This is a genomic window from Chryseobacterium sp. WG14, from assembly GCF_024586945.1.
In the GTDB taxonomy this organism is placed as follows: domain Bacteria; phylum Bacteroidota; class Bacteroidia; order Flavobacteriales; family Weeksellaceae; genus Chryseobacterium.
Genome location: NZ_JALCZD010000001.1, coordinates 346029 through 461371, shown reverse-complemented (window position 1 = coordinate 461371; position 115343 = coordinate 346029). Strand labels below are relative to the sequence as shown.

Below are 115343 nucleotides of genomic sequence, written 5' to 3'. Positions count from 1 at the left end.
TTATGTAGGATTAGTCTGGGCATTGGTCAACTGCTGGCTGACACTCCCTGAATTTGATATTCCGATTTTCCTGATCAGTTTTTTCTTTATCACGGCATTGGTTCTTCCTTTCGACATCCGGGATATGAACAGTGACACGGTAAAAACATTTCCGATGCTGATAGGTGTTCAGAATACCAAATATATTGCTTACGCGCTGGTGTTCATCAGTACTCTTCTTGGAATTTTTTACCTTCAGCCCCTGTATGCCGCAGCATTTTTCTTATCCGGCATCTTCACTTATATTCTCATCTATTTCGCTGATAATAAAAGAGATGACGCTTACTTTTCATTTGGAGTGGAAACCTGCTCTGCACTTCCTTTTTTATTTTTACTAATAATGGAGTATTTTTGACGAATGATTATCAAGAAACTCTCTCTTTACAATTTCAAAAACCATTCAGAAAAGAAGTTTGAATTTTCGCCGCAAATTAACTGTTTCGTTGGAAATAACGGTGCGGGAAAGACCAATATTCTGGATGCCCTGCACTATTTATCGGTAGGGAAAAGTTTTTTGGGAAACACCGACCTCAATAATATTAAAAGAGAAGAAGATTTTTTCACCATCGACGCTGAAGTGCAGCATGAAGACAGTGAAGATATCATTAGAATCACCCAGCCTAAGGAAGCTAAGAAGGTGATCAAAAAAAATGATAAAAGCTACGACAGGATGGCCGACCATATTGGGTATCTTCCGAGTGTGATGATCTCTCCTTATGATTCCAATCTTATTTCAGATTCGGGGGAAAGCAGACGGAAGTTTCTGGATTCTATGATCTCTCAAACAGATTCTGAATATCTTTTTGACCTGATCCAATATCAGAAAACCATCCAGCAAAGAAATGCTTTGCTAAAATATTTTGCTAAAAACAGAATATGGGACAAGGATTCATTGGAAATTTATGACAGTCCGATTACCCAATTCGGAACCAAAATTTTTAAGAAAAGAAAAGAGTTTGTAGAACAGTTAAATCCTATTGTCCAGAATTTTTATCAGATTATTTCTGGAGGAAAAGAAACCGTATCGGTGATCTATGAGTCTCATTTATTAGAGAAGTCTTTTGAAGAACTTTTAAAAGAAAATATTGATAGAGACCGGATGCTTACCTACACTTCAAAAGGGATTCATAAAGATGATCTTCTTTTCGAAATGGACCATGTTTTAATCAAAAAAATTGGTTCTCAGGGGCAGCAGAAATCTTTTCTGATCTCCTTAAAACTGGCGCAGATGAGTCTTGTAAAAGAGCTCACCAATAAAACACCTATCCTTCTTTTGGATGATATTTTTGATAAGCTTGATGACACCAGGGTTTCCCAGTTGATTGAACTCGTGAATAAGGAAAGTTTCGGACAGATCTTTATTACCGATACCCATAGGGAACGTACCGAAAGTGTAGTAAAGAAAATTAACGAGGAAAGTATAATTTTTGAGATATGATTCAAAGAATTTACATCATTATATTTTCGCTGCTTTTTTTCTTTTCTTTTAGTCAGAAGAAAAGAAAAAAAACAGTAGATCTGCTGGATGACTACCATTCTCATCAACATGGTGAGGTTAATAAAGATTTCAAGCCTATCCCACTACAGAAGAGAATCAATAGGTTTCCTTTTAATAAAGCTGCTAAAATTAAAATTATTTCTTATAATCTGGATTTTAGTGGAAAAAACAACTATGTACCTCCTCCACCCACTCCAAAAACAAAATCAGACAGTTCTGATCTCAAGGAATATTATGAAAGTTTTAAAAAAAGTCCTGAGCCTGTTGAACTAAGAGAGTTGATTGAAAAAGAATATCATGAAGGAATAAAGGAATCAAAAACCTTAACAATCACAGAAATATCAGAACTTACTGCGATCCTATATGATACCTGCAACAAGTATTATATCGATTTCACCTCTAAAAGCGGATGTTTTTTCCCAAGAAATGCCATACTTTTTTATGATGAGAATGATAAGGTTTTTGCTTACTTTGAGATTTGCTTCGAATGTTCCGAAATAGAATCTTCTCCAAAAGGTATGTTGGAACCCATTGAGACCTGTGAATTTCTTTATCCTTATTTAGAAAAGTTTTTCAAAAACAAAGGATTAACAACTGACTATCTACAGAAAAAACAGCATGAAAAATAAGAAAAAACGTGAATATCAATCGTCTGAACTTGTAAAATCTTTTGCCAGAATCTATGGTTTTGAGGACAAACTGGTGGCCTTTGAAATCAAAGATTTTCTGGAAGATTATCTTGATGCCAGCCTCTTCAATGAAATCAGGAGTGTGAATATTGAAAAAGGATGCATCATTATTAAAATTGACTCTCCTTTATTGAAAAACGATTTTAAAATGCGTAAAAGCTTTTATCTGAAAAAGTTTCAGGACAAATTCGGAACAGATAAACTGAATGACCTTCAAATATTGTAGCTTAACTCTATTCGATTTTCACCCTGTTTTTTTCACTAAAATAAGGAAGTTATCTCAAAATTAATTGATATATTTAGCATTATAAAATAAATCAAATTACCATGAAAAAAGTACTTTCTTTAAAAAAGTTAACAAACAAAGAACTTAAACAAATTAACGGAGCTGGGCGCATGATATGCTGTCAAACGTATTGTGATACAGGAGAATGCGCACTTTGGGGACAACTTCCGGCTATGTGCCCGATTGTAATACCTTGTATCTAAAGACTAAAACAATGTGTTTTTTGAAAAGAAAAACAGAATATCTCTCCGTAAAATACTGTAATTTCTTTTTACAAATGAACTCATAAAAAAAATGCTACCTGGAGTAGCATTTTTTATGTATTGTATCTATATCTTGAAACAGTTTAATGTTCTTCAGATTTATTAGAGATTGTATTGCTCATGAGGTCATCTGCTTTTTTATCTAACCCTGAGCTCAATGGCAGGAAGAACTTCAGCGGATGTTTCACAAAATACCTGAATATTTCCTTATAGATTTCGCTCACCTGACCGAAATTCATTTTTCTTGATCTAAAGGCTAAGAACATCGATAAACTAAAACTCACCAGGAAGTTGAAGAATCCTATCAGGAATACGGTAAAGAAAGATATCCAAAAAGTATAGGAATCTACTGAGAAATCTTTTCCGTAAAGCCCTAACGCAAAATTTCCGGCTGCAAAGGTAATGTGTCTGATATCAAGATCCAGTCCGAAGAACATTCCTACCGGAGCAGTGGCCCCAAGGAATACACCAAACCAGAAATTGGAAACAATTCCGGGCCAGTTTTTAGCGTAATATTTCGATAGTCCTTTCGCAAACTTCTTTCCGAGAAAATTTCTGATAGACAAATTTTTGGCAATTCTTTCCGGGATCTGATAAAATACAGAGTTGTTTCCAATATTCCCTGAGATGATTCCTGAAATAAAAAGATAGAATCCGGCAATACTCGCATGCAGAATTGCTTTGGATTTGAAAGGATCGAGGTCTTTTAACAGCTTATCAGATCTTTCTACTGCAAGATTTTGAGAGAAAAAGACATCCAAACCATAAATAATGGCAAGGGCAATAGGGAAAGCCAGCAGTACATTTCCTACAAATGCTATAAACTGGCTTCTGAATAGTTTTGATACCAGATGGGCAAATTCCGTATTGTGTCTTTTGCTGTTTCCTTCTTCAGACAGTACTTTTGTCATCGTAGCGGCAGTCATTGCAGGCTGTTTTGTGGCCAGAGTAAATCCCATCAGATAAATCATCACAAATCCCATGGCATAGTTCATAGAGTATAGGAATGCGTGCGAAAAATCACTTCCGGGGATATATCCGTATAGCATTTTTAATACGCAAAGCGCTCCTACAATAATTCCACCACCACTCGCTTTATAGAACATGGTCATATATTCTTTACGGGTAGAGGTGATATAATGGGTTCCTGCTTCTGCCGTATGGTTGGTAATAAGATGGGAAATCAACCTTGTACTGTCGTTGATGAGGTCTGCTATATTATTTTTATGAGATTTATAGTTCAGGATATTAAAGATCAATTGCTTTGATTTGATCATCACATCTTCCTCCGTATCAATAACAAGCAACTGCACAATTTCATAGATCCTTTCCGTCTGCTGGCGGATCTTCAGCAATGATTGATTAATCTTTCCTGAAATACCATATTTAGCTGAATTTTTAAAAGCTATGTTTACAAATTCCTGACAATGTTCTGTATAGATTTTGATCTGCTTATACCGGCTATCTTTAGAGTGCAGCTGTAAATCGGGATCTGTAGTAAGGTCTTCGGCTAATGCCTCCAACTCATTCTGAAGGGCAAGAAACGGATTATCAAGATTTCTGTACTGCGGGGCCATTCTCACCACTTCCACTTCCATAGCCATCCCTGTAACCCTCCAGGAAAGGATATTCATAGAGAAAATAAGCTCCTTTTTAATGTTGGGCTTGATTATAAAATCAGAAGCTCCTAACATTACCAAAAACTCATCCATCTCATTTTCAGGAAGATTATGCATGTATTTCAGATCCGTTTTAGGCCTCATACTTACATTATCAATCATATACCACACCGTCTTTTCATTTTCTACGGGAGGTAAAACCTTATTCAGGATCCTTTTTTTAAGTTCCGGAAAGAAAGCATTTTCAGAAAGGATATTGGCTTCTGTCAGGGACAGGTTGAAAGGCCTGCCTCTAAAAATATTGTGTATATAGTATTTAAAATTCTCAGCAAAATTGGGATTGCTTCTGAGAAAATTAAGCACATAAGTAAAGTCTGCCCTTTTAATGCTCTCTAAAAACTCTGCAAATGGTTCTAAAGAAAGGGTTTCGTTCTTAAAAGAAAAATATTTTTTAAGAACTGACTCAAAATTTGTGCTGGAATTAAACAATTTCATTAGTACAAAGATACTATTTCAAACTCACATTCCTCATCTGCCTCATGATCCAATTATGTTTCTTCCTTAAATAAGGGGATGGATTTTTCGGATCATATTTTTTCGGATTGGGCAATACTGCGGCAATCCACGCTGCATCTGAAGCACTTAAATCCCTGGATGATTTACCAAAATAATATTGAGCTGCAGCTTCTACTCCAAATACACCCTGCCCCATTTCAATAGAGTTCAGGTACCTTTCAAGGATAATATCTTTGCTCCATACTTTTTCAATAATAAAGGTATATACGGCTTCCAATCCTTTTCTTATCCAGCTTCTGCCCTGCCAAAGAAAAACATTTTTTGCCGTCTGTTGGGAAATCGTACTTCCTCCTCTTATTTTTTTGCCCTGTTCATTATGCTTCATTGCTTTTTCAATCGCAGTATAATCGAATCCGTTATGATCAAAGAATTTCTGATCTTCGGAAGCAATGACTGCCTTTTTCACATTATTTCCCATTTCATCATAGGAAATATAATCTCTGTGTAATTTTCCGTACTCAAAAAGCCCTCCTATCTGGGTAATGGTAACAGGCGGATTGAAAAATCTACCCCAAATGATAAAAACGACATTCAGAACAAGAACAATGAAAATCAGCTGTTTAATTTTTTTCCACATAAGTTATCGTAAAAGGAAGTGCAAAAATAAGCAAATAGTACGAGTTACTGCAACTCTTTCATATAGGTTAGCTGATAATCCGGCAGAAGTTCGGGATGGAAGATTTTAATATAATCTTTAAGGATAAGATCTGCTCTTACCACTCCACTTTCAAAGAAATCATTGGCTTTTTGCTTTTCTTTTCCGGCAATCGTATATATTTTCCCTTTATTGAATACATTCAGTTTTCCATAGAAAGCATTCATTTTCAGCATTTCTTTTTTTGAAGCGTGGCTTCCTGCATTCACCCAATACTGTACATTGCCTGTTTTCGCGTAGACTTCTTCAAAGCTCATCGTTAAAGCCTTTTCATCTTTATTGTCCTTTAAGATATAGGAAGCATTGGCATCAGCAATATAATGGGCAACAGAGGTATTACCCCCCGGAAGGTACCAAACATTACCATACATTTCATTAGCTAAAACAACAGGTTTTTCTTTTGCTTTTAATGCCAGCTTTTTCAGATCACCATAATTCTTTTCCACTTCCTGGTATTTTGCCTCCGCTTCTTTTTCTTTTCCTAAAAATTCTCCAAAAAGTTTTATATAGGCTGTTTTTTCCAGGGGTTGCTGCTCCATGTACTCATCGAGAAATATCACCTGAATTCCATTATTTTTTAACAGTTCATATGTATTATCAAAACTTGCAATATGATTGGTAAAAATAGCATCCGGTTTCATAGAAATAATCTTCTCTACATCGTATTTCTGCTCACTTCCCACATTTTGGATCTTTCCTTCTTTAAGCAGGTTCAGAATTTTTTCCGAATAAATATATTCCGGACTTGAAACTCCAATGATTAGGTTTTCTGCTCCAAGGGCTGAAATATAGCCTGCCATACTCGCATTTAACAGGATGATTTTCTCAAAAGGAGTTTGGTTTTTATTAAAATTATAGGTAAAATTTCCCGATTTCAGTTCCAGAGCCCCGTCATGCTCCTTAAATTGGGTACGATTGGAGATATGAGTCCAATCTAAGGACGAAATTTTTGATTCTCTTTTACAGGCAATTAGCGAAAAAACCGTGAATAGAAGTAAAATTCTTTGTTTCATCTTTCAAAGAAAAGAAAAAAGTGCTATATTTGCAAACCCTTAAACAACAAGGTAACAACGGCCTCGTGGCGCAACTGAATAGCGCATCTGATTACGGCTCAGAAGGTTACAGGTTTGAATCCTGTCGAGGTCACTGAAGGAGACAACTATCAAATAGTTGTCTCTCTTTTTTTACACATAAAAACTCTATATCAAACTTTTACGGCCTGGTATTTTATAGTTTGAATTTTTTGATGTGAAATCTCTAGTCCATTTGAAACAGACAGCCTAAAAGTGTTCTATCAGAGATTTCATCGGTATTGAAGCGTAGTTTGAAGTCTCATTAACGTTCCAGCATTTTTTCTCTTTTGGCTTATTGTAATTTTTGATACTAAATATAGTAATTCCAATATAATTTTAGCTTCTTTCTCATTTACCTGAATGCCAGTTTTAGCCAGAATAATAATTGCTTGTTCAACTGAAACATTCTTATCAATGAAATTCATTTTTCCTATTTGTTTTTCGGTTACTTTTTTTTTAATAATATTTTTGAAAATGCTTGATTCAAGTCCAAAGAAGATCTCCTGTTTGATAATCAATATCAACTGGTGGAATAAGATTCACAGGGCTTTAACCGGACCTCATTACTATCTCTATGATAACAGTGCTTCCATCCGACAAGAGAAAAACAGCGGATTTTACGAAGTATCAATAGTATTAATTGAAAACAAGCGCTGCCGTATAGCAACGCTTATGTCATTTTTGTGTTATTAGAATATACGCCTGTTGTGTTAATAGATATGATTAATACTAGTAATTTTAATCAACTTTCTTAACTTTATTTAGGTTGAGGGGTTTACATTAAATCTTATTTTCCAGTTTTTTTATCTGTGCCTCCAGCTGCTCATACTCTGCCTGTAGCTCCTGCGCAGATTTTATAAGCACTGGAATTAGCCTGCTGTAATCAACCTGCCACGGATTAACTTTTTCATCATCTCCGCCTGGAGTAACAGCCTGTGGATATATTTTATAAAGTTCCTGCGCTAAAACGCCGGTTGATAATGCCTTTTTTTCATCTGCTTTGTAATTGTAGTCGTATATCCCTATTTTCTTTAATGTTGATAAACCAAATTGAGAAGGACGAATATTTTCCTTGAGACGCATATCTGAAGTGGTACTATAAAGTATCCCCGTAGCAGAATGCATAATAGAACCAATTCCCAATCCGTTAATACCAAAAATAATCATTGACCCGTCTGTTGAACCCACAGACTTGCTTATGTGCAGAGGTGCACCTGTACCGGAACGCTGTATTCCAACCCAGGCATCTCCACTGGCAGTAGTAAAAGCCTCAAAACCAGTAAAATTAGAAGTACCGTTCCATACTGCTCCTGTTTGGGTTCCGGTTCCGGCCAAAGCCTTGATATTTCCTCTTACATCCAAACGTGCCTGCGGATTGGCTGTATTAAGACCCACAAAACCTGTATTGCCTGATGCCGCTGAGATTACGAAAGTATCACTCAACAAATTGGCATTTGCATCTGAAACCTGCAAACGGATATCAGTAGCTTGATTTCCCCTGAGAAAAGCATATTTATTTCCAGCTACGGAATATCCTAGAATTGTCCGGCCTCCGTTGACAATAATACTTGCCTCTTTATTATAATCTGCTCCGCCCACTGGATCAAATCTGGCAACAATATTAGAAGCTAATGGCTGAGAAATATCTGCATCGGCCTGTACATGAAGCATATTGAGAGGATTGCTGGTCCCTATACCTGTTTTTCCTTCAATGATCAATCCATCCGCAGGCGCCGGAATATTTGAATAACTGCTGCCAACAGAAGCATTTCCATTCACAGTTAAAGTGTTAGCAGGTGTCGTTGTATTAATTCCTACATTACCTGCCTGAGCGAAGGTTATCTTTAGTCCCGCTAATAAAGCGATTAGGAAAAAGTTCTTTTTCATTATTATTAAGTTTAAAATAAAAAGTGATCACGTTTACTACTTTTATGGTAGCTAATTATTTGGTTTTATTTCGCAATTCTGCAATTCTTGTTTTGAGCAGTTTATTTCTTATTTCCAGGTCTTGAATTGATTTTATAAGAATCGGAACAAGCTTACTGTAATCTACCTGCCAGGGTTGTGATTTTTCGTTTTCTCCACCGGGAGTTACTGCCATAGGATAAACCTTATAGAGTTCTTGCGCCAGGACGCCGGTTGATAATTCTTTCTTTTTGTCTGCCTTATAGTTGTAATCGTATATTCCTATGTTCTTCAATGCTGCCAATCCGGATTTGGAAGAACGAATGTTTTCCTTGAGGCGCATATCCGATATAGTATTGTAAAACACAGAAGTATTGTCATGTCTGATAGAGCCGATTCCGACACCATTTATGCTGAAATTAATAAACTCGCCGTCAGTGGTACCTGCAGATTTTGTAAGATGCAATGGAGCTCCTGGACCGGACCGCTGTATACCAACCCAGGCATCGCCACTCACTGCAGTATATGCTTCGAAGCCACTATAATTGGAAGTTCCGCTCCAGACCAGCCCCGTTTGGACACCGTTGTTGGCGAGGGCTTTTATATTATTGAGCCTTACATCGAGGCTTGCCTGGGGAAGGGGCGTATTAATACCTACAAAACCCGTGTTATTATTCGCTCCGGAAATTACAAATGAATCATTAAATAAAACACCTCCGGCATCTACAACCTGCAAGCGTAGATCTGTGCTTTGGTTCCCTCTCAAAAAAGAGTAAGGCTTCCCATTATTTGAATATCCCAGGATTGAACGGCCTCCGTTAATGATAATACTCGCGTCTTTATTAAAATCTGATCCGCCCAAAGGATCGAATCTGGCAATTATGTTAGGAGCGAGTGTTTGGGAAATATCTTCATTTGCCTGTACAGTAAGCATATTATAAGGAGTGCCAGCACCTATTTTGGTACTCCCTGCAATAATACTTCCGTCGGCCGGAGCCGCAGTATTTACATAAGCATTTCCAATAGATAAGTTTCCATTGACAGCGAGTTTGCTTGCCGGAGCGGATGTATTAATCCCTACATTCCCGCTTTGAGCAATTATCAAATAACAACCAGAAAAAACAGCAATAACAGATAATAATTTTTTTCTCATAAATAAAGTGTAAACGATTAATAAATACATCAGAATTGTTTTTGTACAATAAATCATCTAATTTTAGATCATTGCAATGGCTAAAAGCTTTCACAAATATATATCCTCCTCATCATCATTGGAAATAAAAACCATGCGATAATCTTTGCTACCACGTAGAAGTTATTCTACCTTTTTTTAGAATATATTTGCAAAAAGATTAGAAAAAACAGATTTAAAAATTTTGCATGAATAGGTGGGTGTTTATCTTTTTTTTTATTATTGTTCAGGTTCCGTCCCAAAATAGGTCCTCATGGTTTACAATGGATAATGGCCTTCCGCAGAACAGCGTTAAAGACATCGTCAAAGATAAATACGGGTTCATCTGGCTTTCTACAGACAATGGAATTGTTCGGTATGACGGCGCCGGTTTTCTTACTTACCGAAATCTACCTGTTAATAATTTTCATTTTGGAGGATTTTACGGGGATATCCAGCAGGACAATATTATGGTGTACAACGGTTATGAAGAAAATAAAATCCTGATCCACAAAAGGAATCCAAAAGCTATTAAAAAAAAAGATCCGGATACTACCGGCAGGCTTTTCTACCAAGTTGGTTCGCAATGGCTGAGGACCACAGATAACGAACTATTTTCAGATTTTAATTATTTAATAAAAACAGTTTCAGGAGATTATATTATATCCCATCGTACGGTCACTTACACAGATGATAAAACGCAGAAGAAACTTTTACTTTCGTTGGGTAAATCTGACACTTATACTATTTTCCTGTATAAGGATACACTCTATATCACAGATCCTAAAAACAGGAAAATACACCGGATTTTCAAAGGGAATATCATATCAGGAAAAAATCCTGCCCTCTTTAATGATCCGAACACAAAAATATATTGGCAGCAACTTACAGATCAAACTTTTATCGTCCATAATGACTACATTTATTTGGTGAACCATCATAAGAATGAAGCTACACTTCAACTTTTAACCCACTACGAAAATTTTGGGAATTACCGGTTCAGATGTATTTTTTATGATGATAAATACAACAGGCTTTATATCGGAAGCTCCGTTAAAGGCTTAAATATCATTCAATTAACACAATTCCATACATCCCAGAAAAAAATTCCATTTGTTGATGACGTGAGTTATTCTTCTCTACCCTTCAGTAAATATACAATTATTGATGCACTCGGTTACGAATATGATAAGCATGGAATAGTTAAAGAACATAAATTCGGTTCCAATGAAAAATACTATATGCTGTATGATGACGACGAAAATATAATGTATAAGCGCCAAAATACGATTGTAAGGAGACATAAGTCTTCGGGCTATACAACAGCTGATACTATTTTATTTAAAGGAAAAAGTTCCAACGGCTTTTTCAAAAGCTCAGGTCTGTATGGTATTTCTGAAACTGATTATATAAATTCTTCTTTGCATCTCTTTTCAGACAGTAATCTTAAAAAAGCGAAATTCAGTTTTCAATATCAGGGGATCATCAATGATTTTATTAAATTTAATAATCATGACTTTTTAATAGGTTCTACTTATGGGCTTTATCTGACGTCTTTAGATACGGGAAAAACGGTGCTAATCAAAAAAATCAGCGTAAAAAATATCGTAAAAACCAGAGACGGAAATATGTGGATTATGACAAATAAAGACGGTTTTTTTTTGCTGAAAGAAAAGAAACTATTCAAAATGCCGTTGGATGAGCAGCATTATCTGGGGTCCGCACATGATATTCTTGATGATTCTTTCGGGTATTACTGGATATCTTCCAATAACGGCCTTTTCAAAATACCAAGACGACAGCTTCTAAACTCTGTTGAGAACAATTCCCGTGCTTTATATTATCGCTTCACTAAAAGTGACGGCTTATTAACCAATGAATTCAACGGCGGTTCTGTACCCAATGCGCATCTACTTCCCAACAAAGAAATGGTTTTTCCTTCCATGGAAGGGTTTGTTTTTTTTGATCCCGTACAGGTCCGCACCTACTATCCTGAAAAAAACACCACCTTTATAGAGCGTATAAGAATTGGCGGGGAAAAAATTATTCCTTTTCATCAAAATATCGTCCTTGAAAATAATTATAAATCAGCGGAGATTTTTATTGACCTTCCTTATTATGCAGATCCTGCAAACCTTAGAATTGAAGCCCGAATTGATAACCACGATCAGAAATGGGAAAAGATAGAAGCCGGAAATCAAAGGAAATATACCTTAAGAAGTCTGGGCCCCGGAAAATACACCTTAAGCATCAGAGTTTTACTATCTCCCAACGGCGAATATGAGTATCAAACGATAACGTTTGAAATTAAGCCGCTTTTCTACCAGACGAAATTTTTTAAGATCGTTCTGTTTTTAGTTTTATCTTTAATAGTGGTACTTATCATCCTAAAGACTACAAAATTTATAAGGAAAAAAAATAAAGTTCTTAAAAGAACAGTATCCTACATGAGCATGGAGCTGAAGGAGACCTCTCAGGATCTGGAAAATGCAAAAAAACGGATACAGAAGGAATCTGAATATCAAAAAAAGTTTTTAGAGGCAGTTAATCACGATATTACCACACCTGTCAAATTTATTGCAATGCTCGCTGAAAAATTAAGTAAAGAAGAAGATGCACAGGTTCAAAAAGAATATTTTGAAGGAATTCACCAAACCTCTGAAGAATTGTATAAATTTACATTAAACTTGAAAGAATACAATAATTTATATACAACCAGTCAAACATTTGAAGAAAACGGGCTTTTACTGAATGAAGTACTTGAATCCAAGCAAAGACTATTTGATATTATAGCAAAGAAAAAAAATAACCACATCGAAATTCTTAATAAAAATGATATCCGGTACTTTGTCAATAAAGGTATAATCGCTTGTATTATTCACAACATCATTGATAATGCTGTCAAATATTCCAGCAATAGTACTATTACAATTTCTTCTGAACAGACTGAGGAAAATATTGTATTAAAAATAGCAGATACCGGAAATGGAATGACCGAGAAACAGCTCCAGTATTATAACGCCATCTACTGGGATACCGATGATAAAAAAATGCAAGCCAAAGATTCTGGTCTTGGTCTTCATATGGTTATACACCTCATCAAAAAAATTAATGCTGAAATACATTTCACAAAAAACACTCCTAAGGGAACCGTCGTTGAAATAAACTTGAAGAATAAAAACTAATAATTTATGAAAGGAAAAATTCTCATTGCTGATGACCACGCTGTTGTGCGTTTGGGAACAAAAGCAGTATTAAATTCAGAATATCCTGACATTGAAGTTGATCTGGCTGCTGATTATGATGCTGTAAAAGAAATACTGCAAGGTAATAATTACCGTCTTATTCTCCTGGATATCAATATGCCAGGAGCTCCGTTAACAGAAATGATACCGGAAATTAAGCGTTTACAACCCAACATACGGATACTTATCTTTTCAGGATATGATCAGGATATTGCCCTTCAGTATATAAGGAAAGGAGCTGAAGGATATCTGAACAAACAATGCAGTGAAAATGATCTTAAACACGCAGTTCATACCATTTTGAATACGGGTTATTACTATCCTGTCGAACTTATTCCTGTAATTATAAACAGTAAGGAAGAAAAAAAAGGTGTACAAGCTCTTACAGCTCGCGAATTTCAGATTTTTGAGTTTCTTGCCAACGGATATGGTAATCTGGAAATATCGAATATATTGGATATTCAGATCACTACAATCAGTACGTTTAAAAAGAAAATTTTCCGGAAACTTGGTGCCAGCAATGTTGTTGAATTAAGCAAGATTTACGCTAAAATACATTAACAACCTGTTAACAGCTGCCCTACGGATTTGCTTGTTGCCGTTTATTATTGAATGCACAAACATAGAACTTTATCTGAAGTAAAGTATTTTCATAGGTATTAAATGCTATACCTAAAATTCGAAGGGCCGATTCAGATTTTCGGGAAACTGTATTAAATTCTGTCTTAACAAAATCATTGAAAAATGAGAAGGATGCTCTACAAGCATCCTTCTTTATTATGGCCAAACCTGTCTGAGGTTGGTATATCACCTCTGTTATCATTAAAATGTTCTATCTTTCACAAAACACTATCAAAAGTTACTGATTTGCACGACCGCGGCAGTATAATCTACCCAAATGGTGCAGGAACTGTGATCATACAGAAAGTATAGACAATAGCGACAGGTCCATAAATCAGCTTCTTTTACCCACACCATCCTTAATTATCTTTCATCCTCTTACAACAGCTAACTTGCCTGAAATATTATTATATTTGTCAGAACATCATTTTAAACAAATTACCATTGAATTCTAATCGAATAAGAGCTTATCAAGCTATTTTATTTCTCATCATCCTACACCTGTTCACTTTAGGAAAAAGCCAGAAAATATCCGAAGAACAATTAAAGAGCGAATTACACCAGATACAAGACAAGATTGGCAGCACAAGTATCGTAAACAGCACTATAAAACAGCTGGAAAAAAGCTACAGAACAGCAAAGGAAAATAAATACAATGTTGCCTTTTCCATTGGTACTGAACTGATGAGAACATATTCAACATTGAATAATGCGGAGAAAGTCATAGAAGTATCAACGGACCTGGAAAGTCTTATCAATGAAGATTCATCTCCACAGGAAGTATCTAATATGTATAAGATGAAGGCGGGTTCATTGGGAGATTTGGGGTTTCTGGAAGATTCCCACAAAGCATACCAGGCTTCAAAAAAATATTTGGGAAAAATCAAGGACAATGATGTTCGTCATTATTACAGCAGCTTATTTTATTCCAACTATTCCGGTTATTTTGATCAGAGCAAAAAACAACCGGACTCCGTACGCCTATACCTCATAAAAGGGTTAAACGAGGCAGAAAAAATATCCGAAAAAAAGTCCAGTATATCACTAGGAAAGAAATATGATTTGATTGTTTCCATACAGGCAAACCTAACATTGTATTATTTATGGATCATTCAGCCCGCCGAGCCAAGGACGGCAGAGACCTATCTTTTAAAATCATTGAAGATTGCAGAAAACAGGAAAATAAGCTCACTCAATGAAATGAACCTATACAGAACCGCAGGTAATTTCTATTTTGACCAAAAAAATAACGACAAGGCCATACACTACGCCCAGAAAGGCTTAGAACTGGAGCGGAAAATTTCATCTCCTTCCGGCCGGGAAATTTTCTACGAAATCTTAACGGAGGCCTATTTGGCTAAAAATAATACTATTGAGGGAAAAAAATACAATGAACTTCTTACAAACCTCAGGGACAGTATTAGAATTGCAGAAAAACATTCGGTGAATAAAGTTACCACAGCAATAAAAAAAGAAAAGGATAAAGAAAAAAATAACATCCTCAGAAACTACTTCTATGTATTCTTCATTTTAATAATGCTGGGATGTGGCGGTATTTGGTACTATTGGAAAAACAGGAATAAAGTTCTACAACAGAGATTTCAGGAACTCATTACAAAAATAAAGCATGAGTCAGAAAACCGAAAGGATGAAATGGATAAGGATGGAGAAAAAGCAATAAAAGCTCCAAATATAATTGCTGAGGAAACAGTCAATCAACTATTGAGTAAGATATCCAAATTTGAAAAAAGAGAGAAATACCTAAAAAGCGATATTACAATAGCCAGCATGGCAAGTAATTTTGGCACCAATACAAAATATCTTTCAGAAGTCATAAAATCCTATAAGAACAAGAATTTCAATCATTACATCAACAGCCTTAGAATTGAATACATTACCAGGAAACTGTATGAGGATGCAGTATACAGAAAGTATAAGATCACTTCTTTGGCAGAGTTATGTGGTTATGCCAATCATAGGGTCTTTCAGAATGCATTTAAAAAAGAAACAGGTTTAACCCCCTCGGATTTCATTAACAACCTGAAAAAAGAGACTGAACCGGAAATGCTGTAATACGAAACAATTTGAAGAAGTAGCAGCACCAATACACTGGAAATTTAAAATAGTAATCTTTGAAACAATATCAAACAAAAAAAAATCCCGCATTAACGGGATTTTAATTTCTTATATTTAAACTTATTTGATCTCTACAGGAACTGAGATTTTATCCCAATCCATGGTGAATCCATTACTGTTTACTTTATACACTAAAGTTTCCTGTGTTGTTGGTAAAGCTTTTGTTTTTACGTCCACACGTAAAGCATCTTTAGATTCTTCGTATTTATAAGCACCCCACTGTTTTGGCTCTTTGTTAAAAATGGCAGTCCAGGTTCCGCTTTCTTTAGGGATCAGGAAGAAGCTATATTTACCTGCAGGCAGCGGTTTACCCTGAACGGTAATATTTTTATCCGTTTCGAAAGTAGTTGCTTCATTGGCACCTGCACGCCAAACTTTATCATAAGCTACTAAATCACCCCATATGGTACGCCCTTTGACAGAAGGACTGCTATAGGCTATGGTAATGGCTGCATCTTTAATTTTCCCCGTTGCAGTAGCCGCAGGGCTGGCAGGTTTTTTAGTGTCCTGGGCAAAGGCATTTACTGACATCGTCATTACAGCAAAAAGTACGGTAACAGATTTGATCATTGTTTTCATAATATTTTTTTGTTTGTTGTTCGTTTACGAATTTACTGCTTTCGGCTTATAAAACAATAAACCAATTGCCGAAAATATAATTACCGCTGCTGCCCCAATGACGTTAAGCCAAAGGAAAGAAACGATATCAAAGTTATAAACGGCAATAACTGCAATTTCTGCTAAAATGGCAGCAATAAATACATTGGAGCCAGTGATTTTTTTATAGTAAAAGGCGACCAGAAAAATCCCCAATATCGGTCCGTAGAAAAGAGAACCCAATACATTCACCGCTTCAATAAGGGAACCCATTTGAGTGGCAAACATGGCTACACCGATTGAGAAAATCCCCCAGGCTAAAGTGTGCAGGCGACTGTACTTCAATTCGGTGGCATCATCAGGAATTTCTTTTCTGAATATCAAATGAACATCTTTTAATGAGCAGGCGGCAAGGGAATTCAGCGCTGCAGAAATTGAACCCCAGCTGGCCAGAAAAATAACGGCAAACAGTAAACCGATCATCCCTACAGGCAGGGTATTTTTTACGAAATACAGAAAAATATAATTGGTATCCGTTTTCTCCGCATTATAGTTTGAATGATTGATCGCTTCCTCTACCCTGCCGTGCAATGCTTTTACCTGGGTTTGTGTGTTTTTAAAATCCTGAATTGTTTTTTTGAGTTGGGGAGAATGAGTTTCTTTTAACTTTAAAATTTCTTTCGATTCTGCATTAAATTTTGTTTGCAAATCCTGATGCTCTTTTTCAAAAACCGCAGCCTGTTCAGGTTGTGTTTCCTTTAAATGCTGATAAGAGCGCTCGTTAAAATAAATCGGAGCCGGTTTCAGAGAAAAGAAAGCGAAAAGTAAGGCACCAATCAGGAGAATAGAAAACTGCATCGGAATTTTAACCAATCCGTTCAGCAGCAAGCCCATTTTTGCGTTGGTATTGTCTTTCGCAGTAATATACCTCCCAACCTGGCTCTGGTCAGTCCCGAAGTAAGAAAGTGCCAGAAAAAACCCGCCAATTAGCCCGCTCCAGATATTGTATTTATCTTTCCAATCGAATTCTGTGGTGATTACATTAAGCTTTCCGGATTTCCCTGCCAGATACAGTGCATCCTTAAAACCAATTCCATTCGGCATATTCTGAATAAGCAGATATCCTGCAAAAGCCATGGTTCCCAGAATAATAAGAAACTGTAATTTTTGGGTGTGAGCGATCGCTTTTGCTCCGCCAATATAGGTATAGATCAACAGAATACCACCTGTTAAGACATTGGTTAAATAAATATCCCAGTTTAAAACGCTTGATAAGATGATACTCGGAGCGTAAATGCTGATTCCTGTCGATAAGCCTCTGGAAAAAAGAAAAAGAAGTGAAGTGAGTACCCTTGTTTTTTTATCAAAACGGTTTTCCAGATATTCATAGGCAGTATAAACATTTAAGCGCTGAAAAATCGGGATGAAAGTGATACAGATCACAATCATCGCCAAAGGCAGACCAAAGTAATACTGCACGAAACGCATCCCGTCTGTATACGCCTGGCCCGGTGCCGAAAGAAATGTAATGGCACTTGCCTGTGTAGCCATAATACCTATAAGCACAATGTACCAGGGCATTTTATTATCTGCTTTCAGGTAGGATTCGTTGCTTTTTTGGCCACGGCCGATCAATACGCCGTACACAACCACTGCAACCAGTGTAAAAATAAGAACGGTCCAATCTATAGTACTCATGCCCAGGATTTAGTAAACCAATAATAAAATGCGATCTGGAATACTAATGCAACGGCTAATAGTATGTACCAGGTATTCCAATTTTTAAGTTGCTTATTCATCAGTTTTTCTGTGCAGATAAAAAGTTAAAAAATAAACGTGCTGCCCCCACATTTCCTGCAGGCAGCTGTCTGAAAAATGCCAACGGGGTATAAATAAAATTACCCTTCCCGTATTGGGCATATAAAGTTGATCCCTGCAAAGGCTCTTCACCTGTATCGTGCATTTCAAAAAGCGGTTCATACGCTGCATCCCATTGAACAGGGAAATAGGCGCCGCGCTCCTGTACCCAGCCTTTAAAATCATCAGCAGTAATTTTGTTCGGAAAGTTCAGTAATTTATGATTTGGATTTAAGAACGTAACCGCAGCATTTTCTTCGGTAACCCTCTTATTGGCGATGCTGAAATTATACATCCCCAATTGGTCTACGGTTGTATCCTGGTTGGTGTTATACTGCATCACCAAATTACCTCCAGCTTTTGCATAAGACCATAAAAAAGGCATCCAGCGGCCGAGCTTTTTCTCTGTATTATTGGCACGAACACCCAGTACGATGGCATCATATTGCGACAGTTTGTTTTGACTGCCGTTTCCGCCGGTTTCATCTAATTTGCCATAAAAATCTTCGTCTTTCAAGACATCCACCTGAATCCCTGCCATGCGTAGGAACTCAGGAATGAAATCGCCAGCACCTTCTATGTACCCCACTTTTTTAACCTTCGCCTGAATATCGCCTTTCATTACGGTTACCGTGGCAGGCGCAAAATATTGTAAGGAGGGTAAATGCGGATACTGAATTAATATTTGTTTTTTATTATACGTTACTCCATCTGCAACAAAATTGGCATCCAATTGTAAGCGAGATGAATGTATTGCGGCAAGCTTAGCTTTTGGAATAACGTAATCGATGGTAACATCTTTCCCATTAAGCGAACTTACATCAGCACTGCCTAACCGTTCTCCGTTATACATCAGGTTTACTTTACCGTTACTGAATTTTTTGCTGGAATTAACCTTAAGATTTAAACCCAAATGTAAATCTTCATTTTCTTTGACTAAATAAAGCGGTTGTGTAAATTTCATTTCCAATGCAGGAACAATACGCAAGGCTTCTACCATATCACCGCGCACCGGGTCTAATTTCTTGAAAGATAAAGGAAGTTGAACCTGAAAATTTTCTGAACCGATTCTTAAATCAACCCAAACATTCAGTGGTGATTTTGCCTCAGGCAAACCGACTAAGGTATCATTCGGAACAGAGAAAGTTGCTGCATTCGTGGGAGGTTTTGCCAGCCAGTAAGGTTCTGTGAGTGCGGCATCTGCAGGAATCTGAATGTCATGCTGAATGGTAATTAAAGAATCTTTTGACAGTTTTCTGTTGAAGCTTTCTGATTGGCTTAACCATTGTACATTGTCTAAAACGACAGGATTTGCAGCTCTTGAAATTAAATTTAACCTGAAATTGTAATGATCCCCGGCCACCGCTTCAGCCTGATTGGTAACGACCTCACCCATAAACCCGGCACAGCTTAAAATAATATTGTCGAGAGATTTAATTTTATCCTTTTTAAGGTCTCCATCAGGTAGCGCCATGACCTTTTTTCGCAAAGCAAGCAAAGCAGGTAAGCTAAGGTCTGGATTATTGAAATTGAAAGCGGAAATAATTTCATCTAACGAATGGTCAATATCAGTGTTTCCTTTTGCTGTCCAGGTTTTAGCTATTCCGTCAAAAAGTGTTGCTTTGGCAGGCTCGCCAGTAACGTGGGCAAAATATTCTGTTCTGATCCCGGCTACAGATTGTGTTCCCGCACCCTGGCTTTTATGTAAACTTCTGCTTAATCCTGCCAGTTCACCATAGCCCATTCCCAGTTGCGCATCATATTGCCCAACGGTAACTTTCAGTTGATTTTCAGCTGTCGTATTGACCCCGCCAAAGCGGAAAGTATTCCACAATACGCGTCTTGGCTGCCATACATTAACATATTTCAGCTGATCCGGGAAAGCCGTTTTATCGCCTGCCAGCTTAAAAGCTTTTTCCGCCACCACAGCAGAAGCCGCATGTTGTCCATGACCTGCCGCAGCAGTAGGAGGAAAACGACAAATGATCACATCAGGACGGAATTGACGGATTACCCAAACTACATCAGCAATAATGCTATTTTCATCCCATTGTTTAAAGGTGTCGGTCGTATTTTTAGAGAACCCGAAATCAATCGCCCGGGTAAAAAACTGTTGGGCGCCGTCTAACTTTCTTGCCTCTAAAAGCTCATGTGTTCTGATCAAACCCAATGCAGCACCCTGCTCTGTACCTAATAAATTCTGACCGCCATCACCCCTGGTTAAAGACAGATAGCCCGTTTCTACATTTTGGTCGTTGATTAACCAGGAGAGCAATCCTGTATTTTCATCATCGGGATGAGCCGCAAGGTATAAAACTTTAGGCAGCTGTTTAAGGGTTTTGAGTTCACGGTAAATTTCAGATGATTTTGAGGGCCGAACCTGCTGGGCCGAACAAAAAACCGTATAAAAGCCAAGAATAAATACAGTGCTTACTTTTTTGAACATTTGAATTTGCTTTGCGGGGTAAATATAAGTAAATCGTTTTTCTTTCAACCTTAAAAGAAAAGCAACACTCTTTTTGCTATGTCAACTTCGATTGTTTTTAATGCTTAAAGTTAAATGGCAAGAAGTTTTATCAACAAGAAAATTTTTTATTGACTAGTTTTTAATTCAATTTACTTGTTAAATTTGTTTAACTAATGATTAATTTGCATTAATGGACATACAACAGCTCAAATATTTTCTGGCATTGGCAAAAGAGCTTCATTTCTGGAATACGTCTGCGAAAATGAATATCACACAATCTGCTCTGAGCCGTCACATTCAGTCTTTAGAGCGAGAACTGGGTGTTCAGTTGTTTTACCGCGATAAGCGAAATGTGAAGCTTACCCCTGCAGGAAAGTTTTTGCAGGAAAAATGGGGTGAAGAGCTTAGCCAGATGGAGTCTTTTCATCAGTTGGCCAGACAAATTCATTTAGGCGAATCCGGAACGATAAGAATTGCTCATCCCGATTCTATCTCTTCTTCAGTTTTACCTGATTTTATAAAAAAAGTTTCCGTAGCTTTTCCAAATCTTAATCTGGAATTGTTTCAGCTGACAAATGACATCCAGGAAGATTATCTTAAAAATTACAAGATAGATCTGGCATTTTCACGGGATATCAATATATATTCAGCCATTAATGAAAAGAAATTGTGCCATGAAAATCTATCTTTTGTTGTTCCCGAAAATCATCATTTTAAAACCCTCGCTGATATTTCTGAAGAAACACTGAAAGAGCAAAAATTTCTTCTGACAACAGGCGATGACGGCAGCAGCTACAATGTACTGGTTCAGGAAGTTATTGATTTTTATAAAATCAATCTTGGCTCTTACATTCGCTGTGAGTTTGGATCGACCGTTATTTCATTGATTAAAAACGGATTAGGTATTTCGATTCTCCCGCATTCTTATCATCTTCACCAAAATACCGGAATCCGTTTTATACCGCTTCCTTTTGTTACTGATTTGTACATCCAATGGCGAAAAGACGACCCTAATCCGATTCTAAAAAATATTCTGGAATTAGTTTAAAACCATTTCTATGTGCGGAATTCCGTCTTCATCGTAAGGCTCCCCTACTTCTTTGAAGCCTAGAGAATTGTAAAATTTCAACAGATACAATTGTGCACTGATTCGAATTGTGGATTCCTTAAGAATCTCTTTACAGTCTTTGACAGAATTTTCCATCAGCTGTTTTCCCAGTCCCAATCCTCTATAATCCGAACCGATAACAACACGGCCAATTGAAGCGTCTCCGTAGGTTAAACCAGGAGGAACAATTCTGGTATATCCCGCCAAATTTCCATCAACTAAACACATCAAGTGGTGGCATTTTAAATCTTTATCATCTATATCCTGATATACACAATTTTGTTCTATAATAAATATTTCGCTTCTTAATTTTAATATTTTGTAAAGTTCAGTAGTGGATAATTCTTCGAATGATTTTACAAAAAATTCAATTTTCAACGTGTCGGTTTTCAAATCCAGTTTCATCATAATATCGGTCTGCTCTTCATTTCCAAGCCTGAAAATATGCTTATCAAATTCTTTAAATCCATTTTTCTTATAAAATCCGATAGCCCGTACATTATTTTCCCAAACGCCCAACCAAACGTAATCTACTTTTTTTTCTGTAGCAATGGCCATCGCTTTGTCATAAAGAGCCTGCCCCACTTTCTTTCCGTGAAAATCTTTAGAAACATATATCCTTTCAATTTCAAGCGCATTATGACCTTTAATTTCAGTTTGTGAAGAGCCGGTGTTGAGCTTTACATATCCGATAACGTTATGATCTACCCTTGCCAGGTAGAATTCGGAGTTTTTATCGTTCACTTCAGCACTAAGCTTTTCTGTTGCAAAACTTGTTTCAAGATATTGCGCCATACTTTCTTCCTTATTATTCTCAGCGAATGTTTCAGAGAACGTTTTTTTGCCAATCTCCTGTAATGCTGCTATTTCGTTTTCTTTAATTTTTGTTATGCTAATTTCCATTTTCTATACATTCCATTCGTAATTCAACCAATCCTTATTTTCTTTTGCACCAAGACGATGATAGAATCTTTGTCCGGCATTGTTCCAAGGCGCAACGGTCCATTTTATTTGCGAGCAATTGTTTCTTTTCGCTTCGGCTTTCAAAGCATCCATAAGCTGTTCGCCAATTTTCTGACCCCGGTAATTTTTATCTACATAAAGCTCTTTCATATAGATCGCAGGCTTATTTTGTGCCGTGTAAGGAAGAAAATAATACACCAATATTCCTGCAATTTTACCTTCATCTTCTGCAACCCAACAATAAAAATCCGGTGGACTTTTTCTAAATCCGGATTCTTTTACAATTTCAGGGGTAATTTCAAAACTGTCCATGTAATTTTCGAAAATGGCCAGTTGCTCCATCAAAAACCAGATTTTCTCACTGTCGGATTCTATTGCTTTTCTGATAATAATATTTATACTCAACTTAATCAATTTATTGCAGCAAAATTAATGGACTGAATAATGCGAAAAAATGCTATTTTTTGATTATTTGATTTGATTTTTGCATTAAAGAACTTTCTATTGATTAAGCTTATATGGCAATAAAGATTTAAATTATTCTCAGCTTTTTTGATTGATTACAAAGATTAAACGCAAAGTTTCATTACTAATTCCGCTTTATTGTAAGTGGGCAAGGAAATGATCTTATTTACTAGCTCAAAGTCGGGAAGCCTTTGCGTGGCAGAGAGGAAATCTTCATTCACATGTAAAAAGCTCCCGAAAGAGGCTGAATACATTAGATAGTCGATTATTCGAGTAATCGACTATCTAATGTATGAAAAAAATCCCCAGATCTCTCCGGGGACATATACTCTAACAATATATTTTTTTAATATGAATGAAAGGTAATTCCTTCATAAGTCCACCCATTTCCACCAGTACCAAGCTCAGCAAGATTTTTTGTGTAGAAATGACCATTTTTTGAAGATCTGTAATACCTGTAAACAGGAAAGGTTCCGGGTGCTCCCGGTTGTGCAGGCCAGCCTAATTCTTCTCTTAATACATAACCTGATGCCTCTAAGTAAGTTCTATCGTGAATGCTTACAGCTATTACCATATCTAGATTATTTGGATTCACATATAATGCTAAACCATACAAAGTAGTAGGAGCCTTTGAGGTTTTAAATGCCAACCCCTCATTGGACCAATTATGCTGACCAATCGGGCCGGTTTGGGAGCCATAATAATGTTTCATTAGTGAATTGCTATAGTATCTATAAATATAGTTCTGGTCAAATATATCCTTTAAAGAACTATTCTCTTTTTTTGATTGTAAAGATGCAATTGTTTTTTGATTTTCGGCTTGGATCTCAGATTCCTCTCTTCCGCATGATAATAATGTTAATGCACAGACTGATGCAAAAAATAGTTTTTTCATAGTTATATATATATATAGTTTTTAATACGCTGCAATAATACGAAAAACAAATACTTTATATCATACATTAGGGAATAATAAAAAAGATAAATTCCTATGCGTCTGGAATCACGCTCTCCTAAATCTCCTGACTTTGGAACAAGTTTAAGGGAAATGATCTTAATCACTAGCTCAAAGACGGGAAACTTTACGCAGCAGAGGAAAAAACAACACGATTTTTGCTGCTAATAAATTAGAATTCCAAGGAAAATATAAAAACCACTTATGTTTTTCTAATTTCATTCCGCGTAAGATAGATATAATTAAGCATGCAAAATGTTGCTATTGCCCCGAAAGTATGCCATAAAAAGTGGGTTCCGAAACTCAGCCATTCCCATTTGTCGGCTATACGGAAGGTCAATGCAAGAACAAACGACAATAAAGCAAAGCCTACCCATTTACCAGCTTTCCATTGGGTATACATCAAATACCTCAATACCGAGAAAAGTACAAATGAGGCCATTATTGCATAATTGACGTTGATAAAAAGAGAAGTATTATTAATTAAAATCCAGTTTCTCAAACCCAACATAAGTACCAGATATCCCAGAACCATTACAACAGCATAGTACCATCTGGTGCTCTGAGCTACAAAATAAAATCCGGCAGACAAACAGAGTAACATAATGGGCATCCAATCCATCATGATAAATACCGGCCATTGTCTGAATGAATGGTAAACAGTTCCGCCTATGGCACCAATATATAATAAAACCAGGCAGTAGGTTAAAAAAGGATATTCTTTAAAATTACCCTTCATTTTAAGGGTCCAAAAAATAGCTATGGCTAAAAATAATACAGCAGTTATTGCATTGAATGGCTCAGGGAAAAACTGAGCCATATCTGTTTCTTTATATAACAGGCCTCCATCCGGAGGTAATGGGTTTATTGGCATTGTCTTTTTTATATTATATTTATATACTTGTTCTAAATATAGAAAAATTATGGTATTAAATAGAAGGCAAAATTCTATACAATGGACGCTCAAAAAACAGGCACGAAAATCTCGTACCAGACTTATGGATTACAATATAAACTGAAATATGAGAATTGCAATAATCGGCGCTCACAAAGTCGGTAAAACCACATTGGCAGAAGAACTTCTGGAGAGCCTTCCCGGATACACCCTTGAAGTAGAGCCCTATTACCAGATGGAGTCTTCAGGGTATGAATTTTCGGAAGAACCTCATCCTGACGATTTTCTTGAACAATTTAATTATTCAACCAAACTGGTCTTCAAAAGCGGAGATGATGTCATATTTGACAGATGTGTCATTGATATCTTAGCTTATCTTCATGTTCTTGATTCTGGTCGAAATATCCAGTTTCTCTTTGAAAAAGTTCAAACCATCATCGATGAAATTGATGTTTTTGTTTTTGTCCCTGTTGAAGAACCCGATCTGATATCCAACCATCAGATAGAGCTGCCAAAACTCAGGCATAAGGTTAATGAGTTGCTTTATGACTGGATTGAAGATCTTGGAATAAAGGTCATTAAAGTAAGCGGAACTTCATCGAACCGAAAAGATCAGGTGCTGACCGGAATTTTATCCTAAGATCTGAGGTGGGTAACTTCTGTAAGGCTTTAAAAAGGTTATAGGTTTGAATTCTGGCATTATGCTCAACTTTCTTATCCTGAATTGGTCTCAGCCATGTTCTTTTCTCTCCTTCTTTGAAGAATAAGGTGTGCGGCATCCAGCATCTTAACCGTATGAATGTAGGGCATAATGATATTCCTTTCCGGTAGATTTTCATAGACTCCCATTGAAAAATAGACGATTCCGGACATAAAATAATCATATTCTTTGATGCTGTATTCTCTGAATGCTTCTTTGAAAACCAGCAGAGGATTCCGGTATTCCTTCTCCGAAAGCAGGCCAAGAACCCACGGGGAAACCTTCTCCGGCTGGCTGTCAACTGTCCATTTTCTGTCCTTTAGCATAATGAGATACCCTGCCCGGATCAGCGACCTCATCGACTGGTGAAACTGGAAAATAACCGCTGGATCTTCATGAATCCAGCTATTCCTCTTTACTGCATAATTCATAATGTTGCTGAGCCTTTCTTTGGAAACATCCAGCTCATTGAACTGAAAGAATGTTTCTATCAGCTGCAACCCGGAGCGCTTCCCGCCTGCCTGAAACCGGGTGTCAAAATCTGTTTTTATCTTTTTCATGAGTTTGTATTTTTTATTGTTGAAATTTTTCTTAACCATTAAGATTTTTTAGGAATTAAGAATAGTTAAGAGCATAGCTGAAGCTATTTATTTAGCGAGCTGCTTCATCCATCGTTGATGGATCTTAACTTTCCTTAAAACCTTCATTTTTCTTAATGGGTTATTTTCTTCATGAGTTTGTATTTTTAGAATGCATGAAACCACCAGCCTACCGATGTACGCTGAGTTGTATGGTAAATGGTGAATAGAAATAAAATCTGTGTTCCCGTGAAAGCCCTGAAGCCGCAATGGATTGTACACTCCATTGTATCGTACATGATACTTTATGTAGTGAAGCAGCTTAGAAAAAGATGATTGTAGAAAAGCAGAACAGCATGAAATAAAAACGGCATGGGACTCTACAATATCCTAACTGAGGTACTGGTATACCTTACATACAGATAAGAGAGCCCACGCCTAGGTCGTGAGCTTCCTGCTTATCATCTCGTATGTTTAAAAAGTACCAGTTTTCAGTTAGAGATTCTAAGCAATAGCTTCTATTATTCTTTGAAGTATCGCAAAGCTACTTTATTGTAGCTTATTGTACAAATGTAAGAAAATACAATTTGTAAACCAAATGGATTACAAATATTTTTATCAAATAATTTAAAATTGTTAAATGAGCAAACTTAACAATGAAGATATTGAACTTAGAAATAAAATAACTCAAAGATTAATTGATTTAAGAGAGTCTACCGGATTGAGCCAAAGTGATTTTGCCAAGCTTCATGACATTGACAGACAACAAGTAAACAGGTGGGAAAGTTTTGAAAGTGAACGAGGTGTTACCATTTATACCATAAATAGATTCTGTACACTTTTAAAAATTACATTACAAGATTTTTTTAAAGACCCTTTATTTAAATAAATCATGAGAGTTTTGAAAAGCATATTAGATTTTTTTGAGAAAAATTATTTGAGAATAATAACTTTCGAAATATGTTTTATTATTACTTTTTTAATTCTTTTTAGCTATTCTAAAGCTGAAAATTTTAATAAAAAAGAGATTCTTTCTTTATTAATATCTGCAGGTTGCATTATTATAGCAATTATGGTTACTTATTTATTTTCAAAATTATTTACTGAAAAAACAATTCGTATTGAAAGAAAAAAAGAAATTGATGAATATGCTATCAAAATTACTAGGTTAAGAAGTATCGCATACCATATTTTAGGAATGCACGAATTTTGGAAGTTTAGAGATGCTAATATAAAATCAGCTGTTGACTATCATTATCCTGACTTGACTTATGAAGAATATCGCAGTTACGATTTACCTGGAATTAGGAAATTTTCTTATGATGAACACGAAGAAATGAGTAGTAAAATTTACGGAACCAATGGACAGTCATATTTAGCTTTAAAAGGTCTAACAGATCGAGAAGATAATTTTTCATTTTATGCAGAAGTAAATCCCCAAAACTATAGTTTGGAAACTATAATAAGGTATACAGAATATTGTAATTCATTTTGGTATTTGCTTGAGAATTCAGATGATAATATTGTCAATTTTAATAAAGTTCATGAATACTGGTTGGAGCCTGTTATTGAATCAACTTCTAGAATTTTGGGAAAGAAAATTAAAAAAGAAAAATTGAAAGAAGAACTAAAAAATCTGATGGTTTTATTTACAACATCTATTTTTGAAAAACATTATTATCTGACAAAACTAAACTCAGATTTCTTTCCAACGATTTTCAAGCAAAGCTTACTAAATATTCTAATTTTTGTAATTATTGTAATCCTCTCTCTCTTTGTCTTTATAATAGAATTCTCATCTCATTTCAATCATTTTCTAACACTAATCATTGTTGCATTATTTATTGCAAACACAATAGACCTGATATTACTAACAATAAAATCAATTCGACGAGAATTAGAAGTTACAGAGATCTTTAGAATCTAAAATAAATATTAAGTGAATGACAGAAAAAATATTTCTTAATCAAATACATAAAAGATTATCTATCATTTCTGTTGGGCCGTCCGCTTTAAGGAATCAAGGTTCTTCTGGAATAATCAAAATAGCGAGAGAGTATTTTTATAGAATTAATATTGATGAATTCATACACTCACTCGATGATGAAGATGTCTACAACAATTTTTTGGATAAGAATACCACAAATCTCGTTTCAAAATTTCCAGAAAATGGGAAATCTTGGGGAGGAGCAAGAAAAGGAATAAATCTATTTCTAAGAGAAATTGTCTACAATAAGTTTTTTTCAGATTTTTATCAACTTCCAACTCAATATAATGAATTTAATCAAAAAATAAAGTTTTTAGAAGTCCCTTTAGATAAAGATGTTGCCACTGGAATTTATGAAGAAACTGAATTAGTTTTACCAAGATGGACTTCAATAAAAAATTTAACTCCGAATGTAAGCAAGCAATATCAAATTGCAGCACAGAAAATTGCAAAAAAAGGAAACTTTGCAAAAGTAAATTTAGATTTAAAATATTGGAGAAGAGAATAAAAAACCCTGCTCTTCGAAGTCTCCTGACTTTGGAGCTATTTTAGACGAAATGATCTTATTTTATTAATTCAAAATCGGAAGGCTTTGTGCAACAGAAATATTCTTCCAAGCCAAATTATTTCCTGAATCATTTTATTTATAAATTTGTGGTAGCCAACTATCAAATGTTCAATGTATGGAGCTTTTCAATGTTATAAATTCTCAACAAAATTACGGGAAAATTAAAATTCAAAGGGGTATTTTAAAAACAAACCCAAATTGGAAAAAACATTTCGAAGAAATTGAGTTAATAGATTATCAAGGTGTCAAAATCAATATTTACTCTCATACTTATATAGATTTTTTTAAAATTTTCAAAAACTTGGAGTTTAATTATTACTTATTAGAAAAAGAAAAAAACCAATTTTTAACAACAGAGAAATATATTGAAAAACGTTATTTCGCTGACATTAAAATTTTAGAGAACATTCTTTTTTCAAAGAACAGTCAAGAAGAGCATAATGGGCAACTTAGCCGGGATGTAGAAATATCTCATTTTCCAAAACATTTTGAAGCTATAGCAGATGATTTAATTTACACTTATGAGAAAATACAAGAAAAAGTTATTAATTATGTTTTCATAATAGGTGAAATAAATTTCTATCAGTACAATACAAAGGATTATTTTAATCGTTTGTACAAATTTTTAAAAGAAGAAATTTATCTATTGTTTAATGAATTAGAGAAAAATCATAAGGCAATCAAAGAACAACAATCAACTGAAGACAACCTTTTATATCGTAATAAGTTTTCAGATTTTATAAATGAAGTAGAAGTTTTTAAAGCCGATACATTGTCAGATTTTGCAATAAACATTGGAAAAAATGGAAATCACGATTACAATTATTTTTTGGATTATATAAACTCTACTGAAAATAAATTTGACAACGCTAATTTAATCAAATACGTAATAGTCTCTTATTTTACTGAAGATGAAATCATTACATATCTTCAAAATAGTTTTAAAAGTTTCAAAGAAAAATATATTTATGCAACCATATATGATTATTTTAAAAAAAATGATGATTTCAAATTTTTATCCAGTAGAATAAAAGAAATTGATTACTATATACTTGGAAATAATCTATATCAAGATTCTTATTCTTTTAGGCCTAAAGATAAATTTGATAATTATGGTACATATAAAAATCATTTAGTATATTATTACAACAAAACCTTCTATTTTTTTGATTTAAAATATTTTGATTCAGATAATATTGATATGCATTTTAAACACATGAACAAAATATTTGATAGAGACAGGGAAAAACTTTTACGCCGCCATACTACTGGTTACAAAGGAGATGGTTTAGAAAAGAAAATTACTTCAGAAATAGAGTCTCAATTATCAAAATCCACTAATGTTGAGAAAATTACAGTTCCTCAAAAAATAAAAATTAAAGGCAGCCTTCAATCTGTTGGTTATTTATTTTCCGAATTAATAGAAAAAGGTTTCATTGAAGCCCCAAAAAGAAACGGAAAAGATAATACCAGCGCAATATCTCGTATGATTTTAGACCATTTTGAATTTATAGACAAAGAAGAGCAGCCAAAGCCTGAAGATATACGCAAAACTCTTTTTACAGAAAATAAACTTTCAATCGAAAAACAAAATCAATTTAAAATTCCTAATAGTAAAATCATCAATACAGATTAAAGAAGTAATAATCTAGTTTACAAACGATTATTATATTTTCTGGATAAACTGGATAATGGTTTGGATAACACTCATACTCGATAATAATTAATCTTTGCAATATCAATTAACAAATATTGCAAATGAGTACAATTAAAACTATTGAAAAAAGCCAGCCAAAATTTAATGAAGAAATCTTAACAAATTCTCATCAAGAATACCGAAGCAACACTATTTTCAAAGATACTTCTGAAATACAAATCATTGCAGCTTTTTACTTAATTTTCAAAATGTTTCGAAGAATCAAAATGAATTTTGACATCAATTTGAGAATTTCTGGGAGAAACAAAAAGTAAGCAAATTTACTTCTTTACCAGCTCAAAGTCAGGAAACTTCCCACAGCAAAGCCCAATATTTTAAAAATGATGACTAACAATCATTTCTCTTTATGACTTATATCCTATTTTTGTAAAAAAACTAATGGACAAATTAAGTTTTCTGGAAGTTATTGCTGCGATGGCTGTTTTTGTATCGCTGCTGCTTGCCGTATTTTTATTAACGGTAAAAACAGAAAGAAAACTGGAAAACAGATTATTTGCTGCATTCCTTATCATTAATGCCATTGATATCAGCGGACTTTTCATGCACCTTTTTGTGAATAGTTATAATCTGAAAGCTTTCAAAATATCTGCTTACTTATTGGTAATGCCGCTTTTCTATCTGTACGTAAATGCCGTTTGTTATGCTGATTTCACCTTAAAAAGAAAGCACTTACTGCATCTTATTCCTTTCATTGCCGCCAATTTAATTTTAGTTCCACGGCTTTATCTGGCAGAAGGTGCTGCTAAAGAAGATTTCTTTAAAGTGATGTGGCACTCCCCTGAAATGTTTGTGTATCAGCTCATCGGGGAACTGCAGTTTTTCTTTTATATCGTCGGTGTATTCCTTGTCCTTAAAAAATACAGGAAGATTTACCTCGAAAATTATACCAACCCCAACACTTTGTTATACCAATGGCTGTCTCAGCTTACCGTGATTTTCTTAGTTATCCATGTATGTATTATTTTTAAAAACGTCGTAAGATATACACAACATAGAGATCTATTTATCTGGTTGAATATTGTTGCGGGAACCGTGTTTTTATTAGCTGCCTGCTGGTTTATATTAAAGGCATTAAATTATCCTGAGCTTTTTCGCAGAATTGATTCTACCTTACAACCGACAAAAGATTTTGCTGAAACTTTTGAAACTGAAAATAAAACTGACGAAACAAAAAATATTCAGATCGAACAGCTTAAAAATTTCATGGTTGAAAAAGAACCTTTTTTAGAGCCTTCATTAACGATTCAGGAACTGGCAGATCAGGTGAATATTCCTGTTCGCGAGTTGTCTGTATTAATTAACCATCACCTCAATCAGCATTTTTTTGATTTTGTGAATGAATACCGCGTTAAAAAAGCAATGACCCTTCTGAAAGACCCCACGAAAAAAGAATATACGGTGCTAGAAATTTTATATGAAGTGGGTTTCAATTCAAAATCTTCTTTTCATACCTCTTTTAAAAAGTATACGAACCAAACGCCAACAGCATACAGAAACAATTGATAACTAATCGATTGTAAATAATCGAACTTTAAATTGCTGATAATCGGACTTATTTTATGGATTAAAATGAGTCCGACTTTTTTATACGGACTTTTTTCAAGATTCTCTACAGCATATTTGCATCAGATTATCAATATCAAATTAAAATTCTGACCATGAAATATGTAACCCTTATTTTATTTTTCGCCTTACTTGGGTGTAAAAGTGTTCAGCCAACCCATACACAAAATATTGAAAATGCAATTATCAAAAATGCACTTCAGTTATTAGAGGACAAAAGATTTCATTCTGTTTCCATTGCCGTGCTTAAAGATGGAAAATCCACCATAAAACATTTTGGAGAATTAACTATTGGAAAAGGAAACAAACCCAACGATTCTACCCTTTATGAATTAGCTTCTGTAACCAAAACTTTTACAGGTTATATTGCCGCTAAAGCCGTACTTGATAAAAAAATAAATGTAGAGGATGATATCAGAATCTATCTTAATGAACCTTATCCCAATTTAGCATTTAAAGGCGAACCTATAAGAATCAAACACCTCATCACCCATACCAGTGGATTTCCTAATTTCCCGATAAAAAGCGAAAATAAAAAAGCCTTTTTTGAAGGATTAAAACTCATCAACATTGAAACGAAACCCGGAGATGTTTATTCCTATTCAAACACGGCTCCGGAGCTGACCGCCTATATCCTTGAAAAAGTGTATCAAAAATCGTTTGAGGACTTGGTAGTTGAATTTATTTTGAAACCCAATACAATGAACCAAACCAAGTTTACACTCAGTGAAAATGACAGAACAAGACTGGTAAAAGGCTATAACGATAAAAATGAGCTAATGCCTAACTTCAATAGAACTTTATGGGGCGGCATTTCAGGATTACACTCTACGACTACGGATTTGGTGAAATATATGAAATTGCAGCTTGACCCATCCAATCCTATTGTCAATGAATCTCATAAAAAACTATATAAAGAAGGTTCTGATTTTTGGGAGGGTTATCATTGGTACATCATAGAAAATGATCATGAATTAATGTACAGACATCACGGAGGGATCTACGGAATGCAAAATTGGTTTGTGATTTATCCTAAACAAAATATAGGAATATCCATATTGACCAACACCAGCTTTAATGAAACAGGAGAAATTTTAGAAAAAGTAGTAGATAACCTGTATGATGACATCATAAAAACTAAGAAATAAACAGCATACAACAGTAGTTTAGCAATAAAAGACCACCGAAGCAAACTAAGATTCAACTACGTATACTTTTTTATTTTCAATCAGTTTAAACTTAAAATAAACTAAAGTGTTTATAGCTTTCACTCAGCTTTTGTTACTAAATTTTTAATTGATTTAAACAGGCTTGCATTAAAATTTTCAAGATAATTATAAAATTATATTGTAAATGTACTTTTTTATCATTTACTTTGCGATTCAAAGTACTTTGAAAAACCAACAATTAAAATCAACATTTATGAAAAAAACATGCACATTCAGTATTATTTTATTTTCAATAGCTTTCATCTGTTTAGCTTTAAAAGCTATTACGGAATCATTTCCTGGTACAGCTTCCTATATAAATGCTGATGGTTTTTTAATCGAACCATTCTTCGGCCTGTTACCATTAGCCGTTTTATTTATTACTATTGGCTGCCTATTAGTAATAGTCCAGATCATACATTTTTTAGTTAGAAGACAAAATAATTCAATAAATAAATAATACATTATAAAATTTCCAGCAACTTCCCTGTTTAGGCAACTTCAATTAACTCTTTGGGGCTAGGTTGTTGGAAATATTTTAAATAATTATCGATAATGACTCTGCACCATCAACTAATTGTCATGTAACTGTGTCTCCAACTACATCTTCCGGTGTGGTGACTGTAACTGCAGTATTCCATCCGCAATAGCTTAACTGACTATGGTAAATTATTTTCAGCTCTGAGTTGAATTTCTATATGAGATGCAAATATCGCTGAAAGCAACATCCTACATTTGTTAAATTATTAATTCTTCCAACTCCTATATTTTTGCTTCTATTTGTACTCTATCTTTATATACAAAGATAAAGGCTGGAACGTTTTACCAGCCTTTATTCTGCCAACTTATATTTTAGCAAATATATAATACCGTATTTTCAGAACTGTTATCTAGTTATACTTAGCGCCCCTCCAGCAAGTGGAAATGAACCGACACCTTCCACAATATAAAAATGAGTACGATATTTTACAACCCAAACATCAAAGCCTTCTCTCTGAACAGATTGCCTTGGATCTAGATTATATGAAGGATTGGTAGGTGCAGTAGGATTTGTATCCGTATCATTAGCAATAGCAGTTGCCAATACAGCACCACTTTGACTTACAAGATTTGGCGCATATAAAAAAGGCTGCGCATTATCCAAATTCCATGCTCTGGGTTCCCATATTGCCCCCGACACTATATAATTATTATCTTTAAAAGGTATAGTAAAATCTATTCTAAATACGGAGGGATGTAATCTTTTAACTCTGGCAATATTTACAGCACCCGGTAATATTGTAGCCGCTCCTCCATTTGCCCCTACTCCAGTACCTGTTGTTGCATAATGTTCAAAATTAACTTGTGAATATCCGGTAAGGCTTCCACCACCGCCTACATGCGAGAACAGCCTCCATTCGGAACCGTTCCAAAAGTAATATCCAGCTGGCAAGCTTGCGCCATTATTATACACTAGAAGTCCAGCAGGCTGATTAGAAACATTATTGTCTCCATCAGCATTCAGATCAAAGGTAAGATTTTGCAGATTGACTCTTGGTACAAGGATACCTTTATCATTAGCGACTACATCCAATTTAGCATAAGTATCCGGATTTGTGGTCCCTATACCTACATTTCCATTAGAGGTGACAACAAAGTCATTGAGCTGCTGGGCACCTGAAGGAATACCCAATGCAGGATTATCTTTTGAACCATCTACATGAAAAGTTCCCAGAGGGTTTGATGTATTCACACCCACTTGCCCAAAAACTAAAGTACCGAGGAAAATCATAAATAAACTATTTTTTTTCATTTCAAATATATTAAATGATTAATATTTTTATTAAACTGTTGCCCATAAAAACTATTCTCCCGCTGGAGTAGCTGGGGAACCGCTTCCCCAGCATAACATTTATTATGAAGACATTTGTGTTATTTTATTCTTAGAAATTCGTCTTATACTATCCAAATCTGCGAAGTTCAATTAAGGCTGCAATATTAAAAAACATGTCTTGAAGAATGGTAAAAATTCGCCTTTCACATCTACTTGTTGGGGTACTTATTCTTACTCACTCTTCGCTGTGGAGCCTAAATACTACAAAACTTAAAAAGCTAGAAAGAATTTATCATATATAAATTCAGGTCAGCTTCAGATGGTAAATTAAATTTTTTACGTATCCTGTATTTCTTATTTTCCACAGCTCTTATCGTTGAATTGGTTGCAATAGCTATTTCTTTGGTACTTAAGTTTAATTTTAACAGTGCACAAATCTCCAGCTCTGACGAAATAAGATTGGGACAAACCTCTAAAATTGTTTTAAAATAATCCGGAAATTCTGATTTAAAATAAGTTATAAAAAGAGAATTTTTAGTCATAGCTAGCTCATACAACTCGCCTGAGAAATTTATTCTATCAGTTTCTTTTATAAAATCATTCAACCTCTCTTTTTCGATATAATATTTTATAATCATTTTCTCTTTTCTGTGGATAAGATACATACCGACAAAAGTGCAAAAGGATATCTCCAATGCTTTATATACTCTTATGTACCATTGCTTAATTAGTGGTAAATTCTCATGAAGAGAGGAAAACAGAGAATAATCTGTAATAATATTAATCAGAAAGAATACAATATAGCTGCCGACAAGCAAAAAGATAATAAACTTATCTTTGTCATAATCAAAAAAAAATGCTATAGCTATTGTAAGCGAGATATATGACAAATAGTTCATAGAACCTTTTCCACTTACTATATCACAATAAAAAATTACGAATCCTAAAAAAAAGAACAGTAGCATGAGTAAATACCTGTTAAATCTTATTTTATTCGGCCACAATAATGTACTCAGCATACAAATGCTCATCACAAAGAATATAGCTGCATACAAAAGACTGTCAAGAAAAAATAAATTAAGTACAACATTACAGCCTAGGATGAATACAAGAACAATGGTATAAATGTCAAAATAAAGGCTTTTCTCATATTCTATCTCGTCCTTTGTTAGTTTCTTTTTCTCATTTATATAAAATGAAATAAATCTTAACATTAAATTATTTTGTAAAATTATAAAGTCTACTTACCCGGCATATGTACCACTCTTTATGGTTTTTCTAGATTGTAGCCCGTGGGTTAGTATTATATTGTGTTTCGAGCTCCATATAGTTTTTTTACTTCACACGGCTCACTACATTCATTAAATTGATATCACCTGTATAGTTGGCCAATTGTGTATTACTGTATTTATGATCCCTGAAAATTTAATATATACAAACTACAATCACTAATCTTTATTTGTACCAAAATAGATTTCTATCTGCCATCACAATATTATATGTTTCATTTAAGATTATCAAAATAGATATGAGATAATTTCGGAATGTATTACAATGTTCACCCATAACATTTGTATACTATATATTTCTAAATCCTTTTTAGGCCACCACATCTATTTAACTATATTTCAATCAATTAACAACATGATCAATGTAATTAATTCCGAAAAAACATCAATATTTTCATAGGATAATAATCGTAAAATAATGCTTGATTTGTAGCCTTCAAGAAAGAGCCTGTTTTTTGAATTTGAGAATAAGACCTGAAAAGATTGTAAGAGAGCATGCCATAAACAAATACATTGGAAAGTATCATTGATCTACTTGAATATTTGACTGTTGCCGTTAACAGTGAGAGGTTATCTAAAAATAGACAACCTCTTTTAAAAGCCGGCCTTTACAAGAGAAATTTACCTTTTCGGCAAGCATCTTTACTATTTCTGTTTGCAGAAACACTGATTTTACTTTTCAGTTAAACGATTGTCTGAATTTTAAAGGAGAAACGTTTGCCTTGGCCTTGAAAAATTTACTGAATGATTGTACATGTTCAAACCCCAATTCATAGGCTATCTCGCTCATGGAGAGGTCAGTGGTAGATATTCTTTCTTTGGCCCTTTCCATTAGCTTGTTGTGGATGTGTTGCTGTGTATTTTGTCCGGTAAGTGTTCTGAGTAAGCTGCCTAAATAACCTGGCGAAACGTTCAATTTTTCGGCAACGTATTGAACTGTCGGCAAACCTTCTGAAATCAGATCCTCATTCTTAAAGTAGCCTGTCAACAATTTTTCAAGACGTTCTAATAGCTGATGATTGGCCTTTTCTCTTGTAATGAACTGGCGGTTGTAAAAACGTTCAGAATAATTGAGCAGTGCTTCAACGTGGGAAATGATAATCCGTTTGCTAAACTTGTCAATATTGGCACCGTACTCTTGCCTGATATTTTCTATGATCCCATTGAGTGTTATTTCTTCCTTCTCTGATAACAGCAACGCTTCGTTTACTGAATAATCAAAAAAATCATACTGTTTTATGCTCTTTGCAAGTGGCGTATTCCAAATAAAATCAGGATGAATGAGCAAAATCCAGCCTGAAGATTCTGGAGCATCTTCTTTCTCACTGATTTCAATATTGAGAATCTGATCCGGTGACATGAAGAACAATACACCGTTGTCTTCAAAATCGTAATGCAGCTGCCCATATCTATACTTTACACCGGCCATCCTTTTCAACGCAATAAAATAAAAATCAAACACAGCATTCATAGTGCTTTGACCGGGTAATCCGATAAAATCATCTTTTGTTACTATACTGATCAGCGGATGTTCAGGTTTGGATAAACCCCGTAACCGATGAAATTCGCTGATTGATTTTATTCTGACTGGTTTTGTATCTTCCATATACAAAGGTAGTTATTGTTCATTGTATGCTTTTGCAAATTCCTCAGCAAAAGCTTTCAATTTCGTTTTTCCCAGTTCGGGTCTGTTTTTTAAATAATTCTCAAATGTTTTTCCGCTGTGTGTCTCGGCCTGCATTCTTACGAAATCATGGGCAAGCTGTTGTGGAAATCCAGATTGAATTAAGCCGTTTAACAGCTGCTCTTCCGGTAGTGCTATCCATTTCAGATCAGGTTTGCCAATAGCTTCGCCTAAAATTTTTGCGGCTTCATCACAGCTCAACTCTTCGCTCGCCACATAACGGACTTTTTTTCCCTGAAAAGGTGCAGTCAGTTCTTCAAAAGCCACCCCGGCAATATCATTGGGTGAAACAAATGCAATTTTATCATCTCCACCATAGCCGGACATCAGCGCACCATGTTCTTTTATGGTTTGGATATCATTGTAAAAATTGGTGTAAAAAAAGCCGGGACGTAGCTCGGTGACCGTTCTGTCTGATAGCTGATTAAGCAGCAGAGAATCACTCGTATCAGCCGCCCAACCGGTTAGAAATACAACTTTTTCAATTCCATTTTGCCTGATTGCTTGTACATAGTTGGTTTCAATTCTTTTAAAATAGGCTGCTTGGTCTTCTTCCATAAAATTGAAAGGGATCATACAATACACAGCATCTGCCCCTGCAAAGGCTGCTGTTAGAAAATTGATGTCTTCCAGTGACCCGATTGTCGCTTTGGCACCAATGGATTCAATTTCCTTTTGTTTGTCGGCTTTGCTGCTAATAACGGTTACCGAATGGCCTTCTGCAATCAATGCTGTTGCAAGTGGCTTGCTGATATTGCCCAATGAGCCTGTTAAAACGATATTCATATACTTTCATTTTTGTTTATACAAAGGTGCAACACTGTCCAAAAACGGATGTAGCCAAAACGACTGTTTTTTAAGTCAAAATGAAAAGTCTTTGCAAGGAGTCAATTTTTTTTTGGCTGATGGACCCAAGTGACTTTTCTTTCTACCGTTTTTATCAGTCAGCTCTTCTTTGCAATCGAATCCTTTGTCGTAAGAGTTTTATTACCGTTCCGGAATGGGCGATATATCGTAAAAGCTAAATTGTAAACAGGCTAAATATTATGCAGAAGCCTTCAACTGCTCCACAAAGTAAGAAGGGGTAAAACCTGTTTGCTGTTTAAAAGCATTGACAAAGACCTTTGGTGTAATATAGCCGCATTCCTCCGCCAAATAGGTTATTTTATATTCCCTGTAGATTGGATTTTCATAAAGCTTCTTAATGATATAGTTGATGCGAAGCTCGTTAATATAACTTGTGAAGTTATGGTTCTTATAGATTTTTATCACTTCTGAAAGATATTTTGGATTGGTAGAAAGGTTATTGGCCATCCAGGTAAGACTCAAATCCTTCCGGAGATATTTCTTTGAAGCCTCAAATTTTTCAAGCTTAAGAAGTAATACCTTTATCGTTTCATCTGTAATCGTGATCGAGGATTTTATTCCATTGCTTTTGTTATTCTTTTCTGAGGTTGATTCTATTGTACTGATCCCGGTTTCATGGTGTATTTTAGCAATCAGATCTTCATATTTTTTATGAATGATCTTATGGCTTCTTCTACGGTGGATCATCATTCCTCCGGTAATAAGGATAAGAACAGAAGAAGAAATAACAGCAATTCTCTGTATCTTTTTCTCGCCATTGATTTTAGTTTCTGAAATCATTTTTTTGACAGGAGCTTCCACGGCTTGCTTTTCTGCGGAATTAATACTGTCATTCAATTTTGAAAAAAGATCGAGATATTTTTGTGAGCGTGAATGATCACCAATTCCCAGATAAGATTTTGCCAATACCATATATCCTACTCTCCGGTTATAGGGCATACTGTTGGACTTCTCCAAAGCCAGCATATTTTCTCCATATCCTATTGCTTTCCTGTAGTCTTTTTTCATCTGGTAAAATTCCTGAAGAGCCTGATATAAATCTATTTTTGTATCCGGATTTATTTTGCCTTTAACTACATCAAACTGTTTTAAAGCTTCCATAAAATAGAATTCAGAAAGCTTTACATTCCTTCCTTTATTTTTAGAATCCCTGAAGTGAATCCCCAGGTTCATATTTACTGATATCAACATATCAACCTTTTTCTCTAAAGGAACATCTTTACTATTATCACTTATTTTGAAAACCTCTTCCCTGCTTTTTTCCAGATAATACAAAACCTTTTTATCTGACTGTCCCTGATAATACGGAGCCAAATTATAATAAACCAAAGAAGTCTGATAATATCTCTGGTCTGTTTCAGCAATCAGTTTTGCATATTTCAGAGCTGCTTCATATTCTTTTAGGCTCTCATCATATATCCCAAGATTTTCATATAATATTGCTCTTTTATTGCATAAAGTAGATAATGTTTTATAGTCTTTCTGGCTAACTGCCAAATTTTTTGCTCTGTTTGATATTTCCAAAGCCTTTTTATAGTCATAAGCTTCGGAATAAATCAACATTATATTCTTTGTTGCATTTAGTTCTCCTTTTTCACATCCTACTGACTTGGCGATATCATTAGCCTTTTGAAGCAATCTGAGGGCTTCTTTACTTTTTCCGGTGCTGTTAAGAGAAATTGCCTGATCTATTAACTGATCTATATTTTTATTTTCAGGACATAAAATTGTTTCCGCATTTGCCATGGAGAAAAAAAGAAAAAACAACAAAGAGATAAAAATAGTGTATAATCTTTGAAAAAACTGGTTACTGCCTTTCCAGACAAGGCAGGATATTCGCAAAGATAATTTTTCAGACATAATATTATATTTTATAATGAGTTCGTATTTTTCATAATCCTGACCGTCAGCAACGGGATCTCCTTTGTTTTAAATCTATGAATTCTCTTAGATGTATTTCAGTTTCTCAATAATGATATCTCATGGATTCAGCACCTATCTGTTTTACATTTTTTGTGAGAATGCCTATAAAAAAATAAATAGATCCCCTTCATTAATTCCATGAAATTAATTCTTTCATATTGTTAATTACATTGATAATAATTATCATTTTAGCAAATTTAATGAAATATATATCCAAAAAATTCAAATACCTAGTTGGGATTTTTTTAAACTCTATATAAATAAGACAATAAAACACAACATACTGATTATCAATATAGAAAAATTGTAAAACAGATTAAACAGCACATGAAACTTTCTGAATTATTCCCGTATTAAGCTTGTGCAGACATTGTGGTAGCCATAATATTGCATCAAAATGACAACCGATTCTGAAAATAACATGATGAACCAGCTCTTCTCTCTGCATTCAATTGGAGGGGGAAGATTTTTCTTATTCATCTTGTTAATACTCAACTTTCAGATCGTACAGGCTGTTCATAAGGATAGTGAAGATTATTCATCAGATGCTCCTTCCTCATCCGATATTCTATTTATATCAGAGGGTACTGTAGTTTCAGGTAAGGAACAAGTATATATTGATCAACCGGCAAAAGAGAAGGTAAAGAAGAAGTACAAAAGAAAAAGTGTATCCATATCCGGCAAAAAAAAGCAAAATAAAGAGGAAAACCTTTCTCAACCTGTTAAAAGCAGCAATAAAACCATATTAAGTTTCATCAGAGATACCCAATCAGAGAAATCTTTAATAGCTGGTTCTGACAATGAAAAGCAAATCATAAGGCCTAGTCAACACATCATGAAGTTCCATTTATTGGGGTCTGAAAACAGCATGATTCTCCAAATCTATCTCTTAGATCGTTTTCTGAAAACAATCTATAGAAACCATGGCCTTTCAAATGTAAGGTTTCTAAAAAACTTTAACCGGCCTCCACCACTCCTATATATGGCTATCATGTAACAAATCACGAGATAGCCTTTTATTCAACGAAAATTTCCACATGATTCATCCATTATTTGCCGGCTCATCCGATGCGAACAGGTAAGGCCATTTCTTATTATCAATAAAAACGTAATCAAAAAAAAACGTAATGCAATAGCCTGCATCATACTTTGTATTGTCAACCACAGATTGAAATCGGAAAAGAAGAAAAAAACTACCATATAGAACTTCATGGGTAAGACTTCAAATCGTAATAAATGGCAGAACAATAATCATTGATACCTACAGAACAGCAAGTACTTTAACAATAAACAACCACCATCCTGATACATCTTTTGGAAGGAAACCAATACCATGAAAGAAAACATTCCATTTATATAAACCTTAAAAATCATGAAAAAACAACTTCTGCCCATAGCAATTCTACTTGCTGTAACGGGTACTGTAAAGTCTCAGATTGCCATAGGAAAACCGACAGTAACCAATACTTCGGTGTCTCTGGAATTTGCAGATACAGAAAATCGGGGATTGATACTTCCCTATGTAGAAACGAAAACAGGAATTACAGACAACGGTACCATCATTTATGATACCACCGACTACAAAGTAAAATACCTGAAGGACTCCGGTATGTGGACTGATTTAAGCGTCGACAACACCGGAACAGCTAACATTTTGATCCAGACTAACAAAACGGAATCTACGACCGCAAAATCAGTCATCGGATCAGCAGCTGCCACAGACAGTACACCCGGAATATTGGTTTTATCCGATACCAACAAGGCGATGATATTACCCAAAGTGGCCAGTCCACACCTCAACATTATCGACCCTGCTCCCGGAATGATGGCTTATGACACTGTTAAACGACAACTTGCTGTATACAACGGCAAAGTCTGGACTTTCTGGAAACCTTAAATAATTAAAATATGGAAAAAATACACTTTTATTAATCCAATTTTTATAAATAGGGCTGCTTGTAATCAAGCAGGTATTAATAGCAAGTATTCAAAGACTATATTGGAAATCGATAAGAATTGCCGATTTCCCGTAATGCTTCAGTCGTAAAAGCCATAGTCCTATTTATAAAATATCACATTACAAAACACATCTGTCGGAAATCCGGCTAAAACTATTAAATCATGAAAAAACAAATCGTCTTTTTCTTCATATTCCTCATTATGGGTAATATGATGATTTTGGCACAAAGCTGCAACATCAATGCAGGAGCCAATACCGTCATTTGTGGCACATCTGCCAATCTATCGGGAAGTCCCGGAGGAAGCACACTTGGAAATCCATTATGGACCCTCGTATCCAAACCTTCCGGTGCACCAGACCCCGTTATCGTAACTCCTTCAGGTTACAATACCAATGTCACAGGAATGACCTCCCCTGGAAATTATGTATTCCAGATTGCACAAAACTGTACTACAGGAACGGCAGCTTCACAGGTAACCATTACGGCACCGGGAGCTGTGTCTACTTTCACTGCAGGACCTGACATCACGAATGTTTCTGCAAGTACCGGCACTGCAACCTTAAATGCAGTAATACCGGCAGGATATACGGCTTCGTGGACGTATTACAACATCTATAATAATGAATATTATGGTCAGAACACCACCACGAATGCCACCATGTCTAATGCGACAACGGCAAGTCCTACCCTGACCCTTATAAAGAAAGCTAATCATGACATTGATCCGGCTTATCGTGCGGTATTAAGGATAACATCTGTCAACAATCCGAACTGCTGGTATGAAGATGACGCCATCGTGAGGTTTATTCCCAATCCACAAATCAGTCTTCCGGCAACCCACAACAGATGCTATTCATCAACAGAAACCAACCGGTATATCAGTTTGAGTGGAACCTCACCAATGTTTGCAAGCAATACGACGAATTCATCAGGAAACCCCGCATTTGGGACAACAGTTACCCTGAACGTCATCAGTCAGCCGGCAGGAGGAAATATTTCATTTTATCAAATAAGGAATAATTCGGTCTACTTCAATGGTGTAAGTGTTACAGGAAGCTATGTATTCACCATGACCATAACAAATGCAAACGGAACGTATACAACCCCTCAGATAACCTACAACTACAATGGAACAGATCCAAAGTTAGTCAGTTTTATTGATTCCTCATATCCTGAGCAGATGATGGTCTACTCCTCAGGTGGCAGTGGAGGTGCAGTATATTGCAATATGGCGGGGAAAACAACTCCTATCACATTTTATTTTAAGATTGATCCTTCAAATCAAGCATCCATAACCACTTCAGTCAGTAATTCAGGAATTACACCTCCTGGAGGGAATCCTACCCTGGTTTTGAACGGAGCGGGCACAATGAATAGAAATGTCATTGTAACACCTCCTTCCGGAGGATGGAGAGCTGGGACTTATGTTGTTGGACTATCTACAGGTGATGGCCTATGCAAGACCTCTCAGTCTTATTATATCCATATTTCAGATGGGAACCGTCCGAATGTGTCTGTACCCAATACTACAATATGCTATTCAGGATCAGGTGTTGTGACGGCAACGGTTCCTTTACCCGCTGTATATCAGGGAGCAGTCAACAGCAGCTATCTTCAGGGGTTTTCCGGCAGATATGATTTCACCCTGGTTTCCAAACCAGCCGGAGCTGCCAATCCTGTTTATGAAGCCGGTAATCTCAGAACATTTACCAATACCTCTACCACGATAAGTAACCTGGATAAGCAGGGAGAATATGTATTTAAGATAAAGGCCGTTCCTAGTGCAGGAGGAGTGGATTCAAGATTCCTTGATAAAGAATATGCCTGTTCAGGAACTTCTTTAGAAGGAACATTTTCAATATTCGTATCCGCACAGGTAGGTGCTAATGCAGGATCTGCTCAGACTTTGATAGGAGCAGCACAAACCTCTTTTAATGCGAATAATCCGGGAGTTGCTGCTACAGGAGCGTGGACACTGTTAACAAAACCTGTTGGGGCTACCGATCCGGTTATTGTAACACCATCGGCATACAATACCAATGTTACAGGATTTAATTCTCCGGGTACCTATACCTTCAGATGGACAGTGACTACAGGTACCTGTACCAGCGCGAGCGACTTGACGGTAAATGTTATAAATGCAGTTGCCGGAGGAGTTTCAGGAGCAGATTTCTGGGTAAAATCGGATGATGCAGGAGTTATTGCCACAGCATGGAAAGACCAGTCTGCCAATGCAGACAATATCCCTAATGTAGGAGGAATAACGCTGTCTCCTGCAGACAGGGCACACAACTTCCATCCTTATACGACGGGATATTCTGCTTCAAAATTCTTTTATAATACCAATAGTGTATTAAATACAACTAATAATTATTTGGACCCATCAATGAGAAGTTCGGTATCTGTTTTCTCGGCAGTAAGACCAACATCCACGAATGGGACGGGGCGTATTACAGGAATTGACGACGATGCGAATGCATCTGAACCAGGTATTTCTATCAATTCAGGTATACCGCATATATACAAATACTTTGGAAATGGCGGAGCTCAGGCAAATAGTAACACGATGAGTGCTGCTAATCCGTTTACCGCAAATAAAAGCTCAGTATTCTCTGCAATTCAAGATCAGGCACTTAATTCGGGAAGAGGAGAAAGAAGACTTGGGTTAGACGGAATCTACGAAGCTTTTAATTTGGACACTACAACAAATACCTTTAATGTTCTTGGAAAACACTTAAGAATAGGTCATGCTGGCTGGGATTCTCCAGGCGCTTTTCCTGGTGACATCATGGAAGTCCTGTGGTACAAAAGAGCACTTACACCTAACGAGCAATCAAGAGTAAACTCTTACCTTGCTGTAAAGAATGGTACTACATTAAACGAAAATTACCTTTCTACAACCAGCAGTATAGTATGGGACAGAACTAATAATGCAGGTTATAATAATAATATCTTCGGTATTGCAAGAGATAATATTACAGCATTGCATCAGAAACAGTCCGGAAGTACAAATATCGGACAGAAACTTGTAATTTCCACTACCGGATTTACTGATAGCAACAGTGCAAACGCAACAGGTTTAGCCAGCGATTTACAATTCCTGATGACAGGAGATAATGGTTTAAATCAAAGCCTTACAACACCATTGAGTTACACTGCTGGTTCTAACGGGGCAACTAACTACCGTTTTGAATCGATCTGGAAAGTACAAAACTCAGGAAGTGTGGGCACTGTAACGGTGGCATGGCCGAAAAGCATAAAAAATATGTATCTGGTACAATCTACGGATGCCGTTTTTGATGATACAGATACTTTTACGCCGATGGCTACAGAAGTGACTGTAAATGGTGTAGTGTACAACACAGCAAATGTAACTTTAACAAACGGGCAATTCTTCACATTTGCAGGTTTCGGAAATGCACCTGGAGGTGTAGTAACTGGTCTTTCTTATTGGTACAGAGCTGATAAAAATGTGGCAAATACCGGTGCAGCAACAGATGTAACTGGATGGACAGATGTATGGAACGGAACTACCGTTGGACAAATGGGAACCAATCTTTTACCTAAATATGTAGAAGGTACAACGAATTACTTCAACTTCAACCCAGGAATTAACTTTACATTAGATACCCAATCATTGGGTAATATCTCTGTGCAAACTCTAACCTCGCTTAATTATGATATTTTCACATTTACGAAAGAGGGAATGAGCGGTACAAGATTCTTCAACATAGGTAGAAATAATATTCCAAACAATGGAGATAACTGGGATTCTCCCGCCTTCGAACCGGGAGGAAGAATAGCGAGGCGAAACAATGCCGGTGGTGGTCCTGTTTATTGGGCTAATCCAGGGAATAATTATGTCACAGGAATACCAAGTATCGCCTACACTACTTTCACAGATATTAATCTTAAAAGAGGTGTTAATGGAAGCACATTGCTTGGTCCGGCTGGAAACCATACTGCTATCGGACTGGTAACGGGCGGTCATATATTTGGACGAAATTCAGGTACACTGACATTGGGCGACGATGCAGGCTTTACAGGACATATCGGGGAAACTATTGTATACGGCACCGGAACTCTTACGACAACGGAGCGTAGAAAAGTAGACTCTTACCTTGCCATCAAGTATGGTATTACGCTAGGGCAAGTAAATACAGACCATTATCTGGATGCTGATGCAGCTATTGTATGGAATGGTGTAACTAATCCAACACACAACAACAATATTTTTGGTGTAGCAAGAGAAGACATTGGTCTTTTTGAGCAAAAAGTATCAAAAAGTGTAAACAGCGGATCGATTCTTACCGTGGCAACTACCAATGATTTCGTAAATTCAAATCAGGATGCTGCACGTACAGGTTTTGCCCAGGATAAAACGTATTTACTATTAGGAGATAATAACAACACGACTCTTGTGCTAAACAGCATTACCGTAAACGGATATACGGGAGGTTCGCGTATCCAAAGACAATGGCTGGCACAGCCTACCAATGCTGTTGGTATGGTAAACTTCGGGGCAGATCTTACTTCTTATGGGGCAGGTTTTGAAAGTGGAGACTCTGTAAAAATGATAGTGGCAGATGATGCCTCATTTACAACGAATGTAGTGTATGTTAGCGGAACCTTTGATACAACCACTGGAAAATGGGCACACCCTTATACTTTTGCTTCAGGGCAAAACAAGTACATTACCTATATAACGGTGGACGAAACGTCTTGTACAACAGGCTGTAATGATAACACCTACCTTAATGCCACTGACCCAAATACCATAGAATACGATAACCTGATAGCAGGTGATGACAGTATTATAGCAAAAGGAAAAGATGGTGCATTTTATATATGGGGGTATAATACATCACCTAATGTATCTTCTACAAATTCTAACGTTGTATTAAACCTTCTTACACCAACGAAAATTGATCCAAGCACTTCACTCCCAACCACAGGATCGTCAGGAGTTGGGTTCAATTATACCGGTACACCGTTAAAAGCAGCAATAGCTAACGTATACCATTTATTGACGACTGATGGGCTTTATGTTTGGGGAAATGGTAATATGTATACGCTTAACACTATAGGTAACACTGCTATTACTTACAGAACTCCAAGTGGTTACAAATTTGGAAAGCTGACTGTTAATAATAAAGCAGATGGGCTGCCTCCGGGAGTTAGCCCAGACAATGTAAAAATGATGTTCGGAAATCAATTTTCATTAGCTATTGTAACTTGCAGCGGTGCAGCCTGGACCCTTAGCCAAGCTTCAGCATATTATGGAGATGGCGGCACTACTGAGAGTATAGCTAATAATTCAATATGGCACCGTGTAAAAACATCTTCATCTGAAACGCTTGACAATGTGGTTGCGGTGCGTGGCTCAGCTGGAGCTAAGTTCGCCTTAACTTCTGAAGGTAAGCTGTATACATGGGGACGTGGTACTTATATTGGCGATGGTACTGACAATGCTATTACCGGAACAAATAGAGCTTTTGCAACAGAAGTTGTTGTTCCTGCCGGGGTAACTCCCAAAATGATCGGGATGACTGAGGACGCAGGATTTAGTAATCATGCTTATTTTCTCTTGGCTACTAATGGAAAGCTTTATGCTATGGGGCATAATGGTGAGGGAATATTGGGTGACGGCACAAATACTTCGCGCAACACATGGCAAGAGGTAACGGCTGCTTCCGGCAGTAATACATTGGGTGGAAATATCGCTTGGATTTCACCAAGTGAACATGGTGTTGATACATTTCCAACAATGAATGTATTGACCAGCGATAAAAAACAATGGGGCTGGGGAAGTAATTATAGCTATAAACTAGGTCAGTCCAACACTACCGGGCAATATTATACTCCTATCTATATGCCGGGTAATACCACCAATACAGACGGAATGGGTCTGAATGATGAAATGATTGCTGTAGAAACAGGGGGTAAATTTACAATAAACTATAAAAAGAGTTCCCCATATTTTGGTTTTGTAGGATTAAGTTCATACGGTACTATAGGAAACGGTACTACTGGTATTCCTTATTTCCAAAAATACACCTACAATACAGGTCTTGTAGATATGTGTGGTTTGCTTTCATCAGCTGTCTGCTACAAACCAGGCATTATAGCCGGAACAGCATTAAATACCAAGGTGGGAATTACTTCTCTTGGAAGAGCCGGAGCTGAAAGTACAGACAATTGGCCTATGGTAAGAAAAGGTGGCTGGTTGGCTCTGGAAGCAAAAACAAAAGGTTTTGTTCCGAACAGGGTTAAGTTCAATGCATCCAATCAACCTGTTGCTGCTGACGGAGTAACTCCTGTCATTACAGCTCCGGTAGAAGGTATGATGGTATACGATACCACCAACAAATGCATGAAGATTTATACTCTTAAAGAAGGTGATGCATCCATGGCCTGGCACTGCATCTCAACACAGACTTGCCCTGATTAACAAGAAGCAAGTTTATCATTGATAGCTCCTTAGCTCCGGGAAGTAGGTACGGAACAGAGCTAAGGCTATCAATTTTAAATCAATTGATTACAAGATCCAATAAGATGAACTGGATTGTGACACACTATCAACAATATTTTGAATGTAAGGCATTTATGGATCAATATCATCCAACCATTGAAATGTCCTTCTCTCTTTTTAAAAGAAATACTGCTTATGAATTCAAATTTTAGAAATATTCATATTGGAAACTTCATACATCTACGGGTTAAAGAAAACAATATTGACATACCTCGTATCTGCAACTTTATGAAATGTACAGAAATTGAAATCAACGAAATGTACATGCAGGAAGATCTATCCACTAATATTTTATTGAGATGGAGCAAACTGCTTGAATATGACTTCTTCAGGCTATATTCCCAACATCTGATCCTCTATGCCCCACCTTCTGCTTCAATCCGGGAATCCAATGTTTCAAAACTTCCCCGTTTCAGGAAGAATATTTATACCCAGGAAATGATAGACTTTATTTTGGAACTCATAGAGAAGCAAGAAAAAACCAAGCGCCAGATTACGGATGAATACGGGATCCCTTATACCACTTTATGCAAGTGGATAGCGAAACATAATAACACAATAAATAACAGCATCAAATCAGAAACCAGAAATGAAAAAGCAGAATCAACCTAATTATAAACTGATCTATTCAGACATTATTGAACAAAAATTTCCTCATAAGAAAGCAGAATGCGAAAAATTATTAGAAAAAAAAATGCTTTCCGCCTTAGATATCCTGGAACTGAATAACAGAATATTTGGCACCAAAGACCAAGATTTAAAAAAAATGAATCAAAAACTCCGTTCGTACAATGAATCAGACATTTTACGTATCCTTGATTACCAAAAAAATCATAGGATAAATAACCTTCAGGTAGCCAAACATTTTGGATTGAGCAGAAATACAATGACCAAATGGCGAAGGATTTATCAATAACAAACGAATCATAAAACGTTTCATTAGATATATTGAAATCAATGAGGCTGTCTAAAAAGGTCAGCCTCTTTTAAATTTTGTCAATTTCACCTGTACCTTACGAAAGTACAATTAACATTATTTCTCCTGTGTTGCAGCAAACAGTTTATGTTGGGATATGATTCTAAATGATTGACAGAGATCCTTTATAATAATATTGCCTGCTTCAGTTGTACTTTTAAAAATTTAACTTCAGAAGTTAAAATACGGAAAGTATATTCACGAATATTAATAACTTAATATACTTTTTAGTATATTTGCTTCGTAATTCAATATCAATGTTGACCAAAGCTGAAAAAACAAAACAATTTATCCTGGAAACAGCTCTACCTCTTTACAACAAAAAGGGTATCTCGGGAGTGAATATTGATGATGTATTAGAAGAAACAAAACTAACCAAAGGCTGTCTCTATGGTCATTTCGAAAATAAAGATGACCTTACTGCACAGGTGGTTGAATTAATGCTGAAAAAGGTTTCCGATAAAATACATTTGGCAGTTTCAAATGCGAAAACGGCTAAAGCGAAAATTTCCGCATTCCTGGATTTTTACAAAGATCCTATAAATACTTATATTTCGGGTGGGTGCCCTATCTTCAATACAGCGGTAGAAGCAGATGACAATTTTCCGGCTATTAAACAAAAGATAGCAACATTAATCAGGCTTGGACAAGAGGAACTCAGTTCTATTTTAAGAGAAGGAATTGACAACGGTGAGTATTCTTCCAGGCTCGATCCTGTTGTTTTTGCATTTAAATTGGTAGCTTCTGTAGAAGGCGGTATTGTGATGTGCCGAACGATGGATACGATGAAGCCTATGCAATCACTGATCAAAAATCTAAAAGCAGAATTAGAGCAATATGCTTTATAATTTTTTTTACTTAAAAATAGACCAAAAAGTATATTTTAGAACAAATTTAATAACATAAAAAACTTAGGAATGAACTTAAAAGGAAAAACCATCCTGATTACCGGAGGCGCATCAGGTATCGGATTTGAAGCAGCCAAAAAATTTTTAGCTATTGGCGCTAAAGTGATCATTACCGGGAGAAATCAGGCAAAGCTCGATGCTGCCAAAAAAGAACTCCCATCCATCATTACCATACAAAGTGATGCCGGAAAAGAAGCTGATGCCCAGGCTCTTTTAAATACTGTAAAAGTATTAGGAGGAATTGACATCTTGTACAATAATGCGGGGGTTCTGGTTCCACCCTTGAACCTGGGTATCCCCAATGCTAAGCATCTTGAAGGTGCGGCTTACGAAATGGAAGTAAATTATCTTGGTGTCATTAGGCTTAATAATATATTTCTGGATATGCTTACATCCAGAAATGAGGCTGCAATCATTAATACTACATCCATCTTAAGTATGACGCCTTCGTTGATTGAGGCAACTTACTCTTCCTCTAAAACAGCATTGGCCTTTTATACGGTATCACTTCGTGAACATTTAAGGATTATTGGCAGCAAGGTGAAAATTTTTGAACTGATCCCTCCCCTTGTAGCCACCGAAATGACTGCAGATAGGAATGATAAAAAAATAAGCTCCCAAGAGATGGTCAAGGGACTGATCAATGGCTTGTCAAAAGATCACTATACAATTCGCGTGGGTGATTCAAAAATCTTTAATTTTATCAATAGATTTTTTCCGAGAATTGCATTTAATATCATTAATCCAAAACAGAGTCATCAACTTTTAAAAAATTGAAAATGAAAGCATACATTATAAACAAATACACGAAAGACGGTCTTCAGTTTGCAGATGTTCCGATGCCAAGAGCCGGTGACAATGATGTTTTGGTAGAGGTTCATTCAGCGAGTTTAAATCTTCTGGATTCTAAAATTAAAAAAGGAGAATTTAAACTGTTGCTGCCATACAAATTCCCATTGATATTGGGTCATGATGTTGCAGGAATAGTTACACAGGTTGGAAAGAATGTAGGTAAATTTAAAGTTGGTGATGAGGTCTACTCAAGGGTTCGGGATTTCCGTATCGGAACTTTCGCAGAATATATTGCCATCAACGAAAGTGATGTGGCACTTAAACCAAAAAACCTAACGATGGAGGAATCTGCCTCTATTCCATTAGTAGCACTCACTGCGTGGCAGGCATTAGTTGAAAATGCAAATTTAAAGAAAGGACAGAAAGTATTCATCCAGGCAGGATCAGGTGGTGTGGGAACTATAGCAATTCAACTGGCAAAACATTTAGGAGTTACTGTTGCCACTACCGCTAGTACAAAAAGTTTCGAACTATTGAAAAGCTTAGGAGCAGATGTTGTGATTGATTACAAAACGCAGGATTTTGAAACGATGCTTAAAGATTACGATGTTGTTCTCAATAGCCAGGATAATAAAACATTAGAAAAATCAATCAATATATTGAAACCAGGCGGTCAGGTCATTTCTATCTCGGGTCCGCCAACGCCAGGGTTTGCAAACGAAATAGGATTGCCCTGGTATTTGAAGATTGTATTGTCATTACTCAGTTTAGGGATCAGAAAAAAAGCAAAAAAACAGAATGTCGGTTTCTTTTTTCTCTTTATGAAAGCAAATGGGAGCCAGCTTGACAAAATAACCAACCTAATTGAAGCTGATGTCATCAAACCTGTGATTGACAAGATCTATACTTTTGAACAGACCCCTGAAGCTTTGAAATATGTTGAAAGTGGACGCGCGAAAGGAAAGGTTGTGATCAAAGTAAAGTGAATTTAGCCGGAAAAAGGAAAAATCAACTTAAAGTCTCCTTATAATTGAAACCGGCAAGTCGGATGTCAATTTTTAAAAAAATCAAAGATCTTTTGCTTACGTGTATTTTTTATTTTTTCAATCAGTTTAAACAGGCGTTATTCCAAAACATCAAAAAACCGTCTTAATAAGACGGTTCTTCCTAAAATAATTAAAACTTGAATCTGAATATATTCATATATCTTGACTGAGAAATTTCAGTAAAATTAAAGCTTTATCTGCTCTACTATATACAAAACATCTTTTTCCATCTCATTACAGAATTACGGCTCAGATAGAAATGACGGGCCAGTTGACTATTATTGAATTTGTGTTTTTTTTGGTAATCCAGCATTTCTAAAATATCTGATTTGCTGTATGACCGGTGTTTCTGGCTGCGTCTCACCCTGGAGATATCTCTACCAAATATTTTCTTATTCAGGGTTATAATATCCAGTGCAGACAAGATTTCTTTTTGCAGTAGACTTTGACATTCTTCATATTTATGAGGAAATTTTTTCACAAGAATATCTGTATATATTTTATTATAATCAGGAAATTTTTTTTTCATCAATTATCGTGTTTATGATCCATATTTTTCAGTTATGGGCAGACAGTACTTTTGGAAGAGTACATTTTATCCTTTATATTTTTCTATCCATTTATAAAGAGTAGATTTAGGAATACGGTATTCTTCTATGATCTGGCTTTTACTTTTTTCTCCGGTATGCACCAATTCCATAATAAAATCTATTATTTCCCTTGTATAAATGCTTTTTCGGAAGCTGGGAAGCATTGATTTTTCTTTTTTATCAATTCCTGAGGGTGGTGAATACAATATTAAATGTTGAGAATAAACTCTAAAAAAGTCATACTCTAAAAGTTTGCACCATTTAAGCAGAGTATCCGTAGAAAGATCTTTTTGCTCAAGCATTTTTTTTACCTCTTCTTCTGTACAATTAAAAAAATTACAGATACGAAGTGTTTTTACAGATACTTCCTCTATTCTCTGATGGATGAGTTTACCGATGTGTATATCTTTAAAGTGTGTATTCATTTTTTCTGTCGGGTAATACAGTCTGGAGCAAAATAACCGGAATCATAGCAATAGACTGGAATTTTGAATGTAAAGCGATATCCCTATGTACCAGCCATCAGGAATTGAACAGGGAATGGACTGAAATTATAGATTCAGCTTATCCAATGCATATGCTATAAGATTGTGAAGATATTTCTCCTGATCAGTATCTATTATCATTCCTGAAACACTTGAATTTCTGAAAACACCCTCGTCCCAGAGAAATATAGCTCTCCCACCAGTTCCTGTTATCCAAATTCCTGCTTTATCTGAGGTGGAAGACTCATGTCTTGCCAATAGCTGTGCCCCGGAAGGCAGCTGTGTGTTGGATACTAAGGCACCGGTTTGTGCCCCTGTGATAAGAACAGCATTGGAGACGCTTCCAAAAACACCAGTAGTGCCTGCTGTACCGGATATTGGATAGGAATTATAAGAAGATGCTGCTCCTACGGTTCCTGTTCCCCCGAATCCCTGCAGAGCCGGTGTATTTCGTATGTTTTCAAGCAGAACAATCGCCACACCACCCAGATTCACAAAGTCTTTAATTTTAGCAACATTGGCCGGACTTAAATCTTCATTATATTTTACTCCTATGCAGAAAACATCTACAACCATTTTCAGCTGAGTACCGGTAAGAATATCCAACTCTTCTGTTTGAAATTGTTGAAAATCAATACCTCCAACCTTATTATATATACCTGCGGGGCCGTAGTTTACCAGACTCTTCAGTTGGGAATTAAATGCAGGAAAGCCAGTTCCTCCCAATGCATAGAGGTTTCCATCCCACAAACCAGCCCAATACCCTATTGTTACTCTTTTTTTGGGAGGTTGAGGTATAATATTGGGATTCCAGTCTGCATATCCCAGTACGCCATTAGCATCTGCCACTACCATTTTTGTTGCTATAAATGTTTGGTTTTTGGTGTCCGATTTTGTCCCGTCCGGTTTTGTAAAAATGGCATTTGGACTGTTATGTTTAGGCAGTTCCCTTACCCGTTCAATACCGTTAACATCAAGAGTTTCCGTAGGATTGGGAGTACTAATACCTACCTGAGACAGAAACATTGCAGAGGTAAAACCTGCTATTAAAAATAATCCTTTTTTCATTTGTTTATATTTTAAAAATCAATTGTATTAGGGAGATTAGGCTTTACGGGTCACTGAGATAAATATTTTCTTTTCACCACTTACTTCCATACACCACCATTTGAATTCATACCATCTGTAGGTATTACTATCTATCTGTACCTGGAGATTGGTGGTTTCCACTTCGGCTGCATTAGTAGCCCAAAACACTATATTATTGGCATCAATCTGCAGATAGCTTCCTGCCAGCAGATTATTATTAAGTGAAGTTTCGTTCTCATTTACCTGGGTGGCAAATGATTGATAGCTTACAAGTTTGGGACTGTCTGATATGTTATAAATCCGTGGATCATAATATGTTGAATTGACCCCTTGCAGGTTCATTTCCAAACCGTCAATAGAAGGTAAGGCGGGAAGGCTGTTTGCTGTTATATAGGTTTTTAAATTAAAAGTACTTGCCTGTGCTGTAGTTACAGGTACAGAATATATCCTTGTAATGGCTTCTCCTATAGGCAGAACCCCACCATCATTTATTTTAGGAAGTCCTTCAAGATATCCCAAAACACCGTTTACGTCCGCAACTAAAGTTTTTGTTGCAGTAAAATTCTGATTTTTAGTTTCTGATCTTGTCCCGTCGGGCTTTGTAAAAATAGCATTGCTGGTATTATGCTTGGGAAGCTCTCTTATCCTTTCAATACCGTTAACGTCAAGTACTTCTGTAGATACAGCAGTTTTAATACCTACTTGTGACCAAAGTGAGGAACAGGCCGAAACGGCCATTAGTAATAATCCTTTTTTCATTATGTTTTATTTTTGAATTGTGAAAGCCGGTAATGAGGGCATTACTAAACGGCTAAAATTCTTTGCAATAATAGGAAGATGATGATTAGAAAAATAATGGTAGGTGTTATGAATTACGAAATTCTCGTGTGCTTTTTAAAGATATAAACTAGTATTTTACAAAAAATACATACTAATAATCAACTTGTTACAAAATACAGCATTCTTTCAAGGATTATTGTAATGGTGTTATATTATTAATGATGTTCTGCTAATCCGCGTTCACCATAATTTCATCATTCGGGTTTTAAAATAAAAAAAATGGATAACGGATTTTATTTAAAATCACAATTATCCATATAAGTAATACTGATTAATTAATCAAAATTATCTTGTAGTATATCCTCCGTTGGCAAAAATAGTCTGCCCGGTGATCCACCATCCGTCAGTGACTAAAAATTCTACCAAAGGTGCAATGTCTTTAATATCGGTCAATCCGCCTAATGCCGCTGCTGATTTATGGTAAGCTACAGCATCAGTACTTTCCTGTCCGTAGAAGAAAGGAGTATCCATAGGACCTGGCGCTACTGCAGTTACAGAAATTCCTCTGTCACCAAATTCTTTAGAAGCTGCCCTTGTGAAATGCTCCACCGGTGCTTTGGCACCCGCATACGTTGAATACAGTCCCGTATATGCAGCTAACAAAGAGGTCACAATGGTACAGATTTTACCATGATCGTTCACTTTTTTACCTGCTTCTTGCAAAAAGAAATAAGCTGATTTTGAATTGACTCCGAACATAGCGTCATATTCAGTTTCGGTAGTTTCAATAAATGGTTTTTTCAATACCATACCAACCGTATTAATTGCAATATCAATACCCCCGTAAGTTTTTATAGCTTCATCAAAAAACTTTGTGATATTTTCTATTTTAGTAAGATCCCCCTGAAATAGAAACGCTTCAGCTCCTAAGGCCTTCACTTCAGCTAAGGTTTTTTCGCTTTCTGCTTTTGAACTTTCACTGTTATAGTGGATAGCGAGCTTAGCTCCTTTTTTGGCAAAATCTCTGCTTAATAACCCCCCAAGGTTTTTTCCACCTCCTGCTATAAGCACTACCTTTCCTTTTAAATCATTGTGTGTCATAATCTTATTTTTAAGTTAAGTTTTATTTATATCTATAATAACTGATGAATATTCCTTCAGCTATAACAGAAAATTTACATTTTGATTGAGCACCAAGACATCTTTAAAACATCTTATCGATTTGTTACCTGGTCATAAGCTTTTGGTGAGATTGACATTATGAACATAAAGCAATATTATAAAACCCAAAAAAAGCTTACAACAAATTGATGATAGGATATCTGAATTTCTCTTCATATTTTCTAAAGAAATCCATGTGATATCGTAAATAAATAAAAATAATTCTATCTGAATTTCTCATAAAACAATCTTATAATAAGCTGTTTATAATGATAAAAATAAACAACACCTTGGAATAATGCCTTTTTTACTCAATTTTATATTGATAGTTTTAGCTCAGTTTTATCTGGCCAGAATAAGGTTAAACTAACAATAAATAATATCCCCAGAATTAAAACAGGAACTAAACTGTCAATGCTTTTTTTATGCAAATATTTCCATTGAGTCACTGCATGATTGGAGCTTTGACAGGTATAAAAAAGGTAATTGGAAACAAATTCTGAATACATTTTTAAATTTTTTCAAAACTATATCTTCCCTCTTTAAGAAAATCCATATAAATAAAAAAAACATAAATAAATAACTGAAAAACAAAGAAGTATAAAAATTATTTAAGTGATTAATTCCGAAAAGCTAACACATTTACTATGTATTAAATCATACATTAGTCCTTACTTTGCTCAGAAACACACTTCAATGACAAAAAAAGTTCTATTCTGTCTATACCTGTTGTTTAATGTTACTGATGCACAGTGGAATAACAAATCACAAATTGATACTGAAATAGAAAATACAAAAACCTTATCTGCAAATGAACTCAAAATTATGGAACTTACTAAAAATGGTAATCAAATTTCAAGGAACATAGATTATAAAAAAAGAATATCAGAAAGAAGTGAGCTGCTTTTGGATACGTATTTTAATATGGAAAGTTTAAATTCAGAGAAAAAGGAAACTTCAAAAAAAAGAACACATCTTTACAAAGAATTGAATGACAGCATTAAAAATATAGAAGAAAAAGCTGTAAATACTCCTGTTAATTATATAATAGGTGAACAAGGAGAAGCGTATTCCCATAATATCGTAAAAATAGTTATTGCACCATCAGTTGTGATTATTTTCTTATTAAACAGCTGGGTTTTATGGAAACACAATCAAAAAAAATCTGGTAAGGGAGATAAAATGGTCGTTAATCACTTAAAAAATGAGACGAAAACCACCGGGTTCACATCTATGCCGGTAAAAGATAAAGATAAGACTCCGGATCATAATATCAGTATCTCTGAAGATACTACTGCATCTTTGCTCAATAAACTTTCAAAGTTTGAAAAGTCAGAAAAATTTTTAAAGAAAGATTTAACCCTCACCAATTTATCAAATTCATTACATACAAACCCAAGATATCTTTCAGAAATCATTAAACAGCATAAAGGTAAGAATTTCAACAATTACCTTAACGGACTCCGGATACATTATATTACTGATAAGCTCTATAACACACCCGTTTTTAGGGAATATAAGATCAGTTATCTTGCTGAAGCTTGTGGCTTTTCCTCCAGGGAAGTTTTTTCTGTAATATTCAAAAAAGAAATGGGTGTTACTCCCTCCTATTTTATAAGCCAACTCAAAAAAAATGAAAATGACAGGGAGTAATATTCATGAATAGTACAGTTATACCATGGATTTTTTTAATCACATTAAAACAGTAATAAGTATTATTTTAAGCTTAGGTATCGGCAGCTTACTCAATGGTACCGTGAAATTTATCCAACATCCCGGAAGAACAAAGCCTTATTGGGTCCATCTGCTGTGGATATTATACATATTTCTACTGATGATTCACTTTTGGTGGTGGGAATATGGTCTTAGAGAGGTGAGAATATGGACGTTTACTGAATATATATTTATCATCATGTACATTATCCTCTACTTTACATTATGTCAGCTTTTATATCCGTCTGATGTTAAAGATTATGATGACAATTATAGGAATTACTTTTTTTCAAGAAAGAAATGGCTTTTTCTATTGCTCATTGTGATTTATTTTATTGATATTTTTGATACTTTAATCAAAGGGCCTGTTTATCTGGAAAAGCTGATGCCCTTATACGCAATAAGAATGGTCAGCCATATTTCATTATGTGCCCTATTTGCATTTTTAAAAAACCGCCAGTCAGTTTGGTATGGAGGCATGGTACTATTTTTTATTCTGTTTGAGTTGTATTTTATCGTTGACAAATTCTATAATGATTAATTTTCAGCAAGACCTATTCAGCAGTTTTTTGAAATATCAGTGAAATGGAATTACAAATTCATGCAGGTTCAAGTAGTTAAAATTCAAAAAAAACAAAAAACTTCAGCTATACCATTGTTGTTAACAGAAGCTAAAAATTTAATAACAGTATATTGAAAAAAATCCTGGAATACATTTTAAATTGACGATGTATTAAAAATTATAATGATCATATTATCAGATACGATAATTTGTAAAACATTGAAATCACCAATAAAAACATCAACAAATAATCAACAAAAAACTAACTTATTTACACTCTGTTTTGATGTAATAAATTATGAAAACATCACATACTGCCTTTTAAAAGCCATGTAATCTAAGGTAAACAATACTACATTTGGTGATATAATTTAAATATAGATTTATGGAAAATTCATTAAAAACATTGTTCCTCGCAATGGTACTCATTCTTTTACATTCATGTGGTTCCGTTACGACCTATGATGCACCTCTTGAGCCTGGGCAAACTGTTTACCAGAGACAGGATCCAAAGTTCAGACAAACTGAAACAAGATCAGAAAACAACAGCATCCCTGAGCCAGGACAGATAGAAATGAAATCTAATAACGAAAACAACAATGACAATATTTCGGAACCCGGGCAAACAGAAATGAAATCTAATGACGAGAACAATAATGATAATGTTCCGGAACCTGGACAGACAGAAATGAAAGATGCAGAAGAACAGTAATCTCAGTAACTGTATTTAACCTACGAAAAATAATTATGATAAGCAGAGTTTTTATAATAACAGCAACAATATTATCAAGTATTTGTGCATCCAATGTAACCGCACAAACAGGAAAAGTATTTTCAGGAAAATTTTCCAGCGAGGGCGATGTTACGGCATCAGGAATCATGACACTGGAACTATCACAAACAGGTACTAAAATAGAAGGAGTATCAAATTACCAGAGTGTTACTGATGATTCCAACAGTGGAATGCTTTCAGTAAATGGGTACGCTAAAGACAATGTAGCTTATATACGGTTCAGGGATCAGAGGGGAAATGTGGTAGCTGATGGCAGTGTGAGTCTAAAAAATGCAGCAACACTGTATTTTAAACAGACTACAAATTCCTCAATGCTCCCTTCAGTAGCCTATCTGTATGGGAAAGAAAGCCATTCTAATACACCTAATGTATCAGTAAGAAGCTATACAGGATCCTATTCCAACGAAGGAGATACCACGGCAAAAGGAATTATATCATTTGATATATCACAATCCGGAAGCAAGATAGAAGGTACGGCAAATTATAAGACTAACGATGATCAGCTGGATACAGGTCTTTTATCTGTAAATGGCTATGTAAAAGGCGATACTGCTTATATAAGGTTCAGAGATCAGAAAGGACAAACTGTAGCGGATGGAATTTTATATCCGAGTGGCTCTAATACTGCTTTCAAGCAAACAACATCTTCTAATAGCCTTCCTTACAAAGCTACTTTGTACAGGTAATTAATAAATAAATATATAAATAAAATGGAAAAATACAGGAAGTTTACATTTTTAAAGCAATGTAAAAGTACATTACTGATAGCTGGTTTAATAGTAGTGGTTAGCTGTGCTCCAACTGTAAATTACATTGGGAAAAATTATAACCCTACTGAAAATATTGATGTATTTTTAGATACGAATGATGTAAAGAAAAACTATGAGGTGATAGGAAAAGTGGATGGTATTTCGGGAATACTGGGTTCAAGTTATCAGGATATTCAGGATAAAATTGTTCAGAAAGCTAAAGAAAAAGGAGCTGATGCCGTCATTCTTTATAATATGGAACAAAGAATCATTGGTTCAACATCTTCATCGAATACTGAGCATAGACAATGGATGAAAAATACAACAACATCCTCAACTAATGTAACGGAGGATGTTTTGCATGCTGATTTCATCAAATATATTCCATAATTCCGGCTATCTTTATGGTTAATCTATAATTGAAATTAAAAAATGAAATTAAAACTCATACTTATAAGTTTATTTACAGTTGTTATTGCAGCAGGCTGTACAGAAAAAACAACAAAAGAAATAGCCAAAACAAAAGCTACAGAGAAAAAAGATAATCAACAGCCGGATAAAACGGCTTTGTCTTCAAAAGAAGGTAGTCTTACAATAGAAGGAGATCGTGTGATCATTCCCAATTTCAAAATAGAAGTCAACCTTTCTGATAAAGCCGTAGAGTTATTGCAAAAAAATAAAGAATCCATAATAGCTTCTTTATTTTTTTATGGTGATGTCCGCGATGAGAACTCCCTGCCGGAAGATATAAAAAAAGAACTGGGTCCTAATGGGTTAAAGCTTATGGTTTTTGATATGGAAAAGATAGATGTTACCCAATCCAATGAATTGGAGATTACCAATCTAAGCTTCCCTAAAAAATTATATGATGCTCTTGCCAGCAAAGATATCTATGTTAACATCAATGTATTCAGTGGGAGAAGGACGTTTAAAGATAATATTCTCGACATGGAATTTTATGATTCCAAACTCAATGAGATCATTTCTCATAGCAGTTTCATCAATTTAAACGGACGCCTTATGACAGAGGATAAGGACTAAAAAAATTGTTATTTTCAAGCTCTTCCTTTTTGGTATTGTACCTGCAGGAGGAGCATTTTTTATATGCATGATCGAATTAAAAAATATTATTGAGGTGTTAAATCATGAATGTTTATCTCATTATCTTTTCTCAGATTATTAATAAAATAGGAAGGGGTAACGCCAGCCTCTTTTTTAAAGGTAACAGCAAACACCTCTCTGGAGGAAAATCCACAAGCTTCCGCTAAATAACTTATTTTATATTCTCTGTAAATAGGATCTATGCAAAGTTTATTAATGATATAGTTTATCCTCAGTTCATTAATATAATTATTATAACTTTTCTCTTTATATTGCTTTATTATTTCTGAAAGATATCTGGTATTGGTATTCAGATCATTGGCCAGAGAGGTAAGGCTAAGATCTTTTTTAAGAAATTTTTGAGACTTTTCAAATTTTTCTAATTTTAACAACAGAGTTTTGACAGTCTCATCGGTAATATTAATGCTTCGTTCTATAGCAATATTTGCATTAGAAGCAGTGGCATTTGCCGTCTTTAGATTTGTGATGATTAATTCATATTTCTTATGCAGTGCTTTCTGTTTTCTCTTCCAGAAAAACCATCCGGCAGCCGAGAGTGTAAGAATAAGGATAAATATTGCTATTAATATCTTCTGAATGTTGCTGTTATAAATTTCACTTTGCTCATCTATAATGTGTTTCACCGGAGTGTTTATAGTTTTCTTTTCTGCATTTACCAAACTGTCATTCAGCTTTGTATAGAGATTCATATATTTCTTTGAAATTTCCTTTTCACCCAGCTCTACACAGGATTTAAAGTAGACTTCATAAATATCCCTGCGTATGTAAGGGCTACTGACTTGTTTTTCTAATTTCTCTGCCTTTTCAGCGTAAAGTTTAGACTCATTGTATCTTTTCTGGTCATAATAAAGCCATGCAAACTCATTTAAGGTGGCAATTTCAAGATTTTTGTTTGATCTGTATGTTTTATTTTGACATAGTTCCAATGCCTTTGAAAAAAAGGATTCAGCATCTTTTGCTTTATGCATTACAATACTTGTCTTTCCTAAATTGATATACGCCAAAATAAGAGAATGATTCTTTTTATTACTAAAATCCTTGCTATCATTTACTTTATTAATAGTTTCAAGGCTTTTTCTCTGATAATAAGCTACAGAATCTACAGGTGCATTAATATGAGCTGAATAACTGGCTAAGCCGATGTATATAAGGGATTCCTGATAATATTTATAGTTATCAGACTCTATTTTGTGAATAGTATTTAAAGCTTTCTGAAATTCTTTAAGACTCTCAGCATTAAAGCCAAGTTCTGTATAGGAAGAAGCTCTAAGTCTGTATATATTTGATAATATCTCATTATCCTTCATCTCAATTGCCAGCCCCTCTGTGGCTTTGCTTAGCTCTACAACTTTTTTAAAATTTCCCAAATCATAGTATTTAGCCATCATAAGGTTACTGCTTTCCAGTATTCCTTTTTTATATCCTGCATTTGTAGAAACACGATAAATTTCTTCCGAAAGCTGCAGAGATTTACCCGGCTCTTCTGAAGACAGTTCTTTCGCAAGAATTATTTTATTATCAATATTCGGATTAGTAATTAACTGACCATGTATTAGACTACAAAATACACAGGTGATAATGAAAATAAATTTCTTCATATAAAGTTTTAATGATTAAAAAGTAAATGCCAATGCTAATTTATAACTAAAAAAATTACAAGTTACAGAGTTAATATTTAATTTATTGTAACATTAAAGAAAAAGCACAGTACTGCAATAAGCTAACATCTCTCCGGGAAATAAATTATCTTTGTTACCAGCAGAAATTACATCAATTATGAAGTTAGAATTATACCAAATAGATGCCTTCACAGAAGAGATTTTCCATGGAAATCCTGCATGTGTTGTCCCATTACAAAATTGGTTACCCGATGAAATACTCTTAAAAATAGCCCGTGAAAATGCAGTGGCAGAAACGGCTTTCTTTATTGATAATGGCAATAGCATTCATCTGAGATGGTTTACCCCTGAAATAGAGATGGACTTATGCGGGCACGCTACTCTTGCCACGGCCCATTGCTTAGCTTCCATCTTACATTATAAGAGCAACAGAATTGTTTTTCAAACCAAAAGTGGTGAGCTGACCGTCGATATAAAAGATGGATTTTATTATATGGATTTCCCGTCAAGAATGCCAGAAACATCTACTCTTCCGGAAAATATAAAAAGGTCTCTCAATATACAGCCTAAGGAAGTCTTCAAATCAAGAGACTATGTTCTGGTATATGAGTCTGAGGAAGACATAAAAAATATCAACATTGAAAGATCCCTTTTTGACCTTATCATTCTGGATCCAGGAGGTGTTGTTGTGACAGCAGCAGGTACAGACAGTGATTTTGTTTCAAGATATTTTACGCCGCAGTCCTCAATTCTTGAAGATCCTGTTACCGGCTCTGCACACTGCTCACTTATTCCGTTCTGGTCATTAAGATCAGGAAAAGATAAGCTTTTCGCCCGCCAGCTATCAGAAAGGGGCGGCCAGCTTTATTGTGAAAATAAAAATGAAAGAGTAATTGTGGCAGGTAAAGCCAGAACTTATTCTATGGGGCACCTATGGATAGAATAACGTTATTCTGATCAGGCTGTATGGCCAAACAATATCCCTCTTACCGCAAACGACAATAGGCATCAATTTAACAAAATTGATGCCTATTTTTATTGTTAACAACCAGGAAACTAATTTATTTCCAGTTGCAATTTCCATTGTCATAGTTAGATATTCAGTAAAAATCTATGCTTTTCCTATATGAAAAAATAAGTCATATTATGACTGAAATAATAATACAGCTAACAGCACTTTACTAATTTTATAACAGATTATGGATACCATAGAATGAGAATTTTTATAAGGCTTCAAATCAGCTGCCCTTTCCACAGGCTATTCTCAAAATATAAGAATCTAACCTTTCATATGGATCCATAGAATTTTACAACCCGATAACCATTACAAAAAATATATTATGAAAACAGAACAAACAGTATCCGTACTTAATGATTTGTTGCAAATCACGAACGACAGAATAGAAGGATTTGAAAAAGTGGAGGGAAAAATCTGGGAAATGTATCCTGATATCAAAGATGAATATGACCGGATGATCTCCCAGTCAAAAATTATGAAAAATGAGCTGATGAATCTGATCATTGAAAAAAATGGAGATCCTAAAGATTCAACCTCCTTTGCAGGAGCAGTCCACAGAACATGGATAGATATTAAAAATTCATTTACGGTAGGTACTATCGAAGAATCTACCCTTGAGAATGTGGTATTTGGAGAAAGGGCCGCGATAGAAGCTTATCAGGCAGCTCTTGACAGCGGAGATCTTTGTGAAAAAAGTAAAAAGATTGTTTCAGAACAGTTGCAGAACCTGAAGGAATCCTACCATCAGTTTAAAAAAATTGAAGAATATAAAAAGAAAGAAAATTAGTTTAACATATCACTCACCAAATCTTAAATATATGGAAAAGAAAATCACACGAAGAAATGCCATAGGAAAAATAGCCGCAACGATTGCTGTAGCAGCTGTCGCCCCGGGTACTTTTGCACAGACACAAAAAAACATCAAAAGTAATACCGGTCCGGACCTTACAGATCCAACAACAAAATATCCTAAACCTCCCTTCAAAAGACAGTTTCAGCCCTTTCCGGGTTTGGCAGGAAAAATGATCCCTGTACCGGACCACGGTGAAGAAAGCTATGTAGGCTCCGGAAGGCTGACCGGCAGAAAGGCATTAATTACAGGAGGAGACTCAGGAATCGGACGTGCTGCCGCTATTGCCTATGCAAGAGAGGGAGCAGATGTAGCCATTAATTATCTTCCGGAAGAAGAGCCGGATGCCATACAGGTCATTGAACTGATTAAAAAAGCGGGACGAAAAGCGGTAGCCATTCCCGGGGATCTACGGGAAGAGTCATTTTGCAATAAGCTGGTGGCACAGGCTGTACAGCAATTAGGGGGACTGGATATTCTGGTTAATAATGCAGGACATCAGAAAACCCATGAATCTATTCTTGACATCAGCACTGAAGAATTTGAAAGAACAATGAAAACCAATCTTTATGCACCCTTTTGGATTATTAAAGCGGCTTTACCTCACTTAAAACCAGGCTCTTCTATTATTGGCTTATCTTCGGTACAGGCTTACGATCCATCTGCCGACCTGTATGATTATGCACAGACAAAAGCTGCAACCACAAATTATGTGAAATCTTTGGCTAAGCAGCTGGGGCCAAAAGGAATCCGGGTCAATGGTGTTGCCCCGGGACCTGTTTGGACCGCTTTGCAAATTAGTGGTGGCCAGACTCAGGAAAAGATTGAAAAATTTGGTGGTCATACTCCACTGGGGCGTCCGGGACAGCCGGTTGAGCTCGCCTCTATATTCGTTCAGCTTGCTGCCAATGATGCAAGTTTCGCAACCGGGCAGATTTATGGAGCTGCAGGAGGAAGCGGCCAGCCATAATTAATATTTACGTTTGAATAGTAAAAGCCACTTTAAAAAGGTGGCTTTTACTATATAACACAGGAGTCAGTTTGCAGCGCTATTATCCCATCTTAATCCACACACTTACAGACCCGGCACTGACTGTAAATCTGGCTCTTCCATTTTCGTCTGTTTTTATTTCATCATTCCTTTGCTCCGTAAAATCTTTATATACGGAATTAGCTTTTTCCTTTCCCAGGTCAATATCTTTATAGCCCGCTTCACTGTTGGATATGATCACCACACAGCCCTCATGTTCAGCATCTCCTTTTCTCAACCAGGCAATACAGTTGGGATGGTCAAAATAACTGATCTGCTCTCCATAGGCAAACTTCTGCCGTGCTTCAAGAAGCTTGGGGAGAATTTCAACCTTTGGCATGATAATTTCCACCTCTTTACCCTCTTTTATATCTGTATACTGAGCACCGAAAAGATCAGGATAGAATACACAGGGGTAGGCTTCTTCCATGAGTAAAATAACAGCATAGGCCAATGGTTTAAACCAATCCTGTACCGTTGATTCCAAAGACTGTAATTGCTGTGTATCGTGGTTTTCCACAAAGGAAACGGAGAAAACAGGTTTTTTTTCAAGAAAACTGCCCTTTAGAATCTGGCTGAGATCATAATCCTGACCTTTCTCTGATGCCATAAAGAAACTGTAGTGCAGAGGTACATCAAAACAGGAAATCATGCCTTTTATCTGATCAGAAAAATGAGATATTTTTTCGGCTTCGTCTTTCCAGAATTCTCCTAATATATAACAATCCGGCTTCAGTTCTGTTTTTACATAGGCAATCCATTCCTGTAGGAAATCAACAGAAATATGCTTTACGGCATCCAAACGCAGCCCATCTGCATGGGTGGTCTCCAGGTACCATTTGATCCAGTTTTTCATTTCATGGACAACATATGGATTGCGGTATTCTACATTAGCTCCCATCAGGTAATCATAATTTCCAAATTCACTGCTTACAGTCTGGTTCCAATCTTGCCCATATTCATTATGGATCCTGAAAATCCCTTTCAGCTCCGTGTTGTCTTTCTGAATACTATCTATGCCATTAAAACAGGTATAATCCCAAATGAATTGTGAATATTTCCCATTCCTTTCCGGAAAAGTAAATTTTGTAAAAGCTTTTGCAGCGAAAGGTTCCCCGATATTTTCATTTCGGTTCTCTTCCTTTACCTGATGTACCGTAACAGCTTCCATTTCATCTCCACCCATCCGGTGATTCATTACAATATCAGCATAAACGGATATTCCAAGCTCATGGGCTTTGTTAATGGCATTTAGATATTCTTCCCTGGTACCGTATCTTGTCGGAATGCCTCCTTTCTGGTTAAATTCTCCCAGATCATATGAGTCATAAACATCATACCCTCTACCCTCTTTTCCCAATACACACTTGGTGGCGGGCGGGAACCACACTGCGGTAAATCCCAGGCTTTTCAGATAGCCGCATTTTTCTGTAAATTCATTCCAGAGATTACCTTTATGATACCAATGGAAAAATTGAATAATAACTCCATTCATATTGTCATTCAGTTTTCAGTTATGATTATGTTTTATTTGTACCGGTAATTACAGGCCTGATCGCTGGGATGGGGTTCTTTTTGCTCCTGTTTTTTCCTGAAACGGCCATTTTTCTCATAGAGCTTATGAATCTTGTCCAGTTCATCTTCTGTCAGATCTTCTATATCTACCAGTCGGTTATTTGCTTTTTCATGGGCTTCAATCAGTTCGTTTAATTTAATCTGAATAGCTTTGGAATCTTTATTTTGTGCTTTCTGAATTAAAAAAACCATTAGAAAAGTGATAATAGTGGTCCCGGTATTAATTACGATCTGCCATGATTCAGAAAAATCAAATAAAGGCCCGGTAGCTGCCCAAATGATAACCAGCAGGGCTGCGATAATAAAGGCTGCAGCACTTCCGGTGAAGCAGACAGCCTTATCCGCGAATCGGTCAAAAAAATTATTTTTCATAAGAACACTTTACTTTTAAAAATCTAATAGAGCATCGGTAAGTCTCTTCCACTGAATCCTGGAAATTCCTATCATTCCTCCCAAAGCAATCACCAGGTTTCTTATGGTATCTAAAAAATTAGCATCCAGATTAGCTGTTTCATTCCTTCCGTAAACCGCAGCTTTGATATAGGTATTTCCTCTTGAAATCATGAAAGTTGAGGTGGCACTGGAAGAATAAAAATGAGCGGTATATTTCTTACGGGAATTCCCCGGTTCTTTTGAAGGTCTGCAGGTAATCAATATATTTTCAAATTCATCTTCTTTTGTGTACTGATCACTGATATCAATAATTGTGACCCAGTCAAAACCAGCCTCAAGCGTGCCCGGGCCCGGAATATCAATCCTTATAAAATCCCCTTTCACCGGAATACGGTCTGCATAATTTCCTGATGAATCATAAAGCTTAAAACCGGCGAAGCCATTCCCACAAAAATCTTTCCATTCATTGACGGAATAGAGCCTGTTTTTAAGGATGATGAACTCCTGAACAGCCATTTCAGGATTATCAAATTTCTTTATACTTTCTGTATTATGAAAACCACCTTTTCTTTGCCGTGGAATTCCTGGAATTTCTTTGATTTTCATATTTCCTGGTATTGTTAGAACTGCATCAAAGCTTATACGGATCTTTTAAAATAAAGCAAATAAAAAATCCAGTAGGCAGAAAATATCATTTCCAAAACAAAGTCAATAAGGTAGACCCAGCTGATGATCCCTTTGAGGTAATAATAGAGATCTACCCATGCCAATCCCAAACAGCAAATAATATTAACTGTAGCAATTGCAGTATTTCTTTTAGTACTTCCTATGGTATAAAAACATAAAACACTATATGGTAAAATCAATATACCCACAGTTTTCACAAGCCATATATCAGTTTTATAACCGGTTATGTACAGAAAACTTTCAATATGAACAAGCGGCCAGATCCCTGTTATTATAAAGTACAGCCCCTGCAGAAAGGGTAGTATATGTTTTTTTTCCATATTCTTATGGGTTTTACCATGCGCTCTATTGTACGGGTTTGGCTCCAAAGTGCTTTTACAGTTCAATTCTCTGAAGATTTTTAACTGCAGGACCTGTAAGCATTTTACCGTTTACATTAAATCTTGATCCATGACACGGACAGTCCCAGCTTATTTCTGCACTGTTCCAGCGGACTTCACATCTCGCATGCGTGCATGTGCTTTTGAGAAGATGTAACTCGCCTCCTTTCTCTTTATATACAGCATAGGACTCTCCATCGTACTTCGCCACATTTGCTTCTCCTTCAGAAAGCTCGGCCAGTGAATTCATTTTTTCTGCAAACACTTTATCCTTCACAAAATCTAAAACTACAGTGGCCTGCTCTTTTACAAAATTGGCAAAACCTGTTATCGGCCTTATCCTTTCAGGATTAAAAAGATCCTTATATTTATTGGAGCCTTTTAAAATTAAATCCCCAAGAATTTGAGACGTAATAGTTCCGAAGATCATCCCATTCCCACGAAATCCTGTCGCTGTATATATTTTTCCTTTGCTGCCTGGTAATACTCCAATATAGGGAAGTCCATCTACAGGTTCATAGTACTGACTTGACCAGCTGTAAACTGCTGTATCAACGTCAAAATGTTCTCTTACATAGTTCTCCAGTCTTGAAAAACATTCTCCGGTATCATCGGCATGTCCCGTTTTATGGTCCTCACCTCCGGCAATCAGCAGGCTTTCCCCGTCTATCTGCTGTGTTCTGTAATAATGATAAGGCTCGGCAAGGTCATAGCCCAGCTCTTTGGGATGAAAATCACCCTTCAGCCTGAAGGCAATAGCATAACTGCGGTACGGAGCATTCATAAAATGAAGCATATTAATGCCCGGTGGAATATGGGTAGCATAAATTACAGACCGTGCAGTAATGCTTCCTTTGGTAGACTGTAATACGACAAAGTCTCCATTTTCATCATGACTCTCACATAAACAATCTTCCACCAGAACGCCACCAAGACGGATAAATGCCTCTGCCAGGCTTCTGACATACTTTATAGGATGGAATTGTGCCTGATCAGGAATAGCAGCGGCTTTTTTAAAAGCAAAAGGGAAAGGAATATCATCAGTTTGTGCCATAGGATGTCCCACCTGAGAGGCTCCTTTGAGAATAGTATCCAGTTTTTTTTCCTGCTCGTCATCTAAAGCAAACAAATAACCCGGCTTACTTTGAAAATCACAGGAAATATTAAATTCCAGGATGTTGTTTCTGATGATATTTTTTGCTTCTATCCCTACATATTTCAGGAGCTTGGCGTTACGTAATCCAAAATCCTTAATCGCCTGGGCATAGGTTGTATCAAAGAAGTCATTTAAGTGGGCAGTTGTTCCGCCAGTTGTTCCAAAGCCTATATTGGAAGCTTCAAGAACAATACACTTTTGCCCTTCCTTCTGCAACCTTACCGCAGTAGACATACCTGTAATACCGGCCCCGACAATTGCAACGTCATACCATTCCTCCAAGGCTGGGTCTGGAGAAAACTTTTTAATTTCCTCCTGCCATATGCTCTTTCTGGCTCCATCCCTGTTCATATTATTTGATTTTTAGACTATCATTTACCGGTCTTGTTTCACTTTTCTTTTTGTCTTCATCTTCGGGCAGATCACAACGGCAGGCTGTAAGACTCACTGCACATATTGCTAATAAAATGATTGTTTTCATACTATTTCTTTTTATAATGTTATATTTATTATCCATTGACTATGAGCCCTCCGTTAGGATGAATAACCTGTCCTGTTATCTGAGCTGCTCCACTGCCTGCCAAAAACAAAAAGCTGTCGGCTATTTCTTCCGGGCTGGCATTCCTTTCAAAAGGAGGCTTGCTCATATCCTCTTCCTTCTCTCCAAAAGTTTTTTCAGTAAGTGGTGTTGCTACGGGTCCCGGAGCCACTGCATTGACGCGGATACCTTTCGGTTTTGCCTGAAGGGCCAGAGATCTGGTAAAAGAAACTATTGCTCCTTTGGTCGCTGAATAATCTAAAAGTTCTTCATGTCCCTGATAGGCAACTGCAGAGGTTGTATTGATAATGCTTGCACCCTGCTTCAGGTATGGAAAAACAACTTTTGTCAGCAGGATCATCCCGATAATATTGGAATCAAATGTTTGCCTGATATTTTTTTCTTCCAGATTCTCAATTTGATCAGAAGGAAACTGTACACCGGCATTATTCACCAGAATATCTATTCTTCCAAATTTGGCAATGACCTTTTTAACGGTATCTTCACAGAATTCATAATCATTAATATCTCCCGGAAAAATAATGCACTTTTTACCCAAAGCCAGTATTTCGTTTTTTGTTTTTTCGGCCTCCTGGTCTTCATGATGGTAGATAATAGCGATATGGGCACCTTCTTCAGCAAGAAGCAGTGCCACAGCTTTACCGATACCACTATCCGCACCGGTAATCAGAACTGATTTATTCTTTAATTGCAGTCTTCTCATCAGTAACTTTCAGTTATTGGTTTTTGCATTTCTCCCATCCTGTGGGCAGCCATATCGTCCGTTGCCAGGTTAGTCATTGCTACAGTAAGTTTGTTTTTGAATCCTGAAATTATTTTATCCTCGCCATTCATCAGGGCATTATACCCATCTATTGCCACCTCTTCAGGATTGGCCAGGTTTTCCCTATCCTCCAAAATCTTACTTCTGTTCATGTCTGCTTTGTTAAAAAAGTCAGTATCAGTAGGTCCCGGAAGAAGGGCCGTCACACTAATTCCCGAGTCTTTCAGTTCTTCACGGATAGCTTCGGACCAAGACAGAATAAAGGCTTTTGTTCCATGGTAAACCGAATGCCAGGGACCAGGAGCCTTACTGGCAATGGAGGCAAGATTTAATATTTTTCCAGATCCTTTGGCCAGCCGGTCTTTTAAAAAGAGCTTCGTTAAAAGGATCACTGAAATAATATTCAGATTGACGATGTTAATCTCCCGGTGAATATCAGTATCCTGAAATTTACCGTAGACTCCCTGTCCGGCATCATTGACAAGGATTTCCGGGCTTATACCATTGAGCTGTAATTCTGAATACAGCGAGTACACCTCATCCTGAATAAATAAATTCTTTGAAATCGAAATAACATTGATCCCAAAGGTTTTGAATTCTTCAGCTTTATTCTTTAGCTCTTCATGGTTTCGGGCAACAATCACCAGGTCATAGCCGTTTTTCGCAAACTGCTTAGCCAGCTGATATCCAATTCCGCTTGTTGCTCCCGTGATTAAAGCATATTGATATTTACGTTCCATAGTATACTATTTAAATTAACAGTTGGCTGACTTCATTTTTAAAACAGCCCAGAATGAATTCTGTATAATAGAGTTGTGCATTTAAAGCTTCAGTTTTAGGATGCAGTTCCAACTTTTTCGTAAGGATGATTTCTCCTTTATAAGCAAATGAGAAATAGGCGAAAATCTTATATGCCGAATGCCTGATAGGTGTACAGTAGCCTGTAGTGGCAATAGACCAGTCTGTTTCATACAGTTTTGCAACTTGTAAGGCCATGGTCTCTGCTATATTTTCTGAAACACAGTCGCACTGCTCAGCTTCTGCCCTGTTGACATTTAATAGCTTTACTTTTATCGGTAAGGTATAGGCCGTTAGTCCTCCTTTGTAAAAAAGTGACGCGTTGGGCATCTGTGAAAAGGCCAATTGTAAAGATCCTGAGGTAACACTTTCTGCCACAGAAATAGTTTCATCAGTGGTCATCAACGCCTGGCTGATATACTCAAGAATATCCTTTTGAAGCTCCATAGCACTGTATTTTATTATTTTATATTTAAAATGCTGACAATTTCCAGGGATCCAGGACAACTTTAACACATCCGTCCTGCTTTTTATCAAAAATTTCATATCCTGTGGCAACATCTTCCAGCGAAAGGCGGTGCGTGATAATATCATCAAGCTTTACACGGCCACTCTGTACATGATCCATCAGGGTATCAATAATAGGGTGAACATTACACTGTCCAGATTTTATGGTAATTCCTTTATCAAAGATCTGCCCCAGCTTAAAATTGTCATAGTTAACAGGGTAAACCCCCAGGATTGAAACTGTTCCACCACGTCTTACAGCACTCATACAGGCTTCCAATACTTTTATAGAGCCTTTTTCAAAATTTAGAACCGCTTTTGCCCTATCTAAAAAATTACGGTCAGGCTCAAAACCTACAGCATCAATACATAAATCGGCACCTCTTCCACCCGTCAGTTCCCTTATCTGCTCAATGACTTCTTTAGGATCCTCCCACAGAATAGTTTCACAGCCTGTCAGTTTTTTAATCTGGTCAAGCCTGTACTGGAGCGTATCGATAACGATAACTTTACCGGCATTATGGAGAATGGCACTTTTAACGGACATTGACCCAACTGGCCCGGCCCCGAAAATGGCTACTGTTTCTCCGCCCTTCAATTCTCCCCACATTACTCCGGTGTAACCGGTAGGAAAAATATCGGTCAGAAACAGAACCTGCTCATCACTTAGCTCCCCCGGAACTTTCCGTGGCCCGAAGTGTGCATAAGGAACCCGTACATATTGTGCCTGTCCTCCGTTATAGCCACCATACAGGTCAGTATATCCAAAGAGTGCACCTCCTTTTTCTGTAATAAGACCTCCTTCAGGCCCGTAATGTTCAGGATTACTGTGTTCGCATGCTGTGGGAAGGTTATGCTGGCAGAAATAACATCCGCCGCAGGCAATAGGAAATGGGACAACCACACGGTCTCCCACTTTTAAGTGAGTGATATTTTTTCCGGTCTCTTCAACTATTCCCATGAATTCATGCCCCATAACCATAGGCCGAAGCTGCGGAATACCTCCGGAATACATATGCAAATCGCTGCCGCAAATAGCAGTTGATGTTACTTTAAGAATGATATCCGTGGAATCCTGAATAGCCGGATCATCAACGGTATCACACGTTATGCTTCCGGGAGCGTGAAAAACTGCTGCTTTCATAATTTTAATATTAAGTGGTGTGAGGGTTATAAGCTTACTCAGATTGTGAAACAGGTTTATTTTCTGTTACAGGATCCCATATTCTACATTATCAATTGTCAATTTTATGATGAGCTGTAATTTATCTTATCAGAGTATAAACACCAATAAACTGTGATTTTCTCTGTAAAATAAATTAAGGGCAGGTTTTTATGAGTTTCTCAAAGCAGTGGAGATCTTCATTTTCATTCATCAGCAGATAGAACATGGTTCGCAAGGGTTCATCTTTTCCAATACTGCTGAAATCTTTAAATTCAGCAATTAAAGCCTGGGTATTTTCCGATTTTGGAGTGTTTAAGAAAATAAACAATAAAAAGATGTTTATTTTAATTTCCTTGGCATAAATTAAAGCCTCCTCTTCAATCCATTCTCCTTTATTCTCAATCTTGCTGAAATGTCCGGACCGCAGTATTTTTATAAATTCCTGTCGATTCATATTTTGTTTCATGGTTAAAGATGCCATATAGACTCACCGCCTATATGGCATTATGAATTAAATGAATCTAATCTTCCTGTTCTGCATCAAGATTAATGAATGTTTCTGCAATTTCGGTAAGATTATAATCTGTATCTTCTTCTTCCTGAAGTGTTTTTTCAAGCAGATCGGCAGCTTTATCATGCCCCATGGTAATGGCAAGCTGGGCAAGACCTCCGTAGGTGGCAATTTCATAATGCTCCACTTTCTGTGCGGCAATAATGAGGGCTGCATCTCTGGTCATAGATCCTTCTTTGGTAGATTTTATGGTTTCTTCCCCTTCTTTTATAATTCCTTTTATAGCTTCACATTCCTTTTTCTCAGGTTCCTCGTCAATCAGTTTGAATACTTTCTCAAGCCGGCTTACATGTTTCTTGGTCTGAAGCTGATGGTCTTCAAAGGCGTCTTTCAATTCTTCTGTTGTCGCTGCTTCCTGCATTTTTTCCAATGCCTCTATAATGGCATTTTCTGCGAAATAAATATCCTTAAGAGCACTTACAAAGAATTGATGAAGAGAAGAATTTTTCATGCTGTCCTTTACCGAAGCATTGTCTGCTTTCATTTTTTTATCTGCTGTGGCATTTCCTCCGGATGTTGAAGCTGATGCCGATGCAGTTGTATTGCTATTTTCTGTTGTTTTTGTTGCCATGATATGATGTGGTGTTTGAATTGAGTTAAAAGATTACCCCTTTAAAAAGTATAAAGAGGTAATCTAAAAAAATTATGAATTATTACGTCTTCCGCCAAATCCTGATCTCCCTGATCCTGAAGATCTTCCGCCACCATGAGAGGCCTGACCTCCCATACGGGCAATTCTGGTACGCTCTGCTTTACTCATGGAAGCAAAGCCTCTTCTTGAAGTTCCGTTTCCTGAGCCGGAACCACGGCCTGAACCTGAGTTACCGCTATTTCCGGATCTTGAGCCTGAGCCTCTTGAACCGCTATTGGAACCTGATCTTCCTGAATTTGAATTGGAAGATCTTCCGCCACCGTGAGAAGCTTCACCTCCCATACGGGCAATTCTCGTACGTTCTGCCTTACTCATGGAAGCAAAACCTCTTCTTGAAGTTCCATTTCCGGAACCTGAAGAAGACCTTCCTCTTCCTGATGAGCCAGATCTGGAGCCAGAACCAGACCTCGACCCTGAACCGGATCTGGATCCTCCTCTTCCTCCTGAAGTGAATCTACCCTGACTGTCTCTTTGCTGGTTACCACCACGGGAACCTCCTCTGCCACCAGAGTTTCTTCCCCTATTATCATCGTCATCATCGTAGTCATCATCATCGTAGTCTTCGTCATCATAATCTTCATCATCATAGTCTTCATCATCATAATCTTCGTCATCATCGTCATAACTATTATCATAGTCATCATAATAATCCTCATAATCAGAGAAATCATCATCATAATCCTCATCTTCAGATGCATCGTTATAACCATGGTCATAACCTAATTGATAAACTTCCTCTAAAGTAGATCTTTCACTGTTTGAAGAATTACTTCTTGAGCTACGATTGCTTGAATTTCTAGTGTTCATAACTGAATGTTTTAAAAATTAATATATAAGTGATGTATTGCCAATCTTAACTAGTATCAGAAAAGCAATGGTTTGGTTTTTTGGTGATAATTTTCATTAAGCTGAACAGCTTATGTAACTTCCATAAAAAGAAGACTGTAGATCTTTAATCAGATTGTTAGACCAAATTTACAACAGAATAATCCGGTCTTTTATGACTGGCATCATATTGATGCAATTAGTATAAAATTTTTCTGTTAATGATTTTTACAATTTTTTCTTTTTCCATACGTTTGATGGTTTTAATTGCAGTTTCTACACGGATTCCTGTAAGGCTGGCCAGCTGCTGCCTGGTAAGAGGTATCTGGAAAGAAAATGTACACTGTTTTTTTTGAGAGCTTTTCAGATAATCCATGACACCAATAAGTCTTTCCTCAGGGCTTTCCAGAGAATTTTTCTGAAGCATAATGTATTTATAATAAAGTCTGTCTGCCAGCACCTTACAAAAATCAAAAAACAGGTGAGGATGCTTTTTCAGCATACTTAAGAAATCTTCTTTACATAATCTGAGAATAGTGCACGGAGAGATAGCAACAGCGTTCATTGGATATAATTTATCTCCAAATAGCAATGACTCGCCAAAACTTTGTCCATCATATAAAATGTTCTGTATAAATTCTTTTCCTTCCGCATTACAATTATTCAGTTTGACTTCACCATTTACTATTTGATAATAATATAATGGGGTATCTCCTTCGTGAAAAATAGTTTCTTCGGGGCTGTATCTTTTTAACCCAGCGCCTGCTGAGCTTAAAATTTCTTCGCTAATAACCATAATCTTTTTTTTACTGTTAATAAATTTTAATCATCATCTTAGTAAAATTTATTAGGTTGATAAAATGTATGAAATGCTTCATTTACCGATCATCCGCTATCAGCATCTTATTAAAATTGGAGTGGTCTTTGAAATATGATTTAACAGCATTCTTAAATTCGTAATTACGGATTCACTGCTTGTCAGAAGATAATCTGCTGTTTAAAATTGCATCAGTAGCTTCAGCTGAAATGGCATGAAGTGCTGCTCCGGAGATCCCGGTTTAATGAATCTGCAATGTCTGAGAATTCTCTGAATGTACTATCTTCTGTAAGGCAGCAATGAGATAAATATCTACCTGTGACGACAAAAACATCTGCTGAATAGTATGGAAATAATGTAATAGGCTTCATAATATTATTTTTGGTGTGTATTTGCAATATGCTTTAAAATAAAATAATTATGATAAATAATTAATAATAAAATTAAAGAAGAGATATTAACTAAACTATGATGCAGATCATAAAATTTTTTTTTTAGCATAAAATTAACAGTCCACATATATTTCACTTCTGTCACGTATTTTCCTTTACACAGCAAACTTTTCCGGAGTCTGTTTAAAGTAGGTATCCTAAAAATAAATTTTCCTATCCTTAATCATCACTACTTTTTTCCTTTCCATATCTTTAATAACCCTGATGGCTGTTTCAACACAAAGCCCTGTAAGGCTTGCCAGCTGCTGTCTGGTAAATGGTATTTTAAAAGAAAATGGAGCCTGGTCTTTTTTTGAGGCTTTAAGATAATCCAGTACACCCATTATCCTCTCTGAAGGATTCTGTGATGAGTTGGATTGGAGCATAATATACTGATAATAAAGACAGTCTGATAATTCTTTGCATAGGTCAAGATATAACTGAGGATATACATTGAGCATACTGAAAAAGTTATTCCGGCATAGTTTTATAATTAAAGAGGGCTCTAAAGCAACAGCATCCATAGGATATGGCTTACCAATGAACAGGAGAGACTCACCCACGCTTTCTCCTTCTGTAATTATTTTCTGGATCAGCTCTTTCCCTTCTTTATTATAATTATTGAGTTTTACTTTCCCTTTAATAATCTGATAATAATAATACGGAGTTGCTCCCTCATGAAAAATAATATCACCGGAATTATATTCTTTTACTTCAGCTCCTGCTGAAAGCAAAAATTTTTCATTAATAACCATAGGATTTTTTTAAAAATTATATGTTTTTGTTTCTTATTAACGTTCAATCTTTAGAGATTCCTGCCCGCTATTGCACCGCGGAGCTCGTTATCTCATAATAAACAGCCCATCCTACAAACAGAATAATAATAACCCATATCCAGAAAGGTATTGTTTGAGGGGTTTCACTACCGGTAATGAGAAAGCTTTTCTGGTTTCCCTTATCATAAGCATTAATCATCAATGATAATGTACCATCTACCACATCTTTATTTTTCAGGCCTTCAATTTTTATGGTAGGGCCGTTGGCAACGGTAAAACTTATTTTTCTGATTCCTTCTTTTCCTGATGGAGACCGGCTGACAATTTTCAGAACATGATCACCATCGGGAAGTTTTTTGGTATCCAGATCAAAAACAATAGGAGTTTCCAGCTCTGCAATAGGATGCAGATCATTATCTATGAAGAGAAAAACTTTACTTCTGTCTTTTGTCATAACATGATATTTTCATCTGAAAAAACCGAATATTTAATATGTTTCCTATCTTTTTCTCCCGGTTTTACCAGATATTTAATTGAAAATATAAAAGCCAAAACTGTTATCAGGATAACAATTCCTACAATAAACCAGTCCCAGCCGCTCTCGGGGCCGGTTCCATGCGTAAGATCCTTAGTAACTTCGGGCTGACGAAGCTGGCACGCATCACATGCCAATGCATAGGTGCCCCATAAAATCAAAGTCACATTCAGTGCATTTACTATTAAATTTTTCATTATTGCTTTATTTTATCATAGATTACTTTTACTTCTTCCAGGGTCACTTTTTTTGCATTATTTCCCCAGCTCGTTCTTTCATGGTTCATGATAGCGGTAACATCTTCAGCGGTAAAATTAGCATTGGTTCCCACCGCCGGCATTGTTGCAAATTCAGGCCTCGGATCATATCCTTTCATAATAATCGTTACATAGAGCTCCAGATCACCCCCTGTGACTACCGGACTGCCTTTCAGCGGAGGGAAAGCCCCGGGAACTCCTTCCCCGTTTGCCTGATGGCAGGAAGCACAGTTCACGGTAAAAAGCTCTCCTCCATCAGGAAGATTGGAGGAGCCGGAAGCACCTTCACCTTCTTTTTTTACCTGTTTGTAAAGGAATGGCGGAACAATAGATTTATCGGTATAATCAGTCTGTTTAAGTGATTTCAGATAGGCTACCAGCTGAAGAGCCTTTTTTGTAGCTACTATTTTCTTTCTTTTATTTTTAATAAATTTCTCCGGCACCTTAACTTCAACATCACCGGGCTGCAGATAGTCTCTTTCTATAAAAAGAAATTCATAGGAAGGCATTATGGATGCCTCTACAGCAGCCCTTGGCTGGTAAAGATGAATCAGGTGCCATTCAGCACTTGGCTGCCTTTCCCCTACACTGGTAAGATCGGGGCCGGCTCTCTGTGTTCCCATCAGATTGGCTGTATTTCTCCAGAAATCCGTCCTTCTGTTGACAGCAAAATCAGCAGGAATACTCGGTCTTTTGCCAAAAACATTATCCATCTCAACATTTCTTACCTGCTGGGTATGGCATGCCACACATCCATTTTCAATATATACCATTTTACCGGCCCTTTGTTCATTTGTCAGTATTTTTGCCTGACGGGGTAAAGGCCTGTTAATCCTTTGGTTATCAAGAGCAGGAAGTACAGCTATATAAAGTGTAAGAAAGATAAAGAGACAAAGTGCCGAGCCGAAAAGTATTTTATGGTCATTTAGCAGTATCATAATTTCTTTTTTTAAGGGTTAAACTCTGTACGGCTATGCTGCCTCTTTGCTGCCAGGATTTCAGCGGGTGTCTGTGGAATTCTCACATTCCTGTCTTTGGTAACCATTCTGTAAAAATTGTATGCAAAAATAAGATGGGCCACCCACATCATAGTTCCCCCTATTGCTCTCCATAGCCAGAAAGGAAACATATTGATAACGCCGTCTATGAAAGGCTTTTTCTTCATCCACATCAATCCTGTCTGTGTTCCGCCGATCATTAATGCTATTACATAAAAAAGTAAGCCGATTAAAGCCAGCCAAAAATGCATTCCTACCAGCAGCTTCGGAGGCTCATTGCCAGTGAGGCGCGGAATTAAAGTATATGAAAATGCCCAAAGCATAAAAGTGATGATCCCATACATGGTGAGATGAGAATGGGAAACTGTAAAATCTGTAAAATGCCAGAGCAGGTTGGTATATCTGAAAGCTTCTACGGTACCCTGAAAAGATCCGGTAAAATAAAAAATAATCGCCATGAAATAAAAAGGAAGGGTATAGCTGTTTTTAAGCTGGTACCAGGCACCGCTAAATGTTAAAAGGAAATTAGTAGTTCCTGCTGCCACCGGTATCAGCATGCCGACACTGGCAACAATTGCCGTGGTCTGCAGCCTCCAGGGGATAGCACTGAAAATAAAATGATGGGTTCCGATCAGGGTATAAAATAATATGTGGGTCCAGAAAGCCAGGGCCCCCAGGCTGTAGGAATAAATCGGCTTATTAAGCTGCTGTGGCAAAAAGTAATACATGAGCCCAAGGTTAATCATCATAAACCACATTCCAATCGCCTGATGCATATAATATCCCTGGGTAATTGTCTCTCCTACTCCGTCCTGCCATATCGGGATATAGCCTACTATAATGACAATAACAATAAACATAAATCCCGAAATAATATACCAGTTTGAGATATAGATTTCCTTGACAATTCTTTTGACAACAGGCTTAAACAGATTATGTGAAGAAAGCGCTACCCCTGCTCCGAACGTAATCATAATAGGCCATATATATTCCCTGTACTCACCGCCTCCGTTATTCACTCCGGCCAATAAAGATATTGTTCCGGCCAGCACTGCAGTATTGATCAGAATTAAAGAAATATAACCCTGCCTGATATTGTAATTTTCAACGTTACTTACCCTTGTAACGACATAATATGAAAGCCCCACCATGGCTAAAGATGCCCATCCCCAAAATACAGCATTGGTATGGGCTGGCCGCAGCCTGCCAAAACTCAGCCAACTGGTATGCTCAACATCGGGTGCAACGTATTTGATACCGGCATAAAGCCCAAAAGTTGTTCCTATGATCAGCCACAGGATGGCAGTTCCTAAAAAGTAAAGAATAAGCCTGCTGAGTTCCGGGCTTACATACTGCAAAAACGATGAGGTCCTTCTTTTCGTGGGAAATACCCGCAATTCTTCGACAGAATTGATATTCTGAATAATTCCCTTTTCATCAGAAGGCGGAAGGGTACCTGCAAGCTGGTTTTCCGGAAGCTGAAAATTAAGTTCTCTTTCTTTCTGTTCATATTCTTTAAGCTCCTCTGCAGACATATTTTCAATCTTCTTCTGAACTTCCGAAAGCTCTCTATGCCTTAATATCCTTGCATAAATGGATAAGAACTTAAAGATAAGAACCACCAGGACGGCAATAATTACGATCAACATCAGTAATAATGTTATCTGAATACCCGTCTGATTAAGTAATGACGATTCTCCCATAATAAAAATTTAGGGTTTATAGAGTAAAAGATTCCAGTGAAATACAATGGAGATGATCAGTATACAGATCTCTAGAGTCCGATTCTGTGGGTGGAAAAGTAGCTTACAGTGAGGTTACTTACTATTTTTAATAGAATCTACATCGTAAGCTGTACTGTCCATAGGAAGCGTAGTATCACCGGAATCCGGTGTTACCTGTGCTGTACCGGTAACCATGCTGTCTCCGGTATTTATGCTGTCAATAGATCTCGGTTGAGGCTGGGCCTCCTTTTTACAACTCATAGCAGAGCAACCCAAAATTAAGGTTATCAATACGAATGACTTCATAATATTAAATTTTGTGATGTGTGTATTACAAAAATATAAAGACTGATACTGAACATTTTATGATTGATATCATAAAAATTTATTTTTATCAGATTATTATCAAATATTATTTATGATTTTTAAAACAATACATTTAAACTATTAACAATACTTATAACGCATTACTTTACAATTTATGATGGTGGGATTTATAAATTTATGACATACATCATAAATTACTATCCACAGTTCTCTATTCACTTAAGAATCCTTTTCTGAAATATCAGAAGGGATCACACCAATAAGCTATTAGATTTAAATATTAATAATGATTTTATACACAGACTGCTTATAATCAATAATTCATAAAAGAAGCCTCCCTGAAACAGGGAGGCCAAGAATATATGGAGTCTAAAAAAGTGTTAACGTGTTATGGAATCATTCTGTTTTTTTGATTGTTGCAGTGTATCTGAACCACTTCGGTAAGCGGTTGTATCTGTTGGCGGGTTTGAAGGTGTTGCAGGAGTCACATTTGCCGAGTCATAAGCGTTGGGGGTTACTGTGGAGTCAACCCGTGTCTCATTCTCAATGTTTTGTTTTTTACAGCTGAGCATACATACAGATATACCAAGCATACATAGCAATGAATTTTTCATATCAATATAATTTGGTTTGAATAATAATGATTGCCGGTACCAATCATACAGTCAAAATTATTCATTTACTTTACTCCTGTTTATGAGTGAGATCACAATCTTATTTTTATAACCTTCCGCATCAAAAAAATGCGTAACCCGTTAAAATACCATCAATTACAAGGTATATGATCTGAATCATATGGGTGTAACTACCAATCTTTATAAATTTGATATGAATCACCTGGGTAAGAATGGTGAGCCTTTCTGCATCTATACAAATACTTGCTTTTTCCCATATCCTGGATTCATCTGCCAGGCGACAATGAGCTTAATGGAGTACAACCAAAACCACCAGATATCATGAAAATCACAGAGCTAAAAATACAGAATCTCGTTAGATATAAAAACCAGGTATATTCGCTTACGGAGGTATTCCAGAATGAAGATGAAGAATACTGGGTTAAAATAAAAAATCCGGAAACCTGTTTGTGTGTACCTGCCAAACTGATAAAGCCTTTAAAAATAGATGAATCGTGGCTTATAAAATTCGGTTTTATTAAAACCTATGATTCACAGTATATTGTACGATTTGAAAGGGGGCAGGAGTCTTTAAAATATGATATTGATCTCCGTGATATGCATTCTATGACCGGACTGAAGCTTTACGGAAATAATATAAACTGTATGTATGTACACCAGTTCCAAAATCTTTTTTCCTTTTTATTCGGGAAAGAGCTGATGTGAATATAACTACCGGAATCACCTCATAAAAAAATCTGATAATGAAAACAAAATACTTAAAAAACCTTATGGCATCGTTTGTAACGTAACCGGACGATACCATAGCTTAATAATTTGCTATGCTTATTGATATTGATTTACTGTCCCAATATGGTGGATTTACTGAAACTTACGGTCCATCTGATGTTATTTTTGAAGAAGGAGATCTGCCCCAGTTCTACTATCAGATCATTACCGGCTCCGTAAAGCTGAGCCATACTAACGAAGAAGGTAAAGAACTCATTCAAAGCATCTTATCTGATGGACAAAGTGTCTGCGAGCTGTTATCTTTCATTAAAGAAACATATCCGGTAAACGCCATAGCCATTTCGGAATGCAGCATTATAATGGTTCCTAAAACTGATTTTCTGCAGCTTTTAGATGATCATCATCAGGCTGCATTAGATGTCCGGCAGTTTATTGCGGAGCGGCTTTATCAAAAGTTTATTCTGATGCAGAACAATGCCTCTAAATATTCCAATGTAAGAATTAAGGGTATTCTAGCCTATTTTAAGAGTTTGAGTGAAAATCAGAGCCCCTATTCTTATGAGCTTCCTCTCACCAGAAAACAGTTAGCATCCATAACCGGGCTGCGAATTGAAACAGTGATAAGAACTGTAAAAAAAATGGAAGCAGACAAAGTGCTGAAAATTAAAAACCGCAAGATCTACTTTTAATTTCCAGTTGACATTATACAACAATCAGCTATATATCAATGTATTAATAGAATATTTTTCCATTCTTTATCACAAGGTTTTCATTTTTCTCCATTCTCTTTATTACCCTGATTGTGGTTTCCAGAGAAAGCCCTGTAAGTGAGGCCAGCTGCTGCCTGGTGTAGGGGATCTCAAACGAATATTTATCTTTATTTTCTTTGGCTTCTTTCATTTGGTTCATCAGCTCCACTAACCTCTCTTCAGCATTTTGACCTGAAATCTTCTGCATCAACACCAGTTTTTCAGAGGTTCTTTCCGATAGAGTCGTATACATATCCAGAAAAATAGCAGGATTATCCTGCAGCAGCCGAAAGAACTGATCTCTTCCTATTTTGAGGACACTGCACTTTGTAAGCGCAACCGCATTTACAGTATATGGCTTTCCCAGAATAAGCATTGATTCTCCGAAGCACGAATTATCTGAAAGAATTTCCTGTATAAATTCTTTTCCGTCTTCCTTATAGCTGTTAAGCTTCACTTCACCCGTCACAATTTGATAATAAAACTGCGGTATAGCCTCTTCACGAAATATATAATCACCAGCAGTATACTGCTCTTCAATTGCCTGTACTGAATGCAAAAGACTTTTTTGGATAGACATAATGTAATTTTTAATGTTTGCTTTGTTGTGCGTTATTGCAGTAGAAGACTGATAAGGTATTTAAAGTCCTGAATTTATTTTCCTCTTAGTTTTCAAACGTATTATAGTATGAACAAACGCTTGTTTTTTTGAGAGTCAAAAACAAAAATCTTCCTTCAGTCTGCCATTGCATATGGCTAAAGATCTACAAGATGCTTGCTTTATAAAGAAATTTCAAATTCAAAACTGTAGATTTCACAACTTGCCCAAGTATTGCATTCATATTTTTCTTAAATGATATATTTCAAAGGTAACCTATAAGCAAAGCATATATTATGACATAGGTCATATTTTAAAACCTTTTAAAAACATAGGATTCTTACAATGCTATTACAAGCTATCACCTGGTTTTCAACAATTTAAAGGTACATATAAAAAAACTAGTAATCATTAGCAGCTTATTACCCTAAAAGCAGATGTTCATTATACTGATCCGCTACCACTATTTCAGCAATTCTATGAGGTATAAAAAGCGCACATGAAAAGTAATTTAAAAGCCTTTTTTGATCTGAATCACATTCAGAGAAATATTAAATTAATATATTTGTGATAAGTATTCACAATCAAGCTATGTGAAAGCTGTTTAATTAGGAGTTATGGTCATACAAGAAGACTTGCTCATTACTTTTGGAGCAGACATTATTCAATTACAAAAATCTCAGCTGCTCTTTGAAGAGGATAATACTCCCGTATATTATTTTCAGATTAAAACAGGTAAAATAAAGCTTACCAATTTTCAGACTAAAAAAAAGGAGTTTATTCAGAGTATTCATGAGGAGGGCGATTCTATTGGTGAGATTTTTTTATTCTCTAAATATAAATATCCCGTTAATGCTGTCTTAATGGAAGATTGTACTGTATTTAGATTAGAGCACTCCAAACTTTTAGAATTGCTAGCCTCAGATTTTGAAATTCAAATGAAATTCCTTCATTACTTAGCAGAAAGATCATACTACAGCTGTATTTTTTTAAATAGCTTAACATCAGAAGATGCTACCCACCAATTACTTACAGTACTCAACAATCTAAAAGGCAGCCAAAATACAGAACGCTACTCCTATAAAATACCCTACACCAGAAAAGAACTTGCTTTTTTAACGGGTTTAAGAATTGAAACCGTCATCAGGACTTTTAAGAGAATGGAAAGTGAAAACCTGATTAAAATAATTAAGGGCAGAGTTTACTATTAATATTAACCAATACATGTAAGTTCATAAAAAGGCCTTCCGTAGTACGAAAGGCCCAGTAGCATCGTAGATGGAATTATGCTTGCATTAATCATATACAAATCTAGGAGAACTTTCTGATGAGGATCATGATTGGAATCATAAAGATAAACCCGGCCTGTATTTTTACAGTTCTTATTGGATGATCCGGCTACTCTTAATACAATCCTTCCATGCCTGATCAAAGTTTTTGCTATGGTATCAATCGTACAAGAGTCATTTTCATATTGAATTCTTCTTACAGCCATTCAGATTCTGACGGATTTTATATTTTTGTTTAAAATGAAACTTATGGATTCTTTAAGAGAACTCTGGGGAAACGGAACATCATTAAATACACTCCAAATGGCATGTCGAGGTGTCACGGTTTTTGTACTCGCTCTAATCCTGATCCGTATTTCAGGCAGGAGATCATTTGGCATCGGATCTCCTCTCGATAACATTATTGTAATGCTGTTGGGTGCCATTCTGAGCCGTGCAGTAGTGGGAGCCTCCCCTTTTATTCCAGTTACCATAACATGTACAGCAATTGTCCTTTTACACAGATTTTTCAGTTGGTATAAAGGGAAAAGCAGCCGTTTCATCCATCTGGTTGAGGGAGATAAAATTATGGTGTTTCAGGACGGTAAGTTTATACAGGCCAATATGGAAAGGGCACAGCTGCATAAAGAAGATATTATGCAGGAACTGAGGAAAAGAGCGATGACTGATGATCTAAATCAGGTCAAAGTCATCTATATTGAGCGAAACGGCGAGATCAGCATCATAATAAAACAAGCATATTAACCAGGCTCATTAACTATCCGGTATAAAAGATTAAACATGAAGCCTGAAAACTGATTGGAAATTACTTTTTTAAAAATTTAATGGTAATACCGATTTGTCCGAGATGGTAAAAATCGTGGTGGATAAGTCCTGTTACCAGATACTGGAAATTATGCGGAAAAGACGGTTTGGCAAATAGATAAGGACTATACAGATAGTCGTCATCTTTTTCTTCCAGAAATGATATAATCTGTTGTTGGCTGATATAAAATTCCTTTAACAGATTTTCCCAGCCTTTTACTTTGAGATCCTCATTACTTCGCCAATTAGAGGCATCCGTCATTTCAAGACCTCTTGGGTTCCCTTTAAGTCTGCTAAAAGCCTCTTTACGCCATTCTGTTAAATGTGAGATAATTTCCGCAACACTGTGCATATCCGGAATAGGGCGCTCAAAAGCCGTTTGTTCATCAACCTGTAAAAGTTTTTTTTCGAAGTTTTCGTCAATCCACAAGTCAGCATTTTCAACATCTTTCAATTGCTGAATTAAATCTTTAATTAAAATATTTGTCATTTTTTCAATGTTTAAAGAGTATGATTTATTATTCTGAATTTTCAATTTATAACAATTCACCATAAAATCGTCGTCTGCATTCTGGATAAGTTATTTCAAAAGTGAAAATACTGACCTTACGATCTGTTCCAGCAGCTTTTTGAAGCCATCTTTATTATTGCAACACAGCTCAAAATGAAAAAAATCATTGGTTACGGGTGAGCATTTGACTAATTTAATAATAGATCTGCCGGTCTTTAATAGTAACCAGTTTATCCTTTTCCATTTTTTTTACTGCACGAATTACTGTTTCTACCCGCAATCCTGTCAGGTTTGCAATCTGCTGTCTGGTCAGCGGGATCTGGTAGTGTTCTCTTTCCCTGCTAAAATATTCTTTATAATAATCCAGCAATGCTTTGATCTTGGACTGTGGGTCTATCGCTGAATTATTAAACAGCATGATATACTTATAATAAAGCCTATCTGAGAGGTGCCCGAATAGTCTAAACATAATTTCCTGATTGTTTGAGATCAGTTGAAGAAAGCTGGATTTTGCTAATTTCAGTACCTTGGTGTCGGTCTTTGCAATAGCATTCATCGGATACTTTTTATTTCCAAAAAGCAGAGATTCCCCTATGCTTTGTCCTTCAGAAAGAATGTTTAAGGTGAATTCCTTTCCATCTTCGTGGTAGTTATTCAATTCTACAGTTCCACTTATAATCTGGAAATAATAATGCGGTGTATCTCCATTCTGGTAGATAATTTCCTTTGCGGAATATTCCTCATATACTGCTCCATTGTCGAGCAAAAGATTTTCATCGATTATCATATCTTTAATAATATTTTGTTATGGTTACAATGTTGATCTTAGTAAAATTGGAGATAAACCGAATACAAATTTCAGACCATATTTATTTAATAATTTATCTTATAAAAAGTTGGAAATACACCCAGCTCTCAACGAAACCATCTTATCTCAGGACCATGTTTTTAGAAAATAGAATAAAACAGAGATATGATTTATAATCTGTTAAAATAAGGTGAACCAAGAATAATTGAATTGGAAATTGATTTTAAATGATCCAATAAAATCTCTTTCAGCCATAGCCAGGCATATCATTCTGTAGATTTCAACAAAAACAACTTTATGTTGTCAGTAACAACTATAAGTAGTGCAAATACAACTATATGTTTTGTGTATTTTGAGACTCTATTAACACATCTATTCTACCTTTGTAGTGTCGAAAAACTAAAATAAAAATACAATATATGTTAAATACTAAAATGATCGGCAGTAAAATTGTTGAGGCCCGAAAGAAAATAAATATTTCTCAAGCCAGGCTTGCTGAACAGCTGTTCATCAGCCCTCAGGCTGTAGGAAAGTGGGAACGTGGGGAATCAATGCCGGATATTATTACTTTAAACCGTCTGGCAGAAATTCTAAAAGTTGATCTGAATTATTTTTCGGAAAACCCAAGTCTTGAGAGTACAGAAATAGAGGCAGCTATACCTGATATGACACAGATGGATGAAATGCCATCTATAAAAAAGGAGAAAAAACTGATCTGGGATATGTCAAATGGCAGCTGGGTGGATACTGACTTTTCGGGGTTGAAAAACCTGCATGAAAAATTCAGTTCCTCCAATATGCAGAAATGTCTGTTTATCGGTTCAGAAATGTCGGGGCTTCTTTTAAAAAACAATAATGTAGAGGGTTGTGATTTCTCAAATTCGGATATGGGCAGCAGTCATATTCAGAACTCCCATTTACTCAACAATACCTTTAGGAATACTTCGTTGGAAGAAGCTGAATTTTCAAAAAGCTATGTCAAAGGATGTGATTTTTCTGATGCCCATTTTAAGGGAGTAAATCTTCAAAAAAGCAGCTATATTGAAGGGTGCAACTTCTCCCATTCAGATTTTGGAAACAGCCGCATTTTCAATTCCTATTTATCCGACAATATCTTTACTGCCTGCTCGCTACAAGAAACTGAATTTTCTGAAAGCCATATAAGTGAATGTGATTTCACGGGTGCTGACTTTACCGGAGTGGTTATTAAATCCGGCGGACTGGAAAAAAGCATTCTCACAAAGGCGACTTGGAAGGCTACCTCTTTTTATGCCACACAACTTGCAGATCTGGTTTTTGAAGGTACATTAGAAGACTGCAGTTTTGAAAATTGCAGTTTTAAGAAAGTCATATTCCAGAATACAACTCTTATTAATACTTTCTTTAAAAACAACAATTTAAAACGTGTTCAGTTTATCAACTGCAAAGTGGATAAGATCACCTATGCTTTTTTAAAAAATGGAAAGGCAGATTTGACTGAAGTCACCATACTAACATTATAAAAAACACCTATGTCACAAAATAAAATGGCCATCTCGGTGAAGGGTTTGAGAAAATCTTATAAAAACGTTCCTGTATTGACAGGAGTAGATATTGACATCACAGCAGGCTGTATTTTTGCGCTGCTAGGCTCCAACGGTGCAGGCAAAACTACGGTTGTTAAAATCCTTACTACCCTATTGAAACCGGATAGCGGAAAGGTTACCGTAAACGGATTCGATGTAGAAATGAACCCTGAAATGGTGCGGCAGTCAATTAGCCTTACCGGGCAGTCAGCAGCTGTAGATGAGATCCTCACAGGAAGGGAAAATCTAATAATGATCGCCAAACTGAGACACCTCAGAAGCCCAACACTGGTTGCAGACAATCTGCTAAAACGTCTCGGATTAAATGATGCTGCCCACAGAAGGGCTTCTACTTATTCGGGAGGGATGCTTCGCAGACTCGATATTGCCATGAGCCTTGTAGGAAAATCACAGATTATTTTTCTTGACGAACCTACAACAGGGCTTGATCCGGAAGCCCGTATTGAAGTTTGGAAAATTATTAAAGAGCTTGCTGATAATGGTACCACAGTATTTCTTACCACCCAATACCTGGAGGAGGCTGAACAGCTTGCTGACAGAATTGCCATTCTCCATAAGGGGACAATTATTGTGAACGGCACACTTGCTGAACTGAAAAAACTGCTTCCTCAGACAAAAGTAGAATACATTGAAAAACAGCCAACCCTGGAGGATATATTTCTTTCAATTATCGCATAAAAAAGAAAATTATGGAAACAATTAAAACCTATTTTTTTACAGATATGAAGGTGATGCTTGGCCGATCTATGCGTCATGTAATGCGCAGCGCAGATACAATCATCACCGTCACTGTGATGCCAATTGCCTTAATGCTGCTATTTGTCTATGTGCTCGGGGGAGCAATAAAAACAGGATCAGACAATTATGTAAATTACTTATTGCCGGGCATACTGATCATTGCTATTGCCAATAGCATTGGTTATGTCTCCTATCGTTTGTTTAATGATGTGCAGCGGGGTATATTTGAAAGGTTCCATTCCATGCCGGTTGCACGTTCAGCCGCAATATGGGGACATATTATGACTTCACTGGTATCTAACCTTATTTCACTTATTATTATTGTTCTCATTGCATTAATAATGGGATTCCGTTCACCGGCAGGCATATTGTCATGGCTTGCCATAGCTGGTATACTTATACTTTTTATGCTGGCTCTGGCATGGATTGCCGCCATTGCCGGATTATCTGCAAAATCAGTGGATGGAGCAACCGCAATTGCTTATCCTATTCATTTCCTTCCTCTGATTAGTTCGGCATTTGTACCAACAGAGACGATGCCCGGACCGGTCCGTGCCTTTGCAGAAAACCAGCCTGTAACCTCAATTGTGGAGACTATCCGTGCTTTACTTTCAAATCAGCCGGCAGGTCATGAAATATGGATTGCCCTGGCATGGTGCACAGGAATTATGCTGGTCGCTTACTTCTTTGCAATGCGGGCATATCAAAAACTGAACTGAAGACATGCTTAGAAACCCTTCCTGTTTTTTTCAAGTATATCTGCTATGGCCCGCTTAGAAAAAATTAATAATTTGGATTCTATTGTTACCACCTGAAACCTGCATTTATAAACATTATTCTTTTGTATTAAAACAGGTTAATGATCTGAATTAATATAGAAACTGCTCCACAGCGTTTGAAGCATATCAAGGGATAATCAATCTGATTTCTTTTTCTAAAAATAAAGAGATTAAATATCAATTTTTAAAGCTCTTAAATGATTAATTTAGCACAGAATTAAATGCACTCATATTTCTATGAAAAATATATTCTGTGTATTGCTTATTTCACTTGTATCACCTATACTGGCACAAACTCAATTAGAAAAGGCAATTACAAATCTTGAGAATAATTACGAACAGGAAAAAGTATACGTACTGACTGACAAATCACAATATGCAGCCGGTGACAAAATCTGGTTTAAAAGTTTTGTATTTGAGGGCTATAACCGTTCTTCATTATCTACTACTTTATTTGTGGAATTGTACAGTTCTGATAAAAAATTAATAGACTGGAAAACTGTACTTCTGACTAACGGTGAAGGCAGCGGAGATTTTCAACTGAAAGAAAGCCTTCCCGAGCAAGTCTATTTTATAAGAGCTTATACGCCTTACATGACCAATTTTAATGAAGATTTTCAGATTGTTAAAACGATTCCTGTTTACAATCCAGCCTCCACAGAATCATTAGTGATTGCTAAAGGTTCTGATTGGTCTGCTAAAGTCTTTCCGGAAGGGGGAACTTTCATTAACGGTATGCCTACAAAATTTGCCGTAAGATTATCAAGCGATACTTCTCTACCTGCAACCTGGACGGGAAAAGTAATAGATACGCAAAATCCCAATGCACCCATTACTACCTTTACCTCTTTTGATAAAAATGTTTCATCTTTTACCATAACTCCAACTTTAGGAAAAAAGTATCAGGCTATCATTCAGGATAATACAGGTAAAAGCAAAACCGTAGATCTGCCACAAGTTGCAGACAGTGGTGTTCATTTAGAAATTTCCAACTCTAAAGAAGGAATTAAATATAGCTTAAAAGGAGTTAATTTAAAACAAAAACTTCAGAACTATAAAATTGTAGGAACCATCAATAATCATCTTGCTTACAAAGCCAATATTAACCAATTGATCAATGAAGCTTCCAGTCTTATTCCTGCAAAAATCAACAATGAAGCCAACGGTATTTTACAGCTGGCCATTTTTGATGAGCAAGACCATCTGGTGGCCCAAAGACTTTGCTTCGTAAAACCTAATAGTTTACATATTGAGAAAGCAGAAATTATAGGTCAGAATATAAAGCAGACACCAAGATCTTTCAACAGTATTGATCTTTCCCCGGAATCGTACTTTAAAAATTATACTGTTTTGGTAAGTGAGGATAGCGGTACCCAGAGCCCGGAAGAAGAAAATATACTGAGCAGTCTTTGGTTAACGGGAGATTTTACTTCAAAAATAGACAGTCCGGCCCAATATTTTTCTAAAAATGCCAATACTGAAGCGTTGGATGCACTGCTTATTTCTGAAAAATGGAAAAGATTTGACTGGAATTTCCTACTTAGTGGATCTGTACCAGCCATTAAAACGAATTCCCAACAATTTCTTTCTTACAGGATAAAACCTATTAAAAACAATGCCCTGCTAATTAACTCCAGTGTAATTTTAGCTTTGAAATTAGGCAAAAACGAACCCACGCTTACCCCATCCAAAACAGACCAAAACGGATATATCTATTTAGATAATCTTAACTATTCTGAACCTTTGAACGTTTCAGTTCTTGCAACTTCAGAAAAGAATCAGGAATCAAGCACTGATAATCTATTCGTCACCGTAGAGCCACTGGTTACGCCCACACCATTTAAAGGCAATTTTCCAGGTACAAAATATACCCTGGTAAAAACCAGCGGAAACAAAACCCTTCCTCCATCAATTTCCAGGGCCATCAACAGTCAGAAAAACAATCAAAAAAACGGGAGTACTGATGTAGAAATTGAAGAAGTAAAATTAACAGGAAAAAAGAAAGATCCAACAGCAGAATTAAACAGTCAACTATCTACCGGAATGTTTAATTCCCTGAATTCTACGATATTCGACTTTGTCAATGAAGACCAGCATGCTGCAGGATCAACCGATATATTAGCATGGCTACAAGGAAGGGCAGCCGGCTTAGTATTTCAAAGAAATAACTCAGGAGAGAATGTTCCCTACATTCGTGGCAGCAAGGCTCAGCTCTATTTAGATGAAATGGCTACTGAACCGGGCATGATTATGAATGTTCCTATAAGCAATATTGCTATGGTAAAAATCATAAAAGGATCCGGATTGGTGGGTAATGCAGTATTGATCTACACAATGAGAGGGAATATGAAGCCTAAGAGCAATCAAAAAGAAGCTCAAAAGAACAACTCATCTGTCATAAAAGGCTATGATAAACCTTCGGAATTTCTTATTGAAACCCTCGATACTGATGATCCTGCAAAGAAAATTGAAAATGATACCCGGGAAACACTCTACTGGAACCCTAATTTATTCGACAGCGAATACGTTCCACCAAGAATTAAATTTTTCAATAACGACACCGCCAAACAATATAAGGTACTGATCATCAGTTTTGACGAAGACGACCGTATTCTTTATCAGAATGAAATTTTTAAATAATATATTTCTGACTACATTAAAAAAGCCTTTCAAGCTCCTTGAAAGGCTTTTTTAGTATTTGTGCCCCGTATGAAAAACTAAACCGGATTTTGATCTACATAATTAATTTTCTGTCTAATCACCCCGTTGCTCCATAACTCAATAGGCTTATTATCATGTCTCCAAAATTGATATTGAGTTACATTTGAAGTTTTTGAACCTTCTTTAAGGAAGAAATCTAATAAAAATTCTTTTCTGCTTTCTGCAGGATTTTCCTTGATTGCCGTAACAATGGCTTTGCTTCTAAATCTTTTTTGTATTCATTTCTAATAAAAACATCCAGCCAACCTACGACAGCAAAACTTATGAAAAATAATCCTTCAGGATTGTGGAATTTGTAATTACGACTCATCAATTATGTTTTTATAAAGATAAAAACTTTATGAGGAAGTGGTTGAAATAAAAACCACACGAAAGGATTCGTGCGGTAGCGAAGGGGTATATAATACCACCAATTACAAGACTGAAGGTCTAAGCGTCTTTCAGAATAATGGAAATCTATGACAGTGTAAGATAATTTCTATCTGTCTCTTTTTACTCTAAAGTGTGATATGGATCACATATAAATAGTGACTTGGATCCTTTTTTTAAAAGAATGATATTGCCAACTTTACAGTACTAATTAAATACATATAAATGAGTAAAAAAGTTTTATTCGTGCTTACGAGTCACGACGAATTAGGAGATACCGGTAGGAAGACCGGATTTTGGACAGAAGAATTGGCAGCTCCTTACTATGCATTATCTGATAAAGAAGTAGAAATAACATTGGCATCTCCAAAGGGAGGTCTTCCGCCAATTGATCCGAAAAGTGAAGATCCATCATCTCAGACCGATGCTACGCGCAGAATGGATAATGATGAGGTATTACAGGATAAATTAAAAAATACACACAAATTATCGGAAGTTAAAAGTGAAGATTTTGATGCCGTATTTTATCCTGGGGGTCACGGTCCATTGTGGGATCTCGCTGAAGATAAGGTTTCGCAACAGCTTATCGTTGATTTTTATACCAATGAGAAACCTGTAGCATTTGTATGCCACGCACCTGGGGTTTTGAAGGATGTGAAAATAGATGGTGAGTATCTGGTAAAGGATAAAAATGTTACCGGATTCACAAATACTGAAGAGGACGCCGTACAATTAACTGACGTAGTGCCTTTTCTGGTTGAGGACATGCTCAAAAGGAATGGCGGTGTATACAGTAAAATTGAGGACTGGAATCCTTATGCGGTTGTTGACGGAAGATTGATTACCGGACAAAATCCTGCATCTTCCGAAAAGGTGGCAGGAGAGTTACTAAAACTCATTTAAAAGATATTCAACATATCATTTATATTAGAAAAGCGGCAAAAGCCGTTTTTTTTAATATAAGTACGTTCATTCTCCGTTACCTATTAATTAATGATCAGAAATTGTTGGCTAATTTCCTTATGTTTTCTGCGGTGCTAAGGATCAATCTAGCTTAAAAAAGAAATAGACTACTGCTGCCCAGTCTTTTTTAACGCCTTTGGCATAGCCAATAGTACTGTGACTGCTGCTTTCCACCGTTCCATCATCTTTGATGTAACCCACGGTGGAATGACTACTGTTTTCTACCGTGCCCTCTTTTTTAACGTACCCTACGGTAGAATGACTTTCGTTTTCTATGGTGCCGTCACTTTTGATATACCCGATGGTCGAATGGCTTTTATTCTCGATCGTCCCGTCTGACCTGATGTATCCTACGGTGGAATGGCTGCTGTTTTCAATCGTGCCGTCCGGTTTGATGTAGCCCGTCGTGCTGTGGCTTCCCGACTCGATGGCTTGTGCACTTACCAGGAAAAGACTGAAGAGAAGGAAACCAGAGACTGCTGTTTTTATCATGATTTTAAAGTTTTAACGGGGTTATTATTTTTGTTTTGATGATGTATTAAAGATAGCGATTAGTTAAAAAAAACAGCACCACTTAAAGATAAGTGGCGCTATTTGAAAGATTTAAGGTCTAAAGAAACCTTTTTGGTATTAAAGTTTTACTATTTACCGCTTGATAACTTTCACCATTCTTATCAGGTCATTAGCAGTGTTCACTTTAACCAGATAACCTCCTGATACAAGTCCGGAAACATCAATAGTTCCTTTAGTATCATTGATTGCCTTCGTAAGTACCTGCTGTCCGGCTGCATTGTAAACCGATACCGACAGCATCTTCTGATCAAATGAAATGGTCAGGATATCCTGTACAGGATTGGGATAAACTTTCAGCTGATCTGCCTTTGCTGAAACTTCATCAACAGTTAAACCGGCTTTAGCAAAACTAGAAACTTTATGAACAGTCACACTACCTGTACCACAGGCAACAGGTATAAAAATTTTCTTCTGAATATAAGTACCATCTCCTAACTGTCCCTTGAGGTTATAGCCACTGATTGCCAGAAATCCTTTAGTATTTACAGCAAGCGTATTATTAGCTCCTGCTGCAATACTTTGCCAATCAGTTGCGGTTCCGATACGTATGGGTGTAGATCTGTCTATCTCTGTACCATCTCCCAATTGTCCCCAGCCATTATAGCCCCAGGTCCATAGTGTTCCATCTGTTTTTATGGCTAAAGTAGAACCATATGTGCCAGTCTTCACACTTTGCCAGTTGGCTTCTGTTCCTACCTGTGTCGGAATATTCTTTGAAATTGTAGTACCATCACCTAATTGTCCTCTGTCATTATACCCCCAGGTCCATAGCGTTCCATCTGTTTTCAGTGCTATCGAATGATCGGTACCTGCAGTAACAGTTTTCCAATCCGTTGCCGTTCCGATTTGAGTAGGGGAACTTACTGCTATGGCGGTACCATTACCTAACTGTCCTCTGTCATTATACCCCCAGGCCCATAGCGTTCCATCTGTTTTTACAGCAAGGGTATGAGCTTCTCCGGAGGCGATACTTAGCCAGTCTGTTGCGGTACCGATTTGTACAGGTATGCTTTTGTTGATGATTGTACCATCACCTAACTGTCCCCTGTTATTATACCCCCAGGCCCAAAGTGTTCCATCTGATTTTATAGCAAATGTCTGCTTTCCCCCCGTTGCAATATCCACCCAGTCTGTTGCAGTTCCTACCTGCATTGGAATATTTCTGGTGGTTGTAGTTCCATCACCTAACTGTCCTCTGCTATTCTCTCCCCAGGTCCATATGGATCCATTGGTCTTCATACCTACTGAAAAATAAGCTCCAGCCACTATTTTCGTCCAATTATTTTCGGTCCCTATTTGTGTTGGGATATTTCTATTGATCATAGTTCCGTCTCCCAGCTCGCCATCATAATTATTTCCCCAGGCCCATAGCGTTCCGTCTTTTTTGATCCCCATTGAGTAATCAATACCTCCACTCACACTTTGCCAGCAGCCTGTTGCGCTGGTAGGAAGTGTAGTAAAGGAACCTCCCGGCATCCAGGCAAACGGGCTGAATCCACAATTGGATCCCACCCACCAATAGTACGTGGTATCAGGTAGTAAATTGGTCAGATTTGCTGTTGTAGAAGTAGAGGGAACACCTCCTTGAATACCTCCAAGTGTTGGGCTGGTACTGTAAAGATACACATATCCTTGACCAGGAGTCACCGTTGCTGCTGTCCAGTTTAGACTAGCCGTTTCAGAAGTAATATTGGATGATGAAAATGGTGTTGGAGGAATACAGTATCCGGGACAAGCCATAGCAGTTAACGTATTTTTGTTAACTTTTGTACCGTCACCTAACTGTCCATTGTCATTGCGTCCACAAGCTTTTAGAAAACCATCAAATTTTTGTACAAGAATATGACTCTCTCCGGCAAAAACCTGCTTGTTATCTGAAGAAGAATCTACTTGTGCAGGTGTGGTACTATTTCCTGTACTTGTACCATTACCCAACTGTCCAAAGTTATTGCTGCCCCATGACCAAACCGTTCCGTCTGTCCTTGTTGCAAATGTAAAACTATTTCCAACCGCTGCAGTTTGCCAGTTGGTTGCTGTTCCTATTTGTATTTGGGTATATTTTGAAATGGTAGTTCCGTCTCCAAGCTGTCCGTTACCGTTATTTCCCCAGGCCCATAGCGTTCCGTCGGTTTTAAGTCCTACCGAATGTTGCACTCCTGTATCAATACTTTTCCAATTAGCAGCATTTCCAATTTGTGTTGGGATATTTTTTGAAGTTGTAGTTCCGTCTCCAAGTTGTCCATAGTTGTTAATTCCCCATCCCCACAGTGTTCCATCGGTTTTTATCGCTAACGTCTGATAATTGGCAGCACGAATACTTTTCCAATTGGTAGCAGTACCGATTTGTGTTGGGATATTTTTTGATATGGTAGTTCCATCTCCCAGCTGCCCATAGCCGTTACGTCCCCATGTCCAGAGCGTCCCATCGGTTTTGAGTCCTACCGAATGTTCAATTCCGCCACCAAGACTTTGCCAGTCCGTTGCTGTTCCTATCTGAGTAGGAACCTTTCTGTCAATTAAAGTTCCGTCACCTAATTGCCCAAATGCATTATCTCCCCAGGCCCATAGTGTTCCATCTGTTTTAATGGCAAGAGTATGCTTATGGCCTACATAAATGCTTTTCCAGTCATTTGTGGTGCCTATTTTTACAGGAACAGATCTGGCAGTTGTGGTTCCGTCCCCTAATTGTCCATCGCCATTAACACCCCATGCCCACAATGTTCCGTCTGTTTTGAGTCCTACCGAATGGTCTCCTCTTGTAGTAAAAATTTGCCAACAGCCAGTAAAAGCTGTGGTCTGTACATCAATAACATTTCTAAAAACAGGACCCCAAACACCCGTATTATCTTTGATACGGACATTAAATACATGTAAGCCATTAGCGGGTAAAGCAATTCCTGTATCAGCCAGCTGCTCAAAAGAGCTGTCAAAGTTTGCATCAGCAGCCAATAAAGCGGTTCCATTTCCCACACCCGGATCAGTATCCCAAAAATACTCAGCCTGAGAAACAGTAATTACCGGAGATACCGAAGCTTGCTGGATATTAATGACATGAGTAAAAACCGGTCCCCAAATTCCCATATTGTCCTTAATGCGGACACTGAATGTATGCAAACCGCTACCCGGTGTAGCGACTCCTGTTGCACTGAGTTGTTCAATAACGCTGTCAAAAGTTCCATCAGCCGCCAATACTGGATTTCCATTTCCGGCTCCCGGATCAGTATCCCAAAAATATTCCGCCTGGGAAACAGCTATAATGGCAGAGCTCTGATTGGGCTGAACATCAATAATGTTGGTAAAAACCGGTCCCCAAACTCCCGTATTGTCTTTGACACGGATATTGAATTTATGTAATCCGCTGCCCGGTGTGGCAATGTCTGTTTTGGAAAGCTCTTCAACAACGTTATCGAAAGTTCCGTCGGCAGCCCATACCGGAGTTCCGTTTCCTGTTCCCGGATCAATATCCCAAAAATATTCTGCCTGGCTGATCAGTACTTGTGCCGGACACAGCATGACCGTCAACAAAGCAATTATACTGTAGATATAATTTTTCATATTGTTATATCATTAGAAATTATTTAGAAAAACCAGACCCGCTGATGTTAAATGTTCCACTGGTAACAGATCTTGGAGTGGACAGATAGTTTACCTGAGGTTTATTGCCATTATTTGCCGGCCAGTAATTCATCCAGCTGTTAGAGCCTCCATAATGCCCGGCGTCGTTTCTTGTTAAGTCCAGATCAGTGTATTTTATACCAGGATTTCCGGCATTTACATTCATACCGGTTACCGTATAGGCTACATTGTCGAAGTTCAGGTTCAATGATCCTGAATTGTCATTTTGCGTCATGTTACCTTCTGTTACAAAAGCATTGGTGAACACATTATAGTTAGCTGTTATCGCAACACTATTACTTTTGTTTTGAATGCAGGCATTGGTCCCTCCTACTTCAAAAGAAGCGGCATTGTTCATCATAGCAATATTTCCCGAATTGATATTATTACCTAAGTTAACGTACAACGGAGCCGTATCTGCGGGAATAGGATTATAGATGGTATTGTTAATGATTTCGTTAGAGCTTCCGTGTTTAATATTATAAATATAAATACCGGTACAAAAATTATTGCTGAATTTAAAATTATAATTGGATTGTGAATTGGATATAAATGAGTTGGATACATTCCCGTAAACCTCAATATCAGATCCAATAGGACTGTTGTCCTGCGTAGCTACCACGGCAATACTTTCTGCTTTATTAGCTGTACATCTTCCGTGAGAAAACTTCAGGATTCCACTAATCGTACAACCGGAGATGTTGGTAGTGAAATTCACTTTATCTGTTAAAACATTATGCAGATCACAGTTCACAATATTAACGAAAGTTCTTCCTGTACCTATTGGAAAATTTGCCTGTACATTATAACTGCCGTAATAGCCTGAGCTCATATTGCTGATCGTCACCGTTCTTCCTGTTGCCGGATTGATGCTTACATTTCCCTGAATGATATACTTGGCATAATTGGTTTCGGAAACAAAAGTCAGCGATTTGTTGATAGTCAGATTTTCTACATAAGCCTCTCCATTCGCTTTAGGCTGAATGATGATACGATCCCCGTCTGAAGCGGCTGTGATTGCTGTACTTACAGTAGGATAAGCACCGCCTGCTCCCCCATTCCGAACATATAGATCTGCTGCAAAAGCCATAGTACATGATAAGCCTGTGAAGGCAATGGTTAGTAGTTTCTTTGTCATAATAGTGTAAAAATTAATAAGTTTAAATTATATTGTTTGGTTTTAAATCATTCGTTAACTGCCATTTTCCAAATCACCCTTTTGCTGAGCACAGGATTATGGTATAAGGATTTAAATCAATGAATAAACATTGATTTTTAAAGGGTTGCATAGATCATATAGCATCATCACTGACACCCCATGAAACGTCCCCAACTTCAATAAAGATATTGCCGCCCCAGATCGAAAGCGAAGTACCGGTTATACTTCATACCAGATATTCTTTACTTCTGATTGGAAGAAATAATCAAATAAATCCTATGGGTTCTATATGTTTATGACCCTAAAGAAATTGTAATACTTAGTGTTGTTTTAATTTGCTGGAAACAATGAGTTTTGATGTATCCGTAAGAATGGGTACAGCGTAGTTTTGTTCATTTTTCATGATGTAATTAGTTTTCTGGTTAGTTTTTAGTTTTTAGTTTTTTAGAGGAAACAACATAATTTGTTATCATAACTTTATGTTGTTGATTACAAAAGTATATTTTTATTATGGATCATCAAAAATAAAAAGGATTTTTATCTCCACTCTCCTGTTCTCTGCAGTCTCCTGATTTTGAAGTATGTTCAAATATTTTTTTTATTTTGCAGGCTTAAAGTCAGGAGACTTTGTACAACGGTTTCATAAAAATAGAGTCTTTTGATATTTTTTTACAGGATCTTTCAAAAGAAACTCCTACATATTCCGTTTAATTCTTAAATTTAGCTCATGCAAAAGTATCTTTATCTCATCATTATATCATTCTCTCTTAGCAGTTGCTATACCTACCAGGTGAAAAAACAAGTGGATCCAGCGGCCAACAATAAGCAGGATTCTAAAAAGAATACAGCCCTTACTGGTACTACTGCTCCGCAAATGCAGAATACGGCAGCTGAAAGCCTGAACGCACCACAAGCCCCTGCTCCTGTGAATATTCAGGAGAAACTGGCAGCTGGTAAAAATGTTAAAATTGACGTTGAAGGCAGATCCTATAAAGTAATCGTTGACAAGTGGGAAAGCGACAGCCTGGTGGCACACCCGGTTCATAATCCTAAGAAAATTCTAAAATTTCATAAGAACCAGATCAATGCCGAGAAAATTGCCGAAAAACGTTTTTCACAGCCTATAGCTGATATTCTTACGGTTACAGCTTATGCTGCAATTGGTCTTGGAATCTATCTTCTTGTCCGCTAGTTTTTTTAACGTTACTCGCTGAAGCCGCCTGACTTTGGAGTATGTTTTACAGGAATGTTTTTATTTTATTGGCTCAAAGTCAGGAGACTTTGCGCAACGGGAAATGCTTTGAATCAATGGTTGATATTCATTCAAAACTTTACAACCCCTCTGATACAATATTCTCTAACCATTGCTGAGCAAGAGCTTCTACATAATCAACAAATGTCGTTACATGATTAATTGTGTAAAATGTATATTCTGATTGCCCTTTTAAAACTTCAACATTTTCAAAACTATGGTCAGTAGCAAAAAGTAAAACCTGCTTTGTGTTTGAATTATAAAAGGTTTCATTTCCATTCGCTTCTTCGGCGAAACAAATCAGATCTTTTGTATCAATTTGTTTTACATTTTCATCTTTACAAACCTGGTCATATAGATCAATCCAGTCACCTAAGCCTTTTGTGAGTTCGGATTTAATAAAAATAAAATTCTGATTATCGGTAAGCATTTCGGTTTCTGTATCAAAATGGTGATAAGTTTCCTTTATACCGCCCATTTCATCTAAGAGTAACTGATGTTCAGATAAAATATCAATTTCAGTATGAATTTGTTCAATCTTGCATAACCAGCTACATTTAAAGCCATTCTTGTCCGTCCAAGTATATAGGTAATAGTTTGCTTTTTTGTTTTTAGATGTTGTTATATCAACACTCAAAATTGAAGTCGATTGTAGTAATAGTTGATATAAAGTTGGAAATGTATTGATAAATTCCGGACTAAAAGTTTTACTGATGATATGTTTAATTTCAACGCTATCATTTTGTCCTGCAAACCAACTTACCTCTTGCTTGAAATTTTCAAAATCATTTTTGTCCATTGTTTCTTAATTTAATGTTTTTTTTAACAGATAGCGTAAAATGCTAGCTGACGATGGCTGAGCAAATTTTGCATAAACTTTAACCTGTATTAATAACTTTTCGTTTTTAACTGCCGAATATACACTTTTAAAAATTTCTTTATATTCATTTCTAATAAAAACATCCAGCCCCCGCTACCGCACGAATCCTTTCGTGTGGTATTTAATACTATTAATCAAACATTCTAAAAACAACAATATCATCTAAAAGTCCTTTTTCATCAGAATAATCCATTGCACTGCTGTATCTGTAATCTTCTGCAAGGAATACTAAACCTGCTTTTACAGGATTTTGATGGACGTAATTAATTTTCTGCCTAATCACTCTGTTGCTCCACAATTCAATAGGTTTATTATCATGCCTCCAAAATTGGTATTGGGATACATTTGAAGTTTTTGAGCCTTCTTTAAGGAAAAAATCTAATAAAAATTCTTTTCTACTTTCTATAGGGTTTTCTTTGATTGCTGCTACAATTGCCTTGCTTGTAAACCTTTTTAAATCGCCAATCAGAAGTTCTGGTTTCTGTCCGTTTATACTTTTGAAAACTAAGTGTACATGACTCGACATAATGCACCACGCATGTATTTCCATTCCTTTACTCTTTTGGCAAAATCTTAAACCTTCTAAAAAAATTTCTTTATATTCATTTCTAATAAAAACATCCAGCCAGCCTACAACAGCAAAACTTATGAAATACAACCTTCAGGATTGTGGAATTTGTAATTACGACTCATCAATTATGTTTTTATAAAGATAAAAACTTTATGAAAAAGTGATTGGAATAAAAACCACACAAAAGGATTCGTGCGGCAGCGATGGGGATACAAACGGGACACTTGCACCAGTAGGGGGGCAAAAGAATTGAAGTTAAGATTTTCGATTTTTAATAATTAAGTCCAAATTTCTAATTAAAAAATGAAGAAAGACTCCTATCCCAATACAATAGATTATAACATAATGAATGGTGTATAATATATTAGCCATTGGTGTTAATGGAGACATATTTCCGGTAAATATTGAAGATATACTATATGGAAGCAGTGTTGTAAAAGTCCAAAAATTATTTCTGTCTAATTCAGCTTTTTTAACTTTGTAATATTTTAGTTCATTTTTAAGATAATTAATATCTTCTGTTACTACATTACCAAGTTTCATAGTTTCTAATTCAGTTTGGTCTCCAGTTTTATCTAATTTCTTTTTTAAAGCACCCTTTTTATCAAATATATAAATAGTTGCTATAGAATTTCTTCCAGGAATATTCATACCAAAATCTGAATGTATTATACTATTTTCTGTAAAAATTAATTGCTTAAATTCTTTTAATTGTCTGTTTAAAACAGTATAATTCGAAAGCTTAATATTTTCAAGGTATTTAATTTGATAAGGAATATTTTTCGAATCATCAATCCATTCATTAAGTACCAACTGTTTTCGACTATCATGAATAGCAGTTTTAAACTCAAAACTAGCAGGATTATTTTTGAGCATTAACGTATATAAAAAAGGAAAAACTACTAAATGCAAAGCTAACACGATTGAAAGACATGATATTGCATATTTAGAATTTTTATATTTTTCATATTTAGAAATCCTGTAGAGACGGACACATATTGATAATATGAATAAAATTATGAATGTCGTTGAAAAAAATTCACCAATACCAAATGAGATATTAATTAAGGTTAGTATCATATAAGTTTTTTATCTGCCAACATACAGGAGATAACAACGTATTAATTACGGGAAACCGTAATATTATTTTCTAATATTCTCACATCTTTGGAAGTTTTTATTTCATGCAAAAACTTATTTGTCAACTTAAACAAAATTACCTCTTACAAAATCCTAATTCTATTTTTCATGGATTTGGAGGGATCTCACTCTCGTCAAATCTTACAGAAAGGAAGGTATTCGAACCCTCGATACCTTGCAGCAGATCTTTAACTACTCATACTTTGAAAAATCCACCGCAAAAATACATCTATTGACCTGGCTGCCATTTTGTGCTCCGGCATTGGGCTCATATTCTGTGAGGCTCCACAGATAGTTATATTGGGATTCATAGTAGAGGGATTCTGCACCATAGGGCCATCGGTAACGTACGGTATCATCGGCTCCATCGGTGTATCTTGCCAGTCTGGCATTGGAACCATAAGAGTTGCTTGGGGATCCGGTACAGGAAAGCCATGTTCTGTTTCCTTTCCGGAATACGCCCTGGATGCCATGGGCGTGGTTATCAGCAAAAAGACTGTTTTTGGGCGCTACGGCAACAATTCCTGAGTTTTGAAGTGTTCCATTGGCATCCACAGGAAAGCCAAAGACTTGAGGAACAATAGAGGCGTCGGCACTGCCTGCATAGTATTGGCCGGTCCAGAATTGAGTACCTTCTTCATTGACCTGTATAGTGGAGAAAGGACTGGCGTTATTGATCTTTTGATATCCTGTCTGAGGCAATATATACCGATAGTTGAAGGCGAACAGGTTACCGTTGGCATCTTTACCGCATTTCTCATTGGTGGTGTCCCCGGTACTGACTTCAATTATTTTATCCATATCAAATACCCGGACCCCGAGATTCGTGCTACTAAGATAAATCTTACCTTTAAAATAGGCAATCCCACCAGCATGTACTTTTAGTGGAGCGTAAGAACCATATTGGGTATGTGTGGTAGTATTGGCTGGGATATCAGGCTGCACCAATAAGATATGCCGATACGTCAGGTAGGTGCCTGAACTTGGGCTAATATCAATCAGGGTAATGCGGGAACCTTTATATTCGGCATCATCTTTTGCATACCAACTCACCAACAGGTAACGGACGCCATCTTTAGTAAATCCTGCAATACCCTGCGGCCGCCAGATCGGGGTCGTTTCATCATCGGTGTTCCAGCGGATTCCTCTTACTCTGTTTTCTTCCGGGATATTGAATCCGTAGACCTCGGTGTATGCATTTCCGCCAATAGCCTGCCGGTTTTTATTAACCTGGGATAGGCTTACAAAACTAAAACCTGAACTAATATATGTACTGGTGTCTGCATAAGGATTGACACTGACCTCTGTAGCCACTCTGCTGGCATTGGATTTTGACGAAAGTTCTTCTTCCATTGAAACTAAAGCTATTTCATTATGCTGGCATCCAACGCTCACTACCATAAGCATAAGCATCCATCCAAGTATTTGTTTTTGAATCATGATTCGTTTTTTAGGGTGTAACAGTATATAATAAGTTTATCAATTGTGTACGAAACTAGCAGATTCCGTTTTTACCGGGATAACCTCAGCATTAAATCTGTATTAAATTTTATGATTCCGGCCTACTCTATTCCATCATAAAAAAGGCTTGAGATTTGTTTTTTTTAGGCATAAAAGCTTCAAAAGCCTTTATCTTAAAACACTTTAGTTCACATAAGTTAGTTCAAAATAAAATCTTTTATGAAGGTTATAATGGGCGAAAAATAGGCTAATAAATTCTATATTTGAAGATACTTTAACCCATCACTCAATATGAAAGACATAAAATTAAGACCCACTCTGGTTACTGATTTAGATCTTCTTTTTCAGATTCAGCTTGACCATGAAGCCAATTATCTGGCAGCATTTACTTCACAGGATTCCAAGAATAAAGAAGCCTATCTGGCCAAATATACCAGATTACTGAATGATCCGACCGTCAACAACCAAACTATTATGGCCGGTACTGTGATCGCAGGAAGTATTGCAAAGTTTGTCCTGGAAGGCCATACAGAAATCACCTATTGGATCGATAAAAGTTTCTGGGGACAAGGTATCGCAACAACAGCATTGAAAGATTTTCTTACCATTGAAGCGGCCAGGCCTATTGTTGGACGTGTTGCCTTTGACAATATCGGCTCACAGAAGGTGCTGGAAAAATGTGGCTTTATCAAAATCGGTTCTGATAAAGGTTTTGCCAATGCCCGGCAAATGGAGATTGAGGAATTTATCTACAGGCTTGATATGTAATGCAAAGGAATGTAAAAAGCCTGGCAGCCAGAGTTAAACTTATTTTTCTGTTGAGCCTGTTCCAAACTCTTTGACTATAGAGATTACATTTCAATCAAGCCCTAGCAAACCGGCATTTGAAAATTTATTTCTGCCTATCGGTTTGTTCTTTTTATAAAACACCGTTCTACTAGCCTTTTTTATCTATTTTTACAGTAAAATAGATATAACCTATGAAAAAGATCATATTGGCCGGAATGGTGGCTTTGGGAGGATTTTTAACTGTACAGGCACAGTGTAAAGCTGTATCCACGATCACAGAAAATTTTGATACATGGAAAGATATTAACAAATGCTGGACTGCCCAGGCAGGAGGAAAGACCATGTTGTATGCCAGTGACAAAAAAATTATATTTTACTCAATGTACAGTCCGGGAGAAAATATGTATTTGGTTACTCCAAAAATTAAAGCTGGAAACTATAGTCTTAGTCTTGATATTTCTGACAACGGAGGAGAAACCACCCTGGAAATTTTCTCAGTAAGCAATACTTCCGATACCCAATCATATGTTTCAATAGCGAAACCTTCCAAAATAACAGGAGATAAGAAAACATTCAATATTTCTGTAAAAAAAGAAACTCATTTAGGGCTGAAAGTTTTACTGAATGGGGTCCATCAGGCAGTGTATTTGGATAATTTTTCATTGAAACCAAAGAAGTAAATTCCTGAATATTAATCTGTCACAGATAAATTAAGACTGGAGAAACAGAAATCCCATTAAAAAAGGATAAAAACCTGTACACAGCAGATCTCCAAAATCAGGAGACTTTGGAGATTTTGATGCAGTAGAAACAAGCAATCGCATGAAAATTTCTGCTGAAAAATTATCATTTAGTATATCAGGTCTTCATGATCTATAAAAACCTGAACAGCTTCATTGAGGCGGTTAAAAAGAAACAGGTGGTCGCCTTTTACAATAGTAAATTTATTTGCAATGATTCCCGGGCCTACAATAATTTCTGGCTCTTGCGCTGTATTTTTGGAAACATCAACAATTCTGAAACTTCCGTCTTTGAAATAATAAAATTTTATATAATAAGCGCGATTAATCCCAATTATTGAGATATCAATTTTTTTACATTTTTGATTATCTGGCCATTCGCTTGGCTTAGTGTTAATAATTGAAAAGTAGCTTATATTGTCTTTTGCAATAAACTCTTTCTGCTTATAAATTATGTTTCCATTTACAGAAGTTTTAACACAATTCCGGTTGCTTATAATTTTTTGAGAAATCCCTTCTTTTGTAGAATCTATAAGACTGTAACTATTATCAACTATAGCTGTATTTACAAGATCAAATTCACCATCTATCTGTACATTTTTTAAACTTATACAGCTAACACTATTATTATCAAAACTGACTTGAATAGCCGTTTTAGAATGAGCATTAAAATACTGTTTGATATTATCCAGTTCCACATAACCTGTTTTAAGATTATTCAGAATAACTCCATTTGATGTTCCGCCCAACATTGCATTTCTTACAATAAGATTATTAAGCCACATCTGATTTCCAATATAAATACTGGCTCCCATATACTTCCCGTTAGCATACTCTATTTCAGCAAGTTGCTCTATTCGTAAATTTTCTATCAGCCAGTTCGTAAAATTGGCTTCTACGTCAGCAGGCATGGCATACAATCCAAATAATCCTTTGCTCCAACTTTGGCTTCCTGTAAATGTACTATTAGATCCTGACTTGCCAGCAATAAAAACAGTAGAAAAATCATGGGCTCCACCCCAATGCGTATAATCCTCGAAATTGATAAAATCAAAAGATGTTTTATAAAAAATACCAACCTGAGACATTGTCATTAAATTACTGATAGTCGCCAGCTCTCCCAATCCATCTATGAACAGTCCACAGTTTAATTCCTGATATCTGGTTTCAATATTTTCTGTAAAAATTCTGAGCTCATTTTCTGTTTCGAATGCTTCAACATTATTAATTTTAACATTTTCAATCAATGGTTCTTGTGTAGCTCCCAGAACAATACCTGCAGTTCCTTTAAGACTCTTTGCTTCTGAATCCATACTGATATAAAGATTGCTAATAACATTGTTGAAGGTTCTTTCATTTGTATTTCCTCCTTTTTTCCCAATCAAAAAACCATAATCACCATCCTTCTGAAGCCTGATATCGATAATTGTACTGTCAATTCCCTGCCCTATCAAGCTATTTACCTGAATATTGCATTTATCGGAAAAATAATGTCCTTTATTTAAGGTTACTGTTTTAAATACTTTATTAAGAGCCTCAACAGAATATTTTAGATCTGTTGATCCATAATTGTTTGCAATAGAGCCATACCAGTCTGCCCAGACAGTACCCTGGGTTGAAGTCCAGTTGTCCATTAAGACGACATTTGCCATGAAAATTTGATAGCATCCCGCATCAATCCACGAAGTTGGCGCGTATGTATCTGAACTAAAACCTTTTAAAGTAGCATTCTGAATAATTCCACCTGTAAAGCATAATGTAATTTCGCCAATATCAATAAGCTGCGCTCCTAGATCAAAAATACAGCCTTCCGGTATTAATAGGATCTTATATTTTGATTTCTGACAAAAGCTCACTGCTTTTTTGAATGCAGCAGAGTCATCTATTGTCCCGCTTCCCTCAGCTCCAAACCATCTTGGATCTATATAATTTTCAATATACCTTTTATAATATGGAGCAGGATCTCCTGACTCTTTATTAAAATATATGATATTATCCACAGGTAGTGGAGTTTGGCTATTTACAGCAAGCAAGCTTATTAATTCTTCTGTTTTCGGGTCTTGAATCTGTTTTGTTGTCATCATTTTTTATTTTTGGTATTAAGTTTTTTCTGATACGAAGATAGAGAAGGGCAGCGACAGAACTTGACGCAACATAAATTTACCCATCTATATTTTATACTGTTTCCAACCCTTATGAATCAACAGAAATTACTGCAGATCTTCTTAGTATCTTGTTTTCTGATTTTGTTTTTATCAATTTAACAACTATTCCACCCATGGAAAATTTAACTATCATTTATCACACGCCTGAAACCCTTTATTATCAATTGAACCTGGTAAAACAGTTTCAATATCATCCTCAAGAGAATGAAGTAATGTTCAATGCTCTTTGATCCTTTTTGCCCAGCTCTGGTAAATGGGATACCAGACGCGGTCTCCATTAGAACCATTGCAGACTATTACAATGCCGCTCTTTGTGGGCAGGTGCATAAATACCCCGGCACTCCAGCCTTCATTCTCGCCGGTATGTCCAATTGTTTCAAGCCCTTCATAATTCATGAACCGGTAGCCCAGACCACTTTTTTCCTGATCAGAAAATGGTACAACCGATTTCTCCATTAATTGTATCGTTGTTGATTTCAAAACTTTATTCAATTGATCTGAATCAGCAGTTATGGATAGCTCAGCAAAATGAGCAAGGTCCAGAACTGTGGTTTGCAATCCTGCCGCCGCCTGTTCTGTAAATACCCTGTTCTTTATGGGTTTCCCTGAAGCATCATAGGCAGTTGCAGAACCTGCCATCATATCTTCAGTCCATTCATAGTGGGTATGATTCAGTCCTAAAGGTTTAAAAACATTCTTTTCCATATAAACCGCGAACTTCTCTTTTGTTCTTTCTTCCAGCAGTAATTGTGCAAGTGTATAGCCACCACCCGAATATTCCCATTTCGTTCCCGGCTCACTAATCAGGCGTACACTTTCTCCGTTTCTTTTTGTCTTGCCAGAAAGTGATTCTTCTAAACTTAACAGTGGAACTCCCTGCTCTGAACCTCCATACCCATGCACCGAAAGCCCTGCTGTATGGCTGAGAATACGTCGTAAAGTAACTTTTGAGATATCATATTGAGATACAGGTAATTTCCAGCGTACCAGTGACTGATCAACTGGATCATCCAGCTTTATGAGCCCTTTTTCAGTCATTTGCATCATTCCCCATGCAGATACCATTTTGGATACAGAACCCACATTAAAAATAGTTTCTGTAGTGATTGTTTTTTTACTTTCCATATCAGCAAACCCGATGCATTGTGTCCAGGCTATTTTTCCATGTTGGATAACTGCTATGGCTACTCCGGGCACATGATTATTTTTGGTGGCTTCCAGACCTACACGCTGGATTTCCATATAGAGTGAGTCTGTTTGGGAAGCCACATTTTCAGCATTTCCGATTTCAACCACCTGTTTTGTGGCTGAACAGGAAAAAAGAAGTACGGTAAAAGAAAAAGCAACGAGCCCCTGTATCCTGTTTTTAATCATTTTTCTATGTATTTGTAATACCTTCCGTTTCAGAATATGGCAAACCATAATGAAACGTAAAGCCAGTTTATATTATTTTTCCAAACCATAACCGTGACTAATCTGACTGCGGGTTTCCCAGTATCTCTTTGTAAATATTTCCGGATTAGTTTTAGCTTCCAGGAGTGATAAAATCCTTTTGAACTGGGGTTCAAGGTAAAAACCTTTGTTCAAATCCACTTTTCCACCGGAGTAATAAATCGTAGCAGTGGATGTCTTATATTTTCCAAGTCTCACCATATCAACCTTCGTCATATCATTCCAGGAAATAAGATAAGTCTTAAAACCACCAACAAAACGTATTTCATCATTTGAAATAATAAGTTTTTGGCGGGTAAATAAAAACATGGAAACAGCAATAAAGAAAATCAGGGGAGCTAAAAAAAGCAGCCATCCTGCATTTTTTATCATGAGAACGTTAATCCCTAATACAAATACCAAAATACTTAATATACGATAGGTTATTTTCTGCCATCGTGGTGCTGAAAACACTTCTTCAGTTAATAGTTCTCCCATATTGTAAATATATGATTTTCTGCAACAAAACGACATAATTCTCACCTACCGACCGCCTGCTTTAATTTGAACTGTTTTCATGAATAATATTCCCATATCCTAAAAACAATGCCTATCGCGATCCATGTTTCTATAATCCTCTATGAAAATATGAGGTATACTGTCCGGATATAATTGGTTTTACTGCGGATTAAACCAATTCCATAATGAAATGAGAGTCTGGAATATTTTTCGACAATCTGTGTCATTGTAATACAAAGAGCTCATATGAGGCAATACCGCCTCACATTAGATTTTTATTTTGTGGAAAAAAGTAAAAGTGTTTTGGAAGCTTATGCAGAACTTGTTTAAACGTTTTTATTTCAACCACAAATCGAAGATTCGACGTAGTCAAAAGTCACAAAGATTCTTGAACACTTAAGTTTAATAAACTAAAGTGTTTATAGCGTTTCAATCAGCTTTTGCGATTAAATTTTTAATTAATGTAAACAGGCTTGTACATTGAGAAAGAAAACAATGGATCTATCACGAAAAATGATACAGGAAAATAACATCACCTGTATACGCCGGTTTTTGGTGATCTCTGATTAAGAGTTTTGCCTCAACCAGCACTTTTACAGTTCCTTTGAGATTGGTCACAGATTTCACTGTGGCTTGTAACCGGACGTCACTATTGACCGGAACTGCCTGTCCAAATTTAAAGTTCTCGATCCCATAATTGATTTCCATCGTTACATTTCTCACATCAGCAATTTGCTTCCAGAGATAAGGAATCAATGATAATGTTAAATAGCCATGAGCAATGGTAGATTTAAAGGGGCTTTTATTTTTTGCCTTTTCTTTATCGACATGAATCCATTGATAATCTAAGGTGGCCTCAGCAAATTTGTCGATCTGGTCCTGGTCTATTGTATGCCAGCCGGAGACTCCGATCATCTGACCTTCATAAGCCTTATATTCATTATAACTGTTGATAGTAATCATATTATTTGGTTGCCCCGATGGGGTCTGTATGTTGGATGAACATTTATTTTGCTATAGTCATTGGTACAACAACTTTTCTTCAAACCGATGTCAGTATTTTAGTATTCAAATATCAGTCCGAATTAATTAATTTCAAATCAATTAATTTTCTTTTCAGCAAATTTTTAAAAAACCTCTTGCTTTATGCAAGAGGTTAATGAACACAATGTAACTTACATTAATGTTCTTTCAAACAATATTCCAGATACTAAAAGTGTATGGATTTTGAGTCTGTAAAAAAATCTGACTGCAATTATGCAGTACATGATTTTTTACATCTGCAAACAGGTTTAATTATGCTAATTTTACGTTAACAGCGTTTAAACCTTTATCACTTTTTTGTACTTCAAAAACTACTTTATCATTTTCACGGATCATTTTTGTGTTTAATCCTGAAGAATGTACGAATATGTCTTTACTCCCGTCTGCTGGAGAAATAAACCCGAAGCCTTTTGCTTCATTGAAAAATTTTACGGTGCCTTCTTGCATTGTAATTAATATTAAAAATTGTGTATATTTTGATCTGTAAACTCTACAGATTTATTTATAAAATAGCTGTTATCAATCAGCAAATCATTTTTTTTTTGCTCTCTTTCTCTACAAAATAGACTGACTGATCAATAATAGTTTGTGATATTGGATAAGTAGGGTTTCCTGTAACTTCTACAGGGTTGATGAGAATTGTTTCTGCAAATTTCCGTACGTTTAGCGGCATGGTTGCCGAAAAGAACAGGGTCTGCTTTTTCTGCGGAACCAGCTTCAGAATTTTTTTCACATCATTTACCAACCCCATATCAAGCATTCTGTCTGCTTCATCCAACACAAGAATCTCAATTTTAGAGAGATCAATATGCCTTTGGTTCACTAAATCTAAAAGTCTTCCGGGAGTAGCGACCAGAATATCCACCCTTTTTCTGAGTGCAGCAAGCTGACTTCCGGCTAAAACACCTCCATAAATAGAAAGTTGTGATAATGGTAAATATTTACTGTATACGCCAAAGTTTTCTTCTATCTGCAGTGCCAGTTCCCGGGTTGGAGTAAGTATTAGAGCCCGTATTTCTTTATGTTCAGGGGTATACCTTTTAAGTAACTGCAGAATAGGCATAGCAAAGGCAGCCGTTTTTTCGGCTCCTGTCTGTGCACATCCTACGATGTCCTTTCCTGCTAAAATCTGTGGAATTGCAGTATACTGTATTTCGGTAGGTTTGGAATAACCAGCTTCTGTAACAGCACGGATAATGGGATTGATTAAGTTTAAATTTTTAAAATTCATTATAAATTCCGGGCTTCCGGCAGTTTGTAAGCAAATCTGTTTATCAGAATTTGTGTTGATGTATTTTAGGATAAACAAATAAGGAATACTCTTTCTCAGCTTATCATTTTGCTTGCTCTAGCTGTAGCAATAATATTAAAAATATTACTGATTAACCTGCAATAACGTATCGCTCCTATGTACAATAGGACTTTTATAATCTCTATCTTCCGCAATTGAAATAAGATTATAAATGGCAGCTGAAAAAGCAAAACTGAAAGAAAAAATTGTGATTTTAAACTATTACAGAGTAGCAAAGGCAGTGACCTGTTTTATAAACATCTGCAAACATACAATAAAGAAAGCAAACAAACCCATTTTTAATGAATTGATTATCAAAAATTTATTCGTAATTTATGCACTTTAAACGAATTGTTTGCAGGCGCGGATGATTTTAATCTTCCTAACTATGCAAACACCTTCTCCCACAACAGACCCTTACCGAAAAACATTACCATTACAAGCTGTGCCGCATGTACGAATTGCTTATTTTATTATGGTACATCATAAGCCTGAAGTATTTAAAGCCATGTTTCAGAAGATTTATACCCGGGATCAGTTCTATCTTATTCATATCGACCGGAAATCTACATCACAGTTCACAGAAGAGATTCAACAGTATGCTGTTCAGTTTCCCAATGTCTATATTTTAGATAGCCTGAATATTGTATCGGGAGGCTTCAGTATGATTCAGGCTGAACTCAACGCGATGGAGTTTCTCTTGAATGTAAGCCGGGAGTGGGATTATTTTATTAACCTTAGCGGTGAAGATTATCCGCTTAAATCTCAACAAATCATCCGTA

At 36.4% G+C, this 115343-nt stretch carries 109 protein-coding genes and 1 tRNA gene (2 of these 110 cut by a window edge); 47 read left to right on the top strand and 63 right to left on the bottom strand.

Going from position 1 to position 115343, the window contains the following annotated elements; all coding sequences use genetic code 11:
* The 4 genes in view from MP478_RS01970 to MP478_RS01955 are tightly spaced (at most 3 nt apart) and all read left to right on the top strand, a layout consistent with a single transcriptional unit that may run on beyond the window.
* On the top strand, nucleotides 1-394 hold the 3' portion of the coding sequence (locus MP478_RS01970; protein ID WP_257189229.1) for a hypothetical protein. The gene continues 362 nt to the left of window position 1, outside the view; only the last 394 of its 756 coding nucleotides appear in the window; its start codon lies off the left edge, out of view; its stop codon occupies nucleotides 392-394.
* Between the two features lie 3 nt (nucleotides 395-397).
* Nucleotides 398-1477 carry a DNA replication/repair protein RecF gene (locus tag MP478_RS01965; RefSeq protein ID WP_257199431.1) on the top strand — a complete coding sequence of 360 codons (1080 nt, stop codon included), beginning with the start codon at nucleotides 398-400 and terminating at the stop codon, nucleotides 1475-1477.
* On the top strand, nucleotides 1474-2166 hold the full coding sequence (locus tag MP478_RS01960; protein ID WP_257199430.1) for a hypothetical protein: 693 nt from the start codon (nucleotides 1474-1476) through the stop codon (nucleotides 2164-2166). Before MP478_RS01965 ends, MP478_RS01960 begins: the two co-directional genes overlap by 4 nt.
* Nucleotides 2156-2452 (top strand): hypothetical protein, encoded by a 297-nt coding sequence (locus MP478_RS01955; protein WP_047486238.1) that lies wholly within the window; start codon nucleotides 2156-2158, stop codon nucleotides 2450-2452. Before MP478_RS01960 ends, MP478_RS01955 begins: the two co-directional genes overlap by 11 nt.
* Nucleotides 2453-2858: 406 nt before the next feature.
* Here the strand turns inward: MP478_RS01955 and MP478_RS01950 are convergent, their stop codons facing one another.
* Genes MP478_RS01950 through MP478_RS01940 form a run of 3 tightly spaced genes read right to left on the bottom strand, consistent with a single transcriptional unit; the run spans nucleotide 2859 to nucleotide 6638 of the window.
* Entirely contained in the window at nucleotides 2859-4889 is a 2031-nt protein-coding gene (locus tag MP478_RS01950; RefSeq protein ID WP_230036164.1) for a site-specific recombinase, read from the bottom strand.
* Nucleotides 4890-4902: 13 nt separating this feature from the next.
* On the bottom strand, nucleotides 4903-5547 hold the full coding sequence (gene mtgA, locus MP478_RS01945; protein ID WP_230036162.1) for a monofunctional biosynthetic peptidoglycan transglycosylase: 645 nt from the start codon (nucleotides 5545-5547) through the stop codon (nucleotides 4903-4905).
* A 44-nt stretch (nucleotides 5548-5591) separates the two neighbouring features.
* Nucleotides 5592-6638: an ABC transporter substrate-binding protein gene (locus MP478_RS01940; protein ID WP_257199429.1), complete on the bottom strand. Its 1047-nt coding sequence runs from the start codon at nucleotides 6636-6638 to the stop codon at nucleotides 5592-5594.
* Nucleotides 6639-6697: 59 nt separating this feature from the next.
* Between MP478_RS01940 and MP478_RS01935 the strand changes: the two genes are divergently transcribed.
* Nucleotides 6698-6771, top strand: a tRNA-Arg gene (locus MP478_RS01935).
* A gap of 157 nt (nucleotides 6772-6928) precedes the next feature.
* On the opposite strand, the gene MP478_RS01930 is transcribed toward MP478_RS01935, so the two are convergent.
* The 3 genes from MP478_RS01930 to MP478_RS01920 all read right to left on the bottom strand — a co-directional run bounded on the left by MP478_RS01930 (nucleotide 6929) and on the right by MP478_RS01920 (nucleotide 9756).
* Entirely contained in the window at nucleotides 6929-7216 is a 288-nt protein-coding gene (locus MP478_RS01930) for a hypothetical protein (RefSeq protein ID WP_257199428.1), read from the bottom strand.
* Between the two features lie 262 nt (nucleotides 7217-7478).
* Entirely contained in the window at nucleotides 7479-8585 is a 1107-nt protein-coding gene (locus MP478_RS01925; RefSeq protein ID WP_257199427.1) for a tail fiber domain-containing protein, read from the bottom strand.
* Between the two features lie 55 nt (nucleotides 8586-8640).
* Complete coding sequence (locus MP478_RS01920; RefSeq protein ID WP_257189321.1) at nucleotides 8641-9756, bottom strand: tail fiber domain-containing protein; 1116 nt, start codon at nucleotides 9754-9756, stop codon at nucleotides 8641-8643.
* A gap of 227 nt (nucleotides 9757-9983) precedes the next feature.
* Between MP478_RS01920 and MP478_RS01915 the strand changes: the two genes are divergently transcribed.
* From MP478_RS01915 to MP478_RS01905, 3 genes are all read left to right on the top strand, one after another.
* Complete coding sequence (locus tag MP478_RS01915; protein WP_257199426.1) at nucleotides 9984-12959, top strand: ATP-binding protein; 2976 nt, start codon at nucleotides 9984-9986, stop codon at nucleotides 12957-12959.
* A 6-nt stretch (nucleotides 12960-12965) separates the two neighbouring features.
* Complete coding sequence (locus MP478_RS01910) at nucleotides 12966-13580, top strand: response regulator transcription factor (protein ID WP_257189323.1); 615 nt, start codon at nucleotides 12966-12968, stop codon at nucleotides 13578-13580.
* Between the two features lie 504 nt (nucleotides 13581-14084).
* A complete protein-coding gene (locus MP478_RS01905; protein WP_257199425.1) occupies nucleotides 14085-15713 on the top strand; it encodes an AraC family transcriptional regulator in 1629 nt (542 codons plus the stop codon).
* 123 nt (nucleotides 15714-15836) lie between these two features.
* On the opposite strand, the gene MP478_RS01900 is transcribed toward MP478_RS01905, so the two are convergent.
* The 3 genes from MP478_RS01900 to MP478_RS01890 form a co-directional block, all read right to left on the bottom strand.
* Complete coding sequence (locus MP478_RS01900; RefSeq protein WP_257199424.1) at nucleotides 15837-16355, bottom strand: DUF2911 domain-containing protein; 519 nt, start codon at nucleotides 16353-16355, stop codon at nucleotides 15837-15839.
* 24 nt (nucleotides 16356-16379) lie between these two features.
* Nucleotides 16380-18071: a sodium:solute symporter gene (locus tag MP478_RS01895; RefSeq protein WP_257199423.1), complete on the bottom strand. Its 1692-nt coding sequence runs from the start codon at nucleotides 18069-18071 to the stop codon at nucleotides 16380-16382.
* Between the two features lie 100 nt (nucleotides 18072-18171).
* Nucleotides 18172-20676 carry a PIG-L family deacetylase gene (locus MP478_RS01890; RefSeq protein ID WP_257199422.1) on the bottom strand — a complete coding sequence of 835 codons (2505 nt, stop codon included), beginning with the start codon at nucleotides 20674-20676 and terminating at the stop codon, nucleotides 18172-18174.
* A gap of 211 nt (nucleotides 20677-20887) precedes the next feature.
* On the opposite strand from MP478_RS01890, the gene MP478_RS01885 reads away from it, so the two are divergent.
* The gene (locus tag MP478_RS01885; RefSeq protein WP_257199421.1) at nucleotides 20888-21745 is read left to right on the top strand and encodes a LysR family transcriptional regulator; all 858 of its coding nucleotides are present in this window, start codon (nucleotides 20888-20890) and stop codon (nucleotides 21743-21745) included.
* Here the strand turns inward: MP478_RS01885 and MP478_RS22510 are convergent.
* The 4 genes from MP478_RS22510 to MP478_RS01860 all read right to left on the bottom strand — a co-directional run bounded on the left by MP478_RS22510 (nucleotide 21737) and on the right by MP478_RS01860 (nucleotide 25062).
* Entirely contained in the window at nucleotides 21737-22708 is a 972-nt protein-coding gene (locus MP478_RS22510; RefSeq protein ID WP_306592470.1) for a GNAT family N-acetyltransferase, read from the bottom strand. The two genes, MP478_RS01885 and MP478_RS22510, sit on opposite strands and share 9 nt — an antisense overlap.
* Nucleotides 22709-22711: 3 nt before the next feature.
* Nucleotides 22712-23173, bottom strand: coding sequence for a GNAT family N-acetyltransferase (locus MP478_RS01870; RefSeq protein WP_257199420.1), 462 nt, complete (start codon nucleotides 23171-23173; stop codon nucleotides 22712-22714).
* 406 nt (nucleotides 23174-23579) lie between these two features.
* Entirely contained in the window at nucleotides 23580-24128 is a 549-nt protein-coding gene (locus MP478_RS01865) for a hypothetical protein (protein ID WP_257199419.1), read from the bottom strand.
* A 262-nt stretch (nucleotides 24129-24390) separates the two neighbouring features.
* Nucleotides 24391-25062: a hypothetical protein gene (locus tag MP478_RS01860; protein WP_257199418.1), complete on the bottom strand. Its 672-nt coding sequence runs from the start codon at nucleotides 25060-25062 to the stop codon at nucleotides 24391-24393.
* A gap of 148 nt (nucleotides 25063-25210) precedes the next feature.
* On the opposite strand from MP478_RS01860, the gene MP478_RS01855 reads away from it, so the two are divergent.
* Complete coding sequence (locus MP478_RS01855) at nucleotides 25211-25723, top strand: ATP-binding protein (RefSeq protein WP_257199417.1); 513 nt, start codon at nucleotides 25211-25213, stop codon at nucleotides 25721-25723.
* A 74-nt stretch (nucleotides 25724-25797) separates the two neighbouring features.
* Here the strand turns inward: MP478_RS01855 and MP478_RS01850 are convergent, their stop codons facing one another.
* On the bottom strand, nucleotides 25798-26343 hold the full coding sequence (locus MP478_RS01850; RefSeq protein ID WP_257199416.1) for a hypothetical protein: 546 nt from the start codon (nucleotides 26341-26343) through the stop codon (nucleotides 25798-25800).
* A gap of 658 nt (nucleotides 26344-27001) precedes the next feature.
* Between MP478_RS01850 and MP478_RS01845 the strand changes: the two genes are divergently transcribed.
* From MP478_RS01845 to MP478_RS01815, 7 genes are all read left to right on the top strand, one after another.
* Complete coding sequence (locus MP478_RS01845; protein ID WP_257199415.1) at nucleotides 27002-27250, top strand: helix-turn-helix transcriptional regulator; 249 nt, start codon at nucleotides 27002-27004, stop codon at nucleotides 27248-27250.
* A 3-nt stretch (nucleotides 27251-27253) separates the two neighbouring features.
* Nucleotides 27254-28288 (top strand): hypothetical protein, encoded by a 1035-nt coding sequence (locus MP478_RS01840; protein WP_257199414.1) that lies wholly within the window; start codon nucleotides 27254-27256, stop codon nucleotides 28286-28288.
* Between the two features lie 16 nt (nucleotides 28289-28304).
* Nucleotides 28305-28856, top strand: a complete 552-nt coding sequence (locus tag MP478_RS01835; RefSeq protein ID WP_257199413.1) for a hypothetical protein — start codon at nucleotides 28305-28307, stop codon at nucleotides 28854-28856.
* Nucleotides 28857-29031: 175 nt separating this feature from the next.
* A complete protein-coding gene (locus MP478_RS01830) occupies nucleotides 29032-30552 on the top strand; it encodes a hypothetical protein (RefSeq protein ID WP_257199412.1) in 1521 nt (506 codons plus the stop codon).
* Between the two features lie 459 nt (nucleotides 30553-31011).
* A complete protein-coding gene (locus MP478_RS01825) occupies nucleotides 31012-32136 on the top strand; it encodes an AraC family transcriptional regulator (protein WP_257199411.1) in 1125 nt (374 codons plus the stop codon).
* Nucleotides 32137-32291: 155 nt separating this feature from the next.
* Nucleotides 32292-33344 (top strand): serine hydrolase, encoded by a 1053-nt coding sequence (locus MP478_RS01820; RefSeq protein ID WP_257199410.1) that lies wholly within the window; start codon nucleotides 32292-32294, stop codon nucleotides 33342-33344.
* Between the two features lie 274 nt (nucleotides 33345-33618).
* Nucleotides 33619-33864 (top strand): DUF3955 domain-containing protein, encoded by a 246-nt coding sequence (locus MP478_RS01815; RefSeq protein WP_257199409.1) that lies wholly within the window; start codon nucleotides 33619-33621, stop codon nucleotides 33862-33864.
* Nucleotides 33865-34290: 426 nt separating this feature from the next.
* Here MP478_RS01815 and MP478_RS01810 read toward each other — a convergent pair whose 3' ends face one another.
* The 5 genes from MP478_RS01810 to MP478_RS01790 form a co-directional block, all read right to left on the bottom strand.
* Entirely contained in the window at nucleotides 34291-35196 is a 906-nt protein-coding gene (locus MP478_RS01810; protein WP_257199408.1) for a hypothetical protein, read from the bottom strand.
* Nucleotides 35197-35495: 299 nt separating this feature from the next.
* Nucleotides 35496-36431, bottom strand: coding sequence for a hypothetical protein (locus tag MP478_RS01805; RefSeq protein WP_257199407.1), 936 nt, complete (start codon nucleotides 36429-36431; stop codon nucleotides 35496-35498).
* A 754-nt stretch (nucleotides 36432-37185) separates the two neighbouring features.
* Nucleotides 37186-38112: an AraC family transcriptional regulator gene (locus tag MP478_RS01800; RefSeq protein ID WP_257199406.1), complete on the bottom strand. Its 927-nt coding sequence runs from the start codon at nucleotides 38110-38112 to the stop codon at nucleotides 37186-37188.
* Nucleotides 38113-38124: 12 nt separating this feature from the next.
* Nucleotides 38125-38976: an NAD(P)H-binding protein gene (locus MP478_RS01795; RefSeq protein ID WP_257189342.1), complete on the bottom strand. Its 852-nt coding sequence runs from the start codon at nucleotides 38974-38976 to the stop codon at nucleotides 38125-38127.
* Between the two features lie 258 nt (nucleotides 38977-39234).
* Nucleotides 39235-40803 (bottom strand): AraC family transcriptional regulator, encoded by a 1569-nt coding sequence (locus MP478_RS01790; protein ID WP_257199405.1) that lies wholly within the window; start codon nucleotides 40801-40803, stop codon nucleotides 39235-39237.
* A 574-nt stretch (nucleotides 40804-41377) separates the two neighbouring features.
* Between MP478_RS01790 and MP478_RS01785 the strand changes: the two genes are divergently transcribed.
* From MP478_RS01785 to MP478_RS01750, 8 genes are all read left to right on the top strand, one after another.
* Complete coding sequence (locus MP478_RS01785) at nucleotides 41378-41977, top strand: hypothetical protein (RefSeq protein WP_257199404.1); 600 nt, start codon at nucleotides 41378-41380, stop codon at nucleotides 41975-41977.
* A gap of 375 nt (nucleotides 41978-42352) precedes the next feature.
* Nucleotides 42353-42877: a hypothetical protein gene (locus MP478_RS01780; RefSeq protein WP_257199403.1), complete on the top strand. Its 525-nt coding sequence runs from the start codon at nucleotides 42353-42355 to the stop codon at nucleotides 42875-42877.
* A gap of 224 nt (nucleotides 42878-43101) precedes the next feature.
* A complete protein-coding gene (locus MP478_RS01775; protein ID WP_257199402.1) occupies nucleotides 43102-49392 on the top strand; it encodes a hypothetical protein in 6291 nt (2096 codons plus the stop codon).
* Between the two features lie 216 nt (nucleotides 49393-49608).
* The gene (locus tag MP478_RS01770) at nucleotides 49609-50085 is read left to right on the top strand and encodes a transposase (RefSeq protein ID WP_257189347.1); all 477 of its coding nucleotides are present in this window, start codon (nucleotides 49609-49611) and stop codon (nucleotides 50083-50085) included.
* A complete protein-coding gene (locus tag MP478_RS01765) occupies nucleotides 50063-50389 on the top strand; it encodes a helix-turn-helix domain-containing protein (protein ID WP_257189348.1) in 327 nt (108 codons plus the stop codon). Before MP478_RS01770 ends, MP478_RS01765 begins: the two co-directional genes overlap by 23 nt.
* A gap of 317 nt (nucleotides 50390-50706) precedes the next feature.
* Nucleotides 50707-51297 carry a TetR/AcrR family transcriptional regulator gene (locus MP478_RS01760; RefSeq protein WP_257199401.1) on the top strand — a complete coding sequence of 197 codons (591 nt, stop codon included), beginning with the start codon at nucleotides 50707-50709 and terminating at the stop codon, nucleotides 51295-51297.
* A gap of 69 nt (nucleotides 51298-51366) precedes the next feature.
* Complete coding sequence (locus MP478_RS01755) at nucleotides 51367-52134, top strand: SDR family oxidoreductase (protein ID WP_257199400.1); 768 nt, start codon at nucleotides 51367-51369, stop codon at nucleotides 52132-52134.
* Nucleotides 52135-52136: 2 nt separating this feature from the next.
* Nucleotides 52137-53135, top strand: a complete 999-nt coding sequence (locus tag MP478_RS01750) for an NADP-dependent oxidoreductase (protein WP_257199399.1) — start codon at nucleotides 52137-52139, stop codon at nucleotides 53133-53135.
* 265 nt (nucleotides 53136-53400) lie between these two features.
* Here the strand turns inward: MP478_RS01750 and MP478_RS01745 are convergent, their stop codons facing one another.
* The 5 genes from MP478_RS01745 to MP478_RS01725 form a co-directional block, all read right to left on the bottom strand.
* Nucleotides 53401-53724, bottom strand: coding sequence for a helix-turn-helix domain-containing protein (locus MP478_RS01745; RefSeq protein ID WP_257199398.1), 324 nt, complete (start codon nucleotides 53722-53724; stop codon nucleotides 53401-53403).
* A 66-nt stretch (nucleotides 53725-53790) separates the two neighbouring features.
* A complete protein-coding gene (locus MP478_RS01740) occupies nucleotides 53791-54210 on the bottom strand; it encodes a transposase (protein WP_257199397.1) in 420 nt (139 codons plus the stop codon).
* 126 nt (nucleotides 54211-54336) lie between these two features.
* The gene (locus MP478_RS01735) at nucleotides 54337-55338 is read right to left on the bottom strand and encodes a hypothetical protein (protein ID WP_257199396.1); all 1002 of its coding nucleotides are present in this window, start codon (nucleotides 55336-55338) and stop codon (nucleotides 54337-54339) included.
* A gap of 36 nt (nucleotides 55339-55374) precedes the next feature.
* Nucleotides 55375-56118, bottom strand: coding sequence for a hypothetical protein (locus MP478_RS01730; protein WP_230035917.1), 744 nt, complete (start codon nucleotides 56116-56118; stop codon nucleotides 55375-55377).
* A gap of 366 nt (nucleotides 56119-56484) precedes the next feature.
* Nucleotides 56485-57240 (bottom strand): SDR family oxidoreductase, encoded by a 756-nt coding sequence (locus MP478_RS01725; protein WP_257189355.1) that lies wholly within the window; start codon nucleotides 57238-57240, stop codon nucleotides 56485-56487.
* Between the two features lie 756 nt (nucleotides 57241-57996).
* Here MP478_RS01725 and MP478_RS01720 point away from each other — a divergent pair.
* From MP478_RS01720 to MP478_RS01695, 6 genes are all read left to right on the top strand, one after another.
* Nucleotides 57997-58953 carry an AraC family transcriptional regulator gene (locus MP478_RS01720; RefSeq protein ID WP_257199395.1) on the top strand — a complete coding sequence of 319 codons (957 nt, stop codon included), beginning with the start codon at nucleotides 57997-57999 and terminating at the stop codon, nucleotides 58951-58953.
* A 25-nt stretch (nucleotides 58954-58978) separates the two neighbouring features.
* Nucleotides 58979-59554 carry a hypothetical protein gene (locus tag MP478_RS01715; RefSeq protein ID WP_257199394.1) on the top strand — a complete coding sequence of 192 codons (576 nt, stop codon included), beginning with the start codon at nucleotides 58979-58981 and terminating at the stop codon, nucleotides 59552-59554.
* A gap of 406 nt (nucleotides 59555-59960) precedes the next feature.
* Nucleotides 59961-60287, top strand: a complete 327-nt coding sequence (locus tag MP478_RS01710) for a hypothetical protein (protein ID WP_257199393.1) — start codon at nucleotides 59961-59963, stop codon at nucleotides 60285-60287.
* A gap of 35 nt (nucleotides 60288-60322) precedes the next feature.
* The gene (locus MP478_RS01705) at nucleotides 60323-61054 is read left to right on the top strand and encodes a hypothetical protein (RefSeq protein WP_257199392.1); all 732 of its coding nucleotides are present in this window, start codon (nucleotides 60323-60325) and stop codon (nucleotides 61052-61054) included.
* A 24-nt stretch (nucleotides 61055-61078) separates the two neighbouring features.
* Complete coding sequence (locus tag MP478_RS01700) at nucleotides 61079-61507, top strand: hypothetical protein (protein WP_230035906.1); 429 nt, start codon at nucleotides 61079-61081, stop codon at nucleotides 61505-61507.
* 42 nt (nucleotides 61508-61549) lie between these two features.
* Complete coding sequence (locus tag MP478_RS01695) at nucleotides 61550-62158, top strand: hypothetical protein (protein ID WP_257189361.1); 609 nt, start codon at nucleotides 61550-61552, stop codon at nucleotides 62156-62158.
* Nucleotides 62159-62244: 86 nt separating this feature from the next.
* Here MP478_RS01695 and MP478_RS01690 read toward each other — a convergent pair whose 3' ends face one another.
* The gene (locus tag MP478_RS01690) at nucleotides 62245-63837 is read right to left on the bottom strand and encodes a tetratricopeptide repeat protein (RefSeq protein ID WP_257189362.1); all 1593 of its coding nucleotides are present in this window, start codon (nucleotides 63835-63837) and stop codon (nucleotides 62245-62247) included.
* Nucleotides 63838-64015: 178 nt separating this feature from the next.
* Here MP478_RS01690 and MP478_RS01685 point away from each other — a divergent pair, with 178 nt between their 5' ends.
* The 3 genes from MP478_RS01685 to MP478_RS01675 all read left to right on the top strand — a co-directional run bounded on the left by MP478_RS01685 (nucleotide 64016) and on the right by MP478_RS01675 (nucleotide 66696).
* Nucleotides 64016-64804: a PhzF family phenazine biosynthesis protein gene (locus MP478_RS01685; RefSeq protein WP_257199391.1), complete on the top strand. Its 789-nt coding sequence runs from the start codon at nucleotides 64016-64018 to the stop codon at nucleotides 64802-64804.
* 394 nt (nucleotides 64805-65198) lie between these two features.
* Nucleotides 65199-65663, top strand: coding sequence for a PA2169 family four-helix-bundle protein (locus MP478_RS01680; RefSeq protein ID WP_257189364.1), 465 nt, complete (start codon nucleotides 65199-65201; stop codon nucleotides 65661-65663).
* A gap of 31 nt (nucleotides 65664-65694) precedes the next feature.
* The gene (locus tag MP478_RS01675) at nucleotides 65695-66696 is read left to right on the top strand and encodes an SDR family oxidoreductase (RefSeq protein WP_257199390.1); all 1002 of its coding nucleotides are present in this window, start codon (nucleotides 65695-65697) and stop codon (nucleotides 66694-66696) included.
* 82 nt (nucleotides 66697-66778) lie between these two features.
* On the opposite strand, the gene MP478_RS01670 is transcribed toward MP478_RS01675, so the two are convergent.
* From MP478_RS01670 to MP478_RS01575, 20 genes are all read right to left on the bottom strand, one after another.
* Nucleotides 66779-68251 carry an alpha-amylase gene (locus tag MP478_RS01670; RefSeq protein ID WP_257199389.1) on the bottom strand — a complete coding sequence of 491 codons (1473 nt, stop codon included), beginning with the start codon at nucleotides 68249-68251 and terminating at the stop codon, nucleotides 66779-66781.
* 32 nt (nucleotides 68252-68283) lie between these two features.
* Nucleotides 68284-68703 (bottom strand): low affinity iron permease family protein, encoded by a 420-nt coding sequence (locus MP478_RS01665; protein WP_257189367.1) that lies wholly within the window; start codon nucleotides 68701-68703, stop codon nucleotides 68284-68286.
* Between the two features lie 15 nt (nucleotides 68704-68718).
* The gene (locus MP478_RS01660; protein WP_257189368.1) at nucleotides 68719-69330 is read right to left on the bottom strand and encodes a hypothetical protein; all 612 of its coding nucleotides are present in this window, start codon (nucleotides 69328-69330) and stop codon (nucleotides 68719-68721) included.
* 32 nt (nucleotides 69331-69362) lie between these two features.
* Nucleotides 69363-69731 carry a hypothetical protein gene (locus MP478_RS01655; RefSeq protein WP_257189369.1) on the bottom strand — a complete coding sequence of 123 codons (369 nt, stop codon included), beginning with the start codon at nucleotides 69729-69731 and terminating at the stop codon, nucleotides 69363-69365.
* Nucleotides 69732-69786: 55 nt separating this feature from the next.
* Nucleotides 69787-71298 (bottom strand): FAD-dependent oxidoreductase, encoded by a 1512-nt coding sequence (locus tag MP478_RS01650; RefSeq protein ID WP_257199388.1) that lies wholly within the window; start codon nucleotides 71296-71298, stop codon nucleotides 69787-69789.
* A gap of 1 nt (nucleotide 71299) precedes the next feature.
* Nucleotides 71300-71428: a hypothetical protein gene (locus MP478_RS01645; RefSeq protein ID WP_257189371.1), complete on the bottom strand. Its 129-nt coding sequence runs from the start codon at nucleotides 71426-71428 to the stop codon at nucleotides 71300-71302.
* A gap of 28 nt (nucleotides 71429-71456) precedes the next feature.
* The gene (locus MP478_RS01640) at nucleotides 71457-72209 is read right to left on the bottom strand and encodes an SDR family oxidoreductase (protein WP_257199387.1); all 753 of its coding nucleotides are present in this window, start codon (nucleotides 72207-72209) and stop codon (nucleotides 71457-71459) included.
* On the bottom strand, nucleotides 72209-73009 hold the full coding sequence (locus MP478_RS01635; protein ID WP_257189373.1) for an SDR family oxidoreductase: 801 nt from the start codon (nucleotides 73007-73009) through the stop codon (nucleotides 72209-72211). Before MP478_RS01635 ends, MP478_RS01640 begins: the two co-directional genes overlap by 1 nt.
* Before the next feature lie 10 nt (nucleotides 73010-73019).
* Complete coding sequence (locus MP478_RS01630; RefSeq protein ID WP_257189374.1) at nucleotides 73020-73514, bottom strand: CinA family protein; 495 nt, start codon at nucleotides 73512-73514, stop codon at nucleotides 73020-73022.
* A 25-nt stretch (nucleotides 73515-73539) separates the two neighbouring features.
* Entirely contained in the window at nucleotides 73540-74718 is a 1179-nt protein-coding gene (locus MP478_RS01625) for a zinc-dependent alcohol dehydrogenase (RefSeq protein ID WP_257189375.1), read from the bottom strand.
* Between the two features lie 175 nt (nucleotides 74719-74893).
* The gene (locus MP478_RS01620) at nucleotides 74894-75193 is read right to left on the bottom strand and encodes a hypothetical protein (RefSeq protein ID WP_257189376.1); all 300 of its coding nucleotides are present in this window, start codon (nucleotides 75191-75193) and stop codon (nucleotides 74894-74896) included.
* Between the two features lie 67 nt (nucleotides 75194-75260).
* Nucleotides 75261-75881 carry a ferritin-like domain-containing protein gene (locus MP478_RS01615; RefSeq protein WP_257189377.1) on the bottom strand — a complete coding sequence of 207 codons (621 nt, stop codon included), beginning with the start codon at nucleotides 75879-75881 and terminating at the stop codon, nucleotides 75261-75263.
* Nucleotides 75882-75953: 72 nt separating this feature from the next.
* Nucleotides 75954-76769, bottom strand: coding sequence for a KGG domain-containing protein (locus tag MP478_RS01610; RefSeq protein WP_257199385.1), 816 nt, complete (start codon nucleotides 76767-76769; stop codon nucleotides 75954-75956).
* 217 nt (nucleotides 76770-76986) lie between these two features.
* Nucleotides 76987-77583: a Crp/Fnr family transcriptional regulator gene (locus tag MP478_RS01605; RefSeq protein WP_257189379.1), complete on the bottom strand. Its 597-nt coding sequence runs from the start codon at nucleotides 77581-77583 to the stop codon at nucleotides 76987-76989.
* Between the two features lie 610 nt (nucleotides 77584-78193).
* Complete coding sequence (locus tag MP478_RS01600; RefSeq protein ID WP_257189380.1) at nucleotides 78194-78790, bottom strand: Crp/Fnr family transcriptional regulator; 597 nt, start codon at nucleotides 78788-78790, stop codon at nucleotides 78194-78196.
* A gap of 67 nt (nucleotides 78791-78857) precedes the next feature.
* The gene (locus MP478_RS01595) at nucleotides 78858-79265 is read right to left on the bottom strand and encodes a cytochrome C (protein ID WP_257189381.1); all 408 of its coding nucleotides are present in this window, start codon (nucleotides 79263-79265) and stop codon (nucleotides 78858-78860) included.
* Nucleotides 79262-79543: a hypothetical protein gene (locus MP478_RS01590; protein WP_257199384.1), complete on the bottom strand. Its 282-nt coding sequence runs from the start codon at nucleotides 79541-79543 to the stop codon at nucleotides 79262-79264. Before MP478_RS01590 ends, MP478_RS01595 begins: the two co-directional genes overlap by 4 nt.
* Nucleotides 79543-80541 carry a cbb3-type cytochrome c oxidase subunit II gene (locus tag MP478_RS01585; protein WP_257199383.1) on the bottom strand — a complete coding sequence of 333 codons (999 nt, stop codon included), beginning with the start codon at nucleotides 80539-80541 and terminating at the stop codon, nucleotides 79543-79545. The genes MP478_RS01590 and MP478_RS01585 overlap by 1 nt, the downstream gene beginning before the upstream one ends.
* 11 nt (nucleotides 80542-80552) lie before the next feature.
* Entirely contained in the window at nucleotides 80553-82304 is a 1752-nt protein-coding gene (locus tag MP478_RS01580) for a cbb3-type cytochrome c oxidase subunit I (RefSeq protein WP_257199382.1), read from the bottom strand.
* A 114-nt stretch (nucleotides 82305-82418) separates the two neighbouring features.
* Nucleotides 82419-82631 (bottom strand): hypothetical protein, encoded by a 213-nt coding sequence (locus MP478_RS01575; RefSeq protein WP_257189385.1) that lies wholly within the window; start codon nucleotides 82629-82631, stop codon nucleotides 82419-82421.
* 977 nt (nucleotides 82632-83608) lie between these two features.
* Here MP478_RS01575 and MP478_RS01570 point away from each other — a divergent pair.
* Both MP478_RS01570 and MP478_RS01565 read left to right on the top strand, forming a co-directional pair.
* Entirely contained in the window at nucleotides 83609-83992 is a 384-nt protein-coding gene (locus MP478_RS01570; RefSeq protein ID WP_257199381.1) for a hypothetical protein, read from the top strand.
* Nucleotides 83993-84108: 116 nt separating this feature from the next.
* On the top strand, nucleotides 84109-84705 hold the full coding sequence (locus tag MP478_RS01565) for a Crp/Fnr family transcriptional regulator (protein ID WP_257189388.1): 597 nt from the start codon (nucleotides 84109-84111) through the stop codon (nucleotides 84703-84705).
* Nucleotides 84706-84748: 43 nt separating this feature from the next.
* Here the strand turns inward: MP478_RS01565 and MP478_RS01560 are convergent, their stop codons facing one another.
* The gene (locus tag MP478_RS01560) at nucleotides 84749-85345 is read right to left on the bottom strand and encodes a Crp/Fnr family transcriptional regulator (RefSeq protein WP_257189389.1); all 597 of its coding nucleotides are present in this window, start codon (nucleotides 85343-85345) and stop codon (nucleotides 84749-84751) included.
* A 635-nt stretch (nucleotides 85346-85980) separates the two neighbouring features.
* On the opposite strand from MP478_RS01560, the gene MP478_RS01555 reads away from it, so the two are divergent.
* The gene (locus MP478_RS01555) at nucleotides 85981-86574 is read left to right on the top strand and encodes a Crp/Fnr family transcriptional regulator (RefSeq protein ID WP_257189390.1); all 594 of its coding nucleotides are present in this window, start codon (nucleotides 85981-85983) and stop codon (nucleotides 86572-86574) included.
* 2 nt (nucleotides 86575-86576) lie between these two features.
* Here the strand turns inward: MP478_RS01555 and MP478_RS01550 are convergent, their stop codons facing one another.
* Nucleotides 86577-86858: a hypothetical protein gene (locus tag MP478_RS01550; RefSeq protein WP_257199380.1), complete on the bottom strand. Its 282-nt coding sequence runs from the start codon at nucleotides 86856-86858 to the stop codon at nucleotides 86577-86579.
* Between the two features lie 43 nt (nucleotides 86859-86901).
* Between MP478_RS01550 and MP478_RS01545 the strand changes: the two genes are divergently transcribed.
* The gene (locus MP478_RS01545; RefSeq protein ID WP_257189392.1) at nucleotides 86902-87396 is read left to right on the top strand and encodes a DUF421 domain-containing protein; all 495 of its coding nucleotides are present in this window, start codon (nucleotides 86902-86904) and stop codon (nucleotides 87394-87396) included.
* A gap of 61 nt (nucleotides 87397-87457) precedes the next feature.
* Here MP478_RS01545 and MP478_RS01540 read toward each other — a convergent pair whose 3' ends face one another.
* On the bottom strand, nucleotides 87458-87946 hold the full coding sequence (locus MP478_RS01540; RefSeq protein WP_257189393.1) for a DinB family protein: 489 nt from the start codon (nucleotides 87944-87946) through the stop codon (nucleotides 87458-87460).
* A gap of 214 nt (nucleotides 87947-88160) precedes the next feature.
* A complete protein-coding gene (locus MP478_RS01535) occupies nucleotides 88161-88754 on the bottom strand; it encodes a Crp/Fnr family transcriptional regulator (protein ID WP_257189394.1) in 594 nt (197 codons plus the stop codon).
* Between the two features lie 440 nt (nucleotides 88755-89194).
* Between MP478_RS01535 and MP478_RS01530 the strand changes: the two genes are divergently transcribed.
* The 4 genes from MP478_RS01530 to MP478_RS01515 all read left to right on the top strand — a co-directional run bounded on the left by MP478_RS01530 (nucleotide 89195) and on the right by MP478_RS01515 (nucleotide 94518).
* The gene (locus MP478_RS01530) at nucleotides 89195-90277 is read left to right on the top strand and encodes a pentapeptide repeat-containing protein (RefSeq protein WP_257199379.1); all 1083 of its coding nucleotides are present in this window, start codon (nucleotides 89195-89197) and stop codon (nucleotides 90275-90277) included.
* A 9-nt stretch (nucleotides 90278-90286) separates the two neighbouring features.
* Nucleotides 90287-91039, top strand: coding sequence for an ABC transporter ATP-binding protein (locus tag MP478_RS01525; protein WP_306552712.1), 753 nt, complete (start codon nucleotides 90287-90289; stop codon nucleotides 91037-91039).
* A gap of 11 nt (nucleotides 91040-91050) precedes the next feature.
* Nucleotides 91051-91818 (top strand): ABC transporter permease, encoded by a 768-nt coding sequence (locus MP478_RS01520; protein WP_306592460.1) that lies wholly within the window; start codon nucleotides 91051-91053, stop codon nucleotides 91816-91818.
* Nucleotides 91819-92115: 297 nt separating this feature from the next.
* Nucleotides 92116-94518 (top strand): hypothetical protein, encoded by a 2403-nt coding sequence (locus MP478_RS01515; RefSeq protein ID WP_257199378.1) that lies wholly within the window; start codon nucleotides 92116-92118, stop codon nucleotides 94516-94518.
* A 217-nt stretch (nucleotides 94519-94735) separates the two neighbouring features.
* On the opposite strand, the gene MP478_RS01510 is transcribed toward MP478_RS01515, so the two are convergent.
* Complete coding sequence (locus tag MP478_RS01510; RefSeq protein WP_257199377.1) at nucleotides 94736-94909, bottom strand: hypothetical protein; 174 nt, start codon at nucleotides 94907-94909, stop codon at nucleotides 94736-94738.
* A 284-nt stretch (nucleotides 94910-95193) separates the two neighbouring features.
* Between MP478_RS01510 and MP478_RS01505 the strand changes: the two genes are divergently transcribed.
* Nucleotides 95194-95871, top strand: a complete 678-nt coding sequence (locus tag MP478_RS01505) for a type 1 glutamine amidotransferase domain-containing protein (RefSeq protein ID WP_257189398.1) — start codon at nucleotides 95194-95196, stop codon at nucleotides 95869-95871.
* Between the two features lie 141 nt (nucleotides 95872-96012).
* Here MP478_RS01505 and MP478_RS01500 read toward each other — a convergent pair whose 3' ends face one another.
* The 3 genes from MP478_RS01500 to MP478_RS01490 all read right to left on the bottom strand — a co-directional run bounded on the left by MP478_RS01500 (nucleotide 96013) and on the right by MP478_RS01490 (nucleotide 101257).
* Nucleotides 96013-96423: a 5-fold beta-flower protein gene (locus tag MP478_RS01500; RefSeq protein ID WP_257199376.1), complete on the bottom strand. Its 411-nt coding sequence runs from the start codon at nucleotides 96421-96423 to the stop codon at nucleotides 96013-96015.
* A gap of 153 nt (nucleotides 96424-96576) precedes the next feature.
* Nucleotides 96577-100059: a T9SS type A sorting domain-containing protein gene (locus MP478_RS01495; protein ID WP_257199375.1), complete on the bottom strand. Its 3483-nt coding sequence runs from the start codon at nucleotides 100057-100059 to the stop codon at nucleotides 96577-96579.
* 19 nt (nucleotides 100060-100078) lie between these two features.
* Nucleotides 100079-101257 (bottom strand): hypothetical protein, encoded by a 1179-nt coding sequence (locus MP478_RS01490; RefSeq protein ID WP_257199374.1) that lies wholly within the window; start codon nucleotides 101255-101257, stop codon nucleotides 100079-100081.
* 748 nt (nucleotides 101258-102005) lie between these two features.
* On the opposite strand from MP478_RS01490, the gene MP478_RS01485 reads away from it, so the two are divergent.
* Nucleotides 102006-102470 (top strand): hypothetical protein, encoded by a 465-nt coding sequence (locus MP478_RS01485; RefSeq protein WP_230035870.1) that lies wholly within the window; start codon nucleotides 102006-102008, stop codon nucleotides 102468-102470.
* 139 nt (nucleotides 102471-102609) lie between these two features.
* Here MP478_RS01485 and MP478_RS01480 read toward each other — a convergent pair whose 3' ends face one another.
* The 4 genes from MP478_RS01480 to MP478_RS01465 all read right to left on the bottom strand — a co-directional run bounded on the left by MP478_RS01480 (nucleotide 102610) and on the right by MP478_RS01465 (nucleotide 106561).
* Nucleotides 102610-103329: a hypothetical protein gene (locus tag MP478_RS01480; RefSeq protein WP_257199373.1), complete on the bottom strand. Its 720-nt coding sequence runs from the start codon at nucleotides 103327-103329 to the stop codon at nucleotides 102610-102612.
* Nucleotides 103330-103540: 211 nt separating this feature from the next.
* Entirely contained in the window at nucleotides 103541-104068 is a 528-nt protein-coding gene (locus MP478_RS01475; RefSeq protein WP_373691654.1) for a transposase, read from the bottom strand.
* Nucleotides 104069-104236: 168 nt separating this feature from the next.
* Nucleotides 104237-105061, bottom strand: a complete 825-nt coding sequence (locus MP478_RS01470) for a hypothetical protein (protein WP_257199372.1) — start codon at nucleotides 105059-105061, stop codon at nucleotides 104237-104239.
* A 252-nt stretch (nucleotides 105062-105313) separates the two neighbouring features.
* A complete protein-coding gene (locus tag MP478_RS01465; protein WP_257199371.1) occupies nucleotides 105314-106561 on the bottom strand; it encodes a hypothetical protein in 1248 nt (415 codons plus the stop codon).
* 312 nt (nucleotides 106562-106873) lie between these two features.
* Between MP478_RS01465 and MP478_RS01460 the strand changes: the two genes are divergently transcribed.
* Nucleotides 106874-107350, top strand: coding sequence for a GNAT family N-acetyltransferase (locus MP478_RS01460; protein ID WP_257199370.1), 477 nt, complete (start codon nucleotides 106874-106876; stop codon nucleotides 107348-107350).
* A 212-nt stretch (nucleotides 107351-107562) separates the two neighbouring features.
* Nucleotides 107563-108051 (top strand): hypothetical protein, encoded by a 489-nt coding sequence (locus MP478_RS01455; RefSeq protein ID WP_257199369.1) that lies wholly within the window; start codon nucleotides 107563-107565, stop codon nucleotides 108049-108051.
* Nucleotides 108052-108221: 170 nt separating this feature from the next.
* Here MP478_RS01455 and MP478_RS01450 read toward each other — a convergent pair whose 3' ends face one another.
* The 6 genes from MP478_RS01450 to MP478_RS01425 form a co-directional block, all read right to left on the bottom strand.
* The gene (locus tag MP478_RS01450; RefSeq protein ID WP_257199368.1) at nucleotides 108222-110195 is read right to left on the bottom strand and encodes a hypothetical protein; all 1974 of its coding nucleotides are present in this window, start codon (nucleotides 110193-110195) and stop codon (nucleotides 108222-108224) included.
* A gap of 297 nt (nucleotides 110196-110492) precedes the next feature.
* The gene (locus tag MP478_RS01445) at nucleotides 110493-111650 is read right to left on the bottom strand and encodes a serine hydrolase (protein WP_257199367.1); all 1158 of its coding nucleotides are present in this window, start codon (nucleotides 111648-111650) and stop codon (nucleotides 110493-110495) included.
* A gap of 72 nt (nucleotides 111651-111722) precedes the next feature.
* Nucleotides 111723-112205 (bottom strand): hypothetical protein, encoded by a 483-nt coding sequence (locus MP478_RS01440; protein WP_257199366.1) that lies wholly within the window; start codon nucleotides 112203-112205, stop codon nucleotides 111723-111725.
* 525 nt (nucleotides 112206-112730) lie between these two features.
* Entirely contained in the window at nucleotides 112731-113189 is a 459-nt protein-coding gene (locus MP478_RS01435) for a MaoC family dehydratase (RefSeq protein ID WP_257199365.1), read from the bottom strand.
* A gap of 333 nt (nucleotides 113190-113522) precedes the next feature.
* Nucleotides 113523-113717, bottom strand: a complete 195-nt coding sequence (locus MP478_RS01430; protein WP_047486471.1) for a cold-shock protein — start codon at nucleotides 113715-113717, stop codon at nucleotides 113523-113525.
* Nucleotides 113718-113793: 76 nt separating this feature from the next.
* Nucleotides 113794-114501, bottom strand: coding sequence for a DEAD/DEAH box helicase (locus tag MP478_RS01425; RefSeq protein WP_230035840.1), 708 nt, complete (start codon nucleotides 114499-114501; stop codon nucleotides 113794-113796).
* 448 nt (nucleotides 114502-114949) lie between these two features.
* On the opposite strand from MP478_RS01425, the gene MP478_RS01420 reads away from it, so the two are divergent.
* Nucleotides 114950-115343: the start of a beta-1,6-N-acetylglucosaminyltransferase gene (locus MP478_RS01420; protein ID WP_257199364.1), read on the top strand. The gene runs 554 nt beyond the window's last position; the window shows 394 of its 948 coding nt (coding positions 1-394); it begins with the start codon at nucleotides 114950-114952; its stop codon lies beyond the right edge, outside the window.

Excerpts from the sequence above, each read along its gene's own strand:
- MP478_RS01965 (WP_257199431.1), top strand. The coding sequence starts at position 398 with ATGATTATCAAGAAACTCTCTCTTTACAATTTCAAAAACCATTCAGAA.
- MP478_RS01960 (WP_257199430.1), top strand. The coding sequence starts at position 1,474 with ATGATTCAAAGAATTTACATCATTATATTTTCGCTGCTTTTTTTCTTT.
- MP478_RS01955 (WP_047486238.1), top strand. The coding sequence starts at position 2,156 with ATGAAAAATAAGAAAAAACGTGAATATCAATCGTCTGAACTTGTAAAA.
- MP478_RS01950 (WP_230036164.1), bottom strand. The coding sequence starts at position 4,889 with ATGAAATTGTTTAATTCCAGCACAAATTTTGAGTCAGTTCTTAAAAAA.
- mtgA (WP_230036162.1), bottom strand. The coding sequence starts at position 5,547 with ATGTGGAAAAAAATTAAACAGCTGATTTTCATTGTTCTTGTTCTGAAT.
- MP478_RS01940 (WP_257199429.1), bottom strand. The coding sequence starts at position 6,638 with ATGAAACAAAGAATTTTACTTCTATTCACGGTTTTTTCGCTAATTGCC.
- MP478_RS01925 (WP_257199427.1), bottom strand. The coding sequence starts at position 8,585 with ATGAAAAAGAACTTTTTCCTAATCGCTTTATTAGCGGGACTAAAGATA.
- MP478_RS01920 (WP_257189321.1), bottom strand. The coding sequence starts at position 9,756 with ATGAGAAAAAAATTATTATCTGTTATTGCTGTTTTTTCTGGTTGTTAT.
- MP478_RS01915 (WP_257199426.1), top strand. The coding sequence starts at position 9,984 with ATGAATAGGTGGGTGTTTATCTTTTTTTTTATTATTGTTCAGGTTCCG.
- MP478_RS01910 (WP_257189323.1), top strand. The coding sequence starts at position 12,966 with ATGAAAGGAAAAATTCTCATTGCTGATGACCACGCTGTTGTGCGTTTG.
- MP478_RS01900 (WP_257199424.1), bottom strand. The coding sequence starts at position 16,355 with ATGAAAACAATGATCAAATCTGTTACCGTACTTTTTGCTGTAATGACG.
- MP478_RS01895 (WP_257199423.1), bottom strand. The coding sequence starts at position 18,071 with ATGAGTACTATAGATTGGACCGTTCTTATTTTTACACTGGTTGCAGTG.
- MP478_RS01890 (WP_257199422.1), bottom strand. The coding sequence starts at position 20,676 with ATGTTCAAAAAAGTAAGCACTGTATTTATTCTTGGCTTTTATACGGTT.
- MP478_RS01885 (WP_257199421.1), top strand. The coding sequence starts at position 20,888 with ATGGACATACAACAGCTCAAATATTTTCTGGCATTGGCAAAAGAGCTT.
- MP478_RS22510 (WP_306592470.1), bottom strand. The coding sequence starts at position 22,708 with ATGGAAATTAGCATAACAAAAATTAAAGAAAACGAAATAGCAGCATTA.
- MP478_RS01865 (WP_257199419.1), bottom strand. The coding sequence starts at position 24,128 with ATGAAAAAACTATTTTTTGCATCAGTCTGTGCATTAACATTATTATCA.
- MP478_RS01860 (WP_257199418.1), bottom strand. The coding sequence starts at position 25,062 with ATGCCAATAAACCCATTACCTCCGGATGGAGGCCTGTTATATAAAGAA.
- MP478_RS01855 (WP_257199417.1), top strand. The coding sequence starts at position 25,211 with ATGAGAATTGCAATAATCGGCGCTCACAAAGTCGGTAAAACCACATTG.
- MP478_RS01850 (WP_257199416.1), bottom strand. The coding sequence starts at position 26,343 with ATGAAAAAGATAAAAACAGATTTTGACACCCGGTTTCAGGCAGGCGGG.
- MP478_RS01845 (WP_257199415.1), top strand. The coding sequence starts at position 27,002 with ATGAGCAAACTTAACAATGAAGATATTGAACTTAGAAATAAAATAACT.
- MP478_RS01840 (WP_257199414.1), top strand. The coding sequence starts at position 27,254 with ATGAGAGTTTTGAAAAGCATATTAGATTTTTTTGAGAAAAATTATTTG.
- MP478_RS01835 (WP_257199413.1), top strand. The coding sequence starts at position 28,305 with ATGACAGAAAAAATATTTCTTAATCAAATACATAAAAGATTATCTATC.
- MP478_RS01830 (WP_257199412.1), top strand. The coding sequence starts at position 29,032 with ATGGAGCTTTTCAATGTTATAAATTCTCAACAAAATTACGGGAAAATT.
- MP478_RS01825 (WP_257199411.1), top strand. The coding sequence starts at position 31,012 with ATGGACAAATTAAGTTTTCTGGAAGTTATTGCTGCGATGGCTGTTTTT.
- MP478_RS01820 (WP_257199410.1), top strand. The coding sequence starts at position 32,292 with ATGAAATATGTAACCCTTATTTTATTTTTCGCCTTACTTGGGTGTAAA.
- MP478_RS01815 (WP_257199409.1), top strand. The coding sequence starts at position 33,619 with ATGAAAAAAACATGCACATTCAGTATTATTTTATTTTCAATAGCTTTC.
- MP478_RS01810 (WP_257199408.1), bottom strand. The coding sequence starts at position 35,196 with ATGAAAAAAAATAGTTTATTTATGATTTTCCTCGGTACTTTAGTTTTT.
- MP478_RS01805 (WP_257199407.1), bottom strand. The coding sequence starts at position 36,431 with ATGTTAAGATTTATTTCATTTTATATAAATGAGAAAAAGAAACTAACA.
- MP478_RS01800 (WP_257199406.1), bottom strand. The coding sequence starts at position 38,112 with ATGGAAGATACAAAACCAGTCAGAATAAAATCAATCAGCGAATTTCAT.
- MP478_RS01795 (WP_257189342.1), bottom strand. The coding sequence starts at position 38,976 with ATGAATATCGTTTTAACAGGCTCATTGGGCAATATCAGCAAGCCACTT.
- MP478_RS01790 (WP_257199405.1), bottom strand. The coding sequence starts at position 40,803 with ATGGCAAATGCGGAAACAATTTTATGTCCTGAAAATAAAAATATAGAT.
- MP478_RS01785 (WP_257199404.1), top strand. The coding sequence starts at position 41,378 with ATGACAACCGATTCTGAAAATAACATGATGAACCAGCTCTTCTCTCTG.
- MP478_RS01780 (WP_257199403.1), top strand. The coding sequence starts at position 42,353 with ATGAAAAAACAACTTCTGCCCATAGCAATTCTACTTGCTGTAACGGGT.
- MP478_RS01775 (WP_257199402.1), top strand. The coding sequence starts at position 43,102 with ATGAAAAAACAAATCGTCTTTTTCTTCATATTCCTCATTATGGGTAAT.
- MP478_RS01770 (WP_257189347.1), top strand. The coding sequence starts at position 49,609 with ATGAATTCAAATTTTAGAAATATTCATATTGGAAACTTCATACATCTA.
- MP478_RS01765 (WP_257189348.1), top strand. The coding sequence starts at position 50,063 with ATGAAAAAGCAGAATCAACCTAATTATAAACTGATCTATTCAGACATT.
- MP478_RS01760 (WP_257199401.1), top strand. The coding sequence starts at position 50,707 with ATGTTGACCAAAGCTGAAAAAACAAAACAATTTATCCTGGAAACAGCT.
- MP478_RS01755 (WP_257199400.1), top strand. The coding sequence starts at position 51,367 with ATGAACTTAAAAGGAAAAACCATCCTGATTACCGGAGGCGCATCAGGT.
- MP478_RS01750 (WP_257199399.1), top strand. The coding sequence starts at position 52,137 with ATGAAAGCATACATTATAAACAAATACACGAAAGACGGTCTTCAGTTT.
- MP478_RS01745 (WP_257199398.1), bottom strand. The coding sequence starts at position 53,724 with ATGAAAAAAAAATTTCCTGATTATAATAAAATATATACAGATATTCTT.
- MP478_RS01740 (WP_257199397.1), bottom strand. The coding sequence starts at position 54,210 with ATGAATACACACTTTAAAGATATACACATCGGTAAACTCATCCATCAG.
- MP478_RS01735 (WP_257199396.1), bottom strand. The coding sequence starts at position 55,338 with ATGAAAAAAGGATTATTTTTAATAGCAGGTTTTACCTCTGCAATGTTT.
- MP478_RS01730 (WP_230035917.1), bottom strand. The coding sequence starts at position 56,118 with ATGAAAAAAGGATTATTACTAATGGCCGTTTCGGCCTGTTCCTCACTT.
- MP478_RS01725 (WP_257189355.1), bottom strand. The coding sequence starts at position 57,240 with ATGACACACAATGATTTAAAAGGAAAGGTAGTGCTTATAGCAGGAGGT.
- MP478_RS01720 (WP_257199395.1), top strand. The coding sequence starts at position 57,997 with ATGACAAAAAAAGTTCTATTCTGTCTATACCTGTTGTTTAATGTTACT.
- MP478_RS01715 (WP_257199394.1), top strand. The coding sequence starts at position 58,979 with ATGGATTTTTTTAATCACATTAAAACAGTAATAAGTATTATTTTAAGC.
- MP478_RS01710 (WP_257199393.1), top strand. The coding sequence starts at position 59,961 with ATGGAAAATTCATTAAAAACATTGTTCCTCGCAATGGTACTCATTCTT.
- MP478_RS01705 (WP_257199392.1), top strand. The coding sequence starts at position 60,323 with ATGATAAGCAGAGTTTTTATAATAACAGCAACAATATTATCAAGTATT.
- MP478_RS01700 (WP_230035906.1), top strand. The coding sequence starts at position 61,079 with ATGGAAAAATACAGGAAGTTTACATTTTTAAAGCAATGTAAAAGTACA.
- MP478_RS01695 (WP_257189361.1), top strand. The coding sequence starts at position 61,550 with ATGAAATTAAAACTCATACTTATAAGTTTATTTACAGTTGTTATTGCA.
- MP478_RS01690 (WP_257189362.1), bottom strand. The coding sequence starts at position 63,837 with ATGAAGAAATTTATTTTCATTATCACCTGTGTATTTTGTAGTCTAATA.
- MP478_RS01685 (WP_257199391.1), top strand. The coding sequence starts at position 64,016 with ATGAAGTTAGAATTATACCAAATAGATGCCTTCACAGAAGAGATTTTC.
- MP478_RS01680 (WP_257189364.1), top strand. The coding sequence starts at position 65,199 with ATGAAAACAGAACAAACAGTATCCGTACTTAATGATTTGTTGCAAATC.
- MP478_RS01675 (WP_257199390.1), top strand. The coding sequence starts at position 65,695 with ATGGAAAAGAAAATCACACGAAGAAATGCCATAGGAAAAATAGCCGCA.
- MP478_RS01670 (WP_257199389.1), bottom strand. The coding sequence starts at position 68,251 with ATGAATGGAGTTATTATTCAATTTTTCCATTGGTATCATAAAGGTAAT.
- MP478_RS01665 (WP_257189367.1), bottom strand. The coding sequence starts at position 68,703 with ATGAAAAATAATTTTTTTGACCGATTCGCGGATAAGGCTGTCTGCTTC.
- MP478_RS01660 (WP_257189368.1), bottom strand. The coding sequence starts at position 69,330 with ATGAAAATCAAAGAAATTCCAGGAATTCCACGGCAAAGAAAAGGTGGT.
- MP478_RS01655 (WP_257189369.1), bottom strand. The coding sequence starts at position 69,731 with ATGGAAAAAAAACATATACTACCCTTTCTGCAGGGGCTGTACTTTATA.
- MP478_RS01650 (WP_257199388.1), bottom strand. The coding sequence starts at position 71,298 with ATGAACAGGGATGGAGCCAGAAAGAGCATATGGCAGGAGGAAATTAAA.
- MP478_RS01645 (WP_257189371.1), bottom strand. The coding sequence starts at position 71,428 with ATGAAAACAATCATTTTATTAGCAATATGTGCAGTGAGTCTTACAGCC.
- MP478_RS01640 (WP_257199387.1), bottom strand. The coding sequence starts at position 72,209 with ATGAGAAGACTGCAATTAAAGAATAAATCAGTTCTGATTACCGGTGCG.
- MP478_RS01635 (WP_257189373.1), bottom strand. The coding sequence starts at position 73,009 with ATGGAACGTAAATATCAATATGCTTTAATCACGGGAGCAACAAGCGGA.
- MP478_RS01630 (WP_257189374.1), bottom strand. The coding sequence starts at position 73,514 with ATGGAGCTTCAAAAGGATATTCTTGAGTATATCAGCCAGGCGTTGATG.
- MP478_RS01625 (WP_257189375.1), bottom strand. The coding sequence starts at position 74,718 with ATGAAAGCAGCAGTTTTTCACGCTCCCGGAAGCATAACGTGTGATACC.
- MP478_RS01620 (WP_257189376.1), bottom strand. The coding sequence starts at position 75,193 with ATGAATCGACAGGAATTTATAAAAATACTGCGGTCCGGACATTTCAGC.
- MP478_RS01615 (WP_257189377.1), bottom strand. The coding sequence starts at position 75,881 with ATGGCAACAAAAACAACAGAAAATAGCAATACAACTGCATCGGCATCA.
- MP478_RS01610 (WP_257199385.1), bottom strand. The coding sequence starts at position 76,769 with ATGAACACTAGAAATTCAAGCAATCGTAGCTCAAGAAGTAATTCTTCA.
- MP478_RS01605 (WP_257189379.1), bottom strand. The coding sequence starts at position 77,583 with ATGGTTATTAGCGAAGAAATTTTAAGCTCAGCAGGCGCTGGGTTAAAA.
- MP478_RS01600 (WP_257189380.1), bottom strand. The coding sequence starts at position 78,790 with ATGGTTATTAATGAAAAATTTTTGCTTTCAGCAGGAGCTGAAGTAAAA.
- MP478_RS01595 (WP_257189381.1), bottom strand. The coding sequence starts at position 79,265 with ATGACAAAAGACAGAAGTAAAGTTTTTCTCTTCATAGATAATGATCTG.
- MP478_RS01590 (WP_257199384.1), bottom strand. The coding sequence starts at position 79,543 with ATGAAAAATTTAATAGTAAATGCACTGAATGTGACTTTGATTTTATGG.
- MP478_RS01585 (WP_257199383.1), bottom strand. The coding sequence starts at position 80,541 with ATGATACTGCTAAATGACCATAAAATACTTTTCGGCTCGGCACTTTGT.
- MP478_RS01580 (WP_257199382.1), bottom strand. The coding sequence starts at position 82,304 with ATGGGAGAATCGTCATTACTTAATCAGACGGGTATTCAGATAACATTA.
- MP478_RS01575 (WP_257189385.1), bottom strand. The coding sequence starts at position 82,631 with ATGAAGTCATTCGTATTGATAACCTTAATTTTGGGTTGCTCTGCTATG.
- MP478_RS01570 (WP_257199381.1), top strand. The coding sequence starts at position 83,609 with ATGAAAATCACAGAGCTAAAAATACAGAATCTCGTTAGATATAAAAAC.
- MP478_RS01565 (WP_257189388.1), top strand. The coding sequence starts at position 84,109 with ATGCTTATTGATATTGATTTACTGTCCCAATATGGTGGATTTACTGAA.
- MP478_RS01560 (WP_257189389.1), bottom strand. The coding sequence starts at position 85,345 with ATGTCTATCCAAAAAAGTCTTTTGCATTCAGTACAGGCAATTGAAGAG.
- MP478_RS01555 (WP_257189390.1), top strand. The coding sequence starts at position 85,981 with ATGGTCATACAAGAAGACTTGCTCATTACTTTTGGAGCAGACATTATT.
- MP478_RS01550 (WP_257199380.1), bottom strand. The coding sequence starts at position 86,858 with ATGGCTGTAAGAAGAATTCAATATGAAAATGACTCTTGTACGATTGAT.
- MP478_RS01545 (WP_257189392.1), top strand. The coding sequence starts at position 86,902 with ATGGATTCTTTAAGAGAACTCTGGGGAAACGGAACATCATTAAATACA.
- MP478_RS01540 (WP_257189393.1), bottom strand. The coding sequence starts at position 87,946 with ATGACAAATATTTTAATTAAAGATTTAATTCAGCAATTGAAAGATGTT.
- MP478_RS01535 (WP_257189394.1), bottom strand. The coding sequence starts at position 88,754 with ATGATAATCGATGAAAATCTTTTGCTCGACAATGGAGCAGTATATGAG.
- MP478_RS01530 (WP_257199379.1), top strand. The coding sequence starts at position 89,195 with ATGTTAAATACTAAAATGATCGGCAGTAAAATTGTTGAGGCCCGAAAG.
- MP478_RS01525 (WP_306552712.1), top strand. The coding sequence starts at position 90,287 with ATGTCACAAAATAAAATGGCCATCTCGGTGAAGGGTTTGAGAAAATCT.
- MP478_RS01520 (WP_306592460.1), top strand. The coding sequence starts at position 91,051 with ATGGAAACAATTAAAACCTATTTTTTTACAGATATGAAGGTGATGCTT.
- MP478_RS01515 (WP_257199378.1), top strand. The coding sequence starts at position 92,116 with ATGAAAAATATATTCTGTGTATTGCTTATTTCACTTGTATCACCTATA.
- MP478_RS01510 (WP_257199377.1), bottom strand. The coding sequence starts at position 94,909 with ATGAGTCGTAATTACAAATTCCACAATCCTGAAGGATTATTTTTCATA.
- MP478_RS01505 (WP_257189398.1), top strand. The coding sequence starts at position 95,194 with ATGAGTAAAAAAGTTTTATTCGTGCTTACGAGTCACGACGAATTAGGA.
- MP478_RS01500 (WP_257199376.1), bottom strand. The coding sequence starts at position 96,423 with ATGATAAAAACAGCAGTCTCTGGTTTCCTTCTCTTCAGTCTTTTCCTG.
- MP478_RS01495 (WP_257199375.1), bottom strand. The coding sequence starts at position 100,059 with ATGAAAAATTATATCTACAGTATAATTGCTTTGTTGACGGTCATGCTG.
- MP478_RS01490 (WP_257199374.1), bottom strand. The coding sequence starts at position 101,257 with ATGACAAAGAAACTACTAACCATTGCCTTCACAGGCTTATCATGTACT.
- MP478_RS01485 (WP_230035870.1), top strand. The coding sequence starts at position 102,006 with ATGCAAAAGTATCTTTATCTCATCATTATATCATTCTCTCTTAGCAGT.
- MP478_RS01480 (WP_257199373.1), bottom strand. The coding sequence starts at position 103,329 with ATGGACAAAAATGATTTTGAAAATTTCAAGCAAGAGGTAAGTTGGTTT.
- MP478_RS01470 (WP_257199372.1), bottom strand. The coding sequence starts at position 105,061 with ATGATACTAACCTTAATTAATATCTCATTTGGTATTGGTGAATTTTTT.
- MP478_RS01465 (WP_257199371.1), bottom strand. The coding sequence starts at position 106,561 with ATGATTCAAAAACAAATACTTGGATGGATGCTTATGCTTATGGTAGTG.
- MP478_RS01460 (WP_257199370.1), top strand. The coding sequence starts at position 106,874 with ATGAAAGACATAAAATTAAGACCCACTCTGGTTACTGATTTAGATCTT.
- MP478_RS01455 (WP_257199369.1), top strand. The coding sequence starts at position 107,563 with ATGAAAAAGATCATATTGGCCGGAATGGTGGCTTTGGGAGGATTTTTA.
- MP478_RS01450 (WP_257199368.1), bottom strand. The coding sequence starts at position 110,195 with ATGATGACAACAAAACAGATTCAAGACCCGAAAACAGAAGAATTAATA.
- MP478_RS01445 (WP_257199367.1), bottom strand. The coding sequence starts at position 111,650 with ATGATTAAAAACAGGATACAGGGGCTCGTTGCTTTTTCTTTTACCGTA.
- MP478_RS01440 (WP_257199366.1), bottom strand. The coding sequence starts at position 112,205 with ATGGGAGAACTATTAACTGAAGAAGTGTTTTCAGCACCACGATGGCAG.
- MP478_RS01435 (WP_257199365.1), bottom strand. The coding sequence starts at position 113,189 with ATGATTACTATCAACAGTTATAATGAATATAAGGCTTATGAAGGTCAG.
- MP478_RS01430 (WP_047486471.1), bottom strand. The coding sequence starts at position 113,717 with ATGCAAGAAGGCACCGTAAAATTTTTCAATGAAGCAAAAGGCTTCGGG.
- MP478_RS01425 (WP_230035840.1), bottom strand. The coding sequence starts at position 114,501 with ATGAATTTTAAAAATTTAAACTTAATCAATCCCATTATCCGTGCTGTT.